89 protein-coding genes and 3 tRNA genes (2 of these 92 cut by a window edge) are annotated in these 115,343 nt (G+C 34.3%); 35 read left to right on the top strand and 57 right to left on the bottom strand.

Annotated features, from left to right (window positions below; genetic code table 11):
- Nucleotides 1–380: the final stretch of a DEAD/DEAH box helicase gene (locus ABD745_RS03780; RefSeq protein ID WP_344825410.1), read on the top strand. The gene continues 916 nt to the left of window position 1, outside the view; only the last 380 of its 1,296 coding nucleotides appear in the window; the start codon falls outside the window, past its left edge; it ends in the stop codon at nt 378–380.
- Between the two features lie 34 nt (nt 381–414).
- On the opposite strand, the gene ABD745_RS03775 is transcribed toward ABD745_RS03780, so the two are convergent.
- From ABD745_RS03775 to ABD745_RS03745, 7 genes are all read right to left on the bottom strand, one after another.
- Nucleotides 415–1,182 (bottom strand): TatD family hydrolase, encoded by a 768-nt coding sequence (locus ABD745_RS03775; protein WP_344825407.1) that lies wholly within the window; start codon nt 1,180–1,182, stop codon nt 415–417.
- A gap of 4 nt (nt 1,183–1,186) precedes the next feature.
- The gene (locus tag ABD745_RS03770) at nt 1,187–1,702 is read right to left on the bottom strand and encodes a DUF4269 domain-containing protein (protein WP_344825404.1); all 516 of its coding nucleotides are present in this window, start codon (nt 1,700–1,702) and stop codon (nt 1,187–1,189) included.
- Nucleotides 1,695–2,654, bottom strand: coding sequence for a GSCFA domain-containing protein (locus ABD745_RS03765; RefSeq protein WP_344825400.1), 960 nt, complete (start codon nt 2,652–2,654; stop codon nt 1,695–1,697). Before ABD745_RS03765 ends, ABD745_RS03770 begins: the two co-directional genes overlap by 8 nt.
- An 86-nt stretch (nt 2,655–2,740) precedes the next feature.
- Nucleotides 2,741–3,712 carry a polyprenyl synthetase family protein gene (locus ABD745_RS03760; RefSeq protein ID WP_047402363.1) on the bottom strand — a complete coding sequence of 324 codons (972 nt, stop codon included), beginning with the start codon at nt 3,710–3,712 and terminating at the stop codon, nt 2,741–2,743.
- Nucleotides 3,713–3,815: 103 nt separating this feature from the next.
- On the bottom strand, nt 3,816–4,958 hold the full coding sequence (locus ABD745_RS03755) for an inorganic phosphate transporter (RefSeq protein WP_047402362.1): 1,143 nt from the start codon (nt 4,956–4,958) through the stop codon (nt 3,816–3,818).
- Between the two features lie 17 nt (nt 4,959–4,975).
- A complete protein-coding gene (locus ABD745_RS03750; protein ID WP_344825392.1) occupies nt 4,976–5,614 on the bottom strand; it encodes a DUF47 domain-containing protein in 639 nt (212 codons plus the stop codon).
- A 150-nt stretch (nt 5,615–5,764) separates the two neighbouring features.
- Nucleotides 5,765–7,477: a DEAD/DEAH box helicase gene (locus ABD745_RS03745; protein ID WP_344825389.1), complete on the bottom strand. Its 1,713-nt coding sequence runs from the start codon at nt 7,475–7,477 to the stop codon at nt 5,765–5,767.
- A gap of 274 nt (nt 7,478–7,751) precedes the next feature.
- On the opposite strand from ABD745_RS03745, the gene ABD745_RS03740 reads away from it, so the two are divergent.
- The 3 genes from ABD745_RS03740 (at nt 7,752) to ABD745_RS03730 (ending at nt 10,868) form a co-directional block, all read left to right on the top strand.
- Entirely contained in the window at nt 7,752–8,417 is a 666-nt protein-coding gene (locus ABD745_RS03740; protein WP_344825386.1) for a DUF2461 domain-containing protein, read from the top strand.
- Nucleotides 8,418–8,565: 148 nt separating this feature from the next.
- On the top strand, nt 8,566–9,357 hold the full coding sequence (locus ABD745_RS03735) for an FkbM family methyltransferase (RefSeq protein WP_344825383.1): 792 nt from the start codon (nt 8,566–8,568) through the stop codon (nt 9,355–9,357).
- Nucleotides 9,358–9,368: 11 nt separating this feature from the next.
- Nucleotides 9,369–10,868, top strand: a complete 1,500-nt coding sequence (locus tag ABD745_RS03730) for a polysaccharide biosynthesis protein (protein ID WP_047402355.1) — start codon at nt 9,369–9,371, stop codon at nt 10,866–10,868.
- Here the strand turns inward: ABD745_RS03730 and ABD745_RS03725 are convergent.
- The 4 genes from ABD745_RS03725 to ABD745_RS03710 all read right to left on the bottom strand — a co-directional run bounded on the left by ABD745_RS03725 (nt 10,861) and on the right by ABD745_RS03710 (nt 15,393).
- Complete coding sequence (locus ABD745_RS03725; RefSeq protein ID WP_344825376.1) at nt 10,861–11,907, bottom strand: glycosyltransferase family protein; 1,047 nt, start codon at nt 11,905–11,907, stop codon at nt 10,861–10,863. The genes ABD745_RS03730 and ABD745_RS03725 overlap by 8 nt on opposite strands.
- A 33-nt stretch (nt 11,908–11,940) precedes the next feature.
- A complete protein-coding gene (locus ABD745_RS03720; protein ID WP_344825373.1) occupies nt 11,941–12,795 on the bottom strand; it encodes a glycosyltransferase family 2 protein in 855 nt (284 codons plus the stop codon).
- A gap of 96 nt (nt 12,796–12,891) precedes the next feature.
- Nucleotides 12,892–14,292, bottom strand: a complete 1,401-nt coding sequence (gene aspA / locus ABD745_RS03715; RefSeq protein ID WP_344825370.1) for an aspartate ammonia-lyase — start codon at nt 14,290–14,292, stop codon at nt 12,892–12,894.
- Nucleotides 14,293–14,364: 72 nt separating this feature from the next.
- Nucleotides 14,365–15,393, bottom strand: a complete 1,029-nt coding sequence (locus tag ABD745_RS03710; protein WP_344825367.1) for an N-acetylmuramoyl-L-alanine amidase — start codon at nt 15,391–15,393, stop codon at nt 14,365–14,367.
- Nucleotides 15,394–15,529: 136 nt separating this feature from the next.
- Between ABD745_RS03710 and ABD745_RS03705 the strand changes: the two genes are divergently transcribed.
- The 3 genes from ABD745_RS03705 (at nt 15,530) to ABD745_RS03695 (ending at nt 15,813) form a co-directional block, all read left to right on the top strand.
- Nucleotides 15,530–15,614: transfer RNA gene (locus ABD745_RS03705), tRNA-Ser, on the top strand.
- 18 nt (nt 15,615–15,632) lie between these two features.
- Nucleotides 15,633–15,707: transfer RNA gene (locus ABD745_RS03700), tRNA-Pro, on the top strand.
- A gap of 32 nt (nt 15,708–15,739) precedes the next feature.
- A tRNA-Arg gene (locus tag ABD745_RS03695) sits at nt 15,740–15,813 on the top strand.
- Between the two features lie 183 nt (nt 15,814–15,996).
- On the opposite strand, the gene ABD745_RS03690 is transcribed toward ABD745_RS03695, so the two are convergent.
- From ABD745_RS03690 to ABD745_RS03655, 8 genes are all read right to left on the bottom strand, one after another.
- The gene (locus ABD745_RS03690) at nt 15,997–16,833 is read right to left on the bottom strand and encodes an SH3 domain-containing protein (protein ID WP_344825364.1); all 837 of its coding nucleotides are present in this window, start codon (nt 16,831–16,833) and stop codon (nt 15,997–15,999) included.
- Between the two features lie 17 nt (nt 16,834–16,850).
- Entirely contained in the window at nt 16,851–17,678 is an 828-nt protein-coding gene (prmA, locus tag ABD745_RS03685; protein WP_344825362.1) for a 50S ribosomal protein L11 methyltransferase, read from the bottom strand.
- A 542-nt stretch (nt 17,679–18,220) separates the two neighbouring features.
- Nucleotides 18,221–18,934 (bottom strand): 3-ketoacyl-ACP reductase, encoded by a 714-nt coding sequence (locus ABD745_RS03680; protein ID WP_344825359.1) that lies wholly within the window; start codon nt 18,932–18,934, stop codon nt 18,221–18,223.
- A gap of 312 nt (nt 18,935–19,246) precedes the next feature.
- Nucleotides 19,247–20,824, bottom strand: a complete 1,578-nt coding sequence (locus tag ABD745_RS03675) for a calcineurin-like phosphoesterase C-terminal domain-containing protein (protein ID WP_344825356.1) — start codon at nt 20,822–20,824, stop codon at nt 19,247–19,249.
- A gap of 116 nt (nt 20,825–20,940) precedes the next feature.
- The gene (locus ABD745_RS03670; RefSeq protein WP_344825353.1) at nt 20,941–22,395 is read right to left on the bottom strand and encodes a SusD/RagB family nutrient-binding outer membrane lipoprotein; all 1,455 of its coding nucleotides are present in this window, start codon (nt 22,393–22,395) and stop codon (nt 20,941–20,943) included.
- Nucleotides 22,396–22,406: 11 nt separating this feature from the next.
- Nucleotides 22,407–25,379 carry a SusC/RagA family TonB-linked outer membrane protein gene (locus ABD745_RS03665; protein ID WP_344825350.1) on the bottom strand — a complete coding sequence of 991 codons (2,973 nt, stop codon included), beginning with the start codon at nt 25,377–25,379 and terminating at the stop codon, nt 22,407–22,409.
- 333 nt (nt 25,380–25,712) lie between these two features.
- Complete coding sequence (locus tag ABD745_RS03660; protein ID WP_344825347.1) at nt 25,713–26,459, bottom strand: glycerophosphodiester phosphodiesterase family protein; 747 nt, start codon at nt 26,457–26,459, stop codon at nt 25,713–25,715.
- A 63-nt stretch (nt 26,460–26,522) separates the two neighbouring features.
- The gene (locus ABD745_RS03655) at nt 26,523–29,630 is read right to left on the bottom strand and encodes a TonB-dependent receptor (protein ID WP_344825344.1); all 3,108 of its coding nucleotides are present in this window, start codon (nt 29,628–29,630) and stop codon (nt 26,523–26,525) included.
- Between the two features lie 241 nt (nt 29,631–29,871).
- Between ABD745_RS03655 and ligA the strand changes: the two genes are divergently transcribed.
- From ligA to ABD745_RS03640, 3 genes are all read left to right on the top strand, one after another.
- Nucleotides 29,872–31,878: an NAD-dependent DNA ligase LigA gene (gene ligA / locus ABD745_RS03650; RefSeq protein WP_344825341.1), complete on the top strand. Its 2,007-nt coding sequence runs from the start codon at nt 29,872–29,874 to the stop codon at nt 31,876–31,878.
- A 110-nt stretch (nt 31,879–31,988) separates the two neighbouring features.
- Nucleotides 31,989–32,636 carry an MgtC/SapB family protein gene (locus tag ABD745_RS03645; protein WP_344825338.1) on the top strand — a complete coding sequence of 216 codons (648 nt, stop codon included), beginning with the start codon at nt 31,989–31,991 and terminating at the stop codon, nt 32,634–32,636.
- Between the two features lie 97 nt (nt 32,637–32,733).
- Complete coding sequence (locus tag ABD745_RS03640; protein ID WP_344825335.1) at nt 32,734–34,872, top strand: S46 family peptidase; 2,139 nt, start codon at nt 32,734–32,736, stop codon at nt 34,870–34,872.
- 49 nt (nt 34,873–34,921) lie between these two features.
- Here the strand turns inward: ABD745_RS03640 and ABD745_RS03635 are convergent, their stop codons facing one another.
- Nucleotides 34,922–35,281: a helix-turn-helix transcriptional regulator gene (locus ABD745_RS03635; RefSeq protein WP_344825332.1), complete on the bottom strand. Its 360-nt coding sequence runs from the start codon at nt 35,279–35,281 to the stop codon at nt 34,922–34,924.
- Nucleotides 35,282–35,407: 126 nt separating this feature from the next.
- Here ABD745_RS03635 and ABD745_RS03630 point away from each other — a divergent pair, with 126 nt between their 5' ends.
- Both ABD745_RS03630 and ABD745_RS03625 read left to right on the top strand, forming a co-directional pair.
- Nucleotides 35,408–35,614, top strand: a complete 207-nt coding sequence (locus ABD745_RS03630) for a hypothetical protein (RefSeq protein ID WP_344825329.1) — start codon at nt 35,408–35,410, stop codon at nt 35,612–35,614.
- 45 nt (nt 35,615–35,659) lie between these two features.
- Entirely contained in the window at nt 35,660–36,448 is a 789-nt protein-coding gene (locus ABD745_RS03625; protein ID WP_344825326.1) for a GLPGLI family protein, read from the top strand.
- Nucleotides 36,449–37,229: 781 nt separating this feature from the next.
- On the opposite strand, the gene ABD745_RS03620 is transcribed toward ABD745_RS03625, so the two are convergent.
- Nucleotides 37,230–40,097 (bottom strand): M16 family metallopeptidase, encoded by a 2,868-nt coding sequence (locus ABD745_RS03620; RefSeq protein WP_344825323.1) that lies wholly within the window; start codon nt 40,095–40,097, stop codon nt 37,230–37,232.
- 150 nt (nt 40,098–40,247) lie between these two features.
- Between ABD745_RS03620 and ABD745_RS03615 the strand changes: the two genes are divergently transcribed.
- The 15 genes from ABD745_RS03615 (at nt 40,248) to ABD745_RS03545 (ending at nt 57,776) form a co-directional block, all read left to right on the top strand.
- Nucleotides 40,248–41,576, top strand: a complete 1,329-nt coding sequence (locus tag ABD745_RS03615) for a sigma-54-dependent transcriptional regulator (RefSeq protein WP_344825320.1) — start codon at nt 40,248–40,250, stop codon at nt 41,574–41,576.
- Between the two features lie 443 nt (nt 41,577–42,019).
- Complete coding sequence (gene kdpA / locus ABD745_RS03610) at nt 42,020–43,714, top strand: potassium-transporting ATPase subunit KdpA (RefSeq protein ID WP_344825317.1); 1,695 nt, start codon at nt 42,020–42,022, stop codon at nt 43,712–43,714.
- A 123-nt stretch (nt 43,715–43,837) separates the two neighbouring features.
- On the top strand, nt 43,838–45,877 hold the full coding sequence (gene kdpB, locus ABD745_RS03605; protein WP_344825314.1) for a potassium-transporting ATPase subunit KdpB: 2,040 nt from the start codon (nt 43,838–43,840) through the stop codon (nt 45,875–45,877).
- A gap of 12 nt (nt 45,878–45,889) precedes the next feature.
- Nucleotides 45,890–46,438: a K(+)-transporting ATPase subunit C gene (gene kdpC, locus ABD745_RS03600; protein ID WP_344825311.1), complete on the top strand. Its 549-nt coding sequence runs from the start codon at nt 45,890–45,892 to the stop codon at nt 46,436–46,438.
- Between the two features lie 27 nt (nt 46,439–46,465).
- Nucleotides 46,466–47,836, top strand: coding sequence for an outer membrane beta-barrel protein (locus ABD745_RS03595; protein ID WP_344825308.1), 1,371 nt, complete (start codon nt 46,466–46,468; stop codon nt 47,834–47,836).
- Nucleotides 47,837–47,941: 105 nt separating this feature from the next.
- Entirely contained in the window at nt 47,942–49,027 is a 1,086-nt protein-coding gene (locus ABD745_RS03590) for a porin (RefSeq protein WP_344825305.1), read from the top strand.
- 116 nt (nt 49,028–49,143) lie between these two features.
- Nucleotides 49,144–50,256 carry a sensor protein KdpD gene (locus tag ABD745_RS03585; protein WP_344825302.1) on the top strand — a complete coding sequence of 371 codons (1,113 nt, stop codon included), beginning with the start codon at nt 49,144–49,146 and terminating at the stop codon, nt 50,254–50,256.
- A 4-nt stretch (nt 50,257–50,260) separates the two neighbouring features.
- Nucleotides 50,261–51,991 (top strand): HAMP domain-containing sensor histidine kinase, encoded by a 1,731-nt coding sequence (locus ABD745_RS03580; RefSeq protein ID WP_344825299.1) that lies wholly within the window; start codon nt 50,261–50,263, stop codon nt 51,989–51,991.
- 9 nt (nt 51,992–52,000) lie between these two features.
- On the top strand, nt 52,001–52,597 hold the full coding sequence (locus ABD745_RS03575) for a hypothetical protein (RefSeq protein WP_344825296.1): 597 nt from the start codon (nt 52,001–52,003) through the stop codon (nt 52,595–52,597).
- A gap of 2 nt (nt 52,598–52,599) precedes the next feature.
- Entirely contained in the window at nt 52,600–53,349 is a 750-nt protein-coding gene (locus ABD745_RS03570) for a DUF6597 domain-containing transcriptional factor (protein WP_344825293.1), read from the top strand.
- A gap of 24 nt (nt 53,350–53,373) precedes the next feature.
- Complete coding sequence (locus tag ABD745_RS03565; RefSeq protein WP_344825289.1) at nt 53,374–54,522, top strand: FAD-dependent oxidoreductase; 1,149 nt, start codon at nt 53,374–53,376, stop codon at nt 54,520–54,522.
- A 151-nt stretch (nt 54,523–54,673) separates the two neighbouring features.
- Nucleotides 54,674–55,207 (top strand): HD domain-containing protein, encoded by a 534-nt coding sequence (locus ABD745_RS03560; protein WP_344825286.1) that lies wholly within the window; start codon nt 54,674–54,676, stop codon nt 55,205–55,207.
- A 3-nt stretch (nt 55,208–55,210) separates the two neighbouring features.
- The gene (locus ABD745_RS03555; RefSeq protein ID WP_344825283.1) at nt 55,211–55,768 is read left to right on the top strand and encodes a YdeI/OmpD-associated family protein; all 558 of its coding nucleotides are present in this window, start codon (nt 55,211–55,213) and stop codon (nt 55,766–55,768) included.
- 499 nt (nt 55,769–56,267) lie between these two features.
- Nucleotides 56,268–56,663: an immunity 22 family protein gene (locus tag ABD745_RS03550; RefSeq protein WP_344825280.1), complete on the top strand. Its 396-nt coding sequence runs from the start codon at nt 56,268–56,270 to the stop codon at nt 56,661–56,663.
- Nucleotides 56,664–56,744: 81 nt separating this feature from the next.
- The gene (locus ABD745_RS03545; protein ID WP_344825277.1) at nt 56,745–57,776 is read left to right on the top strand and encodes a hypothetical protein; all 1,032 of its coding nucleotides are present in this window, start codon (nt 56,745–56,747) and stop codon (nt 57,774–57,776) included.
- Between the two features lie 148 nt (nt 57,777–57,924).
- Here the strand turns inward: ABD745_RS03545 and ABD745_RS03540 are convergent, their stop codons facing one another.
- Nucleotides 57,925–58,299 carry a helix-turn-helix domain-containing protein gene (locus ABD745_RS03540; protein ID WP_344825274.1) on the bottom strand — a complete coding sequence of 125 codons (375 nt, stop codon included), beginning with the start codon at nt 58,297–58,299 and terminating at the stop codon, nt 57,925–57,927.
- Between the two features lie 191 nt (nt 58,300–58,490).
- Between ABD745_RS03540 and ABD745_RS03535 the strand changes: the two genes are divergently transcribed.
- Both ABD745_RS03535 and ABD745_RS03530 read left to right on the top strand, forming a co-directional pair.
- Nucleotides 58,491–58,760, top strand: a complete 270-nt coding sequence (locus ABD745_RS03535) for a hypothetical protein (RefSeq protein ID WP_344825271.1) — start codon at nt 58,491–58,493, stop codon at nt 58,758–58,760.
- 13 nt (nt 58,761–58,773) lie between these two features.
- Nucleotides 58,774–59,547: a GLPGLI family protein gene (locus ABD745_RS03530; RefSeq protein ID WP_344825268.1), complete on the top strand. Its 774-nt coding sequence runs from the start codon at nt 58,774–58,776 to the stop codon at nt 59,545–59,547.
- A 106-nt stretch (nt 59,548–59,653) separates the two neighbouring features.
- Here the strand turns inward: ABD745_RS03530 and ABD745_RS03525 are convergent, their stop codons facing one another.
- The 23 genes from ABD745_RS03525 to tssO (ABD745_RS03415) form a co-directional block, all read right to left on the bottom strand.
- Complete coding sequence (locus ABD745_RS03525; protein WP_344825265.1) at nt 59,654–61,006, bottom strand: AbiH family protein; 1,353 nt, start codon at nt 61,004–61,006, stop codon at nt 59,654–59,656.
- 3 nt (nt 61,007–61,009) lie between these two features.
- Nucleotides 61,010–63,853, bottom strand: coding sequence for a DNA polymerase I (gene polA, locus ABD745_RS03520; RefSeq protein WP_344827195.1), 2,844 nt, complete (start codon nt 63,851–63,853; stop codon nt 61,010–61,012).
- Nucleotides 63,854–63,995: 142 nt separating this feature from the next.
- The gene (locus ABD745_RS03515; protein ID WP_344825262.1) at nt 63,996–64,346 is read right to left on the bottom strand and encodes an immunity 51 family protein; all 351 of its coding nucleotides are present in this window, start codon (nt 64,344–64,346) and stop codon (nt 63,996–63,998) included.
- A gap of 137 nt (nt 64,347–64,483) precedes the next feature.
- Complete coding sequence (locus ABD745_RS03510) at nt 64,484–65,029, bottom strand: SMI1/KNR4 family protein (RefSeq protein ID WP_344825259.1); 546 nt, start codon at nt 65,027–65,029, stop codon at nt 64,484–64,486.
- A 6-nt stretch (nt 65,030–65,035) separates the two neighbouring features.
- Nucleotides 65,036–69,811 (bottom strand): DNA/RNA non-specific endonuclease, encoded by a 4,776-nt coding sequence (locus tag ABD745_RS03505; protein ID WP_344825256.1) that lies wholly within the window; start codon nt 69,809–69,811, stop codon nt 65,036–65,038.
- Nucleotides 69,812–69,829: 18 nt separating this feature from the next.
- Complete coding sequence (locus ABD745_RS03500; RefSeq protein WP_344825252.1) at nt 69,830–71,089, bottom strand: tetratricopeptide repeat protein; 1,260 nt, start codon at nt 71,087–71,089, stop codon at nt 69,830–69,832.
- Nucleotides 71,090–71,104: 15 nt separating this feature from the next.
- Complete coding sequence (locus ABD745_RS03495; protein WP_344825249.1) at nt 71,105–73,273, bottom strand: type VI secretion system Vgr family protein; 2,169 nt, start codon at nt 73,271–73,273, stop codon at nt 71,105–71,107.
- A gap of 239 nt (nt 73,274–73,512) precedes the next feature.
- Nucleotides 73,513–73,917 (bottom strand): type VI secretion system tube protein TssD, encoded by a 405-nt coding sequence (tssD, locus tag ABD745_RS03490; RefSeq protein ID WP_081986870.1) that lies wholly within the window; start codon nt 73,915–73,917, stop codon nt 73,513–73,515.
- Nucleotides 73,918–74,386: 469 nt separating this feature from the next.
- Nucleotides 74,387–75,370 carry a DUF2931 family protein gene (locus tag ABD745_RS03485; RefSeq protein WP_344825245.1) on the bottom strand — a complete coding sequence of 328 codons (984 nt, stop codon included), beginning with the start codon at nt 75,368–75,370 and terminating at the stop codon, nt 74,387–74,389.
- Nucleotides 75,371–75,456: 86 nt separating this feature from the next.
- The gene (locus ABD745_RS03480) at nt 75,457–77,133 is read right to left on the bottom strand and encodes a phospholipase effector Tle1 domain-containing protein (RefSeq protein WP_344825242.1); all 1,677 of its coding nucleotides are present in this window, start codon (nt 77,131–77,133) and stop codon (nt 75,457–75,459) included.
- Nucleotides 77,134–77,135: 2 nt separating this feature from the next.
- On the bottom strand, nt 77,136–79,073 hold the full coding sequence (locus ABD745_RS03475) for a type VI secretion system Vgr family protein (RefSeq protein ID WP_344825239.1): 1,938 nt from the start codon (nt 79,071–79,073) through the stop codon (nt 77,136–77,138).
- A gap of 47 nt (nt 79,074–79,120) precedes the next feature.
- Entirely contained in the window at nt 79,121–79,990 is an 870-nt protein-coding gene (locus tag ABD745_RS03470) for a lytic transglycosylase domain-containing protein (RefSeq protein WP_344825236.1), read from the bottom strand.
- Between the two features lie 81 nt (nt 79,991–80,071).
- Nucleotides 80,072–82,567, bottom strand: a complete 2,496-nt coding sequence (locus tag ABD745_RS03465; protein WP_344825233.1) for an ATP-dependent Clp protease ATP-binding subunit — start codon at nt 82,565–82,567, stop codon at nt 80,072–80,074.
- A 283-nt stretch (nt 82,568–82,850) separates the two neighbouring features.
- Entirely contained in the window at nt 82,851–83,255 is a 405-nt protein-coding gene (gene tssD, locus ABD745_RS03460; protein ID WP_344825230.1) for a type VI secretion system tube protein TssD, read from the bottom strand.
- Nucleotides 83,256–83,446: 191 nt separating this feature from the next.
- The gene (locus ABD745_RS03455; protein ID WP_344825227.1) at nt 83,447–84,409 is read right to left on the bottom strand and encodes a hypothetical protein; all 963 of its coding nucleotides are present in this window, start codon (nt 84,407–84,409) and stop codon (nt 83,447–83,449) included.
- A 160-nt stretch (nt 84,410–84,569) separates the two neighbouring features.
- Nucleotides 84,570–85,100 (bottom strand): hypothetical protein, encoded by a 531-nt coding sequence (locus ABD745_RS03450; RefSeq protein ID WP_344825224.1) that lies wholly within the window; start codon nt 85,098–85,100, stop codon nt 84,570–84,572.
- Between the two features lie 196 nt (nt 85,101–85,296).
- Nucleotides 85,297–86,205, bottom strand: a complete 909-nt coding sequence (locus ABD745_RS03445) for a hypothetical protein (protein ID WP_344825221.1) — start codon at nt 86,203–86,205, stop codon at nt 85,297–85,299.
- An 8-nt stretch (nt 86,206–86,213) separates the two neighbouring features.
- Nucleotides 86,214–88,664: a glycosyl hydrolase 108 family protein gene (locus ABD745_RS03440; protein WP_344825217.1), complete on the bottom strand. Its 2,451-nt coding sequence runs from the start codon at nt 88,662–88,664 to the stop codon at nt 86,214–86,216.
- Between the two features lie 18 nt (nt 88,665–88,682).
- Nucleotides 88,683–89,186, bottom strand: a complete 504-nt coding sequence (locus tag ABD745_RS03435; RefSeq protein ID WP_344825214.1) for a DUF4280 domain-containing protein — start codon at nt 89,184–89,186, stop codon at nt 88,683–88,685.
- 93 nt (nt 89,187–89,279) lie between these two features.
- Nucleotides 89,280–91,679, bottom strand: coding sequence for a type VI secretion system protein TssR domain-containing protein (tssR, locus tag ABD745_RS03430; protein WP_344825211.1), 2,400 nt, complete (start codon nt 91,677–91,679; stop codon nt 89,280–89,282).
- A gap of 50 nt (nt 91,680–91,729) precedes the next feature.
- Nucleotides 91,730–92,638, bottom strand: coding sequence for a PKD domain-containing protein (locus tag ABD745_RS03425; protein WP_344825208.1), 909 nt, complete (start codon nt 92,636–92,638; stop codon nt 91,730–91,732).
- Between the two features lie 66 nt (nt 92,639–92,704).
- Nucleotides 92,705–93,232, bottom strand: a complete 528-nt coding sequence (gene tssO / locus ABD745_RS03420; protein WP_047401694.1) for a type VI secretion system TssO — start codon at nt 93,230–93,232, stop codon at nt 92,705–92,707.
- 11 nt (nt 93,233–93,243) lie between these two features.
- On the bottom strand, nt 93,244–93,780 hold the full coding sequence (gene tssO, locus ABD745_RS03415) for a type VI secretion system TssO (protein ID WP_344825203.1): 537 nt from the start codon (nt 93,778–93,780) through the stop codon (nt 93,244–93,246).
- A 175-nt stretch (nt 93,781–93,955) separates the two neighbouring features.
- Here tssO (ABD745_RS03415) and ABD745_RS03410 point away from each other — a divergent pair, with 175 nt between their 5' ends.
- From ABD745_RS03410 to ABD745_RS03385, 6 genes are all read left to right on the top strand, one after another.
- The gene (locus ABD745_RS03410) at nt 93,956–94,627 is read left to right on the top strand and encodes a LuxR C-terminal-related transcriptional regulator (protein ID WP_344825199.1); all 672 of its coding nucleotides are present in this window, start codon (nt 93,956–93,958) and stop codon (nt 94,625–94,627) included.
- Between the two features lie 139 nt (nt 94,628–94,766).
- A complete protein-coding gene (locus ABD745_RS03405) occupies nt 94,767–95,057 on the top strand; it encodes an HU family DNA-binding protein (RefSeq protein WP_027388329.1) in 291 nt (96 codons plus the stop codon).
- Nucleotides 95,058–95,420: 363 nt separating this feature from the next.
- The gene (locus ABD745_RS03400; RefSeq protein WP_344825195.1) at nt 95,421–96,980 is read left to right on the top strand and encodes an Rne/Rng family ribonuclease; all 1,560 of its coding nucleotides are present in this window, start codon (nt 95,421–95,423) and stop codon (nt 96,978–96,980) included.
- A 68-nt stretch (nt 96,981–97,048) separates the two neighbouring features.
- Nucleotides 97,049–98,473 (top strand): T9SS type A sorting domain-containing protein, encoded by a 1,425-nt coding sequence (locus ABD745_RS03395; RefSeq protein ID WP_344825192.1) that lies wholly within the window; start codon nt 97,049–97,051, stop codon nt 98,471–98,473.
- A 224-nt stretch (nt 98,474–98,697) separates the two neighbouring features.
- Entirely contained in the window at nt 98,698–99,168 is a 471-nt protein-coding gene (locus ABD745_RS03390; protein WP_344825190.1) for an OsmC family protein, read from the top strand.
- A gap of 225 nt (nt 99,169–99,393) precedes the next feature.
- Complete coding sequence (locus ABD745_RS03385; RefSeq protein WP_344825187.1) at nt 99,394–100,044, top strand: response regulator transcription factor; 651 nt, start codon at nt 99,394–99,396, stop codon at nt 100,042–100,044.
- A 188-nt stretch (nt 100,045–100,232) separates the two neighbouring features.
- Here the strand turns inward: ABD745_RS03385 and ABD745_RS03380 are convergent, their stop codons facing one another.
- The 12 genes from ABD745_RS03380 to ABD745_RS03325 all read right to left on the bottom strand — a co-directional run.
- Nucleotides 100,233–101,744, bottom strand: a complete 1,512-nt coding sequence (locus tag ABD745_RS03380; protein ID WP_344825182.1) for a carboxypeptidase-like regulatory domain-containing protein — start codon at nt 101,742–101,744, stop codon at nt 100,233–100,235.
- A 12-nt stretch (nt 101,745–101,756) separates the two neighbouring features.
- Nucleotides 101,757–103,121, bottom strand: coding sequence for a CsgG/HfaB family protein (locus tag ABD745_RS03375; RefSeq protein ID WP_344825179.1), 1,365 nt, complete (start codon nt 103,119–103,121; stop codon nt 101,757–101,759).
- 30 nt (nt 103,122–103,151) lie between these two features.
- Nucleotides 103,152–103,562 (bottom strand): curli production assembly/transport component CsgF, encoded by a 411-nt coding sequence (locus ABD745_RS03370; protein WP_344825176.1) that lies wholly within the window; start codon nt 103,560–103,562, stop codon nt 103,152–103,154.
- An 11-nt stretch (nt 103,563–103,573) separates the two neighbouring features.
- On the bottom strand, nt 103,574–104,305 hold the full coding sequence (csgH, locus tag ABD745_RS03365) for a curli-like amyloid fiber formation chaperone CsgH (protein ID WP_344825173.1): 732 nt from the start codon (nt 104,303–104,305) through the stop codon (nt 103,574–103,576).
- Nucleotides 104,306–104,315: 10 nt separating this feature from the next.
- Nucleotides 104,316–104,714 carry a hypothetical protein gene (locus tag ABD745_RS03360; protein WP_344825170.1) on the bottom strand — a complete coding sequence of 133 codons (399 nt, stop codon included), beginning with the start codon at nt 104,712–104,714 and terminating at the stop codon, nt 104,316–104,318.
- A gap of 160 nt (nt 104,715–104,874) precedes the next feature.
- Nucleotides 104,875–105,693 (bottom strand): hypothetical protein, encoded by an 819-nt coding sequence (locus tag ABD745_RS03355; RefSeq protein ID WP_344825167.1) that lies wholly within the window; start codon nt 105,691–105,693, stop codon nt 104,875–104,877.
- Between the two features lie 320 nt (nt 105,694–106,013).
- On the bottom strand, nt 106,014–106,562 hold the full coding sequence (locus ABD745_RS03350) for a hypothetical protein (protein WP_344825164.1): 549 nt from the start codon (nt 106,560–106,562) through the stop codon (nt 106,014–106,016).
- Between the two features lie 222 nt (nt 106,563–106,784).
- The gene (locus ABD745_RS03345) at nt 106,785–107,273 is read right to left on the bottom strand and encodes a hypothetical protein (protein ID WP_344825161.1); all 489 of its coding nucleotides are present in this window, start codon (nt 107,271–107,273) and stop codon (nt 106,785–106,787) included.
- Between the two features lie 2 nt (nt 107,274–107,275).
- The gene (locus ABD745_RS03340; RefSeq protein ID WP_344825158.1) at nt 107,276–107,689 is read right to left on the bottom strand and encodes a hypothetical protein; all 414 of its coding nucleotides are present in this window, start codon (nt 107,687–107,689) and stop codon (nt 107,276–107,278) included.
- A 26-nt stretch (nt 107,690–107,715) separates the two neighbouring features.
- A complete protein-coding gene (locus tag ABD745_RS03335; protein WP_344825155.1) occupies nt 107,716–108,093 on the bottom strand; it encodes an RHS repeat-associated core domain-containing protein in 378 nt (125 codons plus the stop codon).
- 298 nt (nt 108,094–108,391) lie between these two features.
- Nucleotides 108,392–112,072 (bottom strand): DUF6443 domain-containing protein, encoded by a 3,681-nt coding sequence (locus tag ABD745_RS03330; protein WP_344825152.1) that lies wholly within the window; start codon nt 112,070–112,072, stop codon nt 108,392–108,394.
- A gap of 6 nt (nt 112,073–112,078) precedes the next feature.
- Nucleotides 112,079–115,343: the 3' portion of a DUF5977 domain-containing protein gene (locus ABD745_RS03325; protein ID WP_344825149.1), read on the bottom strand. It continues 368 nt past the right edge of the window; only the last 3,265 of its 3,633 coding nucleotides appear in the window; the start codon falls outside the window, past its right edge; it ends in the stop codon at nt 112,079–112,081.

Genomic DNA, 115,343 nt, shown 5'->3' with positions numbered 1-115,343 from the left:
TTGATATTGACGAATTGAAATACGTTGTTAATTTTGAGCTTTCAGACGTTTCTGAAACGTATGTTCACAGAATCGGAAGAACAGGAAGAGCCGGAGCAGAGGGAAACTCGATTTCTTTTGTTGACGGACTGGATTTATTAAATCTGAAAAATACCGAGAAACTGATCGGAATGAAAATTCCTGTGGAAAAAAATCATCCGTTCCACACAGACAATCTTGTTGTTCAGAAAAGGGATTCTAATAACAAACCTTCAGGAGCCGGAAGACCTCAATCTTCAAACTCCAGACCGCAGAACAGCAACAATAAAAAACCAGCTGGTTCAACCCCATCTGTTGGTTTTAAAAAGCCTAAGAATAAGAACTTCACCAGAAAGAAATAAAGAAAAGCCTTCCAAATTGGAAGGCTTTTATATTTTAAATCTGAACGAACATTTTCTTGGCATTTTCTGTTGTAATCCTGTCAATCTCAGAAAAATCTTTTCCGTAAATATCAACCAGTTTTCCGGCAACCAGATCAAGATAAGAGCTTTCGTTTCTTTTTCCTCTGTGCGGAACAGGCGCCAAATAAGGAGAATCTGTTTCAAGAACAATTTTTTCTAATGGAACTTCATTTAAAAACTGATCAATTTTTCCGTTTTTAAAAGTTACTACTCCACCGATTCCCAAAATAAAATTCAGGTCAATCGCATGTTTTGCCTGTTCAAGATTTCCAGAAAAACAATGGAAAATCCCTCGTAGTTTTGAATGTTTTTTCCTTTCCAGTACTTCAAAAGTTTCATCAAAACTTTCTCTTGTATGAATCACAATCGGTAAATCTTTTTCAATAGCCCAATCAATCTGTTGTTCAAAAGCTTTCACCTGAATATCCAATGTTGTTTTATCCCAATATAAATCAATTCCGATTTCTCCGATGGCAGGAAAAGCTCTCTGATCGAGGTATTTTTTGACAATTTCCAACTCATTTTCCCAGGTTTCAGATTTTACATAACAAGGGTGCAAACCCATCATTGAGAAAATCTGATTCGGATATTCTGCCTCCAATTGAAGCATTTTTTCGTGAGATTCTGAATCGATCGCAGGAAGATAAAATTCTGTAATTCCTTTATCTAAAGCTCTATGAATGGCTTCTTTTCTATCTTCATCAAATTCTTCCGCGTATAAATGTGTATGTGTGTCAATCATTTTTTTAAAATTTTAGCAGATCTTCATAAGGATTTTTCAAACCCAGCAATATTCCAAATGCAGGTTCTGTTTTTATCCCTTTCTTCTTTAATTCTATTATTTTTTGCTTAAAATCGTCTCCTTTTTCCTGTAATATTTTGTATTCGACAATCATGTGACGATAAGCATTTTGTTCAGTCGTAGGTTTATTTTGTCCGAAAACTTCGATGGGAAATTCTTCCAGCATGAAATTTAAAACAATTGATTTTTCATCATTAGCTGTTACTTTCTCAAGAATAAAATTTTTGTAATCCTGAAAGTTTTGATTTAAAAATTCAATAAAATCACTCTCATTTTTAACTTCGCAAATTATATCCAGATCACTAGCTTCAATATCAATTTCAATAGGAATTGTTCCGGCTAAAATTGGTGAATAATCCTTTAGTTTTTCAAATAACTTATACTTAGCAAGAACTTCAAAGGCTCTTTTCTGTTTTTCGTTTCCTTTCTTCAAATAATCAATTGTAGTAAAATCAATCATTTAAAAATATTTTATGTTTTACTTTTTGTCGCTGAGCTTCGATTTTTTGGCTTAGCTTTTCTTTAAATTCAATGTATTTGGGATCTTTTTCATCGTCTGTTCTATGTTCTAAAGCTTTATTAATTTTAAAATTTTCTTTAATAAAATCTTTCGTTTCCTCAGAAAAATAAGCAGTTCCGAATTTATCAAAAATATAATTAACCGCCTGATTGTTAGGATGAATCATATCATCTTTATAGAAACGATAATCCCGCAAATCATCCATTAGAATCTCATAAACCGGAAGGTAATGACAGTTTTCAAATTGCGAAATAGTTTCATGAATTGCTGTAATCAGTTTCGACTTACTCAGCTGATTTTCAACCATTCCGTCTTTTGTATGGCGAACCGGAGAAACAGTAAACAAAATCTGAACATCATCCTTACAAATATCCTCTAAGTTTAAAATCGTATTGTACATAGAATCTGTAAGTTCCTGATGTGTTAATAATCTTTTTTCAAAAAACTTTTGAGGAATTTTGTGGCAGTTGGCAACCAGTTTTTGTTTGGGAACAAATTCATAAATAAATGAAGTTCCGTACGTTATAATAACCCAATTTGAATTCTGAAGAAAAGAATTTCCCTCTTCCAGCTTTGAATTGATTTTCTCTAAAGTCTGATGAATATATCGCGTATCAAAACCTGTGTGATGATCTAAGGAGATAAATTCATCGTTAAAAGTAATTAATTCCTCTTCCTGATAAAACTCAGCGTCATGAAGCCTTTTAATAGAATTATTAATCGAAAACGGGTTAAAAATCGTTCCAAAAGGATTATTTATACTCTGTAATTGCCCCTGCTGAAAGAGATCCGACATTTCGGAAGCAAAACAGGAACCTATTGAAAATATTTTATCTTCAACTTCAATTTTCTTCTGCGATTCTTGTATGTCAACTTCCGTCCTGAATTTCATATTATAGGGATTAGGGTTTAGAAGTTAGGGCTTAGCTTTTACCGTTTAAGGAACTCTTTCCAAAGCCCTAAATCCTATTACCTAATTTAGCTCTCTCTTCTCAATAAATAATTTGCCAGTTCTGCAAAAGGCTTTTTCTTATCTTCCGGAATATCGATTTTCTTAAGATAGCTTTGTCCGATTTCGTTGTGTTTTTCGATTAGACGCAATGCTTTTTCGTCCACTTTTGTTCTTCTGAAAATCTTTTCTACACCATAAACTTTGTCGATGTTATCCGTCTTTTTAGAATACCAGTAATCCAATTCTTTTCTTTCCTCATCTGTCGCATGTTCTCTTGCCATCAAGTAAAGAACCGTTTTTTTATTTTCATAAATATCTCCTGCATGTTTCTTACCAAATTGTGCCTGATCTCCGAATACATCAAGATAATCATCCATAATCTGGAAGGCAATACCGATATGTTTTCCGAAATTAAAAATCGCTTTTGCATCCTTAAAATTTGCTTTTGCGATCAATGCTCCGATTTCGAATGAAGAAGCACTTAAAACTCCTGTTTTGTAAGTAATCATTCTGATATAATCATCAAAAGTTACATCTTTCTGAGTTTCAAAATTGATGTCATATTGCTGACCTTCACATAAAAGCAATCCTGTGTGAGTGAAAATTCTGATACACGCTTTAAAAATCTCGGGTTCAAGATCTTCGAAGAACTTGTAAGCTTTTAACATTAATCCGTCTCCGGAAAGAATTCCCACGTTAATCCCGTGTAAAGTATGGATTGTAGGCTTATTTCTTCTCAAAGGTGCTTCGTCCATAATATCATCATGGATCAGTGTAAAATTATGGAAAAACTCGATCGCCAAAGAAGGCTTAATTGCTTCTTTCAGATCACCTCCAAATAAGTCGCAAGCCATTAAAACCATAATCGGACGAAGGCGTTTTCCTCCGTGAGAAATGATGTAATTCATCGGTTCATACAGCTCCGCAGGTTTGTCTTTAAAAGTATATTTTGTAATGGCATCAGCAACAATCTGTTGGTACTTGTCTAAAAATTCCATAAATTTTAATAGTTTAAGCAAAAATACAATTTTTCGAGGCTTTATAAAACAAAAAACTTTGCCCAAACGAGCAAAGTTTATATTATTAATTTAAATTTTTATTTTAAGAAAAAAATGTCACTAAAAGATAGGTAACTCCTGCAACAATTGCTGAAATAGGAATTGTAAGAACCCAAGCCCAAAGAAGACTTACCGTAATTCCCCATCTTACTGCAGAAATTCTTTTCGTTAAACCAACCCCGATGATAGAACCTGTAATTGTGTGCGTTGTAGAAACAGGAATACTCAACTGATCTGTAATGAAAAGCGTGATTGCACCTGCTGTTTCTGCACTTACACCTTCTAATGGAGTTACTTTTGTAATTTTAGTTCCCATTGTTTTGATGATCTTCCAGCCTCCGCTCATTGTTCCTAAACCAATTGCTAAGAAAGAAACCAAAGGAACCCAAAGATAATGCTGAGCAAAATAATCAAAACGTCCTGCTGATGGAATACTAAGATAAACAGGATCATGTAACATTTCAACATGATAATAGATCAAAGCTGCACCGATAATCCCCATTACTTTCTGAGCATCATTCAAACCATGTCCTAAACTGAACAAAGCCGAAGAAACAAGCTGTAATCTTTTGAAAGATTTATCTGCTTTGTATGGGTTTGATTTTTTATAAATATGAACAATAATTAATGTTATAATAATTGAGATTACCATCCCTATAATCGGAGCCATGAAAATGAACAGGAAAATAGGAATTACTTTATCAAATTTCACCACACTCTGAGTCGTCAATTGGTGGAAAGCATGTTTTAATGTTTCAAATAATCCAAGATCAGGCTGTGATGCTACAACGTCATGATAATCCAGCATAAAAGCATGCATTAATGCCGCTCCCAAAAAACCTCCGATTAATGTATGCGAAGATGAAGAAGGTATCCCAAACCACCATGTTAAAAGGTTCCAGGCAATTGCTGCTACAAGACCTGAAAAGATAACTTCAAGAGTAATAAAATTTTCATTAACCGTTTTAGCGATAGTGTTTCCAATTCTGAATTCACCTATAACATAAGCTGCTAAGAAAAATGCGGCAAAGTTCCAAAGTGCTGCCCAAAGAACAGCCTGAAAAGGCGTTAAAACCTTTGTAGAAACAATTGTTGCAATTGAATTGGCTGCATCATGAAAACCATTGATATAATCGAAGATTAGAGCTAAAGCAATAATAACCGTAAGTAAAATCGGAAATTCCATTTTTTTGTTATAATTGTTTAAGCGTATTTAATCATGATGTTCTCGATAGTATTAGCAACATCTTCTGCTTTGTCAGTTACTATTTCAAGATAATTAAGTACAGATGAAATTTTAATAATGTTAATCGCATCATTTGTTTCGAACAATTCTACCATAGAATTTGATAACAAATCGTCTGCGATATTTTCAATAGAATTTACTTTGATACAAGCTTCTTTTACCTGCTCCATGTTTTTGAAACCTTTAAGGTTTTTCATTGCATTCTGAATTTCAAGACATGCTTTGTGGATCAATAAAGAGAAATCTGAATATGCTTTCATTTCAGGCGACTTGTATAAGAAAATATATTTTGTAGAAGCGTAGATATAGTCTGCGATATCATCTAATCCTGTTGCTAATGTATGAATATCTTCTCTGTCGAAAGGAGTAATGAAGTTTTTCCCCAATTCTATGAAGATCTCGTGAGTCAGCTCATCATTTTTGTGTTCGTAGTCGCTCATTTTCTTCAACATTGTATCATCATTTACATCAAAGTCTTTGATACCTGTATTGAATTCCTCAGACATTGCTACAAGGTTTTCTGTTACTTTTTCGAAAAGTACAAAGAAGATTTTATCTTTGGGTTGAAAAGCGTGGAAAATATTACCAATTCCCATTTTTAAGTTTTTATAATTTGAGTGCAAATTTCTTAAAAAAGAGCCTTACCAAAAAGCATATGACGTTAAGTTTTGTTAACATTGAATTAACCTATCCTTTTTAAATAAAAAAACCGGCTCGAAAGCCGGTTTATATAGTTGAGAATGAGTTTAGTTAGCTTCTTCAGCTCTCATATCTTTTCCTCTGAATTTCATTGTAGAAATATTGCTTAAAAGATCTCCTTTGAATGATTTTTCGATCTCAAAGAAAGAAAATTTCTCTAAAATTTCAATATCGCCAATTTCTGCTCTTTTTTTGCTTTTCCCGTTTGATGTAGCTTTATTGATAATATCCAAAACGTCAAGTTTTTTCAACTGATCTTTTTTACCAAGATTGAAGAAGAATCTTACCATATCTTCATTCTTTCTTCTCGGTTTTGCACTACGCTCTCTTCTGTCTCCGCTTCTTTCGTTTCTGTCTCCTCTGTCGCGGTCTCTGCCTCTGTCACGGTCTCTTCCTCTGTCACGATCTCTACCACCTCTGTCATCGTCACGACTGCTTAGTTTCATGTCTACAAGGTCTTGTTTGTCTTTGTAGAACAATGCAAGATCTTTAAGCTGGAACTGAAGTAACTTGTGTACCAATTCTTCTTTTGTAAAGGCAGACAAATCAGGAATTAATGAATCATCAAATTCAAAGAAGTCTTCGTGTACTTCGAATAAGCTTTCAAAAACACCTCCAACCTGAGCTTTAACGATATCTTCTCCCGTAGGAATTCTAGCTTCGTTGATCTCAATTTTGGTAACCGATTTTATTTGTTTCAGTTTTCTGCTTTCTTCAGGTTTAATTAAAGAAATAGAAATACCGTCTTTTCCTGCTCTACCCGTTCTACCACTTCTGTGAACGAATACTTCCGGATCATCAGGTAAAGAATAATGTACAACGTGTGTCAGAGAGTCTACATCCAACCCTCTTGCTGCAACATCTGTCGCTACAAGAATATCGATGTTTTTCAATCTGAACTTTTTCATTACCGTATCTCTCTGAGCCTGAGACAAATCTCCGTGAAGAGCATCTGCTGCATACCCATTCTGCATTAAGAAATCGGCAACTTCCTGAGTTTCCATTCTTGTTCTGCAGAAAATAATAGAATACTGATTCGGGTTGGAATCAATTAGTCTCTTAAGAGCTTCTTTTTTCTGACGGTAACCAGCCACATAATATTCATGCTTAATGTTCTTCTTAACCTCGTTAATAGAACCCACAGAAATTCTGTGTGGTTTTGTCAAATAATTTTTGGTAATTCTCTCCACTTCTTTACTCATCGTCGCCGAGAATAAGAAAGTTTGTTTTGTTTCAGGAGTTTCACTTAAAATTGTTTCCAATTCGTCTTTGAAACCCATTGAAAGCATCTCATCTGCTTCATCCAAAACCAACCAGTGAATTTCTGAAAAGTCAAGAGCTTTTCTGTTAATAAGGTCGATCACTCTACCCGGAGTTCCCACAATAATTTGCGGTTTGTCCTTAAGAGACCTCATTTGATCCATAATACTGCTTCCACCATAAACTGCCGTAGTTTTGATGTCTTTCATGTACTTAGAATAGTTTTTAATGTCTTTTGTAATCTGAAGACATAATTCTCGTGTCGGGCAAAGCACCAAAAATTGGATTTTGCGACTCGTTGCGTCAATCATATCCAAAATCGGAAGCGAAAACGCTGCTGTTTTGCCTGTCCCCGTCTGCGCAAGTGCGATCAAGTCGCGAATATCTGAAAGAATGAAAGGGATAGTCTGTTTTTGGATTTCTGTCGGGCTTTCGTAACCCAGTTCGCCAATGGCCTTAAGGATGTCAGGACTTAAATTGGTCTCCGTAAATAAATTCATTAAATATTTTAAAATTTTTGCAAAGATACAACAAATATTTGGATTTCGTTTTATATAATATTACGAATATAATAATTTTAATTTATAAAACCATAATCATTTTCAAATTTCAACAGAAAAAACGTAATTTTTTTATTTTTAATTTAATGATTTTTCAAAAACAATCTCATTTATCAAATACCGTAGTTTTATTACTTAAAATTATGAATTGTCAAAAAAATAATTGCCATTTGATTTGTAAACAGAATTATTTAAATTTGATTAAAATAAAAATATGTCTGCAACTATTTCTCCGAAAGTTTTTGATTTTCTAAAAAAACTAACAACGAATAACAACCGCGAATGGTTCAACGAAAACAAGAGCCTCTATACCGATTCTCAGGAAAATATAGTTGCCTTTCTTGAAGATTTACTCACCGAAATGTCTGAATTTGATGAAGAATTAGGAAAAATTGATGCTAAAAAATCATTGTTTAGAATTTATCGCGATACAAGATTTTCGAAAGACAAAATTCCTTACAAAACCAATTTCGGAGCTTCTTTGGGAATGGGAAAAGGAAGCCAGAAAGGCGGCTATTATCTTCATATGGAGCCAGGAAAATCGTTTATCGCAGGAGGAATTTACATGCCTGAATCTTCTGTTTTAAAAGAACTGAGAAAAGAGATTTCTTTATATGGAGAAGATTTTCTTAAAATTTTAAATAATAAAGATTTCAAAAAACACTTTCCTGAGCTTGATCAGGATGATAAACTGAAAAAAATTCCGCAGGGTTTCGAAAAAGAAGATCCGATGGGAGAATATTTAAAACTCAAAAACTTTATTGTCGTTTATTACCTGAAAGATGAGGAAATTTTGGATAAAAACGCAGTAAAAAATCTGACAAAAATTTTCAAATTAATGAAGCCTCTGAACGATTTCCTTAATGCACCGTTTCTTTAAACTACAAATCTTAATACAGAATACAAATAAATATTTCAACAAAAATTAAATTCACATTTCTATTTGATAATCAAACTATTAGAATTCTTCAAATTTAACACGAGTTTAACATTTTTCCTTATATTTGCTTCTTGTCAAAAAAGTAAGAATGTCCCTGTACCAAAAAATTGCTGAAAAGCTACAATATATCAGTCCGAATTTTTATAAAAAAAGATATTTTAAGAGCTTAAATAACCTTAATAAAGATAATTTTTCTGCAAGAAATGTAGAACCGGAATTGGTCTGGATCAAAGAATTTTTACCCAAAAATGCTGTTATTCTGGATATTGGCGCTAACGTAGGAACTTTTCTGTATCAGCTTCAAAACAGGCTGAATCATGAAAATATTTACGCTTTTGAGCCTAACAAAAAACTTTACAGACGTCTGAAAAGACTGTTTCCTACCATGAGGGTTCTTCCTTTGGCGCTTTCTGATGAAAATACTACTGCGGAATTCAAAGTTCCCATTATCAACGGAAAAATAGTCGCATCCAGAGGAACGCTAAACACTGATTTCAAAGAAAAAGGTGAAGAAAAAAGCTATACGGAAAAGGTAAAAGTAATTAAACTTGACGATTGGGCTGCAATCGAACATTTCAACAGACTGGATTTCATCAAGATAGATGTTGAAGGAAATGAAATGAAGACGCTTTACGGAGCAAAACAGATTATTAAACGATTTACCCCGACAATGATGGTCGAAATGGAACAGAGACATCATGAAACACCTATTTGGAAAGAAATTTCTGAGGTTGAATCTTGGGGTTATGATGCAAAATATTTAAACAGACATAATTTCGAGCTTGAGAAATTAACAGAAGAAATTCTATTAAAAAACACAAACGACGAAAAAAATAAAACAGAATACATCAACAACGTTATTTTTATTCCAAAAAACTAATAAAAAAAGTCATGAGCGTAGTAGCAAGGCAAGGATTCAAATACTCTATCATTGGCTATATTGGCTTTTTATTGGGCACCTTTTCGATTTTTATTTTCACAAATAATCTTGAGTTCTACGGAACATTAAGATATATCATGCCAACTGCCGAAATGCTCGTACCTTTTGTTGTTTTCGGGATTTCTTATTCCAATGTAAAATTTTTTAACAGGGTAGATAAAGACGGAAAAAGGCAAAATATGCTTTCGCTTTCATTGGCTGCCGTTTTTATTAATTTTATTTTGTTTTTGGCTGTTTTTTTCCTGCTCCCCTATATTTTTCCGGGATTTAAAAATATGAAAGCCTGGAAAATCAAAGAAGTCATTCTTCCACTTACCTTAATGCTTTCATTTTGTGCTATTTTCAATAAATATATTTCAAATTATAAAAGAATTGTTGTTTCGAATATTTTCGACAATCTCTTTCCAAAAATTGCCAACCTTGGAGCTTTCCTGATCTTCATATTTTTAGCTTCACACTACACAGAAACCTCATCAATACCTGAAAGAACAGCATTGATATTTTTCTTCGGAATGTTTTTCTTAATGTTTATCGGATATATTTTCTATACCAATAAGCTGGAAAAGATTAAACTTGATTTCAGTACAGACTATTTTAAAAAAGATAATCTTTATAAAGAATTTGCGGCTTACAGCTTTTTTGGCTTTTTAGGGACTTTTGGTAATTACCTCGCAATCAACAACTTTATGATTGGAGAATTTCTGGGAATGGAAGAAAATGGAATTTATTCTATACTTTATGCCTTGATTTCTTTAATTTCTATTCCGCAATTGGGTTTATTCAATATTTCTGCACCGATTATCAGCAAAAATCTTGCTGATGGCGACATGGAAGGATTAGACAAATTCCATAAAAAAACCTCACTTACACTATATTTCTTAGGAGCAGTCCTGTTTTCGTGTATCATGGTTGGATTTCCTTATCTCACTTATTTCATGCCGAAAAGCGGAGTGATGCTAAGAGAATATGAACCTGTAGTCTGGATTTGGGGATCAGCGGTTTTGGTAGATTTGGCAACCGGATTTAACGGGAACATCATTTCTCTTTCAAAATATTACAAATTTAATATTATAGTAATGCTTTTATTGGCAGGACTAACAATTGGTTTAAACTTTTATTTTCTAAAAAACACAGATTTAAAACTGATCGGAATTGCTTTATCCACTGCGATTTCTCTTACAACGTACAATGTGATTAAAATTGCTTTCAATTATTTTGTATTCAAGGTTTCACCTTTAAGTATTGAGATGATTTTTGTTTCGATAATCTGTACTTTAGCGATTACGGTGGCGATTGTTTTACCGAATTTCAACAATAATTTTATCAATCTAATTTACAAACCTGCCGTAGTTTTGATCTTGATTTTTATTGGAAATTATTTCACCAAAGTCTTTCCTATTGAAGATTATTTAAACAAAAATTTTATCAAAAGTATCTTTAAATTTAAATAGAAATCAAGCTGTTTAAAACGTTTTCCAGATTTTCCTGAACTGATTTCTTATTATATTTTTTCTGAAAATCGAAATCACTGTTTTTAAGCTTCATAAATTGCTCAATTATATTTTCATGCTCAGGAACAATAAACTCTAGTTTGGATGAATAATTCTCAGGAAAAACAGCCAATTTTCCGAATTTTATAGCATCTCCTAAGTTTCCGGTCATTTTTGTTTTACCATAAATTTCTTTTTGGCTAAAAAAATCTATTTCCTGCTGAATAGGACACCACAAAATGTCGGCTTTTTCCATCCAGAATTCAAAATCGTTTGCAGAAACTCTTTCCGGAAAATATTTAATGCTGATATTTTGAGGCAACTTTTGGGATAATTTTTCCAAGTGTTCCAATTCACCGCCTTTTGCTTTTCCAAGAAATACGAATGTAAATTTTTCATCAGTTTTTAAGTTTTCAATAATTTTGAAAACATGATCGTAATCTCTTCTCTTCTGAGAAACTCCTCCCGGAATAACGATTATTGAATCCTGATTTGCCTCTTTTTCGTAGTTTTTGGTATAAAAAATCGGTAGAAATTTTAATTTCCCGGAAGAAAACTCCTCATCTAAAACCAAAATATTTTTCGCTTTCTGATATATTTTTGATGAATAAAATAAACCTTCTTTCCACCATAATTTCAATCTGTACACCATATCTCCTTTAAAAATATTTTTAAGCAGATTCCACTTAGAAGTATTGATGAAATTGAGATTATGAACAATAACGGCAGTATTATATTTTTCCGTAATAGCCTGAAAAGTATTAAAATAGCGATGAACAGTCCCAATAATAATCAGGTCATATTTTTTTGTTTTCAAGTCATCCAAAATCGTCGAGCTGTCGGAAATAAAGACAGAATCTCCTCTTCCAACCTGATTTTTGATTTTTTCCGAGAAATAATAATCCACGGAAAACTCTTGCGAATCGTCCATTATATCCATAAAAGACAATGCCACTTCCGCGTGGTGATTGTCTATTTCGATGTAGGCAATTTTCTTCAACTGATATTTTTTAGCAAATATAAAACTCCGGAATCAAATGTTAAACCATTTCTTTTTAAAGGCTTTCCAACGTTTATCATTGATGATTTTTCGCTCTTGTTTTGATATTTTTAATTCAAGTTTTTGAGAACGGCAGTTTTCGTAGGACTTGATAATTTTAAAGAAAAAAGAAACCGATTTGCTTTTCATAGCTTCTTTTGAGGATGCGATGTACGCTAAAAATCTGTTCAAACCTAAAAAATAAAAATATCTTCCGTAATAATCTGCAGGTTTTATCGTATAATCTGCACCTTTTACTTTGATTAATTTTACGTGCAATTCAGGAATTACAACTTCTTTCCAGCCTAAGTGTTCCAACAAAATAGAATCGATATTATCCCAGCCTAATGTTTCACGCAAACCGCCCATCTCGATAAAACTTTCTTTTCGGTACGCTTTCATCGGACCGCGAACGTGATGTTTGTTAGAATTTCCTTCATATACCCAATTATCCTCTTTTTCAACATATAAAAGTCCGCCAATCAAACCATATTTCGGGTTATTTTGGAAAGATTCTTCAATAGTTTTCAGATAATTTTCCGACAAGATAATATCTGCGTCAAATTTACAAATGATATCAAACTCTTTAATATCCTGAGTATTCAAACCATTCTTAAAAGCATTAACTACTTTTGAGCCCGGTTGATGTGCAGATTTTTCAAGATTGACAGTTCCAAATCTAGAATCGTTATCCGTATATTTTTTAATGACTTCGGAAGTTTTATCCGTTGATCCATCATTGACAACCACTACTTTAAAATCCTTAAAACTTTGCAGTTGTAAAGAATCCAGTGTAAATGAAAGATTATTTTCCTCGTTATGCGCAGGAATTATGATTAAAAACTTCACTTTTAAATTATAAATGATGATGAATAAGTGACAAACGATGAATAAGAGATTTAAAATTTCAATCTACGGATTATCATTTATCACCTATCCTTTATTTTACTTATTATGCGGTTTCAGCATGTTTTTAGGATCAAGAATTTCGTCCAGCCTTTCCTGAGAAAGAAGTCCTTTTTCCAACACCAGATTATAAACGCTTTTCCCCGTCTCCAACGCTTCTTTTGCAATTGCTGTTGACTGTTTGTAGCCGATGTACGGATTCAGTGCCGTTACAATTCCGATGCTGTGTTTTACCATGTTTAAACAAACATCTTTGTTTGCCGTGATTCCGACAATACATTTTTCACGAAGCGTATCCAAAGCGTTACCCAGAAAGTGAATATTTTCCATAATCGCGTGAGAAAGTACCGGTTCCATTACGTTTAACTGTAATTGTCCGGCTTCTGCAGCAAAAGTAACTGTCAGATCATTTCCAAAAACTTTAAAACAAACCTGATTAACTACTTCCGGAATTACTGGATTTACTTTTCCAGGCATAATTGATGATCCCGGCTGCATCGGCGGTAAATTAATTTCTGAAAGTCCGGCTCTTGGTCCTGAAGAAAGCAGTCTTAAATCATTACAGATTTTCGATAATTTCACTGCAAGACGCTTCATTGCTGAAGAATAAATCACGTAAGAACCTGTATCCGGAGTTGCTTCAACCAAATTCGGTGCAGAAACTACAGGAAAACCTGTTAATTGAGCTAAATTTTTTGCACAAAGTGCTGCGTAACCAACCGGAGCATTTATCCCTGTTCCGATGGCAGTTGCTCCCATATTTACTTCTACGAAAAGATTTGCATTGTTGTTTAATTTAGAAATATCTTCTTCCAGAGTAGCTGCAAATGCTTCAAATTCCTGCCCCATTGTCATAGGAACGGCATCCTGAAGCTGCGTTCTGCCCATTTTGATCACATCCTGAAATTCCTCTCCTTTTGCTCTGAAAGTATCAACTATTTTCTCAAGTTTTTCAACCAAATCAACATTCATCTGAAGCAATCCCATTTTAATTGCCGTAGGATAAGCATCATTTGTCGATTGAGAAAGGTTGATATGATCGTTTGGTGAACAAAATTCATATTCACCTTTATTTTTACCTAATTTTTCTAAAACTCTGTTCGCTATTACTTCATTGGCATTCATATTAATAGAAGTTCCCGCTCCACCCTGAATCATATCTACCGGAAATTGCTCATGAAGCTGACCATTAATTAATTCATCACAAACTTCAGCAATTTTGAAGTATAAATTTTCATCAAGCAAGCCAAGTTCATAATTGGTTTTTGCAGCGGCTTTTTTTACGAAAGCCAATCCTTTGATGAATTCGGGATAAGAAGATAAAAGCTGCCCCGAAATCTTGAAATTATTGATCGCTCTTTGCGTCTGTACTCCATAATAAGCATTTACCGGAACGTCTAATTCGCCCAATAAATCGCTCTCTTTTCTGAAATTTTCCATTACAGATTTTTTAAGTGTTTTAAGGTTTTAAATATAGCAAAAACGCACCGAAACCGATGCGCTTTAGTTTATTTATTTTATCGGATATTTTTGTAGTAAAGCCTGCAGTATTGAGAATGTTTCCGCATCCAGAATTCCGTCATAATTTTGTGGACGGAAGTGGTATTGGAAAGCTTCTATTGTTTTCTTTGTGGCATCATCCCATTTTCCACTCAGGTCCAATCCGTAACCGAATTTTTGCAATTGAGTCTGAACATTGAAAATAAATGTAGGATCGTTATATTTAACCTGAAAGTCGGTAGAAGTTTCGAAATCGTAAAAGCTTTGTTTCACTGCTTCATCGTACCACATCCCGATTTGATATTCATCATATAATTTTTTCCAAGGAAATAAAGGTCCCGGATCTTGTTTTCTTGTCGGAGCAATATCCGAATGTGCCAAAATATTAGTCGCCGGAATATTATATCTCGCTGCAATATCTTTCACCAAGGCTGCTACTTTTTTCACCTGTGCGTCGTCGAATGGTGCAAAAGTTCTTTTTCCAGCCACATCAGTCGTGAAACCCATATTTACAATCTCAATTCCTATTGAGGTATCATTAAGGTTTTTATCTGCTCTCCAAGAGCTTACTCCTGCATGATAAGCGCGTTTGTTTTCGTCAACCAATTGATAAATTTCATTGTCTCCGGTATTGTTCACTAAATAATGAGCACTCACCGCTTGCTGCGTTAAAGCCGTAATCGATTTATCATCCGCCAACGCAGTATAATGCAAGATCAAATATCTCTGTCTGAAATTTTGTCCTACAGCAGGAAAATATGTTTTCACTACTTTGTAGCCTGCAGGTTTTGCAGAAACTATAGAACCATAACTTGCGGTGTTATCATTCTTTGTAGGATCTGCTATATTAGTCGTAAAAAACTCTACTCCGTGTTCGGATGTAATTTGTGGTTTTGGCTTTTCAGAACCTGGTGTCTTTACTGCCGTTTTTGGCTGTACCACGGGAGTTCTGGGGATATATTGTTTTTTTTTCGCATTCTGTTGTGAAGTACAAGAAAAAACAAAAGCGCTTAATCCGATGATATATAATGTCTTACGCATTGGTTTGTTTTTTTAATGAGTTATCAGCTCAAAAATACACAAATTTTTCTTGAAAAATATTTGGTAAATAAAGAAATCTGTTCTATATTTGCACTCGCAATAACGGAACAACGATCATTAAAAAATAAGATAAACAGGAGGGTTGCCAGAGTGGTTAATGGAGCAGTTTGCTAAACTGTCGACGCGAAAGTGTCGCAAGGGTTCGAATCCCTTACCCTCCGCTTTTTTATATATCTTTTCGGGGCGTAGCGTAGTCCGGTCATCGCGCCTGGTTTGGGACCAGGAGGTCGCAGGTTCGAATCCTGCCGCCCCGACAGTTTTAATAGTTTTCTCAAAACTATTCAATGGGTGCGTAGCTCAGCTGGATAGAGCATCTGCCTTCTAAGCAGACGGTCAAAGGTTCGAATCCTTTCGCGCTCACGAAAACTCACAAGAAATTGTGAGTTTTTTTATTTCACTTGTTTCTTCTATTTTTATTAATAGTGCAAAAATGTTTTCAGACATTTTTCAGATATTTCAAAATCCTGTAGTTGATTATTAGTTATCAAAACAAAAACCACCGTAAATATATACAGTGGTTTTAGATTTATCTTTAAAAATCTTCTATTTCAACTTATAAGAATCTCCATTCCAAAGGTAAGTTTTCGAAGCTCGTTTTTTCTTTTCTCGATCTTTATCATCCTTTTCCATTTCTTCCATTTTAAAGATGAAAGCATTCGGAACTCCGCCTTTATCATTCGGGAAAACAAATTCTTCGGAGTGATAATAAACATCGGCATCACCAACATTCATAAGCTGAGGAAGAGCGATCAATTTTTTATCTTTAAACAAAACATATTGATCATAAGCTGCAATTCCACAAGCCTCGCCGGAAACCATAGCTTTCAACGTGAGCTCCACGTTTTGAAGTTTATGATTACTTTCTATATTGAATGTTCCGTAACTCAAACTTTCGCCCGAGCCCGTATCAAAAGAAACCTCATCAATCAAAGTATTTCCTTCAATGACTTTTATACTTGCGATGTTTTGCTTAAAATTTTGATTAAATTGCTTATCCTTTCTGTCCACTGTTTTTGTCAATCCGAAAAGAAAATCATACCCGTTTTTGTTTCTGTAACCAACAGCAAGATTTCCACCCCAAACATACCCTTCAGAAATTTTATCATCTTTCTGATAAGAGATTTTGTACCAGTTTGCACTTCTTTCGCCCAATTGTAAAACAGTTTCATCTTTTTTAAGAATTAAAACCTGTTGATTAGATTGCAAAGAATCTACAATCTGAGAACTGACATTTGGTGATTGTCGGATTCTTGCCTGGTCTGTGAATATTTTCTGTGTTTTATTTTCTTCAAAATTGAAAATTCCATTGGCGTAGACTTCTTCCTGTGCAGAAAAAGTTTGAACGATTACTAAAAATAAAACAGTAAAAAAGCTTTTCATATTAATATTTTGGTGAATTATTTTTCAAGCAATAAGCTTACCCATTCTTCACGTTGAAGTTGTTTTTTCAGTTCAAGTCCGTTTTCTTTGCAAACTTCTAAAATATCGTCTACATCAAAGAAACATAATCCTGAAAGTAATAATTTTCCGCCATCATTCAACACAGAAACATAAGTCGGAATGTCCGAAATCAAGATATTTCTATTGATATTTGCTAAAATAATATCGTAATTTTCTTTTCCTAAATTTTCTGCAGTTCCCAATTCGATATCCAGCTCAACATTATTCCTTGCAGCATTTTCTTTTGAGTTTTCGACTGACCATTCATCAATATCGATTGCTTTTGTTTCCCCGGCTCCGATTTGTTTTGCGTAAATTGCCAATACTGAAGTTCCGCAACCCATATCCAAAACTTTTTTTCCATTGAAATCAATATCCATCATTTGCTGGATCATCAAATGCGTTGTCGGATGATGTCCTGTTCCGAAAGACATTTTTGGCTGAATGATAATTTCGTGCATTCCCGGCACAGATTCATGGAATTCTGCTCTGATCAACACTTTATCATCAATATTGATAGGCTCGAAATTCTTTTCCCATTCTTCGTTCCAGTTGATGTTCGGCATTTCCTTGAAAGTGTATTCAATTTTCACTTCTTCATTTTGGAAAAGCGGTAAAGCTTTCAATTCATTTTCATTAAATAAATCTTTCTGAATATATCCTAAAATACCCTCCAATTCTTCCGTGAAGCTGTCAAAACCTATCTCGATAAGCTCTGCCATCAATATATCACTCCAAGGCTGAAGCGGAGAAATTTTGAAATCGAATTCTAAATAATTTTGCATGTGAATAATTTGTTGCAAAAATAAAGAATTAACATCACAATCTTATTAGTTAGTATTAGAGATGTCACATTGAGCGAAGTCGAAATGTTTTTTAAAGGCAAAGGACACAAAGATTTATTAAAATTGACATACATATTTTCGTCCGCAAAGGCGTTTCACATAACAAAGATTATACACAAAGTTTGTCATTGCGAGCAAAGCGAAGCAATCTCAAAACAAGCGAAAAATCTGTTAAATATTGTTGTAAGACTTTGTTTAGATGCTTTCAGCATGACAAGCTTTATAGATAATTGTATGAATAATTTGTTTGTTGAGATTGCTTCGTTGCTCCACTCCTCGCAATGACAGATGCGTAGATAGAAAAAGCGGGCTAAAGCCCGCTCCTATTGATGTTTTTAAATTTTTATTTGAAGTATGATGATTTCAAATATTGCTTTTTAACTACCCCGTCTTTTTGTTTCACAAAAATCCACCCCTTCAAGGAAGGGGAATTTTCACAGCTCTAATACTAACTTTTAATTTCTAAATTCTAACTTCTTCTTTTATGGATTGGTCGAGAAAATAGAACCATTAGCAATCAAAGCTCTTCTATTCATTTTTAAAATATCTCTTACCCATTCTGCGAAATCTTCCGGTTGAAGAACAGTTTCAGGATTTCCGTCTGTTAAACCTCCTTGGATAGACATATCGGAAGCGATTGTACTTGGAGTCAATGTGATTACACGGATATTTTGTTTTCTCCATTCTGCCATCATGGATTGAGATAAAGAAACCACTGCTGCTTTAGAAGCTGCGTATGCCGACATATTCGGACCACCTTTCAAACCTGCTGTTGATGCGACGTTCACGATATCTCCTTCTCCTTTTGCTTTCATGAAAGGATGAACTGCTTTTGCTGCATAATACACACCGAAAAGATTGGTTTTAATTACCTGTTCCCAAGTTTCAGAAGGCATTTCTTCGATTGATCCGAAATCTCCGATTCCTGCGTTGTTGATTAAAATATCGATTCCGCCTAATTGACCGGCTAAAGATTCGATTCCTGATTTTACATGAATTTCATTATCCATACTGAAAACGGCATAAAATGCATTTACACCAAGATTCTTGATTTCCTCAACTGTCATTTTAAGGTTTCCTTCGTTTCTGCCAGTGATTCCAATATTTACACCTTCATTTGCCAACGCTAAAGCAACAGCTTTACCAAGACCTCTTCCTCCGCCTGTTATGATGGCATTTTTTCCGTTTATGTTCATTTTAATAGTATTTTATTCGTTTAAGCAAATTTACGAAAGTGATTTTTGTTTAAACACGAATGATACAAATGTTTTTCACGAATGACACTAGTTTATGTGAAAAATTAGAATTAAAACAGATGCTTCGACAAGTTCAGCATGACATTGTGAATATTAACCGTTTTATTTTAACATAATATATTAGTGAGATTTGTGAAAAACATTCGTGTTCATTTGTGTTTAAAGAAGATTTAGGTTTAGATTTAAATAAAAAAATAAAACCGACTCCACATGAAGTCGGTTTCTTTGAAAGTATAGTAAAAAATGAAAAACTTAAGGAATAAGAACCGGGGTTTGTACCTCAAATTCTTGTGATGTTGTGAACTGATTTCCATACATATCCAATGCTCTTACCTCAACTTTATGTTTTCCTAATGATAATTTTTTAGGGAAAGCACCTGTCCAGATGTGTTTTGACATTTCCGGGTTTGATGGTCTTCTTCCTGGCAAAAGATTTGGAGTAACATCCCATTTGAAAACTGACATTACAAAGTTTGGATCCAGCGTTTCGTCATACTCCATTGCTTCCCACTGATCGCCGTCAACTCTGTATTCTACCTTGTCTTTTTTGCTTCCCATAAAGAAATTAGCCAAGATTTTTGCAGAAGTTCTTCCCGGAATCGCTTTCGGAACAAATAAACCGATCTGATAATCTTCCGGTTTTCCTGCTGTTTTGTATTTAACTTTATATTGATTATCATTAAAACTGATAAAAGAATATCCTTTCGCTGTACCGTCTCTCATTGTAGAAGTCGGTAACCCTGCATCATCTGCCGTTCCGGACCACCAATCACCGCAGGTTGTTCCTGCATTAAATTCGTGAAGGTCTTTTGAACCGTTCCAGCCTGCTTGTTTTCCGTAGAAAATCTGTTGTTGGATGTGTGTATGTGCCGATAAGATCAAAGCATTCTGGAAAGGAGTCAGATAATCGAATAATTTTTGACGGTCTGCATTTCTGAAATTATCTTCATTTTTATGTTCCAAAGGAATATGGAAGGAAACGACAACTAATTTGCTTTTATCAACCAATTTAAGATCATTTTCAACAAATTTTAATTGATCTTCACGAAAACCTCCCCAATATCCTTTTCCATCTCTTGGATCCGGATACAAAATGTCATCCAAAATAATGAAATGAACATTTCCGTAGTTGAAAGAATAGTTTGCAGGTCCGAAATTCGACTCAAAAGTTTCGTCTGAGAACAAATCTTCTTTTGCATCGTAGTTCATATCGTGATTACCCATTACATTGTACCAAGGAAGACCAACTTCTTTCATTACATCTGCGTAAGGTTTTTGCAAGCTTAAGTTATCTCCAACCAAGTCACCCAAACTAATTCCCAACACTGCATTTTTCTTGGTATTTTTAACCTCATTTACAATGGATCTTTTAAAATAATCCAATTCCTTTTCTGTGTATGGTTGCGGGTCTCCAAAAACCAAAATGTCGAAGTTTTTGCTTTCATTTTGCCTGTTTAATGCAAAATTCAATTCTTTCGGAAGCTCTCCGGTCGGTGCAGATCCTTTATATTTAAAGTCAGCAGGTGAGCCTTTTGGCTTATATTGATAATAATATTGAGGAAGATTATTTCCATTCACAGGCGTCATATATCCTGAAGGCTTGATCACAAAAACCGTCTGATTTTCCTGAATTGGCAAGCTGTATCTCCCGTTTTTATCCGTTAAAACAACCTGTGTTCCGTTAGAAACAGATACTCCTTCAATTCCTTTTTCTTTATTTTCTTTTTTAAGATTTTTATTGCTGTCTTCAAATACATATCCTGAAACAGAGGTTTGAGAGAATGCCATCGCTGAAATTAACAGACACGGCATTAAGAATTTTATATTCATTTTACTTTAAGTTGTTTAATTTTATCACAACCTTAGCTAAATTTTTGACCTTACTTTCACAAGAACATTAAAACTCAGCAGAGGTTGTGATATTTTATTTTAAATTTTAAAATTAATTATGGCTTATTCCACCAAACTTTCACATTAATATCATCACCACCCATTTGCTGAACTGCAGCCTGATAATTTGCTGTATTCAAAACTCTTGGGTTAGGAGGATACATTAATCTTGAAGGCATATTTCCGTTATTTAAAAGTCCTCCATTATTTGGAAGCACCGGGAAACCAGTTCTTCTTTTTTCAAACCACTGTTGCTGATCTACAAAGAATAAAGCAACATATTTCTGAAGCATAATCCTCTCTAAACTTCCATTGTAGGCTACATTTGAGTTTGTAAAATAGGTTGCAGACATCGTGGAACCCCACTGCTCGATTGTTGCTTTTACTCCGTTTTCGTAGAAAGTCTGTGCATTTCCGGGGATTATTCCTTTGTAAGCTAATTCTGAAAGGATAAACTGTAATTCAGCGTAAGGATAAACCAAAATGTTTAACGGAGCTTTTGCCAGGTTTTGGTTCATATTGGATGGCTGGTAAGTGAAAACCGTTCCATAAGCATAACCCGAAGGAGCTCCTTTATAACCAATATTTGCATTGGTTGCCAAATCTTTAGCCTGCCCAAAGAACATTGACATTCTCGGATCGTTATTTGCTTTTAAAGTCTCTACAAAAAATGCTGAAGCTGCTCTTCCTGTTGTAAAATCCTGTGGTCTTGCGATTGGGGGCAAAAGTGGAGCAACTCCCGTTACATTTACTTTTGTACTTTCTGCATTACTTTGGAAAATTGGATATTTTACCGGATCACTGATTATTTCTAAGATCCTTTGATTCACATTAACTTCTCCGTTTTTGCTTAAAATCCTTGTTAATAATCTTAATGAAAGAGAATTACAGAATTTTTTCCAGTTTACAATTCCGTTTACATCGCTTTCTGCTTTGTAGAAAAGGTCAGATCCTGTTAACAATTTTGTTGTTACAAAAAGTGAATTTGCGGCTTTTAAATCGTCTAATAATTTAACGTAAATATCTTTTTGCCTGTCGAATTTTGGTTTAGAAATAGTTTCATCCAACTTTGATGCTTCACTAAATGGCACATCACCGTAAGTATCTGTAAGATTTGAATAAACCCAGGCATTAAGAACCATTGCAATTGCCTGATAATTAACATCATTATCTCTTATTGCAGCTTTTTTCATGTCATTAATCTGCATCAGCCATTTGTAGCTGTTGTTCCAGAAACCGGCACCTGTGTTTTCCGTAATATAATAACGGCTCAGAGAGTTTCCTTCATTCGGAAAATCAAGAGAAACCTGCATGATATCAAAAGTGAAATCGTTTGCTCTCATATAATTGATCGCAGACATATTGTACTGGATCGGAACCAATAATTTTGAAGCTACAGGCTCGCTGATTCTGCTTTCATCAATGTTTACCTCATCCAGATTTCTGTCACAAGAGACTGAAGCCAATCCAATTCCTGCAATTAACAATGTATTTAAAAGTAATTTTTTCATGATTTTAAATTTTAGAATTTAACATTAAGCTGAATACCTACCGTTCTTGCTGTCGGTAATTGCCCCATTTCTACACCCGGAGTGATCTGGTTGTCGTTTAACGTCGCTGCTTCGGGATCGAATAATGGATATTTCGTCCACATCCAAAGATTTCTTCCGAATAACGCGATCGTTAAATCTGTAATTTTAAGCTGCTCGGTAAAAGTCTTCGGGAAAGTATAGGCAATTCTTGCATCTCTTAATTTGATGAAAGACGTGTCAAACGTATTCGTTTCTACGTTGGCTCTTCTGTAGTAATCTGCATAATACGCCGATACCAACACTCCTTTTGTATTCGGAGAAAATGAACCGTCAGGATTTTGAATAACTCCCGCACCAACGATTAGACCTCCAGGATTATCCCTTCCGATTAAGGTATGCTCAAGTTTTCCCTGTTCTGTCATTTTATGGTGAGACTGTGAATAGGCTATTCCTTTATATTGTCCGTCAAATGAAAAGCTTACAGTAAATCCTTTATACCTGAATTCGTTTTGAAGACCTGCTCTCCATTCAGGATAAGCATTTCCTATTTTCTTCATCTGAGTAGGTTTTCCTGTCAAGCCATCGCTTCCGTAAATCACCTGTCCGTCCGGAGAATACATTAATCCGTAACCGTACATATCTCCCAATGAACCTCCGACAACTGCATTAAAGTAAACCACACCTCCTACACTTCCCATAGTGTAAGGCTGTCCCTGGAATTCTGCAGGAATAGAAAGGATTTTGTTTCTGTTCATCGACCAGTTTGCATTTACGCTCCATGAGAAATTTTTATTTTTTACAGGATAGGTATTTAAGGTCATTTCAATACCTCTGTTTCTCACTTCTCCTGCGTTGATTACCCTTCCGCTATACCCTGTTTCCCATAGTGCAGGAATTGTAACAATCTGATCTTTGGAATTATTCTGATAAGCTGTTATTGTATAATTAATTCTGTTTTTAAGAACCGTGAAATCCATTCCTGCTTCGATATTGGTGATCATATTTGGTCTCAAATTCGGATTTGGATATGTTGCCGGAGATTCTACAGAACCCGCAAAGTCGCTATTGTTGTAATATTTAATTAACTGATAAGGATTTGTATCATTACCCACTTTAGACCATGAAGCTCTTAATTTCCAGTAATTAAACTTATCAGATGTCAAATTAAAAATATCTGAAAGAACGAAAGATGAAGCAACTGAAGGGTAGAAATACGAACGGTTTTCTTTAGGAAGCGTACTACTCCAGTCATTTCTTGCAGTAAAATCCAAGAAAATTTTGTTCTTGTAACTTACATTAGCTAAAGCATATGCACTGTTAACCTGTTTATCATTCGGTTTTGCAAATTTTATAATATTTGAAATCCCATTTGGCATTGTATAAATACCCGGTTTTAGAAGTCCGTCTGCCAAATAATCATTCATTGTATATTCCGTATAGCGGATATTTCCTCCGGCTGAAGCACTGAAATCAAAATCATTAATTTTATTCTTATACGTAAATAAAATGTCATTATTTAAGTCCATCAACTTCACATGCTGCTCTCTGTACATCCCCTGAAGGTAATTTGCAGTATTCCAGGGTCTTTTTTGAGTACGCTCTTCGTTCGTTAATTCCATTCCCGACCTCAACATTACGTCGAAGTTCTTGGTAATTTTATAATTAAGGTTAACGTTTCCTGTGATAAAATTTTTATCAACGCCATTCAGCATTTCGTAAGCAATCAAATAAGGATTGTCGATGAATGAACTAAACGGGTGAACCTGCTCAACCTGATCTTTACCAGCCTTCCAGATCGGTCTATACCAAGACAAATCAACATTTGGATTCTGGAAAATCATGAAATAAGAGATAGACTGGTTGCTGTACCCTGTTGCAGGTAAGTTGTCACTCTTTGTTTTATTATAATTTAATTTAATACCTATTTTCAATTTTTCATTTAACTTATGGTCTACTGAAAAAGCTGCATTAAATCTGTTGAAACCTGTATTAGGCATCATCCATTCATTCTTCAAATAGGTTAAAGATGATCTGAACGATGTATTTTCGTTAGAAGCCTCTATTGAAATATTGTTTGAGAAAGTAGTTCCTGTCTGCCAGAAATCTTTGATGTTATTTTTATAAGGACGCCACAATTGTCTTGTTGCACTCTGTCCTTCCGTTGTAGGGTCATACTGGAAATAATACTGTCCTGCGAATTTCGGTCCGAAAGCACTACTCGTTCCTCCTGTACTGACGCCGTCTGCAGAAGCTCCGTAAGAGTAAAAATAATTCCCATTTGTATCTTTCTGCATTGTTCCCTGACCGTATTCATATTGATAATCCGGCCATTTCAATACCGTATCATAGCTTGAATAAGAGTTTAAACTAACCAGTACTTTTCCTTTCTTTCCCTTTCCTGATTTTGTAGTGATCATAATCGCTCCACCTGCACCTCTAGAACCATACAGAGCCGATGCTGTAGAACCTTTTAGAATAGTAACAGATTCAATATCGTCAGGGTTGATCGTATTGATTCCATTTCCGTAATCGATGGGTAAATCCGCTTTAGAACCTGCACCATACGCTGAAAACCCTGTTCCTGTTGTATTGTTATTCATCGGAACACCATCTACAACAATAAGGGCATTATTTTGATCAGGATTCATAGAAATATCACCACGTAATTTGATGATTGAGCTTCCCAAAGGTCCTGCTCCAGCGGTCTGAATTTTCAAACCCGCTACTTTTCCCTCCAACGCCTGCGACCAGTTGTTGTTTTGGGTTCTTAATAATTCTTCTGATTTAATAGTTTCTGCAACGTACCCTAAAGATCTGTCTTGCCTTTTGATCCCCAGAGCCGTTACCACTACTTCGTCAATGTTCTTAATGGTGTCTCTTTTTGCCTTTTGTTGAGCCACCACATTGACACTGACCAGTCCCAATAGTGATAAAATAAATAACTTTTGTGTCTCTTTACGCATATCCTTTTTTGTTTGCGCAAAATTAAAACGACATTATGGTTATGGTTTTAACACGGTTTTAACATTTATTAAATAATTATTAAACGATATATTAATTTACAATTAACAAAAACACACATACAATTGGTTAATAGCAGGTTAAAACAATTAAGGATTATTAATATAAAAGGTTAAATTTATTTATCTAACTTTCTTGTCTTTCCGTAAGAAAATAAAAGTTTTTCTTTTATTCATAATAGTTTTAAGCAGATTAAAATTAACCAATCCTTTACAAACAAACAGCCCGTCTCAATAAAGAAACGGGCTGAATATCGGTTAATATTTAATTGAAAATTATTTATTTTTCAGCTGATCCGGAATATTTGTTGTGATAAATCCTATTCCCTGAGCTTTCAACTCATCAGAAACAGCAACATCATTTACCGTCCAGGCATTTGTGATCAATCCTAGAGCTTTTGCGTCAGAAATCCAAGTCGGGTTTTTCTGGAAAATACTGTAATGATAATCGATCCCGTCTAAACCTTCGTCTTTAATCTGCTGTGGAGACAATTCACCTTTCAAATACTGAACTTTAAAAGTGGGTTCAAGCTTCTTAATTTCCTTACAGATATTTAAGCTGAAAGAAATAAAATCACACTGAGATCCAAGTTTCATGTCCTTGATCATTTTGATTGTTTTTGCCGTCAGTTCATCTTCTTTTTCCTTTGTTTTATCGGGCTTTATTTCAACAACCAGTTTTAATGATTTATCTTTTTTTCCTTGCTTTAAATAATCTTTCAATGTAGGAAAATCTTCACCGTTGGATAATTTTACTTTTTTTAATTCCTTAAAATCGGTTTCAGAAATTTCCATTTTCGCATGATGCTCGTCGTGGTTTACTACCAAAACTCCGTCTTTCGTCATTCTCACATCAAATTCAGATCCGTAAATCTTCAAATTCTGTGCATTCTCCAACGATTTCAACGAGTTTTCCGTCGTCGGTGGCTGCGTCTGCCAATAACCTCTGTGCGCAACAATCTGGGTTTGTGCCTTCATTACTACTGTGCTTAAAACTGCTAACCCTAAGATAAAATTTTTCATAATATAAATTAGATATTTAAATCAAAAAGTCTCAGACCTTTTGATAAAGATAATATTTTATTGTTAAAAACTATATTTTGCTCCGATCTGGATTTGATATGGATTTCCTGTCAATGGCTCCAATCCGCTAGTATTTAAGCTATATTTAAGCTGTTTCGTAACCTGATCGAATCCTGTAATTCTGTAAAGTGACATGTTGCTGTACGATTTATTAACACCCCATTCTTTATTAAGTAAATTCGCCACATTGAAGATATCAACAGAAAGTTCGAATGCACCAATTTTTTCAAACTTGATTTTTTTCGCTATACGAACATCCCAAACTCCATAGAATCCGTTCTTTCCGCCGTTTCTTTCTGCAATCTTATTATTGTAATCTGTAATATAATTCTTTAAAGCCTGCCCAACTTCCGGATTATCAATTAAAGTCTGAGTAAGATTCGGGAAAATGTAAGCTAAATCATTAGAATCAACAAAATCTCCGTTTACGTTTCCACCTGCAGTCACAGAGAAACGCGTTCCTCCCATCCCTGCATATCTGATTCCCAAAGTAAATCCTGCAATCGTTGGTGAGTTACCATAAATTACCACTTTATTTCTGAACTGATTATCAGAATAGGTCATTCTTAAATTTCTCGGATCACCTGAAACCAACGTAGACAATGTTGCAGAATTCGCTACATTTCCGTTGTAAGAAGTATTGTCTTTAATATCTGCCCAAGTATAACTTGCAGTGATTTCCCCATCTCTCCAATAACGGTAACTTGTATCGGCTACGAACGAGAACTGATTAACTTTTCCATCACTTACCAACTCAAGAACTCTTCCGAAATTTTTGTTAATTCTTCCGTCTTTCCAGTTCATTGTTCCGTTTGCTGCAATTGAAGCTGCAGGAACATAAACTCCTCTTCCACCCTCATTATCCAAAGTGAAATAAGGATTTGCAACCATATTTCTGTCATAATAGAAATAATTGTTTCTACCTAAAGCCATATATCCTGCAACTCCCGCTCTGAATCTTTCATTAAAGAAGTGTGTATAAGAAATATTTGCTTTATAAACGACAGGAATCTTCGCATCTTTTCCTGTATAGTTAATTGTCGGAAGCTGATATTGCGGCAATGAAGGAACATTTCCGTAATCATTTCTATAACTGTTAAAATCAGGTGTAAGACCAATCTGTGAAGGATTCACATCAACTGTCGCCAAATGTCTTCCATCAAAAACCAAATTATTGATAATCATATAATTGTTGATATCAGACGAGAAAATACCTGCTCCGAATTTTAAGAAATCTTTGTTTCCTTCATTCATATTCCAATCAAACTGGAATCTTGGCTGAATGATGAATGATTTGATCTGATTATCCGTTCTGATTCCCATTTCATCATATAACTTTTGGTTGAATCCTGCTTTTGGATACCCTCCGTAATCCAATCTTAAACCTGCCATCAAATCAAGACCTTTTGCAATTTTGGTCTGGATCTGCCCGTAAACTCCTAAATTATAAATATTTGATTTTACAGAAGGATCATCCATTAAAGGAACTTCTCTGTAGAATCTGTAAGCAATAAGATTATTAAAATTAAATAAATTATCACCGCCATTCGCAGTAGGATTTTCTCTGAAATGGAATCTTCCGTTCACCTCACTTCCGTAGATAGATTTTGCCATCGTGTACATTAAGTCTGCCCCGAAAGTATATTTAATTTTATCGGTGTTGTAATATAAATTATCAACAATCTGGAAAACATTATTTCTAAAACTTTCCTGCCCGAAACGGTGACCACCGATCTGAATATTTGTCGCTTTATCTTTTCCGTCTATGCTTGAAACAATATTCTCAACAATAGCTCTCGGAAGAGCGTGTCCCAATTCATCATTCTGATAACTGTCCTGTGCAGTGTATAGATATTGAGCCTTTAACTCATTGGTCATGTTAGGTTTAAGGTTTGATCTTAACGTTAATAACAAGCTGTTATCTAAATTTTTATCATTACCATAAGACTCAAATGCATTGATTGCCGTATTGTCTACTAATCCGTTTTTATTTAAATCGTAAGTAAAGTTATTTCTTAATGTCAATAAGTTTTTATCATTAATCTGCCAGTCTAAACGTAAAAATGCAGCATCCGAATTTCTTACTTTATCAAAGCTTCCAAACTGAGGTGTGTTTCCAACTCCGTATTTTGCTCTTGCAATGTCTAAGAATTTATTTAAAGTAGCATTCGTTGTATTCAATCTCAATTCATCATCATGCGACTTGATGTCTGCAATCTGTAATGGTCTGGAATCTAGCTGATGATCCCAAGCCATGAAGAAATGAAGTTTATTTTTAATAATTGGACCTCCCAAAGAGAAACCAAACTGAGAAGTAGAGAAATCATTATTGATTTTGTTTCCTCTGATATCATATTTGCTGGAAAGCCAGTTCGTTCTCAAATATTCCCAGGCACTTCCTGAAAATTTATTTGTTCCGGATTTTGTAACTGCGCTTATCGTTCCACCACCGCTTCTTCCCAATGTCACATCATATTGGTTGGTCGTAACCTTAAATTCACGAACCGCCTCAATTGAAATGGAGAACGGAGCACCACTTCGGCTTGTTGTAGCCCCCGCGGAAGTCGGGTTTTTCGCTGTCATCCCGTCAATCGTAAAGTTGGTAGAAGAACCCAGCTGTCCGGAAATACTTCCGTTTTTACCACTTAAAGGAGATAATTCGGCAAGATTGGCAAAATTTCTTCCATTTACAGGTAAAATCCCAATGTTTTTGGTTGTAATGGCTGTTGCAGCACCAAGGTTTCCAATTTTATTTTTAAGATTTCCTACAACCACCACTTCTTCGATCGTTTTTTCGCTTCCCAAATCCATGTTCACCGTTACCTGATCTCCGAAATTCACGTTGTATCCTTCCCTTTTTTCATCATTTACGATTACTGTATAAGGTCCGCCAAGAGGAATTTCTTTAAAAATATATTCTCCTTTTGAGTTCGTTTCAGTCTCGGTTTTAAAACCTGTCGATTCGTTTACAATCGTTACTTTCACTTTTTCCTGAGCTGTTTTTCCAACGCCGGTTACCTTTCCCGTAATTGATGCCTGTGTCGTCTGTGCATACGCCAGTGTTCCAAAACTCAAGAACAATAATCCCAATACAATCTTTACTTTTCTCATTTTATCAAATTAGCTGTGCAAAGGTATTCCGACTTTGAGAACCACTTGTTTAAGGGAGTTTTAACATTTTTTAAATTATATTGGAACATTATGTTAAATAAACCTTAACTACGTATTTATCCCTTACATAACCAGCTTGTTGGAATATATTACGCGATTTTAATTTTCCCGGAATATTTTTTTGTCTTATTTTTTTAAATGAAATTACTTTAGTTATTTTTGCTCAAAAGATAGAAACCCAATGTCCGAAAACATTCAACAAAAAATAGAACAGCTTCGTAAAGAGCTTCATCAGCACAACGAGAATTATTATCTTCTTGATATTCCGACCATTTCAGATTTTGATTTTGATATGTTGCTTGAAGAACTTCGTGATCTTGAAGCAAAATATCCGGAATTTTATGATGAAAACTCTCCTACTATGCGTGTCGGCGGAGGGATTACAAAGGTTTTCCCAACTGTTCAGCACAAATTCAGAATGTATTCTCTGGATAATTCTTACGATTTTGATGATCTTGAAGACTGGGAAAAGAGAATTATTAAAACCATTGATGAGCCCGTAGAATTCGTAGCAGAATTAAAATACGACGGTGCCTCAATTTCTATTTTATATGAAAACGGAAAGCTGGTTCAGGCTGTCACTCGTGGCGACGGTTTTCAGGGTGATGAGATTACAGGGAATGTCCGTACAATTTCAGATATTCCATTAAAATTAAAAGGTGATTTCCCTGAGCATTTTTTTATGCGTGGAGAAATTTATTTAACGAGAAAAAACTTCGACAAAATCAATAAGCTTCGTGAAGAAGAAGGTCTTGATCCCTTCATGAATCCTAGAAATACAGCAAGCGGAAGTCTGAAAATGCAGGACAGCGGCGAAGTAAGAAAACGCGGACTTTCATCGGTTTTATATCAGTTTATTTCTGAGGAAGTTCCCGCAGAATCACATTGGCAACTGCTTCAAAAAGCTCAAAGCTGGGGGTTTAAAACGTCTCAGCAGGCAAAATTGTGCACCACTTTAGATGAGGTTAAAGAATTTATTAATTTCTGGGATGTGGAAAGACATAATTTACCATTTGAAATAGATGGTATCGTTTTAAAAGTCAATTCATTAAAACAGCAAAAACAACTTGGATATACCGCAAAATCTCCGCGTTGGGCAATGGCTTATAAATTTAAAGCCGAAAAAGTAGAAACGGAGCTGCAAAGTGTTTCTTACCAGGTCGGAAGAACCGGAGCCATCACTCCTGTTGCCAATCTGAAGCCTGTTTTATTAGCCGGAACGATTGTAAAAAGAGCTTCTCTTCACAATGAAGATATTATTAAAAAACTCGATTTGCATGAACATGATTTTGTCTATGTAGAAAAAGGAGGTGAAATCATTCCGAAAATTGTCGGCGTAAACACGGAAAAAAGAACCGAAGAAAGCAGGGAAATCGAATATATTAAACATTGTCCTGAGTGCGGAACCGAACTTGTAAAAGTTGAAGATCAGGCAATCCATTTCTGTCCGAATGACTTGCATTGTCCGCCACAAGTTGTAGGAAGAATGATTCATTATGTTTCAAGAAAAGCATTAAATATTGAAAATCTTGGAAGCGAAACGATCGAACAGCTTTACAGAGAACGACTGATTGAAAATCCTGCTGATTTTTATGTTTTAACAAAAGAACAGCTTCTTCCACTTGAAAGAATGGCTGAAAAATCTGCTCAAAACATTATCTCAGGAATAGAAAAATCCAAGGAAATTGCTTTTGAAAAAGTTTTGTACGGAATTGGTATAAAGCACGTCGGAGAAACGGTTGCAAAGAAATTAGTTAAGAATTTTACAACCATCGAAGAACTGAAAAATGCTACCGTTGAAGAACTTTGTCAGGTTGAAGATATCGGGACAAAAATTGCCATAAGCATCGTTGATTTCTTTGCTAATTCTGAAAATATTTTAATGATTGAAAGGTTAAAATCTTATGGAGTTCAGCTTGAAAAAGGAGAAAATACAAACGAAGTTTTATCGAATGTTCTGGAAGGAAAAACATTCCTTTTCACAGGAAAACTATCATTATTTACAAGAGAAGCCGCAGAAGAAATGGTAGAAAAACACGGTGGAAAAAATATTTCTGCCGTTTCAAAAAACCTGAATTTCCTTGTTGTGGGTGAAAAAGCAGGAAGTAAACTGAAAAAAGCACAGGATATCGGAACGATTGAAATTCTGGATGAACAGCAGTTTTTGGATTTGGTTGAGAAACAGTAATTTTATAAAAACAAATTAAAGACTGTCTTTCGGGCAGTCTTTTTTGTTTAAAATATTCTGAGATAAAGATTTTATCGTAATTTTATTCAAAGAAGTTTAAAATTTTAAAAATGGAATTTTTAAAGGATCATTACGTCATTGAAAATGAATTATTACTGATATTTATTTCTGTAATTCTTGGCATCTTGATCGGTACGGAACGAGAGTACAGAAACAAATCTGCAGGATTGCGTACTTTTATTCTTGTCTGTTTTGGCTCTTGCCTGTTTACCATCCTTTCCATTAAAATCGGTGTGGCAAATCCTGACCGGTTAGCCGCAAATATCATCACCGGAATTGGTTTTTTAGGAGCGGGAGTTATTTTTAAAGGTGACAATAAAATCGACGGAATTACCACTGCAACCACAATCTGGGCAACTGCTTCTATCGGAATGGCAGTTGGGTCAGGATATTTTTATATTGCGCTTTTAGGAACCGTATTAATTTTACTGGTTCTGAATACCCTTACTTATTTCGAAAGATTTATCGACAGAAAGCACAAAATCAGAGAATACAAAATTGCTGTTGTTGATTATCATGATATCAAACATTGTGAAGAACTTTTTAAAAAAAATCATCTTAGATTTATGATGTCTAAACAGCAATATACCCAGGGAAATCTCGCTACAACATGGATCATTACAGGAAATAACATCAATCATGAAGCATTAATGAAAAGTCTGATGGAAGATGAAAAAATCATTGCTTATCAGTTTTAAAATAAAAAAATAAATAGTAATTTTTCGATAGTCAATTTCACCATTTTCATAACCTGCATATCCCTTTTTCTTTGTAAATTGGGGCAAAATTTTGATTATGACAAAAAAGATACTCCTATCTGTATTTCTTTTGCCGGCTGTAATGACGTTTGCACAGCAATACGGTGGAATGTGGATTCCAACAGAGCTTAATGAAAAGGAAATGAAAGACTTAGGAATGAAAATTTCTGCCAAAGACATTTTCAATCCTCAGAAAGCAAGCATAAAAGATGCGGTAGTACAGTTCAACGGAGGTTGTACCGCGGAAATTATTTCTCCAAAAGGTCTGTTATTGACGAATCATCACTGTGGTTTTGGGCAGATTCAGGCGCACTCGACGGTTCAGAATGATCTTTTATCAAATGGTTTCTGGGCAAAAAATCCGGAAGGTGAACTTCCAAATCCGGGTGTGACAGTAGATTTTATTGTTGATATTAAAGAAGTTTCCAATCAGATTTTAGAAGGAACAGACAATCTTACCGAGCCTGAACTTTCAAAACAGATTGCTAAAAATATTGAGATCTATAAAAATTCTCAAAAAATAGAACCTTATCAGTCAATTTCTGTAAAATCAATGTATTACGGAAATAAATTTTACGCTTATACCATCGAAACTTATAAAGACATTCGTTTGGTGGGAGCTCCGCCGCAAAGCATCGGAAAATTCGGTTCTGATACCGATAACTGGGTTTGGCCAAGACATACGGGAGATTTCTCAATGTTCCGAATTTACGCAGGAAAAGACAACAAACCTGCAGAATATTCAAAGGATAATGTTCCTTATGTTCCGAAGCATTATCTTCCAGTTTCCATAAAAGATAAAAATGAAAATGACTTCACTTTCGTTTTCGGATTCCCCGGAAGAACAACGGAATATCTTCCTGCCATTGCGGTTGAAAAGATCATGAAAGAGATTGATCCTGCAAGAATTGCGGTAAGAGACGTTGCCCTGAAAACTTTAGACGAAAAAATGCGTACGGATGATGCAACCCGCATACAGTATTCTGCAAAATACGCTTCTGTAGCCAACTATTGGAAAAAATGGATCGGTGAAGTGGAAGGTCTGAAAAAATCAAACGCGGTGGAGAAAAAAGTAATGTATGAAGGTTCTTTAGTTGCTAAAAACCCTGAAGTGAAAACAACTTTAGATCAATTAAACAAGCTTTACAACGATCAGGCTCCCTTTGCTTTAAATAATGCTTATTACTCTGAAACGTTAAGAAATGCCGAAACGTTGATGTTGGCAAATCTTTATTACAACTACATTACTTCTGTGGAAGCAGGAAGAATGGATGAGAAAGGTACGACAGCTTTCAAAAACAGGCTGACTTCTTTCTACAAAGATTACAGCGCAGAGCTTGATGCAAAAGTGACGGCAAAATTATTGGCGCTTTATGCCAACAAAACCGCTCCACAATTCTTACCTACAGGATTTGAAAAGCTTAAAAACGAGTCTCAAAATATCCAGTCTGTTGAAGAGATTTCTAAAAACTCGATTATCACAGGGAGAGCTGAAGTGAATGGTGCTTCTTTAAGCAAAGACATCGAAAAAGCATTCTCTAATCAGGACAAATTGATCAAAACATTGAAAAAAGATCCTGTTTATCAGCTTTTTATTTCAATGAGAGATACTTATATGACAAAAGCTGATCCTCAGTTTACTTCTTTACAGACAAAAATTGATGCGCTTCAGAAAACGTTCATGGCTCAGCAAATGGCAACGGATAAAGACAGAAAATTCTTCCCGGATGCCAATTCTACGCTTCGTGTAACGTATGGAAAAGTAAAAGGTTCTTCTCCGAGAGATGCCGTTTCTTACAATTATCAGACCCATTTGGCGGGAGTTTTGGAAAAATATGTTCCGGGAGATTATGAATTCGATGTTCCGAAAAAGCTGATCGATCTTTACAACAAAAAAGATTTCGGGAATTATAAAGATAAAACAGGCGACGTTCCCGTAGGATTCACTGCGACAAACCATACAACAGGAGGAAACTCCGGAAGTCCGGCTCTTGATGCGAACGGAAATCTTGTCGGATTAAACTTCGACAGACAATGGGAAGGAACGATGAGCGATATTAATTATGATCCTCGTTTCAGCCGAAATATTATGGTGGATACAAAATACATTCTTTTCATCATTGATAAATATGCCGACTCAAAATGGCTGATCGATGAAATGAAAATTGTGAAGTAATTTTAATTACATACATTTTAAAAGTCCTGAAATTTGTTTTCAGGACTTTTTATTTTTCTGCAAGTTTTGCTTTAAGTGCTTCAATTTCTGCTTCTAATTTTTCTATATATTTCTTTTGGGATTCCCATAGTGAAAGTGGAATATTATAATTGTTTACGACTCCAACTCCATAACCTGTTCCCATTGAATTATCATTAAAAATAATAACCATACTTTCTTCATTTTCAAATATATCTTCAATGGGAACCTCTAATGTTTCAGCAATTTTCTGCCATTCCGGTAAAGAAATTTTTGCCGTCCCTTTTTCTCTTCTGTTATAGTTGGAAACATCCATACAAAGAATATCCGCCATTTTTTCCTGACTGATATTCTTTCTTTTACGGGTTTCTATAAGTTTCGTTTTTTCCATTTCTGCAAAGTTTAGTGTAAAGATAATTTTTTTGCGAAAAATCGCAATGAAATCGCAAAAAGAAAATTACATTTTATGATATCTAATTTTTAGTTTTGAAGTGTTTAATAAATAAAAAAACGACTTATGAAAAAAGTACTTATTTTCGGTATGGTATTTCTAGGAATATCAAGCGTGTTTGCATTCCCTTTCCGTCCATCTTGTGGAAAAACCACTGTAGAAGTTATTGGCACCGGAGGAATGACAAACCAACAATTAGCAAATTATCTTGCACAAATTAATTATGATTTATGTGATGTTTGGCCATCTCATATTATAATTTACTCACATTAAAAAATGAGGCAATCTGAATAGCAGATTGCCTTTTTAAAATAATATATGAAACAGATATTTTTTTTCTGCATTATTCTTATTGCAGGTACATACAAAGCTCAAACCTCTTTTAATGTTGAGTATGAAGCTGATTATAAATTAGTTTATAAAGATCAAAACATACCGAATGCTACCATTCAGGAAGCTGCATTTGCTTTATTAATGAATAGAGAAGAATCTTATTTTAAAAATTTAAATAAATATGTAAGTGATTCTTTAAAGTATGAGAAAAAATTAAATGATAAGAGTGGTTATAATGACTATTTAAGATACTTTACTCCATTTGATGAAAATATAGGAATCACAACAGGCAAAATATATGTTACTGTGCCCGTTTCTGGTAAGGATTTTAAATATGAAGAAAGTAATGATATTAATTGGAAACTGGAAAATGAATATAAAAAATTTGGAAAATATAATTGTCAAAAAGCTACAGTAAAAAAATATGGCAGAACTTGGACAGCATATTTTACAAATGAAATTCCTTTCCCATATGGTCCCTATAAATTTAGCAAATTGCCAGGATTAATACTGGAGGTTTTTGATGATAAAAAAGATTACATTTTTACATTATATAAATTTGGAAAAAGAAAATATATATGTAAATCCGCAAACATGAACTCTAATGCAGATCCAATACAAAAACAAAAAATATTTGATTATAAGAGAAAAGATATAGGTAATCCTAATAAATATTTAGAACATATAGGCGACGAGGAAACAAGACAACTGTTGATAAAAAAGAGTTCCGAAAAAGCTAAAAGATATAACCCTATTGAATTAAGCCTATATTAGAACCCTAAAAATTTGGAAGATATCGCAGATGATGTTAATTTTATAAAAAACAAAAATGTTGGAGAAATCAAAAATAAAATATTTTAGCTATTATTTTCTTTTACTTCCGTTTGTATTAGGAGCATTATACATTTCAATTCAATTTTTGGTTGTTTATTGTATTTTCAAGGATAGTAATTATGATACTCTTTTTACCATAGTTTCCTGTTTACTATTATCACTTATTACATTAGTATTGACACTGTATTTCAAGGAAAGAAGCCAGTTTGTAAAAGATTTTTCAGAGTATGTTATCATTTTATATATTTCATGCTTACTGTCGTTTATCATTCACCTTTGGAGATTCAATTTTGGAACAATCCGGCGCTGCCCTTATAATTTTGATATTTCAGAAGCTAAAAATATTTATGACTTGACAATACTTTTTACAACCATTATCAACGTAATCTTTTTTTATATAATAAAATACAACAGGTTGAAATTTAAAAAATTACACATAATACTATTTGTTTTAGCTATGATTGCTCAATTTTTCTTTACACGTCATTTTAGAATGATATAAAAGTGGATATTTAATCAACATAAAACCCCCGAAAGAAAAATCTTTCGGGGGTTTATTTTTTGAGATGCTTCAACAGGCTCAGCATGACATTGCGAATACTAAATGTTTTAATATTGCGTGATTCGCGTAATTTGTAATCCAATCAAATAATCGAATAGTATTAGAGATGTCATGCTGAGCTCCGTCGAAGCATCTGAATAATCTTTTAAAGCAAGTTTTTTAATGTCCGAAAATCTCTTTCAAACTCAATTCCTTAAACGTCCCCATCTGATTAACAGCCTCCATATTCAGGTTTTCTTTTTTCCCGATAATGGCGGTATTGAAATGAATCGGTTTAATTTCTGTCTGATAAAACTGTCTTAAATCCTCAAATTTCAAACCTTGAATCTGCTGATAAATATCTTTCCTGAAATCATGCTGAATATTCAGTTTTTTCAATCTTAATATATTAAAAAAGATGTTTGTTCTTGTAATTCTTGTCGACGCAATTTGTTTCAAAGCTGCATTTTTAGCATTCTCAAATTGAGTCGGAACTTCAGGAAGCTCATCCATCAATTCCATCATGGTATCAACAGCAATTTGCAGTTTATCCGGCTGAGTTCCGATATAGGTTGTGATATAATCAGGATGGTTCAGTTCGGCATTTGCGGCGTAAGACACATAGGCAGAATATGCAAGACTCTTGCTCTCACGGATTTCCTGAAAAACAATTGAAGACAATCCTCTACCGAAATATTCATTAAAAACATTGATTTTCCCAAAGTTTCCTGTATTTACATTATGACCTTTTCCCACTTTACTCATCTCCATCTGAACCATATCATAATCGGTAAAATATACATTTCCGATTGTTTCAGGTTCAGGATATTTTCTCGGTTCAGAAATCTGAAGACTTTCATTTTCAACGTAATTTCCGATATATTTTTTAAAATTTTCAAAATCTTTCCCATAGAAAAATATCTGATAAGGAAATTTGAATAATTTTTTCATCCGGTCTGTAAAAACCTCAACTTTGCTGCTTTCAAGCTCCTCTTTTGAAATAATATTCGTAAAACGAGAGAACGCACCCAATTTTGTATAATTCGTTAAAGCTGTCATGATACGGCCTTTGTCTTTCTTCGTTGCAGCCCGGTTTTCTAAAACCGTTTCAACAAACTGATTGTAAATTTCCTGATCCGGTTTTACATTATACATCCAGTGCTGAAGCAGCTCAATCCCTTTTTCAATATTTTCTTCCAGCCCGCTTAAAGAAATCGAAAGCTGGTCATTGCCTGTTTTAAAATCGTTACTCACGCCAATTTTAAAGAATTCTTCCTTTAAATCTTCCGGTGAAAATTTTTCTGTTCCGAGATATTGTAAAATCTGAGTGGAAGTTCCTAGATCTCTGTCATTATCGCTTCCGAAAGGAAAAATAAAATGAACCTGCGCGATTTCATTATATTTATTTTTAACGAAACTTAATTTTTTATCTTTAATTAAATCTGTCTTTATTTCTTTCTGATAATCAATAAATTCCGGCTGAATATCTTCTGTTTTTTCTGCTAAAATTTCCTGTAAAAACTCAGATTGTGCCTCACGATTGATCTTTACTGGTGTAATTCCCGGATTTTCGACTCTGATTAATTTATCATTGACTCCTTTTTCTTTATAAATAATTACATAATTATCTTTGAAAAACTCATTGGCAAAAGCAACAACATCTTCTTTAGTAAATTCTGAATATTGCTCCATTTCATCCAGTTCCTGTTTCCATGTTCTTCCTTTGATGTAAGTGTCGTAAAGGTTGGTTGCCAATCCGTCTGCTGTTTCCAATGCCTTCATTCTCTGCAGTTTGAAATCATTGATTATTGCAGGAAGCATCCAATCGGGGAACTCTCCTTTTTTCATTAATTCAATCTGCTCCAAAACCATTTCCTTTGCTTCATCCAAAGTCTGCGTTTCCTTCGGAACAGCAACAATCGAAAAATATCCGTATTCCTTCAAACCTACCGAATAAGCCTGTCCCCAAAGCAGTTTTTGAGTCTGATTAATATTTAAATCTATCAATCCGGCTTCTCCCCTGTTGCTCAGAATATTGGCAACAATATCCGCCAGCATCGCTTCTCTCGTTCCATAACTTTCCGTTCTCCAAGCCAATTGAACTCTTGGCGTAGTCGGACTTTTCACTGTTCTTTTTACAATTTCAGTAATCGGTTTCTCAATAATTGGAGTTTTCTCTGGCAATTCTCTGTAAGGAATCGATCCAAAATATTGATCTACAAGCTGAATGGTTTCTTCAAAATCAAAATCTCCTACTAAAACCATCGCATAATTATTTGGAACATAATATTCGTCAAAATATTTGTGAATTGCCTTCATTGAAGGATTTTTCAGGTGATCCGGGTTTCCTAAAGTCGTTTGCTGACCATTCGGGTGGGTTGGGAAAAGAGCATCCATCAACTCATAGTTCACCAATCTTGAATCATTATCCTGCGCTCTGTTGAATTCCTCATAAACTGATTCCAATTCAGTATGGAAAAGTCTTAATGTTAATTCAGAAAACCTTTCTTTCTCTATTTTAAGCCACTTTTCAAGCTCATTATTCGGAACATTATTTTTATAAACCGTTTCGTCGAACCAGGTATGAGCATTTGTTCCAGTAGCTCCTAAAGAAGAAATTGCCTTATCATATTCATTCGCAATCGCAAACTGACTTGCTTCCTGAGAAATTTCGTCTATTTTCTTATAGATTGCTTTCTTTTTTTCGGCATCCTGTTCTGCTTTATGCTCTTCATATAAATCTGAAATCCGGTTTAATAATTCACTTTCCTTTTCCCAGTTATGAGTTCCTAATTTTGAAGTTCCTTTAAACATCATATGTTCAAGATAATGCGCCAAACCTGTATTATCAGACGGATCATTATTACTTCCCGTTCTCACCGGAATATAAGTCTGAATTCTCGGAGCATCAAAATTTTGGGCAAGAAAAACTTTCAACCCATTTTTTAAGGTGTAAATTCTTATTTTATTTTCGTCGTTGGAAATCGTGATATATTCGTAGTTATTTTTATCTGTATGAATCGTTTCGCTGTATCTTCTATCTGTCATAAATAAATTCATTTTCATTCTTAAAGATCAGAATGTATACAAATGTAAGGAATCGAAAAAGAATCATATTATTTTATAAAAATTAAAATCTATCATTAACATTCGCTTTTTATATTTAAGTTTGCACTAAGTTTTCCAAAAAATACTACCATGTCAGGAAATATTCTGATCATCGATGATGAGATCAAGCTCCTAAAACTGTTAGGAATGATCCTTTCCCAAGAAAATTTTAATGTAAAAGAAGCTTCCACAGCACGTTCTGCAATGACGATGCTCGAACAATACGATTTTGATGTCGTGCTGAGTGATGTCCGGCTTCCCGATGCTTTCGGAGTCGATCTTGTGAAGTCTATCAAAGCAAAATATCCTCATTTAGAAATTATTTTAATGACTGCATTCGGAAATATCACGGACGCAGTTCAGGCAATGAAAAACGGAACTTATGATTATTTGGTGAAGGGTGATGATAATGAGAAAATTATTCCGTTGGTATATAAAGCACTGGAAAAATCAAAGGATAACAAATCTAAGATCGTTCAAAAAAGTAGTGACCAAAAGGGATTTGACAGAATTATCGGAAATTCTCCATTAATTCTTCAGGCTAAAAAACTAGCGGAAAAAGTTGCTTTAACCGATGCAACCGTCCTTCTCACAGGAGAAACAGGAACAGGAAAAGAGGTTTTTGCGAATGCCATTCATGAAGGAAGCGACCGAAAGAAAAATAATTTTATTGCTATCAATTGTTCTGCATTCAGCAAAGAAATTCTGGAAAGTGAACTTTTCGGACATAAACAGGGATCTTTTACCGGAGCCATAAAAGACAAAAAAGGTCTGATTGAAGAAGCCAACGGCGGAACTTTATTTTTAGACGAAATCGGAGAAATGCCGATCGAACTTCAGGCAAAACTACTCCGTGTTCTGGAAACGAAAGAATTCATCAAAATGGGTGAAACAAAAGTCTCAAAGTCTGATTTCAGGCTGATTGCTGCTACCAACAGAAATCTGGAAGATGAAATAAAGCAGGGACATTTCCGGGAAGACCTCTATTTCAGATTAAATGTTTTTGAAATTACCCTTCCTGCCCTGCGTGAAAGAAAAGAAGATCTGAAAGCTTTAGCTAAAAATTTTGTTGATGTTTTTTCACAAAAGCTGCATCTATCCTCCGTTCAGGTGGTCCCGGAATATTATAAAGCTTTAGAAAAAAACGACTGGAAAGGAAATATCCGCGAACTCCGAAATACAATCGAAAGAAGTCTTATCTTAATGAATGACAATATTTTAGATGCAGAAAATCTTCCGCATTATTCAGAAAAAATTGTTTCCACAGAAAAAGATTCTTTAAGCATGAGATCTTTAGAAAAAGAACATATTTTAAAAGTTTTACAATATACAAAAGGAAATAAGGCCGAAGCAGCAAGATTGCTGGAAATCGGCATTGCAACACTCTATCGTAAGCTGGAAGAATACGAATTAAGATAAAAGTAAATCCTATCATTTTAATAACGAGCCTATCATTTTGATAGGCTTTTTTGTTTTTCAGCACAATTCAAATTTAATGTAACAAACTAATATAAAACGATTTAAATAAAATTTTATTTAAACGGACTTTCTTTTGGCATATAGGATTTAAATAATTTAAAATGGCAATGTTAAAAACGAACCGACCAAAATCAAAAATATCGGGATTTAAAGTTTTGATAGCACTTTATGCTTCAATGACAGTAGTAACAATAATTATAAAATTGATATGATTCTCATTAGTTTAATTCTGCTTTGCGCAATTATGTTCTGGCTTTTGTATAAATCTGTTGAATTTTTTAACAAAATATAAAATTATGTGGAGTTTATTTTTTCTTTCAATACTTGCATTTGTGTACATCTGCTATGTTTTAATCAAACCTGAAAAATTTTAACCAATTATCATGAATACAGAAATTTTAGGCATCATCATGATGTTTGCAATCACCTTAGTAATTGGCATTTTCTTAGGAAAGTATATTGCTGATGTGTATGGCTACAAAAAGACTTTTTTAGATAAAATTTTTCGACCTATTGAAAATTTGATTTATAAAATTTCAGGCATCAATCCAAACAAGCAAATGACCTGGAAACAGAACATGTTCGCCATGTTAACCATTAATCTGGTTTGGTTTATCATCGGATTTTTTATCTTATCAAATCAATCATGGCTTCCTTTAAATCCAGATGGAAATCAGAATATGTCTCCTGATCTGGCTTTTAATACGGCAATTTCTTTTTTGGTTAACTGCAACCTGCAGCATTATTCAGGAGAAACCGGAGTCAGTTATTTCAGTCAGTTATATTTAATGTTTTTGCAATTTGTAACGGCTGCAACCGGAATGGCTGCAATGGCGGTACTTTTCAAAGCATTTAAAGAAAAAACGACTACTGAATTAGGTAATTTCTATGATTTTTTCACCAAATCAATTATCAGAATATTAATCCCCATCAGTATTGTCGTGGCTTTTATCCTTTCAGCCAACGGAACTCCGATGACGTTTGAAGGTAAAGACCATATTACAACCTTAGAAGGTCAGAAAGCTGACGTTTCCAGAGGTCCTGCTGCAGCTTTTGTGGCGATCAAACATTTAGGAACAAACGGCGGTGGATTTTTCGGGGCAAACTCTGCACATCCGCTTGAAAACCCAAATTATCTTACCAATATGACCGAAATGGTCACTCAGATGATCATTCCCTTTGCATTGGTTTTCGCTTTAGGATTTTATTTAAAGAAAAGAAAACTTTCATGGACAATTTTTACAGTAATGACAATCGGTTTTCTGGCATTGACTGTTCCAACGATCATTAATGAAACACATGGAAATCCGTTGATTACACAAATGGGAGCCGACAATCATTTGGGAGCGATGGAAGGTAAAGAAATCCGTTTCGGAAGCGCTGCTTCAGCCTATTGGAGTATTGCAACAACGGTGATTTCAACAGGTTCTGTCAACGCAATGCACGACAGCATGATGCCACTTTCGGGAATGAATCAAATGTTGGCGATGATGATCAACTGTTTCTACGGAGGTTGTGGTGTCGGAATTTTAAATTATTTCATTTTTATCATTCTGGCTGTATTTATCAGTGGTTTGATGGTGGGAAGAACCCCCGAATTCATGGGTAAAAAGATTGAGGCTAAAGAAATGAAGATTGCGATGATCGTTGCGTTATTCCATCCTTTTTTAATCCTTGTCGGAACCGCTTTAACAGCTTATTTTCCTGAATTTGGAGCGAAAACGTTGAATAATCCGAGCTTTCACGGCTTCAGTGAAATATTGTATGAATTTACTTCTTCATCGGCAAACAATGGTTCAGGATTCGAAGGATTAGGTGACAACACGCCTTGGTGGAATATTTCAACAGGAATTGTATTGTTATTCTCAAGATTTATCCCAATCATCGGCCCGATCGCAATTGCAGGATGTTTAGCACAGAAAAAATACATCCCGGAAAGTTCAGGAACCTTGAAAACAGATACTGCAACCTTTGGATTTATGACATTAGCCGTCATTCTTCTGATTGCTGCCCTGTCTTTCTTCCCCGCACTTACTTTGGGACCGATAGCAGAACAAATTCAATACTTTGGTCATTAAGAAATTAAAAGATTGAGAAACTTAAAAATTACTTCATAGCAATTTTTAAATTTAAAATCAATCTTAGATAATCTAATTTCTAAATCTCTGAATTTCTAAATCTCTAAATTTTTAAGAATTAAAATGAAAAATCAATCACAAACATTGTTTCAAAAAGATTTGGTAAACGAAGCGATTAAACAGTCTTTCGTTAAGCTAAATCCGAAAATCATGTTTAAAAATCCTGTTATGTTTCTGGTGGAAGTCGGAACAATCGTAATGTTTATTGTAAGCTTATTCAGCTTAACGGGAGACAGATCGCAGGGAAGTTTTGCCTATAATTTTTTAGTATTTATTATCTTATTTTTCACGGTTTTATTTGCCAATTTCGCCGAAGCCATCGCTGAAGCAAGAGGTAAAGCACAAGCAGATACGTTGAGAAAAACGCGTGAAGAAACTCCGGCAAAAGTTATTTTGGAAAACAAACCGGGATTTCAGATAGAAACATCCTTAAAAATGTCTGCCGAAATGAAACTCGGAGATATTTTCCTTTGTGAAACAGGCGACCAGATCCCGATGGATGGTGAAATTATCGAAGGTTTAGCAACAATCGATGAATCAGCAATTACCGGAGAAAGTGCACCCGTAATCAGAGAAGCGGGAGGCGATAAAAGTTCCGTAACAGGTGGTACAAAAGTACTTTCCGACAGAATAAAAGTAAAAGTAACGACCAAACCCGGAGAATCTTTCCTTGATAAAATGATTGCCCTTGTAGAAGGCGCTTCAAGACAAAAAACACCGAACGAAATTGCATTAACCATACTTCTGGCAGGATTCACCCTCACTTTCGTAATAGTTACAGTTACTTTAAAACCTTTTGCAGATTTTGCGCAGACGCCGATCACTATTGCGGCATTTATTTCACTTTTCGTTTGTTTGATTCCCACAACGATTGGCGGTCTGCTTTCTGCAATCGGAATTGCGGGGATGGACAGAGCACTCAGAGCCAACGTTATCACCAAAAGTGGTAAGGCTGTTGAAACTGCGGGAGATATTGATGTTTTACTTTTGGATAAAACAGGAACCATCACCATCGGAAACCGTAAAGCAACACATTTTCACCCTTCCAATAATATTCAGCTTGAAGAATTTATAAAAGCTTCGGCATTGAGTTCTGTTGCCGACGAAACTCCGGAAGGAAAATCAATTATAGAATTAAGTCAGTTAAAATCAGAAGATCTGCTTGTTCTCAATCCTGTCTACATCGATTTTACGGCTGAAACAAGAACTTCAGGTATTGATTTTGAAAACACAAGAATCCGAAAAGGAGCTTATGATACGATTAAAAAACTGACTGAAAAAGCTGGAAATATTTTCCCGCCCGAAACTCAGGAGGCAACAACTAAAATTTCTGAAAACGGAGGAACTCCACTTGTAGTTTCTGTAAATGAACAAGTTTGGGGAGTTATTGAACTTCAGGACATTATTAAAACCGGAATTCAGGAACGTTTTCAACGATTGAGAAAAATGGGTGTGAAAACGGTGATGGTGACAGGTGATAATCCTTTAACTGCAAAATTTATCGCAGAAAAAGCAGGTGTAGACGATTTTATCGCCGAAGCCAAGCCTGAAGATAAAATGAATTACATCAAAAAAGAACAACAGGAAGGTAAATTGGTTGCTATGATGGGTGACGGAACGAATGACGCTCCTGCCCTAGCTCAAGCCGATGTAGGTGTTGCCATGAACAGCGGAACACAGGCTGCCAAAGAAGCCGGAAACATGGTCGATCTGGATAATGACCCGACAAAATTGATCGAAATTGTAGAAATCGGGAAACAATTATTAATGACTCGTGGAACATTGACGACTTTCAGTATTGCGAATGATGTTGCTAAATATTTTGCCATTATTCCGGCGTTGTTTATCACATTTATTCCGGCGCTTCAAAAGTTGAATATCATGAATCTTCACAGTCCGGAATCGGCGATTTTATCAGCAATTATTTTCAATGCGGTTATTATTCCTTTCCTAATTCCATTGGCTTTGAAAGGCGTTGCTTACAAACCGATCGGTGCAAGTGCCTTGTTGAGAAGAAACCTTTTAATCTACGGTTTAGGCGGAGTTATCGTTCCATTTATCGGGATAAAGCTTATCGATTTATTTATCAGTTTATTCTTTTAAAATTTAATTAAAATGAAAAATCATATTCTATCAGCATTCAGATTGACGCTCGTCATGTTGGTTATCGTTGGAATTTATTTAGGCATCGTTTACGCAGGTTCTAAAATTTTACCGACACAGGGAAATGCAGAAATTATCAATTATAAAGGTCAAAAATTTTATGCCAATATCGGTCAGGATTTTAAATCTCCGAAATATTTCCACGGTCGCCCATCTGCAGTGAATTACAATGCTGCAGGAAGTGCGGGAAGCAATAAAGGTCCAAGCAATGAAGAGTATTTGCAAAACGTGCAAAAAAGAATTGATACTTTGAAAATACAGAATCCCGAAATGGAAAATGTAAAAGTTCCTGTAGAATTAGTAACCGCAAGCGGAAGCGGATTAGATCCTGATATTTCCGAGGACGGAGCTTTATACCAAGCCAAAAGAATTGCAAAAGAAAGAAATATCTCCTTAGAAAAAATTGAAAATCTTATTAAAAATCATACAGAAAAATCACTTTTCGGACCATCTAAAGTCAATGTTTTGAAATTGAATATTGCTTTGGATAATTTAAAATAATAACACATTGTTATCAATATTTATATAATGAAATCAACAACTATTCAGGTTATTTTTTTATTGGGATTTTTTGCTTTAAATCCTATGAATGCACAGGAAACTCAGAAAGATTCTGTTTCCTTACAACCTAAAGATTCTTTAACTACAAAAACCGATTCTAAAATTCCTTTTGACGGCTATGATCTTACCTGGATCAACGGTCAAAACCGTCAGACAGATTTCCCTTTAACCCTAAAGGACAAGGACGGAGAAACGATTTTAACGGGTGTAACCTATGTAGATGCCTATTATAATTACGATTTCCGAAATCCAAAAGATAATACTCATACGATTTCAGCAGCGATCGGTCGTTCCAACGAATTTACCATCAATATGGCAAGTATCGGTTTAGAGACCAATTACAAAAATATGATCGGGCGTTTATGGCTGCAATATGGACAGATGGGTTCTATTGTTCAGGATCTTGACGGAACGGTAAATCATGGTAAAAATACCAGCGTCAATAACTTAAAAAACATCAGAGAAGCAGCCGCAGGTTATCATTTCAATGTAATGCATGGTTTGAATGTAGAATCCGGGATTTTCATGAGCTACATCGGTTTGGAAAGTTATGTTTTGGGTGAAAACTGGAATTACCAAAGAAGTTTGGTTTGCGATTTTACGCCTTTCTATTTTCAGGGAGCAAGAATCCAGGCGTATCCTTCAAAAAAATATAAGGTTGAACTTTGGATATTAAATGGATGGCAAAGTTATAATTCCTGGAATAAAGGTCTTGGATTGGGAGTTTCCAATTATTACCGTCCGAATGAAAACCTTCAGTTGGTTGCCAATTTTTATTTAAACGGAAAAGACACGAGAAATAACTCTGATGTTCGCCGTTTTCATCACGACCACAGTATTGTTGCGAGATATTTCCACAATAAAGAAAGCAATGGATTGTCACAGGCTGCATTCAGTATCAACAATCATTATGGGTTTCAAAGCGGAGGCGGTTTGAAGGCAAAAGACAATTACATGATCGGAACTTCTATTTCAAACAGACTTTGGTTTCATCATAATAAAGTCGCTTTATCTTTAAGAGCTGATGCCGTTTCAAATCCGGGAGCTTATCTGGCATTCTCCCCTTCTCCGGTTGCCAACAACGATTTTAATGACGCGATTGCCAATGGAGAAAAACTGAAAATGTTTCAGGGGACTGCAACAGTGGATTTAATGCCGAATCAATTTGTAACTTTCAGGTTAGAATACGGATTCAGAAAAAGTAATATTCCTTATTTCGCAGGACCTCAGGGAACGACAAGCCCCGACGGATGGATCGATACTCCGGTTGACTCCTGGAGACCGGATTTAAAAAAATCTGACAGCAGATTGACTTTAGCGGTAATGTTTAGGCTTTAATTGATAGAATTACATTTTTAATACTTACTACAAGCTCGAAATAATTAACTTTAATTGTTTCGGGCTGTTTAAACAAAGTACAATTCTTAAAAAACAAATTTTAAAATGAAAAAGTATATTGTCATTGGGTTTATGGTTGGGATATTTTTCTCGAAGGCACAATCTTCGGATTCGATGAAACTTGGCAATAAGATCACTTTTTCTGCCTATACAGAACTTTTTTACAGCTATGATTTTAATGAGCCTGCTAATCATAACCGTCAGGATTTTCTCTATTCATACAATCGTCACAATGAGCTGAATCTTAATTTAGGACTTGTAAAAGCCGCTTATCAAAGTGAAAATCTCAGAGCTAATTTTGCTTTAATGGCAGGAACTTATGCACAAGATAATATGGCAGCTGAACAAGAAGCATTACGATATGTAAATGAAGCCAATATTGGAATTAAAATATCAAAAAATAAAAACCTATGGATAGATGCAGGAATAATGCCTTCCCATATCGGTTGGGAAAGTGCTATCGGAAAAGATAATATGAATCTGACAAGGAGTTTGGCAGCAGAAAATTCGCCTTACTTTGAAACGGGCGCAAAAATCTCCTACACTTCAGACAGCGGAAAGTGGTTTCTAAGCGGATTGATTCTGAACGGATGGCAACGCATTGCAAAAGTCGAAGGAAATCAAAGCATCTCATTTGGACATCAGATTACCTATAAACCGAATAATAAAATTACATTAAACAGCAGCTCTTTCATCGGAAATGATAAATCAAAGGAGGAGAAAAAAATGCGTTATTTCCATGATTTGTTTGGAAGTTTTCAAGTGACGAAACAGTTTTCTGCCATTCTTGGTTTTGATATCGGAGCCGAACAAAAATTAAAAGGAAGCGAACAATACAACATTTGGTACACTCCAAATATGCTGATGAAATATCAATTTAATGATAAATGGGCTTTAGCAGGAAGACTTGAATATTACAGTGATAAAAATGGAGTTATCATCAGTACAAAAATGCCAAACGGATTTCAGACTTTCGGATATTCTCTGAATGTTGATTATGCGATCTTAAAAAATGTAGTATTCCGCACAGAAGCGAGAGGTTTTACTTCTAAAGATGCCATTTTTGTAAAAAATGATGAGTTTAAGCAAGGAAATTTCTTCATTACAACAAGTCTTTCGGCTTGGTTTTAATTAAGTATGAAGATGGAAGCCGGAGTAAAGATTACGGTTAATGACTTCCAGCCTGCAGTTTCAAACTTCCAACAACATCTATGTTTCAAAAAATACAATTAAAAAGAATAAAATCAATGTCATCATCAGCCAAACAATTTTTAGAACTGATCCAAAAATCCAAAAAAGGAAAATTCAAGATCTATATCGGTATGAGCGCAGGTGTCGGAAAAACCTTCCGAATGCTTCAGGAAGCCCATGCTTTGTTGAGAAACGGCATCGATGTAAAAATAGGCTATGTGGAAACTCACGGAAGAGAAGAAACGGTAGCTTTAGTAGACGGAATTCCTGAGATCGCCAGAAGGTCGTCTTTTTATAAAGGAAAAAACCTGGAGGAAATGGATCTTCAGGCCATTATTAACATTCATCCTGAAGTTGTTTTAGTGGATGAATTGGCACATACCAACATCGAAGGCTCAAAAAACAAAAAAAGATGGCAGGACGTTCTGGAAATCTTAGACAACGGAATCAATGTCATCAGTGCGATGAATATCCAGCATATTGAAAGTTTAAATGAAGAAGTCAAAAAAATAACAGGAATTGAAGTTACAGAGCGTGTTCCCGATAAAATTTTGGCTCTTGCGGATGAAGTGGTGAATATTGATTTAACGGCAGACGAACTTTTAACCCGATTGAAAGAAGGGAAAATCTACAAAAAAGAAAAAATTCAAACAGCTTTAAATAATTTCTTTCAAAGCGGACATATCTTGCAACTCCGCGAATTAGCATTAAAAGAAGTCGCCACCCACGTCGAAAGAAAAGTCGAAACAGAAATTAAAACCGAAAATTTTAAACCCATAAAATTCCTTGCCTGTATCAGCAGCAACGAGAAAATTGCGAAAAATATTATCCGTAAAACAGCAAGACTGGCAAGTTATTACAACAGTCCGTGGACAGTTTTGTACATTCAGCGACCATCTGAAAATCCTGAAAAAATAGCGTTAGATAAACAACGATATTTGATTAATAATTTTAATTTAGCACAAGAATTGGGAGCCAAAGTGATTCGGACAAAGGAAAATAGTGTTCATAAAGGGATTTTAGACTATGTGATTGAACATAATATCACCACAGTATGCATCGGGAAACCGCACGCAAAACTCTGGCAAAGGCTTTCAGGATACAGCTGGATTTATACTTTGATGAACCGATTGAATGAAAGACAAATAGACATTATTATTTTATCTTAAAACAATGAAAATCAAAACAAAACTCACGTTAGGAGTAGGTCTTTTGTTCGTACTGATCGTTTTACTTTCGGTGATTGGTTCCGTGTATATCAACAAATTAAAATCCGACACCGAAAAAATTCTTACAGCCAATTATAACAGCCTGGAATTTTCTCAAAATATGCTTCTGGCTTTAGATAAAATCAATACCGACAGTGCGATTGCTATTAAAGATTTCAAGAAGAACAATATTTTACAGGAAAAAAATTTAACAGAATTTGGTGAAAAAGAAGCCACTCAAAATCTTAATTTACATTTCGAAAGTTATTTGAAACAGCCAAGTATTGAAAAACAAAAGCTGATTCGCGAAGATTTGGTAAAAATCATGTCGTTGAACATGAAAGGCATCGAACGAAAAAGCGACATTGCTATTATCACTGCAGAAAACGCCACTTTCTGGATTGCTACTTTGGGAACGATTTGCTTTTTAATTGCTGTTACATTGTTATTTAATCTCCCTCAAACTATTGCCGAACCCATTAATCAGTTGACTTTCAGTATAAGACAAATTGCGAATAAGAACTATAACGAAAGGGTTCATTTTAAAGGAAGTGAGGAGTTTAGCGACCTTGCCAATTCCTTCAATGTTATGGCGGAAAAACTGCAGGAATATGAAAGCAGTACGCTTTCAACACAATTAATGGACAAAAAACGAATTGAAACGCTGGTCAACAATATGCATGATGCCGTAATTGGTCTGGATGAAAACAATTTCATCTATATGATTAATGATGAAGCCTTAAAAATCACCAATCTCAACAAAGAAGAAATCATTGGAAAAACTGTGCATGAAGTCGCCATCAATAACGATCTTATAAGAGAATTATTAAAAAACATCGATAATCCTTCAAAGGAACCATTAAAGATTGCAGCCGATAATAAAGAAAATTATTTTGATCAGGAGATTGTTCCTATTAATATTGTAAAGACAGGCGAAAAGGAAAAAAAATACATCGGAAAAGTAATTTTACTAAGAAATATTACGCCTTTCAAAGAACTTGATTTTGCGAAAACAAATTTTATTGCAACCATTTCCCACGAACTGAAAACTCCGATTTCAGCTATAAAAATGGGAGTTCAGCTGCTTGGAAATCAAAAATTCGGAGCTTTAAATGATCAACAGCAGGAACTATTAAAAAGTATTAATGAGGACGGACAACGGCTTTTAGATATTACGAGCGAACTGCTTAATCTTTCGCAAGTTGAAACCGGAAACATCCGTTTAAACATAGAAAATTGTTCACCAGAAAAAATTGTACAAACTGCCATAAAAAATGTAGAAATTCTTGCCGAACAAAAAAACATCAGCATTACAACAGAACTCAATATCTCTGAAAATGATACGATTACTGCAGATTTTGATAAAACAGTCTGGGTAATGAATAATTTTTTAGGCAATGCCATTAAACATTCTTTTCAGGATGAAAAAATTCAGGTGATTGTTGATAAATTGGAAGATTCTATACAATTCAGCGTGGCAGATTCCGGAAATGGGATTGACGAAAAATATCACCGTCAGGTTTTCGACCGTTATTTTCAGGTTCCAGGAGAGCATCAAAACGGGACAGGTTTAGGTTTAGCCATTTCCAAAAATTTCATCGAAAAACAGCATGGTGAAATTGGGGTGAAAAGTTCTTTGAATCAGGGAAGTACTTTTTATTTTAGGTTGCCTTTGGCTCAAAATAAAATTTTCTAAATTTGATAAATGGCTATTTATCAGTTTCGATTAAACTTACTTCCACGAAAAGGAGTTATTAATGAGTTCGGATTTATTCCTAACAAACTAAATATTAATCTTCAAGAAAGAAATAATCATTATTATCTTGAAGAAGATAATTTATTGGAAACTACTGACTTTTTCATTGATGCTTTAACTATAAAATTTTGGAATTACGTAGAAATTCTTCCGGCAGAAATTATTTATTACATCAACAAATTATTTCCCAGAAAACCATTAGAAAGCAAATCCCGCTATTATTACTGGAAACATTACAAAAGAACCATTAATACAGCAATAGATCATGATACCTCATTAATTTTAAATAAAGAAAATGGAAAAATAAAAGAACTTCATTTTCGTGCTGATTTAAGAGAAGACGGTTTAGAATTTTTAAACAAGTTCATTGAAATTTCAAAAAAATATGATTGCTTGTTGATGGATATTCAGGGAAATCTTGTCATTCCCGAACAAAAAGAAGTTTATAAATTAGTCCAACTTTCAAACAGTTATAAATTTTTGACAAATCCTGAAGAATTTTTAAACAGTTTAAGCAACGACAATAAAATATTAAATGATGATTAAAAATGTCAAACCTAATCTATCAATCCCAAAAACCAGAATCATCCCTTTCAGATTACGTTGAAAGTTTTTGGATGCTGGATAACCCGTCGGAAAATAAGGAAGTGATTCTTTTACCCGATGGCAGGATCGATCTTATTTATTCTCAGTCTGCAAAAGAACCGTTTCAGGCTGTCTTATTGGGAATCGGCACTCATCCCGAACAAATCGTTATTGCAGAAAAAACCAAGATTTTTGCGGTAAGCTTTAACTTGTTGGCAACAGAATACATCCTCCATCAAAGTGTTTCTAAATTATTAAACAGTGCTCAAGTTTTACCAACCGATTTCTGGGATTTCAATGTTGATGATTTAAATGATTTTGAAAAATTCTGCGAAAAAATTTCAATTAAAATTCAACAGGAACTTACCCAAAAAATTGATGAACGAAAACTAAAGCTGTTCGATTTAATGTATTCATCAAAAGGTAATTTAACGGTAAAGGAACTTTCCGAAAAAGTAGTTTGGAGTGAAAGACAGATCAACCGTTATTTTAACCAGCAATTTGGAATTTCTTTAAAATCCTATTGTGGAATTCTCCGTTTCAGAGCTTCTTTTCAGCATATCAAAGAGGGAAAATTATTTCCTGAACAGAATTTTACTGACCAGTCTCATTTCATCAAAGAAATCAAAAAACTTTCGGGATTTCTTCCCAAAGAACTCAATCAAAACAAAAACGACCGATTTATACAATTTTCCGTACTGCCTGAAAAGTAATTTTGTTCCATAAAATTTTAAATTATGGTGATACAAAATAAAAAAATAGCCATCATTGGCGGTGGTCCCGGTGGATTGACTTTAGCAAGGCTTTTACAGTTAAAAAACGCAGAAGTAAAAGTCTATGAACGAGATGAAAATAAAGACGTCCGTGTACAAGGCGCAACCCTCGATCTTCATGAAGAATCAGGTTTAGAAGCTCTTCGCAGAGCGGGACTGATTGATGAATTTAAAGCTAATTATCGCCCTAATGCAGGAAAATTAAAAGTTTTAGATAAAAATCTGAATGTTTTTCTTGATGAACATGCTTCGGAAGATTCGCATTCCGAAGACCGTCCTGAAATCGACAGAGCACCGCTGCGAAAGATATTACTGAAGTCTTTACAACCTGAAACTGTAGTTTGGGACAGTCAGTTTGTTTCTATGGAAAAAGAAGGTGAAGGCTGGTTGCTTCGTTTTAAAAATAATACAACTTATTCTGCTGATATTGTGATTGCTGCAGACGGAGCCAATTCTAAAATCCGACCTTATCTCACGGATATTAAACCAATTTACTCAGGAATAACGATGGTTGAAGGAAATATTTACAATGCAGAAATCAACACTCCAAAACTTTGGAAATTGGTGAATGGCGGGAAAATCTTTGCTTTAGATGAAGAAAAATCTTTGTTGTTCAGTACAAAAGGTGACGGAACATTGACTTTTTACACAGGCTGTAAAGCCGATGAAAACTGGATAAAAGATTGTGGAGTTGATTTTAAAAATAAGGAACAGGTTTTTGATTGGTTTAAAACAGAATTCAGTTCATGGAATGAGACTTGGCAAGAGTTATTTCAAAGCGATGAAATTTCGATTATTCCACGACCACAATACCACTACCCTCTTGATCAAAGTTGGGCAACTTCATCAAATCTGACTTTGTTAGGCGATGCCGCTCACAGAATGCCGCCTTATGCTGGTGAAGGCGTAAATATGGCAATGCAGGATGCTCTTGAATTGGCTGAATGTCTGACAAATGATCAATTTAAAGATGTAAAATCTGCCATTTCAAATTATGAACAAAATATGTTGAAAAGGGCATCTGAAATCACAAAAATAACATTAGAAAATACAGAAATGCTACATTCTGAAAATGCAATTGAAAATCTCCTGAAAATGTTTCAGGGAGAATAATGTTCAGTATTTTTTGGGATTACAATTAGTTTCGGGGCGGGAGCTTTGCTCCCGCCCCGAAACTTTCCGATTAAAAACAATTTAAAATTACAATTCATTAGTTTTATTTTGTTACAAATCTGTAAATTCGATTTTCAATCACAAATAATTTATGAACATTCAGGATATTTATCAAAAAACTATAAAATTTGCCGCTCAGAAACATACTGATAAAAACCAGACCATTCCCGGAAGCAATCTTCCCTATGTAGTTCATCTCAGCAATGTTGCAATGGAAATTTTGGTAGCTTCACAAAAATCAGAACATTTCGATATAGAATTTGCAGTTCAGGTAGCCCTGCTTCATGATACGTTGGAAGATACGGATGTAACTTTCGAAGAACTTGAAAACGAATTCGGAAAACCCGTTGCCGATGCGGTTTTAGCATTAACAAAAAATGATGATCTTCAAAAAGATAAAAAAATGATGGACAGTCTACAAAGAATCAAAGAGCAACCAAAAGAAGTTTGGGCTGTGAAATTGGCGGACAGAATTACCAATCTGCAACGTCCTCCTTATTTTTGGAAAGAAGAAAAAATTAAAAAGTATAAAGTAGAAGCGCAAATTATTCTCGAAGAACTTCGTGGAGGAAATGAATATCTGGAAAATCGATTGGAGAAGAAAATTCAAACTTATAATCAGTAAAAAATGACACCAACATTTTTCTCTACACAAGAAGAATTCCGTGAATGGCTGGATGAAAACCATCAGAAAGAAACTGAGCTTTTAGTTGGATTCTGGAAAGTCAGTACAAAAAAACTTTCAATGTCATGGTCGCAGTCTGTAGATCAGGCGTTATGTTTTGGCTGGATTGACGGTGTCCGAAAATCGATTGATAAAGAAAGTTACAGCATTCGTTTCACGCCCAGAAAACCGACAAGTATTTGGAGCGCCATCAATATTAAAAAAATGGAAGATCTTACCAAAGCCGGATTAATGACTGAAGCCGGACAAAAAGCTTTTGCATTGAGAAAACCAGAGAGATCTGCAATTTATTCTCACGAAAAAGAATTGGCAACTCTTTATCCTGACTACGAAAAACAATTTAAAGCCAATAAAAAAGCGTGGGAATTTTTCAATAATCAAGCTCCATCCTATAAAAAGGTGATCTTGCATTGGATTACGAGTGCGAAACAAGAAAAAACGAGATTGTCGAGACTGGAAAGGACAATTAAAGAAAGCGAATTGGGAAAAAGAGTTTTGTAATATGCTTGAATTTCTAATCATTACTGCGATTGTTTTTGTAATTTCAAATCTTTACTTTTTTCTATTTTTCAGGAAAAAGAATAAAAATCGAAAATCGAAGCTACTTTTTGCCGTAATCTTGAGTATTACCATTTTATTGAGTATTTTTTTAATTGCAAAAACTCCAACAGCTTTAGTTTATGATACTCTAAAATCTTTTTTGTTTATACTTCTCATAAATATTCTAATTCCAGGTTACTTTTTGATGCTTTTAGTAATAAATTCATTACTTGAAGACATTCCCATTATCAGAGGTTATTTTTCCTATAATACTATATTTTCAGTTCTGATTATTTTTTTCACTATCATTTATTATTTCATCAGCATGTTTTTTATGATGACTTTATCACTGGATTATTTTTAAATAAATCTATTCTGAACAAAATGTTTTCTGATATTATTTATACCTTTGAGTGACCGTTTCAATTAAATAAAAAAACGGAAAATAATCAGATAAACTATGAATATAGAAACATTAGATTTTTGGGTAGGAAATTTCAATAGCGAGGAAAGTTTTTATGAGTTTGTGGAGGAAGATGAAAATTTCTACATGGAAGAAGAATCTGACGAAACCTATATTTCAAAATTTGCAGAATCTCAGGATACGATCTGGCTGGATCATGATTTTGTAGAATATGGCTTTGAAGATGGAAACAGAACGATCTACGAAAAATTTGCAGACTATTCTTTTGCTGAGCAGTGGCTTCCGATTTTAATCAATAGAATCAATGAACTTAACCTTGATTTTGATATTAATTCTATTATTTTTCTGAATAAACAAATTCCAAAACCTGTTTCTGTGGAAAATGATCTTTTTTCTTTGATTTATATTGGAGGAATTGAATATAGTGCTTAAACATTCATATATCCAAATAAATTGTGTTATGTAAAGATAAAATTAGTTGAAAAACACTGTTAAATTATGAAAAGTACATACATGAAAGAAGAATTTGAAATATGTTTTAAATCAGCTGGAGGTTTGTTCGACCCTCAATCTAAAGAAGTCAAAAAACTAGTTGAGTTTTCGAACAATACGATCGAACATATCAAAAGTATTTATACAAAAATGCCTCCAATTTATTTCAATCTAATTAATAATAATTCTTTAAATGCTACTGCGGCAATTTTTAATAATAATTATTTGATCGGTGTGAATATAGGAACTTTCGATATTATTCGGGATCTATTTTTGAAAAATTTATCTTGCAAATCGAATGCGTTATTCAAATGCACGAAACTTAGCCTTGTAAATACAAAAAATGGTTTAGAGTATGATCATTCTTTTGACCCTGATTCTATAATGTTTGATCTAAACTATTCCAAATTACTTTCTCAGCAAACTACTTTAGTTGGTAAATTTGTAATTTATCACGAAATCTGTCATATCTTAAGAGGACATGTTGATTTCATAAAAATTAAACATAATTTACAAATACATGAAGTTAACACTATAATTGACACTAAAATCATCAACACATTGCAAACTTTGGAAATGGATGCTGATAGTTTTGCTACAAATCGATGTCTAAATGATTTTTTTCAAAACCAAAGTATTGATTTTCGAAATGGTATATATAAAGATTTGAAAACCTTTATATATTATTTTAGTTATAGTATTTATTGTTTCTTTAGAATATTCGGCTTTTATGAATTAAATATTTCATGTGTTAAATCTTACTCACATCCACCACCCGCTATAAGAATTTCAATGATACTAGATAATATTGCAACAATATTGATTGAGAAAAATATTAAAAATAAAGATGAAATTATAGCCACAAGTATGCAAGCAACTAGAGATGCAGAAAATGATCTATCGAAAATAACATATTTTAACAATGAATTTTTTCGTGTACAAGAGGTTTATGCAAATCCTGAACTTACAAATTATTTGTTTCAGATTGTTAATAACTGGAAAAATATAAAAGGTGAATTAGAGAAATACACCTTCTCTGAATTGCCCAACTAAAGTAAAACTTTATAATGTAATAGTGATTCATTATCATTTAATTTCAAAATCAATATTTTTTAAGTTTTAAAATAATAACATTTCGTAATTACTTATCAAAGAAGAAGGGAATTTCTTTTCAGTAAAAAATAAATAATCTGATTTTTAATTACTCATTTTTTCCAAGCAATTTTTCTATTAACTTATTTTGTACTTCAATAAGCTTAGCAATTTGTTCTTGATTTTTTAATATTTCTTCAGGAAAATTGTTAATAGTTCCATTATTATCGCCAAGCATTACTCCTCCATTATTTTCGTTATCATGAACATTATTGATGATTGTATCTCCATTTAAAAAATAACTTGGATCAACTTCAAAATAATCACAAACTTTCTGCATAAAACTGAAATCTATTCTTTCAACCATTCCGTTTTCCATCTTACTCAAGGTTCCTTGAGAAACGTCTAACTTATATGCAAGTTCTTCCTGAGAAATATTTTTTCTTTCTCTAAGTCTTTTTATTTTAAAGCCTACACTATTCATTCTGTTAAAAAATTTAACCATAAAGATAATTCTTTTTTATAAAATTCTACGAATTTCATTTTATTCGATCTCGAATATCTTTTATTCGAAATCGAATTGTCTTAACCTCTAATTATTCACATTTTTGAAAAAAGTTTTCGCGAAATAACTTTGGTGTAACAAATTATTTTTTAATTTTAATTTCTAAAAACATGAAAAAAATTATTTTATTGGCAGCCTTTGGAGTTGCCGGATTAGTAAGTGCAAAACCTGCGGTAGTAAAAAAATCTGAAAAGCAGACCGAGAAAAAAGAAACAAAATTTAGGCTTTGTGGTGTACTTGTGACATTTTATGATAATCAAGACAATCCAATAGGTTCACAATGGTTTTTAACTGATGCTCCTACATTATCGTCTTGTCAAGCATATCAAACTTTTGTCCAATGGAATTTATCACAGACAGGTTATCATATTACTCCTTAATAAATTATTGAATATGATTTTAAAGAAAATATCACTTGTAATTTTTTTTACAATATTTTTTTTACGTGGATTTGCTCAACAGCAAGTCCATGTAAAATATTATCACGTAAGGTCTGCTATTGCGACACTATATGAAGATTTATACATTAAAGATAATAATGTTATTTCCATTCAGGATTCAGTTATAAATGTTAATTCAGCAGGAAGTAGTACAATTTCTGCCATTAGAAAAAGTAATAGAGTTATTACAAAAAATTATTTTATTTCTAAATTAAAAAATGAAGCAAACATAAAGGATTTCTTTTTTACAGGAATTAGCAAGGATTCGGAATATTTTGTTCACGATGAAGTGGCAAAACCTATTTGGAAAATTGACGAAACAAAAACAAAAAAAATTCTTGGCTACAATTGCATCAAAGCAACGAGTAATTTCAGAGGTTCACAAGTTACAGCGTATTTTACCAAAGAACTTCCGTATTCTGCAGGACCTTTTAAGTTTTTTGGTTTACCGGGACTCATTTTAGACATACGAGAAGATAATAATAATTACAATATCTGGAAAGCCGAAAAGATTGAATTAACAGTAGATCCGAAAATAAATTTCGCACCCACATTAAAAGATTATCCAAAAATGAACATGAAAGAATTTATTGAAATGAAGGAAGGAAGTCAAAATAAAGAAATGGACGCAATTTTAAACAAAATGCCTTCCGGAACTAAAACTGAAAGCCAATATCGAAATATAAGACTTGGTCTGGAAAAAGTTTTTGAGTGGGAAACTAAATGATAAAACAAAAAATGCTTCGAGAACCTCAGCATGACATCGCTAAAAATTGATTGATTAAAAACATTTAGTATTAGGAATGTCATGCTGAGGCTCTCGAAGCATCTGCTTAAAGTTCTTTAAATAAATTTTCTGGAGTTGCTTCTATAAACTCCAAAATATCAAACTTCATAAATCTTTCAATTTTTTCTTTTTCTATAATTCCTAAAAGATTTTTTAGCTGATCTCCTTTTGCTGAAATAGAATGATAAAAAATTTTAATTTTACTACCATTACTATTTTCTACTAATTTAAATATTTCCCTAATATATTGTCGGTCAGAATAATCTAAAGAATGACCCCAAAAATAAAAAGTATATTTATCAAAACTTTTCAATCCATTTGTAGATTGAAAATCTTTTAAGAAAAGATAATCAGTCTCTTTATCCAATTTCTGAAAATATTTAGTGAACTGAAATAGTTTATGCTTTTTTAGTGAATCATGAATATCATCTACTCCTAAAACTATTTTCATTTTATTTAAATTATTAATGTAATTCTCAGAATCATCATTCCAATTTGACACTGCATTTCCATGTACAAATTGATAATAGTTTTCCCTTTTTTTCAATTTAGCACCTATCTCTACAAGAAATTCATTATCAATAGTTACATCACTTTTATAAAAATTTTCGTAGGTTGAAGTGTAATTAAAACTAAAAACTTGATTTACATTTTCAAATAGCAATTTTCCATCCTTCAATATAAAATTTTCTTTTTTTTCTTCCCTAAGATTAATGTAAAATAAATTGATAATGTAAACTATATAATCATTAAATATTCCAATAAATTCCTCTAATGAACTATATAAAAAATTAAAAAAGTCTCTTTCTTTATAATATTGAATATACTTTCCTATGTTTAAAATAAATTTTTCTTGAACAATTAAATAGCGATCATATTCACTAAATATACCAAAAGATTTTAATAATAATGATTGTAGTTTATTTTTAAAATATTCTTTATCTAAATCTATTGGCACAAAAAACCTTGAAACACCACCGATATTCCCAAAATTTGGTTTTTTAAAATCATTTCTATTAAAGCTTTCAAAATATTCTAACACAGAAAGTAAAATTCTTTCAATTTCAGTTTCAAAGTCAATCCAAGTTTCAATTTTATTTTCATCAACCGATTTAAAATATTGAAACCAAGAATTATTTTTTAGTCTTGTTTTAATAGATTGAATTGCTTCAATATCAAAATTAAAATTCTCAATTTGATAAAATTCATTAATCTTTTGATAAAACCATTCATTTTTTTTCTTAAAAACATTACCAAATAGATCTGAAAAGGTAACTGTATTTTTATCAATTGCCAATTTTTCAATTTCGGATAGGATACAAATTAAATGATTATATGATGTAGGTAAAAAATGTCTTAAATCAAAACCATTCCCAAGAATAACAATTTTTTCTTCCATAAATTAATGCGCTTCCAGCCAGTTATTCCCTACTCCAACTTCCACCAACAGCGGAACCTGCGTTTCAATCGCACTTTCCATTTCCATTTTAATAATATTGGTGGCTAGTTCTACCTCATCAATTGGGGCTTCAAACACCAATTCGTCATGAACCTGAAGCAGCATTTTTGTCTGCAGTTTTTCTTTTTCCAGCTCTTTTTGAATTTTAATCATCGCCATTTTTACAACATCTGCAGCACTTCCCTGAATGGGAGCATTCACAGCATTTCTTTCGGCATGAGCTCGCACCACAAAATTTCCGGAATTGATGTCTTTCAGGTGACGTTTTCTTCCTAAAATTGTTTCAACATAACCGATTTCACGGGCTCTGTTTACTTGTTCGGCCATATATAATTTCAACTTCGGATAAGTGTCATAATAGGCTTCGATCATTTGTTTGGCTTCAGATCTGGATAAACCGGTTTGTTCGGCTAAAGCAAAAGCTCCTTGACCGTATAGAATTCCAAAATTAACGGTTTTTGCCTGGCCTCTTTGGGTTTTTGAAACTTCTTCCAAAGGAATTTTGAATAATTTTGCCGCAGTTGAAGCGTGAATATCTTCACCATCCTGAAACGCTTTGATCATATTATCTTCACCGGAAATTTCGGCAATCAGACGAAGTTCGATCTGTGAGTAATCGGCAGAAATGATCTTCTTCCCTTCCGCAGAAACAAACGCTCCACGAATTTGCTGGCCTCTCAGCGTTCGGATCGGAATATTCTGTAAATTCGGGTTTACACTCGCCAAACGACCTGTTGCAGCCGTTGTCTGAGAGAAATTGGTATGAACACGGTTGTCCTTTTTTTCAATCTGTGACGGTAATGCATCAACGTAAGTTGATTTTAATTTTTGATATGTTCTGTATTCAAGAATATGCTTGATGATTTCGTGTTTTGAAGATAACTTTTGAAGAACATCTTCCGAAGTTGCATATTGACCTGTTTTTGTTTTTTTTGCTTTCGGATCGAGCTGCATTTTCTCAAATAAAATTTCACCCAATTGTTTCGGTGAATTCATGTTGAATTCTTCTCCGGAAATTTCAAATATTTTTGATTCTAATTGTCTTAAATCATTCTCAAGATCAATACTTTCCTGAGCCAGCCATTTTTCATCTAAAGAAATTCCTGAAAGTTCCATTTTTGCTAAAACTTCCATTAAAGGCATTTCGATATTAAAGAATAGTTCTTCTAAATTTTCCTTTTTTAATTGAGGTGCAAACAACTCATACAACTGGAAAGTTACGTCCGCATCTTCTGCTGCATAATCCGTTTGAGTTCTTAAATCCGCATCTCTGAAAGTTCCCTGATTTTTTCCTTTTTTACCGATAATCGTTTCGATGGAAACAGGTTTGTAATTTAAATAAACCTCTGAAAGATAATCCATTCCATGTCTTCCGTCCGGATTTAAAAGATAATGCGCGATCATCGTGTCGAACATCGCTCCTTTTACCGTAATATCATATTGTTTCAGGATTTTATAATCGAATTTTAAATTGTGAGCTACTTTCAGTAAATCCTCTTTTTCAAAAAACGGTCTGAAAATTTCCAACGTCTGCAAAACTTCACCTTTATCCTCTGACAACGGAACATAATATGCCAAACCTTTTTTATAAGAGAAGCTCATTCCGACCAATTCGGCTTCCAGCTCGTTTAAAGAAGTCGTTTCCGTATCAAAGCACACTACTTTTTGATTCAATAAATTCTGAACTAAGATTTTCTGAGCTTTCGGATTATTTACAAACTGATATAAATGATCGTTTTGTTCGATGCTTGATTTTGAAGAAGTTGCCTGATCCAGTTCTTCATACGTCGCAAAAAGATCAAGCTGACCAACCGCCTGAGAAACTTTTTGCTGAGGAGTTTCTGTTTCAGTTACAGTGACCTGAACTTCAGCAACAACAGTCGTTGTAGTAACAGCCGGAGCAAATGCTCTGTAAAGATTTTCGTATAACCTTGTAAATTCTATCTCTTCAAAAACTTTTTTTGCCTGCTCAAAATCAGGTGTTTCGAGGTCGTATTGTTCCTGATGAAATTCAATAGGGGCATCACAAATAATGGTTGCCAGTTTTTTAGATAAAATTCCGCGTTCTGCAGAGGCTTCTATCTTCTCTTTAATCTTCCCTTTAAGTTTATCTGTATTCGCTAAAAGATTTTCAATGCTTCCGAATTCTTTCAGGAATTTCATGGCTGTTTTTTCTCCAACGCCATCCAATCCCGGAATATTGTCAACCGCATCTCCCATCATCGCCAAGAAATCGATTACCTGTTTCGGATCTTCAATTTCATATTTTGCTTTGACTTCTTCAACTCCTAAAATTTCAATATCTCCGCCTTTTAAACCCGGTTTATACATTTTAATTTTATCCGTAACAAGCTGTGCAAAATCTTTATCAGGCGTTACCATGAATGTGGTATATCCTTCTTTTTCAGCTTTACAGGCAATGGTTCCGATGACGTCATCTGCTTCATATCCTTCTACTCCAAGGTATGGAATATGCATCGCCTCCAAAATCCTGTGAATATATGGAACTGCAATTTTAATAGCTTCCGGAGTTTCGCTTCTGTTTGCTTTGTACTCCGCAAAGTCATCTGTTCTTACACTCGCCTGTCCGACATCAAAAACTACTGCCAAATGTGTTGGTCTTTCTCTTCTTATCAATTCGATCAAAGAATTGGTAAAACCAAAAATCGCAGAAGTATCCAATCCTTTGCTGGTAATCCTCGGGCTTCTGATTAATGCGTAATATCCCCTGAAAATCATCGCATAAGCGTCGATGAGAAATAACCTTTTATCTTGAGTTGCGTCCATATTTTCCATAAGGAACAAATATAAGAAATTACAGTCTTTTCTTTTGTCTTAAAACAAAATTTGAATATGATTGTAATGAATGAAAAAGAATAGTAAATAAAAAAAGACCTCATTCCTGAGATCTTTAATGATATAAAATATTTTAATCTAATTCTGCTTTTGAAAATAAATCCTGAATCAACATTTCATCTTCGCAGGCATTTTTGAAATCTGTAATAAATTCTTTCAAGCTTTCGGGGTTTGAAGAATACGCACAAAACATGTCGGCTTCGGGATCAAACTTGATATCTTTTGACAGGTTGGGCTTTTTTTCATTAACAAAAACTTTTGCCAAAGAAGTCCAGTCGTAACCGTTGCCTTCAAAACCTTCATCTTTCCGCCATTCGAAAATATCAGGTTTGTAAGTTCCCGCATTTAGACATACTGAATACGTTTTTTCTGAGGCTACCCAAAAAAACGGTTTGATCGTTGTTTCAAAGTTATAGGCTTCCATACTGTTTTTTATTAATTTTAATTGAATATTAAAGATAATAAATTTCTGTTCTGGAAAGTTTTTTATAACATTTCTTAACTTTTTTAGGAATTAGTTATTCTTTATTCTGAATCAGTTCTAAATTACTATCCTTTAAATTAATCAATTTTATTTAAACATTTAAATTCTTTTCCCAAAGGTTGAGTAGAAAAAGATAAAAAGCTTTTATAATTGGAGTTTGTCAGATTTTCGATTAATTCATACAAGGATTTTCCAACTTTTCTGAATCCAATTCCTCTAAAATCAGATAAATATATATCAAATTCATCTTGATCAGTCTCTGATTCATAATCCCAAAAAAGATATAGTCCATTGTCGCTCGAAGCAAATGGAAATAATCTTTTTAATAATTCAGGAGAACCATCCGGTTCTATATCAAACCAAATATCATCATTATTAACATCGTCAATATAAGTACTTTTAATCTCTTTTGTTCTCACAAATAAAGAATCTCCATAATCTCCCATCGGTAAATAAATATGGAATTCTTCTAATGTTAAGCCATATCCATATTTTAAAACAAACTTTTTATAAGAATCTGGAAATCCTTTCCCATTAGGAAATTTATAATTTTCCAGTTCTTCAATATCTCCAAATTCTGTAGGAGTTCCGATTATTTTTAAATTAAATTCTTTATTTTCCATAATCAATTATACACAACATTTCGTAGTTTGACGTAATCCATTGTTTATTTCAGTATCTACAATTACTTTTCCATTTTGATCTATAGCAAACATTGTAATTTTCTCTGGTATTAAATTGTCACCATTATATACTGGTTTTACTTCTACTAATACCGTGTTACCTGCTTTTACGTGATTTGTAATTTTATTTTCAAATTTTGTCATACCTGGATGATTGGTACCATCAGTTATTGTCACTAAATTTTTAGGATCTGTACCACTTCCTCCATGATTATTTGCAATTAAATGTCCTCTTTGCTGATGATATGGATGTTCACCGCCTTGCCAACCGGGAGGACTTATTGAGCTGGAAGCGGAAGTTCCGGTTCCTAATGTTGATGTCGTTACTTCTGCAAAACCTCCAGTTGGTCTTCCTAAATGATCAAGATCATAATATTCAGGAAATAATCCAAACTTATCTAATAATTTATTAACATCCCAAACATAAGAATAAAGTTGCATTCCTCCGCATAATCCTAATTTATCTTTTTGAATATATCTACCACTTTCGGGGCTATAATATCTAAATCTATTGTAAGCAAGTTCAATTTCATGATCATAGTATTGACCTTGATATATAAATGGAATAAACTGATCATTTTCTAAGGTTGATTTACCGTAAATATCTAATTCTCTTTCCCAAGTCTTTTCTCCTTTTTCATCATAAACCAATATTGGAGTACCTAAATAATCTGAGATGATACTATACGTTTTATCATTTTGGATTTTAGCTGTTGGATTGAAATTATTTCGATCATATATCCAAGTCACAACATTCTCAACAGGTTCTTTTTCTACAACCACATTTCCATCATCATCCAAAAAAGTTTTCGGCTCTTCCTCAACATCATAGCTCCATTCGTGCAAAAGAACGTTACCATCCCAAATATAACGAGTTATTTTTTTGTTTCCAATTTTTGAAATTCTTCTTCCAAGTGCATCATATTCAAAACTTACCTCTCTTCCATCGGGTCGTTTTACTTTTTGTAACATTCCGTTGGCGTTCCAGAAATATCCCCAATCTCCGGATTCCCATTCCGGATTTTGGATTTCGTCTGGAGAATTTTCGTTAACGTTTGGCAGAATATTTCCTTCCTGTAATTTCGGTTCCTTTAACCAATCTTCGGCGATCGATTTATAATAAGGATGAGCATTTTTTTCTTCGTCTTTTTGATCAGATTTTATATTATTAATTGGTCTTTTACTTTTTAATAATAAATTTCCTTCTTCGTCGTAATGATAAAACCAATTTTTATCGCGCATCAACTTCCCGCCTTTATCATAAACACGGTCGGTTCGTTTTGCGCTTTCATAGAGACAACCTGTTTCGTCAGGATTTTTGTACTGAATTTCGCCATTCGAATATTCTGCAGCAACAAGGCTTCCGAAAGCATCATAATCGAATCGGGTTCTTCCACCTGTCACACGATCTAAAACCTGTATCAATCGACTTCCAGCTGTCCAATGATAATCTTTATGGAAAGCGGTATTGGTTTTATTTACCATTACTTTTTGGCTGATCGGCATTCCGATGTGGTCGAACTCGAAAATACTTTCGACACCACCTGTCATTTCACGGGAAAACAGATTTCCGTTTCGTGAAACATTAAGATTCATTTGCCAAGGTTGGTGAACGTCTTTTGTGGCAGCAGTTACATTTTTGAGCTGACCAAGATCGTTGTAAGAATAATCTATTTCTGCGCCTAGACTGCTCTTTAAGCCAATCAGATTTCCCTGATCGTCATATTCATAATTGATGGAATGTTCACCTTGTTTTTCGCTGGTTACCAAACCTAATTTATTTCTTTGGAAACTTACACTGCTGTTTTCGTTATCGGCTTTCACCAACATTCCCGAAGTATCGTATTGATAAGCTTCCCAAGTTCCGTCGGGATAGTGAGTCTGCGTTAATCTTCCGCCTAAATCATACTCATAAAAAATATTTTTGCCTTGTGGATTTCGGGTTTGAGTCACCAATCCGTCTTTGTCTCTTACAAAGAATTTTTGCTGTCCGTCGAAACCCGTTTCTCCGATAATATCGTCGTTATTATTTCTTTCAAAATGATAAACTTCACCTTTTTCGTTGGTAATGCTCATCAGATTTTCATAGGCATTATATCCGAAAACTAAAGTTTCTTCTTTTTTATAGGTTAAAGCATTTCTACGAACCTGGCGTTTCAGACTTCCCATCGGTGTGTAACTCATGAGCCATTCTGCCCTTCCATCGGTCGCATAAATCGGAAGATCATAAGCATCGTAGCGAAGTTTTAACGGCAATTGTCCCTGCTCATTGACCTCAATCACTCTTCCCATGTTGTCTCTGTTCCAAACCGTTCTGTTTAAAGGTCTTGGACTGAAAATTAACAGCCTTCCGTAATCGTCATATTTCCAGTATTGTTCGCCTCCGATATTGTTGGTTAATCCGATGATTTGATTCCTGTTATTGTATTCATAATGCGTTTCAATTTCCTGTTTTATACTTTTTTCAGGAAGTTTTTCTTCATTAAAATATTCATAATAAACACTTTCTTCTGTCGGATCGGTATAGCTTAATAGTCTTCCTTCCTCATCATAATTCCAGATTTCTGAAGTTCCTGAAGGTGAAAAACGGGCAATAATCTGTCCTAAATCATTGTACTGATAATGATATTCTTCTCCATCCGGCGTATGGAAAATTTTAATATTTCCATATTCATCATAGGTATATCCCTGAACTCTTCCTTCCGGAGTTCCGATCATTTTTAATTCGTTGTGGGAAGTGTAATCGTACCATGTTTCTCCACCTTCACCATCAATCTGCTTGTACACCAAAAGATCTTCATCGTAATAATATCTTTCAGTTTTATTATTTTGTTTTGGATAAATAACTTCTGTAAAGCCTTCTTCATCATTGTAGTTTAAAAAACCTTCCATGAAGCCTTCCAGACCTTTTGTATGAACTACCCTGTCTTTTTTATCATATTCCCAATGATAGCTCATTTCGTTTCTGTTGGTTCTTCGGATCACCCTGTTTTGATCATCATATTCAAAAACAATGGCTTTTTTATGAATATCCCAGACATGACTAAGATTTCCGCGTTCATCGTAATTGTAACGAACCTGCAGATCTCTTTTATTTTTATAACAATAATAAACTTCCGAAACTTTTTTAAGTTCAGGATGAAGAACAGTTTCAATCCTGAAACCGCTTTTAACATCTTTAATACTTTTTAAAACAATATTTCGATCCTGATAATCGTATTCTCTGATCGTTCCGTCGCCATATTCAATGTGAATGACTTTAAAAATACTTCCTTCCGTAATATGGTGAAAACGTTTATAAGTATAAATATCTGTTCCTTTTCGGATGATCCAAATATTATCATTCGGACGGTACTGCCAGATTTTCTGACTTCTGTAATACGTTAATTCTTCCCCAACCTGCGGAACAGGAATCGGCATCGGCTGCAATTCTTCGGGATGAACCCACGCTGCAACCTCATCTTCCTCATCAGGAACAATATAAAGATCATGAGAATTGAAAATTCCGTTTCCTAACATTCCTTTGGTATAAGGTCGGTCGCTGTACCAAATATTTGTCCATTCTAAAGGTGTTCCGGCTTCGATTTCAAAATCATCCCATTCGAATAACATCGCTCCGGAAGCAAAATTTACAGGTTCTAAACCAACTTTACACAACACTCTCGAAACAGGATTTGTTTTTCCGAATTTTCCCTGTAAAAAATGATTAAACTTAGTAACTCCTTTTCCTAAGCTTTTCGTCAAACCTCTCATTAAAGCCATTCCTGCAAAACGCATCAACATTTCTCCCGGCGTATAAACGTGAGGAACAAAAGCTCCACCCACCAAAACAGGACCTCCCGTATTGATCTGAATATATAAACTTGAAAAATTATTATAAAAAGCAAAATATGCCAATGGGTTTTTCTTCGGTTTATCGGGCATTGCAGGAAGCATTGTCATTCCGAAAGGTAATCCCATACAAGTAAGAACCTGCTGCGGTAAATTTCCGCTCATTTTACTTCCCTGTCCTAAAACAGTTTGTGCACCATAATACACTTCCCCTTCATGCGGAGCTTCCTGTGGAAACGGAATTGTATAAACCGGAATTAAAGAAGTAATGTGTTTAAAAGGGATCACAACACCCATTACGGATGTCGTTGTTGTGGCTTTGTGTCTTCCGTGGACATATATCGAACCTCCCATCGGAATACCTTCCGGAAGATCTGGTTTTAAATTTCTGATAAATTGCGGAATCGGAATGGTGAATTTGATATAATCCATCACGTCAAAGACGATCCCAATAAATGGATGTGGCAACGGCAACGGAATCAACATAAATGATGGCGGCGGCGGAATCAAAGTCCAGTGGATATCAATCGCCAATACAATATCAAAATGTTTACTCGTATGCTGAAATGCAGTTGGTGTAATTGCAGGAGTATTAACCTTGATTAATTTAATCTTACTTTTTGGTGAAGCATTTTCTGCGGTTACAGAAGTTCCGCCTCCGCCTCCATCACTGCCTGATTTTGCCTGATCACTGTCTCCACCAACTACAGACTTTACCATAGAAACGGGATTCAGGGAGTCGAAGTTATTTTTCATTCCGTTTTTCCAGCCTTGGGTTGTTTTTTCCATGCTGAAAGAAGTGACGTCCGCAGAAACACTCAGAGACCGATCCGGATTCATATCTGGCTTTGCAACCTTTATCTTTTTTATATTTTTATTTTGATCTGCCATGATATTTTTAATTTGAGGTTAACTATATTTTGGCTTTTCAACACTTACTTTCCAATCCTCACCAAAATAATTTTTCATTTCGTTATCTAATGTTGTTTTTTTGTCTTTATCACCTTCATATTTAATAAAAAGCATGGATGCTACAAATTTCAAACTGCTTGATTCTCTTGTTGAAGGCTCCATTAATTTTGCTATATCAAGGGATTTTTCGAAATATTCGATCATTTTATCTTTTGTTAACAGCGTATCATTCAATGTTCCGATGATTCTGTAACATTCGATTGCCATTGCATATTCGCCGATTTCCTGAGCTACTTCTGCGGCTTTTTCGAAAGCTTTTTCTGCCTTTGATTTTTTTGAATTTCCCAATAAATAACTTCCGTAGTTCATGTACATCTGAATTTCCAACGATGAATTGGGTTCTACTTCTTCAAATATTGTTCGATAAGTATCTTCTGCTCTTTCCTTTTTTCTGTCTGCGATAAAAGTCTGAGTCAGCATAAAATAGGCAGAAATCTCTCCTTGTTTGTTTTTTTGTTCTTTGGCTAATTTTACGGCATTTCTCAATGCAAATTCGGCTTCTTTGAATCTTCCTTTACTTAAATGATTGCTTGCTGTAAGGATCTGTTGCTGAAAATCTGTATCTACACTGTTTTTCTTGCGATTGGTATGAGCCGCAGTGTTCTGCATCAACTGATGAATGTCTACCTCAACTCTGAAACTGTGCGCCGAAGGGTTTTCAGGCAGGGTTTTATAAGTATGATGTTCTGTCCAAATCAGTTTAATATCTTGATTTCCCGAATTTTCGCAAAGCTTACACCAATCTTTTATCCAGAGTGACAGTTCTTCAATATCACTGATTCTGACCGGAGCGATGTATAAATAGATCTTGGAATTTTTAAGATTAGGAAAGTTCTTTTTTAATTCTAACAAAGGAAAAAATGCTTTATATGCATCTGTTTTAAACTTTTCATCAGAGACATTCAGTTCCCATTGAGGAATATTTTCTTCGCTTTTTTCCAGTAATTCATAATATTCTTTCCAATCATCCAATAAGATCCGTCCGAAGGAATCCATCCCGTTAAATTCCTGATAATGAATTAAAAAAATATCTTCCCCGTCATAATCTTCAGACAATCTTGATTTTATAAATCCATCAAAAAGATCGGTTTCATGTTTTTCGCCAAGACAGATGAACATTGGCTTTTTATCGTTTGCTTTGACGACGTTTTGCCATTGCCTTTTTAATTTCACCAACTCCAAATCTACCGGATTCATTAGCTTTACATTAAATTAATTCAATTTTACAGTTCCGCTTACTATATTGGTTTCACTTCCGCCTCCGATGTTGATTTTTGCACTGCTCAAATTTGCTTCGGTTTTTGCACCCATTGACAGCGTCGTTGTTCCAATATCCAAAGTGCTTGATTCGATGCCGATTCCTGAAGTAGGATCACCACCTTCCTGACCAACGCCGATTCCGACACTTGCCGTTCCGCTAACTCCGATATTATCGCCCTGAACCATGATTTCTTTTCCTTTAATCACAATATTTCCATCTTTATCCATGAAAATAGAGCTGCTTCCGCAAGTCAGTGTGATAGAAACTTTACTTTCAACACTTATTTTTCCGGCTCCGTCCAAAAACATATTGTTTTGGTCTTTATCTCTTATTGTAATTCCGCCACCGTCGTCTAGGCTTACAGTGTGACCGCTTTTACTGCTTAAACTTTTAATATTATTTCCGGCTCCGCCACCGCCACCAACTCCGCCGTGAAACATTCCTCCCATGACGAAAGGTCTGTCTGGATGTTGATGCGCAAAATTGACAACAACCTGATCACCAACTTCTGGAATTGCCATAAATCCACGGTTTTTGCTTACTTTCTCACTTCCTCCTGCATCGGGAGTCATTACACGGATATATTCTGTTGTGGTAGAACCGTTCTGCCAGTCAAATTGCACCTGAACTCTTCCCTGATTCAAAGGATCTGTATTGGAAATCACCTTTGCAAACTGAGAATCAGCTTTTGGAGTCTGAAATTCCGGACGGGGAATAAAACCTGTATCTGAAGCAATGGCATCGAAAGTTCCTGTGTAATAACCTCTTGCATCCACTTCATGATTCACTTCCAGAATCATTAATTTGGTAAAATAAGACGTCTCATTACTGTCGGTTTTCCGCATTTCGATATCTGCGATGCAACCTGGATATAAAAACGGAACTGTTGTCGTTCCTGATGTTACAAATACATCAGAAGCTTTGCTTCCTGCCGTTCCTTTTTGTGAAGTTTCAACATCCATGAAAGATGCCGCTTTAATCGGAGCAACTCTTAATGAAGGAGTTGTAAAAGTTTTTTCTGAAATTTCATAAGCGCGCTTTGCAATATCAGAAGTGTGAGAAATTTTTGAACTTCCTGTGGTTAACTTTTCGTTTTTACTGCTGTTGTAGCCATAGAAACTTGGATTAACATGTTGTGCTTTCATTCTGATTTTCACATCACTGACGCTGCTTCCATATGTCAACTTTATCGGCTGTTCCTGAGGTGGTAATTTACCGAAATGCAGCACTTCTCCATCATAATAAAACTGTTCTCCATAAGCTTCAGCCATTCGGGCTAAATAATTGTAGTGCGTTTCTTCATATTGAGAACTGTAAGAAACATTTCCATGCTGAGAATCAACCCTGAAGTCGAATTTACCCTGTCCAAGACCTTCTTTAATTACCTGATCAGCAATACTGTTTAAACTGATTTCCTGTGCACCTCCAAAGCTTTGAATATGTGGAGCAGCATCCAATAAAACAGTCGGACTACAACCTGTAAGAACAATATTTCCCAAATTGCCTTTTTCCTGACTGAAACCAACCTCCGTGATTACACCTACAAAACTTCTTTCAGGACCGTCTTCTACATCTTTATATTTAAAAACAACCGTGATTCTTTTTCCCAAAAAATTCTGAGCTTCCTCAAGATTGTGATTTTCTGCGCTTCCCAATGTATCATGAGCCAACATCAGGCTAAATTCATGATGTCTTGTCGCACTTTGTTTTAACTGAAAATTTTTAAAATGCTTTACTTCTTTTCCTTCCACAACAATATCGAGTTTTACGACACGGTTGATCCCCTGAATCTGGCTTTCAGGAATTGCCTGTGCATTGTGTATTTTTGAAGTAGGCTGTTGAGACCAGACTTTATCTTCTACTAAAGTGGGAGAATTGGGCTGCAGTTTTTGATTCATCAACATTCCTGAAGCTCCTGAAACAACACCAGTATAAGCCTGAGCTTGTGCCAGTTTCTGTGTTGTTTTCTGAACGGTTCTGCTTGTTTTTTCCTGAATTTTTTGTGTAGCCTTGTTTACTGCCTCATTTTTTGCCATCTCTTTCATCTCTCCCATTTGTTTTGTCATGGAAGATTTTCCTGTAGGAGAAGGCATTTTTGGCGTATTATCATCCTGAAACATAGCCTTAAGATTTTGATTGATTGTGTGTTTTATTTTTAAATGCTAAAATTTATTCGATAAAAAATCAAATAAATTCTCATTAATCAAATTTCAATTTTAAGCTGATTTTTAATTCGTTAAATTGAAAAAAATGAAATAATTTAGTTTCAAAAAAGAAAAAAACAGAATAGCTGACTCTCTGAGAGCTGCACTATTCTGTTACCAATTTTATTTTTACTAAGATGATTGTAAGGTTTTAATTACTTACCAGGCCATAGACCTTCGAATTTAGAATTTCCGTAATCAATAGTTTCAGCGCTTACGATAAAGCTGATCAACATGCTGTTTTCGTCTACTGCGTCGAAGTCTACCTCATGCTGAATCACATATCCGTTTTCCCAACCAAGAGTAATAAGAGTTCCTTCTTCGTGAGATTTGTTGAAAGTGATTTCACCTGTTGTAGGCTTGTATTTTCCGTTTAGTAAGCTTTCTAAGATGTCTGATTTTTCAGTAGCTTCTACGGTAACCTTAATAAGTGCATTAGAAGGGTCTGAAGCTACTCTACCAGAAACGTCTGTAGATCTTGAAACACTGTAGTTCAGTTTTAATAATTTTTGACCTTCTCCTCCGTTGAATTTTAAGATTCCTCTTGAATTTGCTGCCATGATTTGTAAATTTTAATCGTTAATATTTTGTGATTTGATGTGGTGTGTGTGATTTGTTGAGTCAAAGATATACCACCTATTTTTAATCTGAAAGTTTTTAAATGACTATTTTATTTTTTGTAGTAGTTCTACGATTCGGTGTAGTAATTCTACGACAATAGAAATAATTAAATCCATATTTAATTAAAAATCAAATAATTAAACACTTAAATTTTAATATAATTCTAATAAATTTTCACACATAACAGGGAAATATTAAGATTTAATTAAGAAATTTTTAATGATTGTTAACATATTTTAAATTTAATTTTCAGGCAAAAAAAATCCGGCAAATTTAAAATTAACCGGATTTTTATTTTTTAAAACTTTTCAGATGCTTCGAGACATCAGTATGACATTGCTACTACTAACTCTAATTCTTGATTAAGAAATTAAAATCTTAATTTTTAAATGAATTCAGCTTTTAAATTTACTTATAAGAATCTTTGAATGTAAAATTACTTTTATAAACCCTTGTACTGTCAATTTTTATAGGAAGATCATTAATTAATACCTGGAAGCTATTGTTATCCTCAGCAATTTTTATATCCAATTTAAAATCTTTTGTTTCCTTTTTAAATTCTTCATTTGTTTTCTCCCAATTAAAAAAAGCACGTCCTTCAAACGCTTCTCCTTTTCCGGTTTCCCAGAAAAAAGTAATTTCTTTTGGAATTGCCCTTTCTTTTATTGAGGGATTTTCTACCCACGGACGAAGCATAACTTCTCTCTCGCCATTGTAATATACAGTCTGAACATTAAATAATTTAAAGCCTTTATTATCCGAGTGAATATTCGGTGTCCACTGATAACGTGTTCTGTATTGTTCCCAAAGATTTGGTGAAACATTGGCAATAAACATATCATTTTTGATATCTTCTCTGGTCTGTGAAATTTTAGAAAATAACTTTTCAGCATATTTCTTATCATCTTTTACCACTTCAGCCTGAAATTTCCCCAATTCGATCTGAACATATCCGAAACGCAGCCAGACAACGACCATTCCTTTCGGAGCAAACCCGAAAACGAGATCCCCTAATTTTTTGTAAGCTCCACAATAATTTTCTTTGTCGGTATAAACAAACTCTTTCAAAACTCCGCAATCACTGTCTTCTTCATCTGCATAAGCTCTTCGTACGAAATCTTTAACCTCTTTTTCGGGAAAATCTGCTTTTAAATGATAAAAAGCATCTTCATATCGAGAAAAATAGACAATATCTGCGCCTTTGGGAGTTCCCCGTCTTTCTGTAAATGTTTTCCCGGAATCGCCCCAATTTCCGGATGAACTTCCGTATGGCAAACTGGAATCGTTTCCTTCAAATGTAAAAATCTTATCTTCAACCGGAGTAATCAGATATTTATTATCAGGGTGAGAAATTTCTATATTATAAACAGGTACAGATTCTTTTTCTGGCATAGATTCTTTTTTTGATTGCTGGCAACTGATAAGCTGAAAGATCCCTAACAGCCAAGCCAATATTTGAGTTTTAAAATTCATCTTTTTTATCCGGGGATTATATATCTTTTTCTTTTGGAAGCGGCTAAAGCACCGTTTACATGCGGTCCCATTCCTGTTCCGCCTTCTCCTACATTTACTGACCAATGGAAAAAACCGTTTCTTAATTTTTTTAATATTTCCTGATCAATAATCGAAAGATAAGATAATGCTTTTATTTCCGACTGATAGTTTGCGATGGAAGCATTTCCGCCTTTGTTGTATTCATTTACATAACGGTTTCTGATATCGTTGCATTGATTCATATAGCCTAATAACTGACCGTATGCGTTTTTTACATCCGGATTTGTAATCTCATTATCCTTCACCAAAGATTCAACATACTGTACATCAAACTGTTTTGAATAATGAAACATCTGTTTCAGAGGAATTTTATCATAATGATTGGATAATTTTCTTGTTCCTCTCAATTCATATTTTGTACTGTAACTATAGCCGAAAATAGATTTATCAATTTCAAAAATTTCTAACTGCCCCGGTGAAAACCAACCTTCTTCTTCCAGAATTTCCTTCATTTTTTTGCAGTCTTCCAAAGTTCCTTTAAAAACATTGGCTTTTTCTTCTGCCCCATCTTTATAAGAACCTCCGATGTCGGAATGCACGCCCGGAAGCTTAAATTCCAGACCTTTGATTCCGGTACTGTTGATGTCCGTAAGGCTGAAATTTTCTCTGTATTCATCGTCTGAAGCGATTTGTAAGGTAAAATTAGCCTGTCTTACAGCATTTAATCCCAATTGTTCTGCATCGGTATCAATAACACTGATTGGTCCAACTTTAAAACCTTTATGATTCATACCAAAAGAGGCAACAGTATCGTAAAGTCCGATAAAATTGAAAACAACTTTTTTTACTTTAATTTTATTTTTAAGCAAACAGGCTCCGAAGAACCCATAGCTTTGTAGAAACGTATGATTTCTGTCTTCATAGGAAACCTCAACATTCTGCTGATTATTTCTTTTATTCTGCTCATCTTCTACCGACTGCTCAAACCATTTGGCTGCATAAACGACATATTTCCCTGTATCTTCATCCAAAACAGCCCTTTTTGTGGAAGTTGCAACATGTACAAAATGTCTCGCTGCCGTAGCTCCGCGACTGAATCCGTAAACGTTGATCCTTAAAGTATCAATTTCTTTTCCTTTAAATTTTTTGGCAAGAGATTCGGTTCCCGTCAAACAGCCTTTAGTTACTTTGGCTTCAACACCTCTGTCTCCCTGTCCTAAAGGTGAACCGACATTATTTGGATAATCTGCGAACCATTTCATCGTATCTCTCCTCCCATCTACAGTTCCAATACCTTCTATATAAACCGCAACCTGCTTATCTGCACTGGAATTAATCGCATCATAACCTCTTGCTACATTGCTGAAATCATTGGCATAGCTGTCGCTTCCGTTAGAAGACGGACTGTCTGTTCCTGCTTCAGTATTTGATTTATTATTTTGTGTTCCGTCGAAAAACAAATTAAGATCTACATCAATTGTATTGACAGGCTTATCATTAGGATTAACTGTTTCAGCTTTATTGTAATTAACTCCGGTTGTATTTCCTTTCTGTTCAACACTTACAGCACTATTATGATCGATACCTTCTTTCGCAAAAGTACGGTTATCGCCTCCTGTCTGAAGCGTGGCTTTACCTTCTACAAAATATTCGATACTCATTTTTAGTGATTTTTAGATTTCTCGCCGCTATTATTCTGAACTTCTTTTTCTGCGTGATGTTCTACTTTTCCCTGACTGCTTACTTCTACACCTTTAAGCGTGGTTAATTTATGTTCTTTTTCACCATAAACTTCCATATCACCTTTTACATAATGACTCATTTTCCCGACTACATTAGTCATGAAATCTGCACCGGTTGTCAGATATTTCATTGAACCGACACTTTCCGTATGATTTGCGAGAATTGTATCAGATTTATTCACTCCAACATTGGTTGTCATATTTTCTCCAACATTGATATTCATATTTCTGCAATTCAGCGTCATCGTTTCCGGAGCGGTGATTGTGATATTGCTTCCGGTTGTATCTAAATGAATTTCGTTTCCTGATTTATCTGTGATAATAATACTTTCATCTTCTGTAAAAACAATTCTGTGACCACTTCTTGTCTGGATAGATTTTACTCTGTTGCTTGCTCCGCCGCCAAGACCGACACCACCGTGAAACATACCTCCCATAACAAAAGGTCTGTCCGGATGACTGTGAACGAAATTCACCATTACCTGATCTCCAACCTCCGGAATCGCAACATATCCTCTGTTTTGAGTAATCTGATCTGTTCCTCCCGCATCCGGACTCATCATTCGGATAAAATGTGTTGTATCATTTGTCTGCCAGTCGAATCGCACCTGAATTCTTCCCTGTCCTTCCGGGTCCGCATTGGAAATTACTGTTGCAATCTGTGGTTCCGCTTTTGGAGTTTTAAATTCCGGTTTTGGTAAAAATCCTGTGTCTGAAGCAATTCCTTCAAAACTTCCGGTGTAATGACCAATCGTATCGATTTCATGAGTAACTTCCGTTATCATGATTCTGGTAAAATAATCTGATTGATTAGTATCTACTTTTCGCATTTGGACATCGACTACACAACCGGGATGTAAAAACGGAACTGTCGTGTTTCCTGACAACGAAAATACATTAACTGCTTCACTTCCTGCTGTACTTTTCTGAGAATATTCTACATCTAAATGCGTTGAAGCTTTTATTGGTGCGACCTGTAAAGCCGGAGTTTTGTAAATTTTATCATTGTGGGCATATGCTGTTTTTGCTAAATCTCCCACATGTTGAATCGGTGTTTCAGCTGATGTCAATTTTTCATTTTTACTGCTGTTGTAGCCATAAAATTGCGGTTTTGTATGAACAGCTTTTAATTCAACTTTAATATCGTTTGCGCTGCTTCCGTATGTTAATTTAATCGGTTTATTCTGCTGTGGAAGTTTTCCGAAATGCAGCACTTCACCGTCATAATAAAACTGTTCACCATACGCTTCAGCCATTCTTGCAAGATAATTGTAATGCGTTTCATCATATTGACTACTGTAAACAATCTGGGAATAATCATTGGTATCAACTCTAACATCGAAACGGCTTGAATCAAGACCTTGTTTAATGACTTCATTGGCAATAATTCCCATATTGACAGGTGATCCGCCGCCGAAACTCTGGATATGAGGTGCTCCATCCAGTAAAATGGTCGGGCTATACCCTGTTAAAACAATATTTCCGAGACTCATTTTTTCCTGACTAAATCCAACTCCTGTGATGACACCTACGAAAGTTCTTTCGGGACTGCTATCAATATCTTTATAGGAAATGACGGCTGTCAGACGTTTTCCGAGAAATTTATTTGCTTCCTCTAATGTATGAGTTTGGCGGTCTCCCAAAGCATCATGAGCCAGCGCAAGACTGAATTCATGGTGACGTCTCGAGCTTTGAGTCAGTTTAAAATGTTTGTAATATTTAATTACTTTTCCTTCGATTACCAAGGAAAGTTTTACCAGTCTGTTGATTCCGGCATGATGATTTTCCGAAATTCCGTCTGCATTCTGAGATGGACGGAATGAGGGGCTTATTAGTATATTTTGTGATTCTGTTTTCATATTACCTGTGATTTGGATAGGTTAAACATTATCGCTTAGTGTTCTTATTATTTGGTATTTGTGGTATTTCCTTCTTTCATTGATCTTGAAAGTATTTTTGTTTTTCTTAATAAAAAATCAGGCATCAAATCTTTAGGCAGATATAATGTACTTTCTCCTGTCTGTTGCAGTTCTTCTTTAATTCCCGGATTCCATGAAAGTAGTTTGTCTACTTCCACATCCAGTTCGTCTGCAATGATATTTAAATTAAAACCTGCATTTATTTCAGTTTCAGAAAGACCTCCCAAATCTTTCTTGCTTCCTCCGTTTACAAAGAAAACCGTATTCATTCTGGAAGAATTATAATTACTCAAAACGCTTTGCAATTCTCCGGTTGCATAACAGGCGTTAAGGTATTTTTTAACATGATTAATAGTTTCTTCTGGAAGATATTTATAAAAAATATGGTATTGAGAAGAATTTGCGGCAGCCATTGCCTTTGCAATATTTCCTTCGCCACAATTGTAAGCAGCAACTACCGTAACCCAATTGTTGTATTTTTTATACAGACTGGCTAATGAAACTGTTGCCGTTTTGGTACTTTTATAGAGATCAGTTCTGTTTTGTTCTGTCAATCCATACTGATTGGCATGAGCGGTCATAAACTGCCAAACTCCCACTGCCCCGGCTCCGGAAGTAATTTTTCTGTCAAAATGAGATTCAATTAAAGCCAGATTTCTCAAATGTTTCGGCAAACCTTTTTCTACCAAAGAATATTCGATAAAATCGACAATATCTTTATTGGCATTAATGATATTCTTATATCTTCTCACACTGCTTTCTGAAGTATCAGAAGCCGAAAGAAACTGTGCATTCACAAGATGTGAACCCATCAGCAGAACTGCTGTTAATAAGATATTTTTGAGATTTGGTTTCATTGTTTTTAATTTTGGCAAAGAAAGCGAATAAGATTCATTTATTATTTTCTTTCTTTGCCTATTTATCTTATTTTCTTTGCTTTAATCCACTTTCCAGTTTAATTTTTCCTCTTCTGTGTTCCAATCTACATGAATTATTTGTCCGGATTTTACTTCTTCTCTTACAATCATTTTTGAGATCGGTCTTGTTAATTGCGATCTGATCACTCCTGAAATCTGTCTTGCCCCATATTTGCTGCTGAATCCGCCTAAAGCTAAGTTTTTTACTGCTTCATCACTGATTTTTAAGCTCATTCCTAATCTCATCAATGAAGTATGAAGTGATTTTAACTGAATATTAAAAATTCTCTCCGCAATAGATTCTGTAATCGGTGCAAAAGGAATAATTTCTGTAATTCTCGCCAAAAATTCCGGTCTGAAACGTCCAGAATTCGACATAATCTGCATTAATGATTTTGATTCCGGAATTTTTCCTTCCTCAAACTGTTTCACAATTTCTTCGCTTCCGATATTTGACGTAAATAAAATTAAAGCATTGCTGAAATCTCCTTCTTTTCCAAGCTTGTCATGCACTTTTCCTTCGTCCATGATCTGTAAAAAGACATCAAAAACCGAATGATGCGCTTTTTCAATTTCATCAAATAAAACTACTGTGTAAGGCTGTTGTCTGATTTTATTTACCAGCATACCTCCTTCCTCATAACCTACATATCCAGGAGGCGCACCGTATAAAAGTGCCGCCGAATGTTCTTCTTTAAACTCTGACATATCGAAACGAACCATCGCCTTTTCGTCGTTGAAAAGCAATTCAGCCATAGATTTTGCCAATTCTGTTTTCCCTGTTCCTGTTGGTCCTAAAAGGAAGAAAGAGCCAATCGGCTGTCCCGGTTTATTTAATCCGCTTCGATTTTCAACAATAGCATCAGAAAGGATTTTTAAAGCATGATCCTGACCAACAACTCTGTTCAATAAAAGACCTTCCATATTCAGAAGCTTTTCTTTTTCCTGAGCCTGAATTTTGCCAATTGGAATGTTTGTTTTTGCTGCCATTACAGCCGCTAATTCCAAACGGTCTACTTTTTCTCTTTTCTTTGATGCGTGCTGTAAAAGTTCCGCGTAACTGTCTTCAATAATTTTCTGGATCTGATCAACCGGCATTGAATTGTCAATTTGCGGCTGTTCACTCAATGATCCCCACAAAATCGGGCTTATTTTGTCTCTCAACAAATTATAATTCCAGACCAGTTCGTCTGCTTTGTCTTTTTCGTCGAAATATTCTTCGTTTTGAAGTGCTTCATATGTTACTTTCCAGCTTTCGAGTTCTTTTTCTGAAAGTTCATCAAGCATTTTAATGGCTGCCATTGTTCTGTCTAGCAAGTCAATCGCTGCATCAGGTAATTTTTTACCTTTTGAATAACGTTTTGCCAAACGAACACATTCAGGAAGAGCGTTTTTTTCAACTTCAATTCCGTGGTGTTTTTTGTATCCGTCTAATAAAACGTCGATCATTTTGACACATGTTTTTTCATCCGGTTCATTGACCGTTAAAACTTCAAAACGACGGTTGAAAGCCTGTTCCGGCTCAATTATTTTTCTATATTCTTCCTGAGTTGTGGCTCCGATTACGGTAATTTCACCTCTTGCCAATTCAGGTTTCAGTAAATTAGCAACATTTCCGATACTTCCTTTCGGATCTAAAAGAGTGTGAATTTCATCAATAAACAAAATCGCTTTTTCGATCTTTTTACATTCATTGATTACTTTTTTAAGACGGTCTTCAATTTCGCCTTTGTATGAAGTTCCTGCTAATAAAGCTCCAGTGTCTAATTCTAAAAGTGTTCCGTTCTTTAACATTTCAGGAACGTTTCCTTTAATAATTTCAGTAGCAAAACCTTCTACCAAAGCGGTTTTTCCGACTCCCGGTTCTCCGATGATAATTACATTCGGCTTGCTTCTTCGACAAAGAATTTCAACCAGCATTCTCAGTTCCTTATCTCTTCCGATGATGTTTTCCAACTCGCCTTTTCTAGCCTGAGCTGTTCTGTCGACACAATAGCTTTTAATCGAAGGAAAAGAATTATCCGAATAATCTGAACCATTCGAAAAAATTGAAGAAAACTCTCCGTTTTCCGAAGTTTCGTATGGAGTATCTTTTCTATATAAATTGAAAATCTCATGTTCTCTAAGAGGAAGAGACTTCAATTGCTGTAAAGTAAAAGCAACCTGAGGCTTTACGATAGCCGTTAAAATACAAACCGGAGTAATCTCATCCAGTCCTAATTTTAGACGAATATCATCTGCTTCTTCCACAATATTATCTACAAACTCATCTTCATCAATCTCGTTTGGAAGGTGTGTTGTTTTGGGATAATCTTCAATCCTCACATCTGCCCATTCGTAGAAATAACCAGGATCTTTATCGATACTTTTTAAAAATTCATTAAGACCAATATCTTTGTGCATTAAAGCCTGTAAAATATGCGGTCCGCCGTAAGTTCCGTTATAATTTTCCCTCGCTATAGATTGTGCAATATGAAAAAGCTGTTTTACTGTTTCATTGGTTACTAGTACTCCCATTGTGTATTTTTTCTCAAAATTAATATTTATATCTGATTGTGGTGATATCACCGATTATGTTTTCGCTAAACCTCAGCAAAAATTAATCCATAATCACCTGAATTTTTATTGCTTACTAAGATATTAGTTTTTTTCAGAACATAAAAATATGTCTTAATAATGTGAAAAACAATTTTATCCGGCGTATAAGAAAATTGTAATCAGATATACAATGTGTTGGTGGTAAAAAAAGACCGTCTTAAGGGGACAGTCTTTTTTTATGAATGTTAACATGTAAAATTTTCTAGGCTGATGGCCATAGACCTTCGAATTTAGAATTTCCGTAATCAATAGTTTCAGCGCTTACGATAAAGCTGATCAACATGCTGTTTTCGTCTACTGCGTCGAAGTCTATTTCATGCTGAATCACATATCCGTTTTCCCATTTCAAAGTAATTAAAGTACCTTCTTCGTGAGATTTGTTGAAAGTAATTTCGCCTGTTGTAGGCTTATACTTTCCGTTTAGTAAGCTTTCTAAGATGTCTGATTTTTCAGTAGCTTCTACTGTAAGTTTGATTAGTGCGTTTGAAGGATCTGAAGCCACTCTACCAGAAACGTCTGTAGATCTTGAAACACTGTAGTTCAGTTTTAATAATTTTTGACCTTCTCCTCCGTTGAATTTTAAGATTCCTCTTGAATTTGCTGCCATGATTTGGTAAATTTTAATCGTTAATAATATTTTGTGATTCGGTGATTGTTTAACAAAGATAGGGCAGTAATTTTTTTTCTGAAAGTTTTCAAACCCTAATCTGAATTTTTGTAGTATTTCTACGATTTAATGTAGTAATTCTACGACAATTGATTTAACATTTACTTAACATTCCTTTTATTTAAAGGAGTTTAGGATAATTCTTTAACTGTAAAAAAACTGGAATTTTTCACACCAAACTGAGAAATATTATATTGAATTTCAAATTCTTTAACTATTCCTGTTTCTGTATAAAGAACGTATTTTCCTGTGAAATTTTTATCTTTTTCCGGGAAATTCATGTTCTGCTGAAGAACAATTTCCTGATCATATTCCGCACTTTCAACCTTTTGCTGGATGTCTATATAAATATTTTCTTCCCCAATTGTTTGTGTGAAATAAGATTTTCCGTTTGTAAATTTGTTTCTTAAAGGTGCAAAATAGCTTTTAATAAAAACATCTTCTTTCATTCTGCTGTTGAACAATTCTTTATTTAAAACAGCAAATTCAAATTCATCAAGGTAGATTTTTGCATATTTATCGGAGAAAAGATCGGATAATCTTTCTTTAATTTTCCCAAAATTATTGATTGTTTCCTGAGTTAGTTTTACATTTACAATTTCACCATTATGGTCTGTTTTCACCTCAATCGGATTCAGAGAACGGATGGATTGTGACGCAAGATCTGCCATCATACTTCCATGTTCATCGGAAAAATTGTTTTTAAACAGGTGAAAAAAATGAAAAGCTCCTTCTCTTCTGATCCATTTTACGGAAACTGTGTACGAAAGAATATTGCTTCTTTTTCCCAGTTCATTTTCTTCAATTTCTGTATTTACAACTGAATATATCTTACTTAAATTTTCAGGATTAAAAGAGATTTCAGGGTTCAATTTCGGATGTTTGAAAGGTGCGTCATTTTTGCTGTTGTATTCTCTTATTTTATTAAGATCGGGAAGAAGAAGTTTTTTTCGAGGAACCAGCTTATCATGTATAAGATCTTCTCTTGCACAATGTGTATTGTGAAATTCTTTGAGGTATTTTGGATTTTCAAGATTAATTTCTTCAGATATACTTTCCAGCGTTTCTCCGGAAAGAATAAAATGAACAATCATATATTTTTGTTTTTTGACCCAACCTAATTTAGACTAAAAATTTTGTTTCACAAAATAGTTTTTGATGTATTTAATTCTATAAATCCCCAGAATAGCGAATTAAAACAAACAAAAAACAGCACACAAAACCGTATGCTGTTTACTTATAAATCGTTATTGTTTATTTCTGTTTTATAAATTCCAGATATTTGTCGCCACATTGCGAAAAATGTTCAAATTCGTTCATTGAATTTCCTGAATTCTGAACCACAATTTTATCTCCTTCATACAAGCCTCCAATTTCTCCCATTGTAACGGCGGTTATTTCCCCTGTTTTTTCGTCACTTTCGGAGGAAACATTTCCTGCAGCGATTACTTTTGCTTTATCAAAAATTTTAAAAGTCGGTTTACCGTCTATATTTTTAAATTCCATTGAAAATCTTCCTCCATCACATGTATTAGCAACAAATTTCCCTTCAATTACCGTTTTTGAAATGGTGGATTTTAGATTTTTTTCTTCTACATTCCCAGTTTTTGCGGAATCGGTTTCAGCATCATCCGGTTTTTGAACAGAATTTGAAGTATGACTTTCAGACTGGGAAACAACAGGTGAATCTGCTTTGTTTTTTCCATGCTTTGATTCGTTTTTACTACATGAGATCACAGAAAGCCCAGCCAAAAGACAAAGACCAATAAAGTTTTTTTTAATCATAAAGGTTTACTTTTTAATGTGATTATTTGATCAAAAATACCATAAATTTTAATCTAAAAATATTTTTATTTTAATTTAATTGAAAAAAAACGATTGCTAAAATCAAAAAGAGATCATGCATTACGCACAACCTCTTTTTATTATTTTTTAATTTATTTATTTGATTTTAGTTGATTAAAGAACTGCATCAGATAACTTATTTTTTAATAAACTGCCCCTGATTATAAGCGTATTTTCCAGTCAATTTTCTTTTGCTCCCCGTTTCATTATAAATCGAAATATTATCATCTTCATCTATAGAAAATGTCTTTACAGTTTCGCTGTCTCCATTGCTGTCGGCAATATTCATCCCATTGAGAATGGCATTTTCTTTTGTAGATATTACATAAACCAATTCACTGTCTCCTCCAACATTTTTAATCAGATATATATCATAGCCGTCTTCTGAGAAAATCTTAATACTTGAATCCGCGGTAAGATCAAATTTTTTCAGAAAGGCTTTCTGTAACCAGTCTTCGGGTTGAGCAGAAAATTGTTGTTTACTTTCCAAATCTTTATAATCGATTGGTAAAAGACTTGCCGTTTTACTGTCCGAATTACCTGAAGACACTTCTGATACAGCATTATTGCTTTTTTTCACAAGCACACAATTATCCGGTGCATAAAAATCTCCTTTCGGCGCACCAGTAACTTTCCACTGAATTTTATTATTATCGATTGTTGAAATTTCAAACTTTCCTTTATTTCCTGATGTTCCAAAAAAGCTAAAAAATTCTCCTACAATTTTCCCGTTTTGAAGGGTTCCGGTTACATTATATTTTTCCTCACTTTCACAGTCTATTTTATCACCACTATTGGCTATGGCACAATATTGTGCTTTTATATGATCTCCTTCCTGAACTATGGTAAGAGTGAACTGCTCTTCGGGAACATCAGCATTTGCTGATTTTTTTTCGTAGATCCATTCTCCTGACCAATTGTTTTGTACCGCAACTTCATTTTTGTTTTCTACATGAGCACTGATGGCCACTTCCTTATCAGTAGCTTTAGCGTTGTTTTCTTTACAACTCAGAATCAGTAAAAAACTTAGTATTAAAAATCTCATATTTTTATTTAAGGTTTAAAATTTAGGCAATCATCCACTCTGTTTAGCCAGCCTTTCAGGAATACATCCTGACTGTTCTTTTTTCCTTTTGTAAAAGTCAGATCCGTGTAGTATTGTTTTCTGATTTCGGCTAATCTCGTTAATAACTTATCCTGATCATGAGCATTATTTATTGCTTCAATCGTTTTAGAACCAATTGTTCCGTCATCTTTGATATCCTGTTCAAATTCATCTTTCAGCAATTTCTGAACCTGTTTACCAGCACCACCTGATGTAATTGTCCAGTCATATACCATTAATCCTACTCTTTCATCTTCAACTTTACAGAATCCTTTAGGCTCCCAATATCTTTTTCTATAAATCGTAGTTGCCTGTTCGTCGGTAATTGTTTTTAGATTATCCAACGTCGGTTCTACATTTACATCTTCTTTTGCATATTTCTTCCAAGTTGCAAATGTAATACCTTTATTGGTTGCTCCACCTTTATCATCCGGATGATCTACAAATCCTCCTTCATGCTTAAGAATGATCGGTGCTACTTTTTTAAATTTGCTGTCGCAATCTGTTGCAGCAGGTGTAGTTGAACTTTTTTGCTGTGACTCGAATTTCTTCATACAGTTACATGTATTCACAAATCCTGACTCCAGAGCTAGCTGTAATATTCCTTTCCCATTTAACGAAGCTGAGTTTTTACAGAAATATTTGTCATCCATATATTTTTTATCAAACTCTCTTACATCTAAATGTATCCAGCTATAGGTATGATTAGAATCGACCAGACTGTTGTCCGAATTCAATCCGATGGGTTCTAAGCTGAAGCTATTTTTCTCAGTCCAGCTCGTTTTAGCGTTAAGATATTTATAAAAAATATCCTCCCTGATCTTGGTAAGCTCTGCTATATTTTTATAAAGCTGACCTCTAATCTGCCATTTCCCTTTATCAAACTGAATATCTATGGCTTTCCCCTGGTGATTGGTCGTTTTAAAATTTTTAAATCGGCATCTGTACCCTGAACTTATTTTTCCGAAACTATATGTTTTTTGTTTACTTAAATAAAACAAAGCTGCTTTCAATCCAAACAAAAGAGATCTGTGAATACCCGGAAATTCATATTTATTTGATTTTTCAGGTTCGGTATTCTCCCCTGTTTTATCACCAAAATTATTGCATTTATTTAGCTCTTTTACTGCTCTCAGTTTGCTTACAACTTCTTTTCCTTTTGTGCTACATGAACATCCAAGTTGATTCCAGACCGTTGCGGATAAATCAAAATTAATAGAAAACTCATCGATAGCTCTTAGTACATTTCCACAAACTTTACCTGTTTCAGGGACTTTCATATAATCCTTCTGAAACTGTTTTATCATTTTTTCAGTTTTGTCTGTAAATTCATCCGTAGGAACATTTCCTCCGAATCCGGCAAGTCTGATGTTGATTTCCCGAATCACTTCATTTTTATCTCCTTTTTTTATACAGTATTTTTCACCACAATCTGTTGTTTTCATCTCCTGATCTTTCACAACACTCGTCGTCTTTCCTTCCGGCTTCTGAACAGTCGGTTTTTTCTCTGGTTTTACTGTACCTTTAGATTCCCCCCAATCCCAGAGCTCATCCCACCATTCCGCAGCTTTATCCATAATTCCTTTTTCCTCTTTTTTAGATGAAGGCTTGGAAGCAGCAGGTGAACCGGAAGCTTTTGGCGGGGCTTTTGAAGGTTGAGCCGGAGCGTTATTTTTTGGAGGTGCTGCAGATGCCGGCTGTTGAACAGGTGGCTTATAATCGGGATTTTTTACATTAATATTGTCGGTACTATGTTTTTTATCTTTATAATATTCTACCGTAACATAAAACTCCAATTCTTTAGGATCTTTTTCACCCTTGGAAGCTTTCTGCATTAATGCTTTTGTTAAAACAAATTCAACGGTTGCATTTCCGGTTCTGTCAACAATACCCTCTTTACTGTCAACGAATAAATTATTTGCACTATGACCGTCTCCGGTTGCATCGTCTTCCCAAAGGGTGAACACCAGTTTTTGTCCTGTAAGATTCACACACTGAGCTTTTGCGACTAACTTTTCATTATAGCTAAAAACAGTTCCCGGAGCATCATCAACGTAACGCAATTCAACTTTATTGATCTTCGGAATACCGGCTGGTTGTGGTGTAATATCGATTGTTGTAGCACCTTGTCCTTCAGGCTCATGAAGATAAGCTTCTAAACGGTATGTATTTTTGGCAGCAACTTCACCAAAAGTAAAACTTCCGTCTCCTTTTTTCTTGATGTTTGTACTTGTATAACTTCCGTCGGAACGTTTTTTAAACAATTCCCAAGTTACCAAAGCCGGATTTCTTTCGCTTTCCGGGGTTGAAGGATACCAATCTGTGATATCGTATGAAGTTTTCTCCCCTACTTTTGGTGAAGGATTTCCGGAAATTTTTGCAACTCCTTTTTTTGACATAATCGAAAGTGTTTACAGTTAATAAGCGTCTAATTCACTTTCCAGGACAGCTTCTTTGAAATCCTGCATTTTCACCAAAGGATTGATGTGCTGTACCGTTTTGTTGTCGGCATTTTTCACGTTCTGTTTGCTCATCTGTCCCCGTTGCCCGTGATCATTGATGGTAATTTTTCCACCGATGACACATTGCAGCTCAGAAAGTTCTGTTACGATCTTTTTGCCCATGATTTTTACTTTATCATAAGTTTTCTGCCATTTTCCGGCTGGAGCGTAAGAACAAGGTAAATATCCGCCGGCAGTCGGCTTCAATTTGCATTGTCCGAAACTTGGACCGGGAGGATTAAACTGAAGGTCATCTTCGGTTACGCCAAGAAAATCTGCATTTCCATCAGAATCATTCCAAAAATGTTTCTGATGTGCAGTGACTTTATATTGAGGGAATTTATCACCCTGATTGCACTGGGCTTTACCTTTCTGTACGACAAAATATTTGCCATCATGAGGTGATGATTGCTGTGACATAATACTGTGATTTGGGTAATACCAAAGATAAAAAATTTACATCAAAAAACAGAAAAAGCGGAAAATTATTTCCGCTTTTGATATTATAAGTTATTAATGTTTAGTATATTCGGGTTGTTCGGTTGGTGCCATCGTTGGCATAAAGTACTCATTCAACCAATAAAATGTCTGTCCGTTCTGCTGAATTTTCACAGCCGGATCGTTTCTGTGTGACAGCATTCTTTCTGCCAGATCTTTGTAATGACGGAAGTATGACCTTACGGTTTCATTCGTTACAATTTTTGATTTTTTCCAGCCTTTCAACATATATTTTGACATTAATTCTTCTTCAGAATTATCAAAACCTGTACTTATTCCAACTGCGTAAGACATAGGTTTCTTGTAAAGATCTCCTTTATCAAGGAATTTTATGGTCGGATTATATTTTTTCAACAATCTTACGTATTCATTGATAGCATTTGACTGACTGAAATCTGATCTTTCTGCTCCCGTTTTTTGGTAAACTTCTGTATAGAATAGTTTTAAATTATCATATTCTGTTTCAGAAATTAAGATACCTTTCTCTAATCCCGGTTTGTAATCTTTCAATTCTTTGGGAATATATCCTTTAACTAAAAATGGGCTTCCATAATTAATCAACTGTGCTGCGATTCCTGCCGGAACCGGATTTATAAGTCCCGGATAAAGATATTTATACTTCGAATCAACATGCGTTCTTCCGGCTCCTACTAATGAATGGAAAGAATGATTTAACGATTTATCCAAAGTCGTATTATCCAAAGTAACCTGAGCAATTAAGCTGTCAACAGATTTTTTAAGATAACCCGGAGTTGCGATATCCCCTTTTTTAGGGAAGATGACAAAGCCTTGAGCCATACTTTGTTTCGGATAATTTAACGAGAAGAAACCTTCGTCACCTTCAACCAGATTGAAATTATTTTTAGTTAAAACATCATTCTGGTCAATGATTTTCTGTTTCTTTAATTCTGCGATATTTTTTGCAGTGTTGGTTACTACATTTTCAGACATTAAGACGAAATCATTGTAAGTATCTGAAGATCTTGCGCTTGTCTGAAACATAATTATTCTTGCCTGAGCCTGCGTAAGAGAATTGATAACGCCATACATGTTTCCGCTTTGATTGGCCGAAGTTCCGACTGCTACCACAATATTGGTTTCATCAGGAACATTAGAAAGAAGGTCTCCGGCAGCAATTAAACCTTCATTTACAGGTTGATAACCACTGTTACTCGGACAGTTCATTTCATTAGTTTTCTGATCAATGAATGTCGTTATTTTGCTGTAATCTGTGCTTAAATTCGAAACAGCAACATTATCTCCACAGGAATTATTTTTATATAAAACAACCCCATATTTCACCTGATTAAAATAAGAAGGTTTTTCGAATTTAAGCTGTAAATCCTGCAATAAAGACTTTACAATCGGAGCATAAGGCGCATTCTGAGCACTGATATCTAAAGCGAAAACGATATTAATTCTCTTGTTTCTTTCCGTAATTTCTCTGTAACGGTCAAAATAAATCTCCTCACCCAATACATTGAAAACATAATTTTTACTGTAGTCTAAAACATTCGTAAAATATTTCGTTTTCGAATCCGGAGTCGGAGGTTCATTTAATGGTAAAGTTACCGGATAAATATTTTCCAGAGGTGTTCTTTTGTTTACATCCGTCAAAAGAATCGCGGTTCTGTTTTCCGTTTCATTTCCTCCCGGAGAACCTTCATGAAGACCTAAAGCTGTTTCTGTAACGCCTGTCGTATTTTTCATTTTAACCGCGGAACGTTCTCCCCAAGCTGAAACTACGTTTGAACTTACCCAACCATACAAACTCGTACTAATGCTGTCTATATCAATAGTTGGCTTTTTTCCGACTAAGAATCTTTTGTTATTTTCTGCTTGTTTATAAACGTAAACAATCTGTCCATTTGGAATTTTCACATTTGCCTGCTCGATCAGACTTGGTGAATTAAACACCATAATCGAATCGTTTTTATAATATCTTTCAGAGCTGCTGATCACTTCGCTGTTACTTGGTAAGACTGCGACTCTCACAGGAAAACCTGTCTTTTCGTTTTTCAAAGAATTGCTCCAGAGAAGAAGTTCGGATTCCGGAATCCAACCATATGTTTTAATCTCTTTCGACGAAACTTTTTTCATTAAAGCATCTGGAATATATTCTGCTACTTTTACCATTCCGTCTCTGTTTTTTAAGACCATTAAAGGCTCTAAAAACTTAACTTCTTTATAAGATTTTTCGTCGTTTTTATCGAGATAAGCCGTGTTTCTTGATCTGTCTGAAATAGCAATCCAAGGAACTGATTTTTTAGGAAAACCATTTACAACAGATGAATTATCAACCTGTCCGTATTGTGATGGTTCCGGGGTTCTTTTCGATGGTAGTTTTACCTGGCAACTTACCAATAAAACCGAAACTCCTACGTAATATGCTGCTAGAGGAAATTTATTTTTCATCCTAATTTTATTTTATGATTGGTGCGCTCAAAAAAATTCTGAACGAGAAATTATTTACTTTGGTTAATATCAACTTTGGTTACACAGTTTTGTGCGTCATCGAAGTTCACTTTTACAGTCTGGACGATCGTATTTTTATCAAACTGAAGACCGGCGCAATACATGTAAAAATTATTGACTTTGCTGTCACTTACTTTTACCACTGTATTTTCGTTGTTGCACAAATATGTTTTCAATAAATAATTGTAGTGCATATTGAAACTGTTTCCGTTAGCGATCTGCTGAAGATGATATTTAAAATCGTTATCAATTTTAGCATAAGAATCTTCTACACTTACTTCATCTTCCAAAGCATCATAAGCAGGAAGAATTTTGATCTGGTGCAAAATTGGCTCTTCACTTTCGTCTGTATAAAGCGTTACAATGTAATCTCCGGGTTTTTTGTAAGAATAAATTGCCATTTTGTCTTTGGAATCGATATTTCCTGTTTCCCCGAATTTCCATGTGAACTGTTTTCCATCGGAAATCGCACGGAACTGCACATTTTCAAACTGCATTGCCTGAGTCTGTGCGTCGATCAAAGTTTTGGATTTTGTTGAATCTTGCGGTTTTGGAAGGCTTCTTGCAGAGACCATTACAGGGAAAGATTTGGAATATTTATTATCAATAATAAGTGTCACCTGATAATATCCCGGTCTATTGTAAAAGTGGATCCCTCTGCTTTTATCTGATGATTGTCCGTCTCCAAAGTTCCACCTTCTGGTTTTTGCAAATTGGGTCATGTCCTCAAACAAAAGTGTATCTCCTACGGCAATGGAAGACGGGTTTACAACTCCTACAATATCGTCGGCAGAGTGTATCACCTTCTTCTGCAACCACAATGCAACTAGCGCAGCTATGAGCAAAGTCGCAATAACACCAATAATAATGTTCTTTTTGTTTTTTTGAAAGTAATTCATAGTTAATGATTGTGTGATGTGTGTTTTATTTTGTGTGTAATTTTCCTTAGTATAAAATTTTCAGTTTTACTGAGTTCTGGATTTTAAAGCTGTTTCGCGCTGGAAAAGCTGACTTGTCTTTTCTTTAAAACCAATTGAGCATTCTTCAAACTGTTTTTCGAAACTTTTAATATTCTCAGTTTTGCTTGAAATAATTTTCTTGTCGTTGAAATACATTTTGTAAAATTTCGCGATTTGTGGATAAGCATCTTTTCTGATATCAGAAATATTATCTCCGTTTTGGAAATAATTGGCGACATCATTGATTCCGTACATGATATTATTTTCCACAAAAGGCTGTGGAGCTTCATCTGTCAGCTTATTAATCATTGAAAATGTACTGTCTAAAGTTTTATAAGAATATCTCTGTTTCTGATCGAATTTCGCTTTCTCTTCAAGATTCTGAACAGAAATCATGTCTTCATCTGAAAACGGCGATTCAAATCCTTTTAAAAAGATAATTCCTAAAAATATAAGCGCCGCTAAAAGCATTAAAATCAAATATAAAAACTGATAATGCCTTTCTTTTTTTGATAGTGTGATTTGTCCCTGCATAATTTTCGATTTTATCTTTTACGTCTGCTTCCTGTGAATTTTCTTGTAGGGTCTACGCGTAATTCGCTATTTACAATTCCTACTTTTCCTCTACACTCGCTAAGATCCCTCAAAGCAGCCTGTTCTTTGTAAGAAACCTGCACAATCTGGTTTTTTAAAGCCAGCATTGGCTCAATCTGTTTCATTAAAATAGAATAATGCTTAAAATTATCTGCACTGTCTTTTCCCATGATATTTTTTGCATCCCGAACATTATCCATGATATAATTCCTGAGGAAAATATCATTATCCACCTTGTTGATATCAAGCTGGTCCATCCTATACATGATACTGTCGACATGAGTTCTCAGTAAATCGCTTCTGGTAAGCAGTTCGCGGTAGTCATCCGCTTGTTTTTTGATTCCTTCTCTTTGTATATCATAACTTTTAAAAAAGAAAAAGACACAGATGAAAGAAACACCTGATAAAACAATAAATGATAGAACAAATTTCCAAATGCCTACCCTAACGTCTGTTTTGTTCAATTTTTTCTCCCTGTTCGAAGACATATGTTTGTGATTTTGGTCTGTGAAATTATAAAAAAATAATTTATGCACAAAATTTAAGAATTTTAAGAAAAAAATACTACACTTTTAATTAATTTAAGATTAATTTTCACTTTCACTATATTTTCCTAATTTAGTCACCTGAATTTTAATTATCCTACACCAAATCGATATTAAAGTGAGTAAAATACTAACTAATACTGTGCGATTTTCTATAGCAGACAGTGATTTTTATTTTAAAAAAATAATGATCAAGACGCTTACAGAAAACCCGTTTTATATGCTTCTTAATGACTGCAACAACGGCCACGAGCTGATCAGCAGAAATTACAGAAGACAGGAAGACGTGTTCATCGTAGAACTTTTCATGCCGGTATTAAGCGGTCTCGAGGCCATTAAATATATCCGAAAAAGCGATACGGAAACACCTATAATTACTTATTCCGGAACTTATCAGGAAGATATGGCAGAAATTCTTTCGAAAATCCCGAATATATTTTATTGTGAGAAAAAAAGCAATGTCATTAAAGATGTTATTAAGGGAAAAATAACTTCAGACAGTTTTGATTATGCTGCTTATACCAAAGAATGGGAGCAACAGCCTTTAGCTGTTCAGGATTATATGGACAGGCAAAAAAAGAGTCAGGAAGAGCTTTCTTCAACGGAAATCCAATTGATGAAATTCTGCTATGAAGGCTTCAGTAACAAGGAAATAGGAGAAAAACTGAACCTCAGTACAAGAACCATCGACACCTACATCAACCGCCTTACAGAAAAGCTCGGACTGAAGACAAAACTACATCTCATCCGCTTCTGTGTGGAGAACGGATACTACAATTCCAGCATGTAAAGGTGAGTTAATATTATTTTAATATAAAGTAAACATTAAATTTTCAACCTCTTATCGAAAAATATTTTATCACTAATTTGCTAATATTCAATTTTTTTAACTAAATTTGCACACCTAAAATTTAAAATTTAAAAAGGAAATGACAAAGGCAGAATTGGTAAACACCATCTCAAATAAGTTGGGAACCGAAAAGAATGAAACACAGAAAGTTGTAGAGGCTTTTATGCAAGAAATCAGGACTTCTATGTATAATGGAGATAACGTTTATCTAAGAGGTTTTGGATCTTTTATCATTAAAACAAGAGCAGCTAAAACGGGAAGAAACATTTCTAAGAACACTGCAATTGAAATCCCTGCTCATAACATTCCTGCTTTCAAGCCATCAAAATCTTTTGTGGAGAAAGTAAAAACGAAAGTTACAGTAAAATAAGACATTAACTGAATATTAACTAGTTATTAAAAAATTATAATTATGCCAAGCGGAAAGAAAAGAAAAAGACACAAGGTTGCAACTCACAAAAGAAAGAAAAGAAGAAGAGCAAACAGACATAAGAAAAAATAATCTCTTTTTTTGAGATTTATAATATACAATATAGTTGGTGATTTTAAGTTTTAAAAACTCACCGACTATATTTTGTTTTGCAACTATAGGATGTTTAAAGGAAAAGAAGAATTTATATTTTTATCAAAAAAAAGCTATTCATTCAATAGTAATTCTTATCTTAAGGAGAAATTTATTTGATGAAAAACACATCAGTTTCCTACCATCTTAACAATTTTATCTTACAACAAAATGAAGAAAGAACTAATAGTTTCGCATGAAGACGATCTTACAAAGATTGTACTGCTGGAAGACGGAAGACTATGTGAACTTCATGAGCAAGAGGACAAAAGCGATTTTATAGTTGGAGATCTGTTCGTCGGAAAAGTAAAAAAACTGGCCCCCAACCTGAATGCCGCATTCGTAAACATTGGATATGACAAGGATGCATTCCTTCATTATCAGGATTTGGGACCACAGTATCTTACATACAGAAAGTTTCTAAGAGATACGATTTCCAAAAAACAGAGCAATTCAAGCTTAAAAAATTTCGAAATACAACCCGAAATAGATAAAAACGGAACAGTAGACAAAGTAATCGTAAAAGATGATCTTGTTTTATTACAAATCACTAAAGAGCCGATCTCTACAAAAGGACCCAGAATTTCTACTCAGGTTTCTTTAACAGGACGTTTCTTGGTGTTAATACCTTTCGACAATAAAGTTTCAATTTCCAAAAAAGTGAAAAGCTATGAGGAAAAAGAAAGACTGAGAACATTGATCGAAAGTATTAAACCTGAAGGATTCGGAGTCATTATAAGAACCGTAGCCGAAGGTAAAAAAGTAGCCGACCTGCACAATGACATGAATCAGCTGATTCAGAAATGGGAAACTACTTTTAAAAATATACAGAAAAATAAAGTTCCGTCTAGAGTTTTAAGCGAAGATGATAAAGCTTCAGCTATTTTAAGAGACAATTTCAATCAGGATTTTGTGAGCATCACTTGCGATGACGAGCAAATGGTTGAAGAAATGAAAAACTATCTGGAAGTTATTGCTCCGGAGAGAAAAAATATTGTCCACTTTTATAATTCTCATATTCCTCTTCTGGAATATTACAATGTTGAAAAACAGCTCAAGCAAAGCTTTGGAAAACACGTCAATATTCCAAGCTCAAAAGGTGCCTATCTTGTTATAGAACATACAGAAGCACTACACGTAGTCGACGTAAACTCCGGAAATAATATCACAACCGGAAATGCTGTCAATAAAGAACACGCACTCAATGTGAACAAAATGGCAGCAACCGAGATCGCAAGACAATTGCGTCTCCGTGATATGGGTGGAATCATCGTGATCGACTTCATCGATATGACCAATCCTGAACACAGAAGAGATCTGTACGAACATCTGAAGGCAGAAATGAGCCGTGATAAAGCGCGCCACAAAATCCTTCCACCGAGCAAGTTTGGATTAATACAAATTACCAGACAAAGAAACCGCCCGGAAAAACAGATCGATACCAAAGAAGAAAACCCTAACAAGGATGGTGAGATCATCGCTCCGATTGTTATTGTAGAAAGAATGGAAGATGCCATTAAAAGTATTATGCAAAAAGAAAAAGGAAAACTTTACGTGCATGTACATCCTTTCGTGGAAGCTTACCTTACAAAAGGAATTAAAAGTATCCAGATGAAATGGTTTATGAAATACAAAAAATGGGTCACCATCATCCCAAGAGATTCTTTTAAGTACTTAGAATACAGAATCTACAATTCTAAAAAAGAAGAATTGGTTGGATATTCTAATTAATACAAAATTTTAAACCTCTAGTTTTTCTAGAGGTTTTTTTTATCTTTGTTGTTCATAAAAAAACAACAATGACAAAAAATTTATTTCTTATACTGCTTCTTGCAGTACAGACTGCTTTTGCGCAAATTCTATCATACGACAATTCTTTTGCTTCAAACGGGAAATACACTATTACAGGTTCTAATAATTATTATTGGAACAGAATTGTTCAAAATTCAGACAACAGCATTTATTTTACTTACGCAAAAGACAATCCTTCATTAGGAAGCCCCGAATGTGTCGTATCTAAACTTAATGCCAACGGAACAGTTGATACATCTTTCGGAAATAACGGAGAAACTATAATTAATAATTATTTCAGTGGTGTACAAAGTGAGCTAAAAAAACAAACAGACGGTAAAATTCTCGTTATGTGTTTTTATACTAATGGATCCGCAATTGTGAGATTACTTCCAAACGGACTACCTGATACAACATTTGGAATAAATGGAATTGCAAAAATTGATAACATCGGAACAGATTTCAACAGCGTAGGCTATGGTTTCTATCTTCAAAATGATAAAATAATAGTTTATGGACAAGCAACATCGGATCCCGGACCATACATTCATTATAAAAGCATTTACAGATTAAACAGCAACGGAAGTGTTGATACAACCTTCGGGAATAATGGATCTTTCAACACGCCTGGAAATTTTATATTCTTAGATAGCCAATCCAACATTATTAGCTTTATCAGTAATCACAACAATACCAACACATATACATACGGTGCTTTAGAAAAATATAACAATAACGGACAACCTTTTATCAGTTTCGGAAATAATGGTGTGTTAGCATTTACATCAAATCCGGGAGGTGTTGATTCTGCTTTCATGGATAGCAACAACAATATTGTATGTTCGAATATTAATAATGAAATCTTTAGAATAAAACCTAACGGAGATCACGATAATACTTTTGTGTTTGATAACAATTCTTTCCCTTTCAATCCTATGACATTATCGTCCATAATTACCGAAAAAAATGGGAATTATTATATTTCAGGATTAACCGGCTCGATGGGCGAAACATTCTTTATTTCTAAAATTACATCAACCGGAGCTATTGATTCTACCTTTAATCATTATTCTGAAACGACAGGAACACCAGATTTTATCGGTGAAATGATCATTAATAACAACAGCATTATTACTACAAAAGGCGTAAATAAGATTTTAAAATTCATGTTAAATAATTTGACATTATCTGTATCAAATGAAACAAAAACGAATATCTCATCTATTGAATTTGAAAATCCTATTAAGCAAAACTTAGTTTTCAGCACAAAAGAAAAAGTAATCAAAATAGAGATTTATTCTATCGACGGAAAGCTTCTAAAAACCGTACAAGAAAATAATTCAAATGTTTCTGAACTTCTGAAAGGAATTTATATTGCAAAAATAACTTTAGAAAATGGAAAATCTATAACAAAAAAGATTATAAAAAATTAGTAATAAAATATTCTAATATATTGAAATTGAAAATCTCCGTAAAAACACGGAGATTTTTTGTGCGATTAAGACTAAATTTAACAAATGAATATTAAACAAATTCAAACAGTTGGCTTTTTCATGCATATCATAAAAAAGATCTTTTTTGCATAACCCAATTTCAGGATTTCAAATCGGGTAAAACTTCACTGAGCAAGTACCTGAAAAATTAATTATTAAATAAAATGAGCAAAGAACATCACTACAAAACCATCATCAAATGGACGGGAAATAAAGGAACCGGAACCAGTAATTATCGCGATTACGAAAGAAGCCATACAATTTCCGTAGAAAACAAACCTGTTATTGAAGGTTCTTCTGATCCTGCTTTTCGTGGTGATAAAACGAAATATAATCCGGAAGAAATGTTTTTGTCTTCACTTTCTTCTTGCCATATGTTGTGGTATTTGCATTTTTGTTCGGAAGCAGGAATCATTGTGACAGATTATATTGATCATGCAACCGGAATCATGGAAGAAACATCAACCGGAAGTGGTCATTTCACTGAAGTTACATTAAATCCTACCGTTACCGTTTCAGAAATATCAATGATTGAAAAAGCAACGGAACTTCATCATAAAGCGAATGAATTTTGTTTCATCGCAAATTCTGTAAACTTCATTGTAAAACATATCCCAAAAGTGTTAGTTAAGTAAATATCATTTAACTGACAACACATTTATAACCCCGATAAATATTGACTTTTTCAAGCAATAATTCCATTTTTTTTCATCAAAACTCCACTCAAAGGGAATTATTTATCAAATCATCATTAAATTTTAAATTATTTTAATTATTTTTACATAAATAATGCTATTATTTTAATTATTTAATGCAAAAATTCAATTTTTTTTCATATTTTTACATAAATAAAACTAACCATGATGAGACCTAGATTAACCATCTTTGATGAGCCTCTATTGTATACAGAAGGCCTTTCAAAACTTCTCGACCAGAGTGGCATTTTTACTACAATTGATATTTGCAATTGCCCTGAAGCCCTTAAAATTCTTCTAAAAGATGATCCTCCGGAGTTTCTTATGATAAGTTCAAACATGTTGATCTTTACGGATCTTTACAAATCAATAGAAAATATTACTTCAGAAAATAAATCAATAAAAATCATCATTATCGGTAATGATTATGATATTATTGATATCCGAAAACTATTCAACAAAGGAATTAAAAGCTACTTAGACAAAAACAGCAGTTACGACGAATTTATAAAATCTATCCAGGCTTTACTTCTTAATGAGGTTTACATTTGTAATCACGCTAAAGACAGGATGATTAATTTCATCAGCCACGAACAGGAACACAGCAAAATCCATATCAAAGATCCGCTCACGAGACGTGAAATGGAAATCCTGAGACTTATCTGCGACGGACTCAGCAGCAAAGATATCTCAGAAAAACTGTTCATCAGCATCAACACGGTAGAGACACACAGAAAAAGAATTCTTTTAAAACTAAATGTAAAAAACTCAGTAGGAGTCGTAAAGTACGCCTTAGAAAATCATATCATAGACTGATATATAACCATCCTTAATTAGCTGAAAAAATTCCAAACTTACGGGTTTGGAATTTCTTTTAATATACCATGAAAAAATCAAAATCTGATTTTTAAAATTGAAATCTATGGTCAATTGTGAATCGTCAATAATAAAATTCACGATTCACTTGCCATGCAATTGACCATTTTTACAGATAAAATATCCTACTACTCATAATCCGGCATTTCCGCGTTATTGAAAAGAACAGCTCTAGTGAGATCCGTCATCGAGCTGTTCAGATCAACAACCATAACATTCCGCTGGGAGATGTTATCATTAGAAGTATTCATGAAAATTACCTGTGCATTATTCGGAGAAAATCTCGGATCCAGATCATTCGTTCCTAATACTTTTTCGCTTTCCAACGAAATATCATAGTTCATATTTGTTGTTAAATTATACACAAAAATATGGGAATCAAGCTGTCTGTAATTTCCGGAACCGTCCTGATAACCGGACATATCACGTGAATACACCAACATTTGCCCGTCAACGGAAAAATTCAGTCCGCCACTTGCTCCAAGAGCTCCGGTGAGAACCGTTTTCAGAACATTACCCATCATGTCTATGACATAGATTTTTGTATTATAGCCATTAAAATCATTTGTTTTTAAAGCAATCTTACTTCCATCATAACTCCAGTCACATTCTGAGATCATGCTTCCGTCGGGCGTTGTATAAACTAAGTTTAATCCGCTTCCGTCTTTATTAATTCTGTATAATTTATTAAAATTGGCATAAAGAATTTCCTGTCCGTTTGTACTCCATGAAAAATCGAGTTCATCATTTCTAAATCCTGCAACCGGAACCGTCGTGACCTTAAAAGGATTTGAACCATCAGGATTTGCGGTATAAATATGGTTACTTCCCCCTTCTGTTCTTAAAAAAGCTATCAATCCGGAATTATTATTTTTTCTCGGACGCCAACTGTTGTAAGAAGGATTGGTAAACTGAAAATTAGTCCCTGAGGCATCGCTGGAAATAATAACGAGGTTTCCGCTTTGCTTCTGAACATAATGATAACGGTTCGTAGGAACAGTATTCGTGGTAAATTTACTGATCGCACTGAGAACCGGAGAATGAATTCCATCCGAAACGGAAACCTGCCAGAAATAACTTACTCCGTAATTTAAATTTGATAAAGTATAATGGGTCGCCGTAAGATCATTAATCTGAATGATATTTGTGTTTACATTATTTTTTACGGTCAAATTATATTTTAAAACATCCGTTGTGTCGGGGTCAGTGGAACTCCATGTTAATTCTACACTTAAAGGCTGATTAACAGCGTTATCTACCGGACTTAATAATAAAGGTGCAGTCGGAGGGGAATTTAACGATTCATCATCATCCATTTCAAAAACCATAGTCACCGCCTGATTCTGGGTTTGAATATTGACAGCCTGATAATTGGTGACATAACCTGTGAGTTCTGCTTTTACAGAATAATTTCCGATTGGCATACCTGTGATCTCAAAAGAACCATCAGCTCCTGTAAAGACTGTCTGCGTGCTCGGTGAAGTAAAAATTTTCACATTGGCAATCGGCTGGTTCGTTCCTCTTTTTACTACTTTTCCTTTTAAGCTTCCCGTCTGAGCCTGATCTACAAGCTCTTCATTACAGGAAAACAAAAACATAGAAAAGATAATTATGCTGAGAATTTTTAGTAAAGTTTTCATAGTTCATGTTTTTTATTTGTTACCAATGTAAAAATTAAGACCTAGCGCGAATCGTAATGCCTGATCTTTTCTTTGACCATTTATAAGTCCTTCCCATTTGTCTTTAAAACCAAGATCATATTGAGAAGAAGCTCTAAGCCCCACATTTTTGGCAAATATATACTCGAAACCGCCACCAAACTGCCCTTTATATTGAGGTTTAATCTGTGAAAACATCGCTCCTGCCCCGCCGTAGATATACGGGCTGAATTTATATTTTGGGAAAAGAAGAAATTCAAGATTAACTTCAGGTCCGAAGAAAGTACGTTTAACGATATTCTGATTTTCCAAAGTAAAAACACTCGAATTAACCTCGAGGTTCAAACTCGGACTTATAAAATATTTAAAGCCTAATTTTCCGCCGATATTTGTTTTGGGATTTACATAATCATCTTTGATTCTTTGTGCTTCGACATTTCCGAAAACAGCAAAATTCTGTCTGTAATTACCCGGAAACTTATTCCCGATTGCTCTGTTGGTATTATCTTTCTGTTCTCTGTCGTATTCGTCAATTACAGTCTGATAACTTGTAGCATCATCTACAGATTTTCCCCAGATTTTATCTTTAATCCCTTCAACAATTAAAGATTTTACAGCTTTTTCAATGGCTTCTGTCACGGCAAGCTGTACCGGTTCGTTTTGAGTTAAACCAACTTCTGCTTCCAAAAGTCTTTCAGTATCAATATATCTGAAGAAACTTCCGTTAACACTTGTAGAAAGAATTGTTTTTGAGGTATAAACGGTTTTAAGAATTTCACCGTTCAAAGTGGAAACAGCGCGAAGATAGATTGTAATTCTATCCTGTCGGTACTGTGTAGAAGCACCGATCCCAAAATATCTGGCTCCCAAACCGCCGGTCATTATGTTACTATCATAAGAAATCACCCCTCCTTCCAGCAAAATCCCTGCATATAAAAGCGGTGGTAAAGCTTGGCTGTTCTTATCTGCATCTTTAAGATATTCCTGCCTTGTGGAGCGGATAATTTGTCTTTCGTTTAAAAGATTGGCAATATTTTCTCTTTCGATGGGAATGAACCATTTGCTGTCTTCTAAAGCTTTGATCAAAATGGTTGTGGTACCCTGCGGAACGGCTGTACTCCAGTTGTTTCCGTTTTCCGATGGTTTATACTGCCCTGTCTGATCCCTGAATTTGTAAACTCCGATTACAATTTTTTCTTTGGGTAAAGGCATACTTTTCAATTCTGTGGTGTAGACTGTGTTTTCGCCCAGAGTAGATCTTTCAGGATTGGAGGGCAACCCGAATAAAGAACTACAGGCCTGGAAAATACACAGAAGAACAGCACAGAAAAAAATTCTGGTGTAGGTTTTGGATCTCATGGTTAAAAAAATTAGTTTTTTGGTATTTCTTTATTTTGGAATAATAATCTCAGACTGATCGCCTGTACTGGTATCCAAAATATTAATCAACAGTCCTTGAGCGGTAGTGGTAATCTGTAAATACAGGGTACCGAAAAGATAATTTCCGGGCTGAATACTTCCGTCTCCGAACTGATCTTCAAACAACTTTCTGGACAATTCGCTCAAAACCTGACGGTTGAGACTTTGACTAAAACTATCGAGAGAATTTAAATTATCCAGTAAACTGTTATAATCCTTCTTATCATCAAACTGATTCTGAGCATTGGCAGAGCTCAAAAGCCACTGATAATTGAAGGTATCGCCACCAAAAGCCGGATTGACAGGCTTATAAACGAGCTGTTGGGATTTCCCGAAGAAAGTTCCCGCAATAATGGTGAAAATAAATATAAAAGTTTTCATGGCTAGCGTTTTTAGTATATGAATTCATTTTTAATTAAGTTTTTATTGATATTGAAGTCTTTGATATATTTTAAAGCAGCAACCAGCTGCTCCTTCAGATAATCTTCACTGGGATTTGTTATAAAACTGTAGACCACTTTATCATCAATTTCGATGTTGATCTGTCCGTTTGTTCCCCGGCCCGGAAGTTCCGAAACCGTAATAGCAGAATTACTTTTGTCCGGAATCTGACTGTATTGTATATAAAACAGATCGTAAAAATCTTTACCTACTTTGCTTTTTGTTTCATCTATTGTTAAGCCTTTTAATTCGAAAAAAACATCTTCCTCTACTTTGGCAACTTTCTTTTTAAACAAATCATTATTCAGTTCAAGGCTGTCTTTTGAGATTAATTTTTGGGTTTCTTCATCTTTTATATAGAGAAAAGCTTTTAAAGCATCTTTTTTTTCAAGATTAACATTAATCTCGGATAAAACCTTTACCTCATTAGGATTAAGTGAAAATTTACCGCTTTGCTGATTATTTGAGAGGTTTCCGCTGCTGCCTTTTTTAATAGAAATTAAAAGATAATTAAGCTCTTTGTAAATTGTTGTATTGTTTGTGACAACAGCTTTCAGTTTGATTTGATTTTCCAGAGTTGTGCTTTCTATTTTTGCTGTGACTTTCCTATCTTCCTGTCCGTAAACCGCAGCAGACAGGAAGATAAAAAAAGTACACAAAGTCAAAAAAGAAAAGTTTTTCATCACTTGATTTTTAATAGTTTCTCATGAAGATGGTTTTATTGTCTCCTTTTACATTCACCTGCAATCCGTCAGAAATACTGTTACTTCCTGTAATATCAATAATATTGTTATTTCCCTGGGTAGTAATTGCGGTTTTAGTTTCCGTATTAATAAAAGAATTAACAAAATAAAGCGAGTTGTAATCTCCCAATTGCTTCACCGCGATATCTGTTTTTGCATTAACGGAAAGCCCGGCATTGTTGCCATTACCCATTTGAATGATATTGGAATAGGAAACACCCTGATCAGGATTCTGAACGGCGATAATACTGAGAGCATTATTGCTGTTGATCTTGTCCCAATCAATCTGCTGCGATTTTACAGACATGAAAAGTAAAAGTGTAAAGACACTCCATCCCAAATTAAACATGGTATTAATTTTTTATTAAAGTTAGCAGAATAGAGACTTGCATAAAACACGTCTAATCGGTAATCATTAAATATCATGGTTTTCCGTTACTTTAAAATTTAATAGAAAAACGCAAAAGGGAGAGACCTCAGCCTCTCCCATACTTCAGATTACAGAAGTACTAATTTGATTGATTAACCATTAAAGAATTATTGTTTCCCATTTGAGTTCCTAAGTGGATGTGGTTGTCTCCGCTTTGACTTATTACAGCGATGTTTCCGTCACCAGTTTGAGAATCTAAAGCGATATTTCCATCTCCGATTTGTAATTGAACCAAAAGGTTTGCATCACCAACCTGAGTTCCCATAGCCATATTGTCATCTCCTATTTGGATAGCTGCAGCAATATTGTTGTCACCTAGCTGAACATTAGTTGCACTGTTGTCATCTCCTTGTTGATATTGTATCAAGAGATTTGCATCTCCAACCTGAATAGATGAAGCCTCATTTCTTCTTCCAAGTTGATATTGTGCAGCAACGTTATTATCACCCCACTGGAAAGATGAAGCTTCATTTCTTCTTCCAAGTTGATACTGATAAGCTGTATTTCCGCTACCCCATTGGATTGAAGATACTTCGTTTCTTCTTCCGATTTGAGTTTGCTCAGTAGAGTTTAGAAAACCAACTTGCCAAGTAGAAGCTACGTTTCTGTTTCCGGTTTGGCTTGTAACGTTAGAGTTACCTACACCTATTTGGTCTACATCAATAGAGTTTCTATTTCCGATACTTTCAGCATCGTTTGTGTTCAAGATACCGACCTGATCGATATCTGCTGTGTTTCTGTTTCCATCTTGTGTTAATTGATTTACGTTGAGAAGACCAGTTTGGTCAACAGTAGCAACGTTCATGTTTCCGTTTTGAGTACTCACGTCAATATTCCATTGTGCAAAAGTGAAACTCATGGCCATTAGTGTAAACACACCTGTAATGAAGTTTTTCATATTGTAAAAATTAATTGGTTAATAGTGAGACAAAGGTAGATTCTAAACCAATTGCGCGAACCACGAGAAACATGTAAATTTTTAAAATCACTAATTACAGTTCAAAATTGTCACCAATTTCAGTTTTTATGGTATAACTGGATTTGATTAGGGGAAAATACGGTAAGATATTGTTGGAAAAGTAAGTTTAGATAGAAAATAAAGACTTTAGCAATAAAATGTGACAGAGGATTATACTATTTTTGAATGGGTTATTGTTTTTGAAATTTTGCAGAATTATTTTAAGGGATTGAAAAGAAAACCACTATGAAATTGGAGGGTTAATTTGCAAGTTGTGAGCAATCAGGAGAGAGATATAAAAATTTAACATCTTCGTATGAATCCGAGAATTTTAATTTTTTATTCTTTAAAATTGATTTCATACATCTTGAAATTGGAACAGGTGATAAAAAAGTTATCTCATCTTTTTTGTTTAAAACAATATGCCAATTTTTAAAATCGTAATTGATTATTGTTTTCTTTTGATTGAAATTTTCATATTTGGTTTTTTTAAACATTTTCTCAATAGCTTTGCATTCATTATTGGGTAATATAAGTTTATATCCTTCAAACATATAAACATTTTTATACTGAGTTCTTTCCATAAATTCAGGTTCAAAAAAGGCAACATCAACTGAATATTGTTGTTCTTCCTCTTTCATTTGAGTATGAACAACTACTGCTAATATTTCTTTATTATTGTCAACCTTCCTTTTTTTAGAAACATATTCTATATACCCCTTTATAATATTATGCAAATCTTGTTTTCTAATATTACTTTTATTAAATGTAAAAAAGAAAATAAGGATGATTAAAATTATTTTTTTCATAGATCTAAATTAAATTATTTTTTCTTTCCTGTTATAGATTGCTTCGTTATAATTATATTTTACACACCCTCAATTTATTTCATTATTTTTTAACCCTGTATGATAGTATACATATGATAAATAACCACTGCAGTTTGCAGTGGTTATTTATCTAAGACACAAACAAGGAAGCTCATATCAACATGGGAGGCCAATAAGTACAAGTTTGTAATACTTTGTTATTTACCATATTTTTATTATTCCTTTCTGCTTTCCCATTCCTTCTATTTCAATTCTAATAGTATCTTTTAAGTATGGCTGCCTTAAATATCCCCATACTACATCGGAGCTATCTAATTTTTTTTTATCCTCTGGAAAAATATTCAACACAATAGAATCCTTTATATTCCTCTCATAACTTAAATTATAAGGATAGTGTGAAAAATTATCTATCCTTGTATCTTCCATAGAATGATAACCATATTTAAATCCTTTTTCAATATAAGGTTTAAAATAGAAGCCTTTCAAATTAGCAGAATCAACGATTTTATAATTCAATTCTTTTACAAAAACTTTTCTTTGTTTTGATTCTCCAATTGTTGTAGTACCACCCCTATATTTCCATTTTTGGTAACCATACCAACCAACAGATGAAGAAAAAACACCAAATGCATAATACAAAAATACACTAAGTATAATAATGCCTGTAAGAATAAAAACTACTTTTTTCATAACTACCGAGCTCTATTATTGTTATCCACCCCATCAGGAATAAGAGGACCGACTTCAAGCTTTCCTACTTTTCGAGTTTGTATTTCCTTATCAGCAGGAAGAAAAAATCTATTTAAATGATTGATTCCTCCTACTTTTTCTTTATTAAAATAATCCATAATATTATTGGGAGCTGGATCTCTAAATTTTGGAACATACCAGGCATTATTGGATCTTATATCTTTAAGTTCATTAAGAGCATCCAACATTACACAAGCACAAGATTGCCCAATTACTTTATATTTTTTTGCACTTGCAGCCTTAGCAGCAGCTGCTTTTATCTTAACATCCTCTTCTTTTGTTGTTTTGACAGTAACAAATTTATCATAATGGCGTTTTTCACTTGGAGCAGGATTAATTGTATTTACTTTTATCATTGCTTGCTTGGGGCTTAATCCTGTTCCTAAAAATGTCCCAATATCTGGATTTTAGAATCACCATATGGACTACTTCCTTCACCGGTTCCATTCATTGAATAATAATACCACCCATCCTTTTCATTTCCTACAATAATTGCTCCATGACCACCAACAGGAACCGCTTTGGAATCAGCAAGAAAGATTACATCTCTTCCATCAGGGTCAAATCCATTAATAGGATCATTTATAACATAAGCATAGTTACTATAACTGCTAAATTTTTCGCTTAGTTCGTCAACAACATCCCATCTTCCAATATCACTCATATACATCCTCGCCCCATAATCATACATTCCACTCTCCTGCAACTCCTTACTATTAAGTAACCTCACAAAATGCAAGATTTTTCTTATCTGCTGCACGAAAGTATTCGTACGAAATGAGGGTATCGAGGTTTCTTATTCTTAGGATAAAATTCCTGCTCCTTTTATTTTTAAAATAATATAAATAACAGTAATGAAATGTATTAAAAGTAATATCGCCAATATGATATAAATTATTACTTTGTATTTTTTATAGCTATAGCTATAAAATAATATCAGTATTATTTCATAAGTCAATAGAAAGTAAAAAATATTATGATTTTGACTTTTTACAAAAAAATAATATACAAGAGTAAATATTAATAATAAAATTACCGATATGATGCTGTTTGTTTTCTTATCGAGTTTTAACATTTGTATTAACTTTAGATCCTTTTTCCCATTTTACAGTATATCCCATTGAACTCATTCCATACATCCATCTATGATTTATGTTCAAAACGCTTCCTTGAAAAGAAGTAAACCAACTTAAATTACTATTTAATATTTTGACCGATTCCGGACTAAGCTTATTATACTCTGCCTGAATTAAATGTTGCTCATTAACTAAATTTTGACCATCCCAATTTACAGCTGCTTGACCTTTTAAAATAGGTCCACTATATAAATCTTGTAAACTACTCCAAATATGATTCAATATTAATTTATTTCCACCTCTAACAAAATTTCTAATTTCTGTGTTAGAAATATCAATACCAAATAAATTATCATATCTACTAATCAAATTCTTTAAATTATCAACAGTTGTAGCAGCTGCACCTGACCATCTCGTTTGAAACCCTTTTTTATCAGTTGCAGACTGAAACCATCTATAAAAATCTGCCCTTTGATCTAAATCGGCATATTCATTACTTCCATTAGCTTGCTTAATATTATATTCATTGGCATTTTGCCATACGCTTGTATTATTTTCTCTGTCAGATTTTCTCCAGTCGCCTTTTCCTAATTTTCCTTTGTAATCATCAGGATATTCTTTGGTGGGAGACATTGAATTTTTTAATGACAAAAAAGCAGATTGAGCATCAGATCCTGTATAAGTTGTTCCTGAAGCAGTTTCTACAATATCCATTCCATCCGGATCGATATGATTAATCGGATCATTAACTGTGTAGTTATACGGTGACCATCTTCTGTATTTCTCCGCTAGCGGATCTACAACACCCCAACGTCCAATATCACTCATATACATCCTCGCACCATAATCATACATTCCCGTCTCTTGGAGTTCCTTGCCGTTGTACTTGTAATTCTTATACGAACCCGCTCCAAAGAAAGAATTTCCACTCTTCAGGTGATTCATCCCGAAAGGATAATAATCATTGCTATCCACAACCTCAAGAGCTCCTGCGCTGTTTCGCCCGAAACTCACCCTGGCATTTCCCAAATGATCTTTATACTGGTAAATGTACTGATTTTTTACATAATCATAAAATCCTTCTGCGGTAGGGAAAAACTGAAGGTCGGGTGTTTTCACGATGTCGAGCGTACCCACAGGTCCGAAATTCACTACTTCATCAGGGTTGAAAGCCTGCATTTCCATCGCTCTTACCTGTGGAGCCAGCATCATGGCTTCTGCAGGAGGATCTACAGGTACGCCACCGCCGCCGTTGGTTACAGACGTGCTTTTGTTGTACTGGAACCCGTCCAGATAATCGGAGTCGTTTGTTGTAATTGTCACCGTGTTATATCCTGTAACCGTACTGGTGTTTTTTTTCTTAAGCTTTACTCCATCAGCCCTGTAAAGATATTCCATATCAAACGGAAAATCAACCAGCATATTCACTACAGAAGGCAGGTTCAGGTAATTATACTGTATGTTCATGGCTTTGTCGGGGATGGAGGTCATATTGCCGTTCAGGTCATAATCAATAGTTTGTCCTCCTCCTTCATAGCCTGTAGCATTGTAAGCAGAGTCGTTGATATTGGTAAGCTTATTACTATTACCTCCTGATGCATAAACATATCCCAGATTATCAATTAAAGTTGGAGTTGTATTTCCATATTCTGTTACAGAAGTCCTGTACAGGTTGGTAATATTTCCGTTTAGGTCATAATCTAACGATTCCGTATTTTCTTTACTATTAGGATTTTGAGGATTCTGATAATATCCTGCTGTTAATCTGTTCAGTTTATCGTAGGCATAACCATATCTTTTGGGTGTAAGAGATGGATTGTTCCCAATATTTTCTACACTTCTCCAGTCGACCTCGGCAATGTTCCCATTGTATTTTGCCGAGACATTTTTACCGGGAAACTGAGCCGGGTCAGGATTATCGATTCCGTCTTTTTGGTTATACTTAATTTTATAAGAAAATAATTTTCCACCAAGATCAGGAACAGACATCTGGTCTTTATTGACATCAGTAAGCCAGCCACGGATATTGTAGGTGTAGTCTATACTTTGCAGATTATTTCCCACTTTTTTATTACTAAGCTGAGAGAGTTCATTATAAGTATTGTCTGCCAAAAGAACTTCGGGTTTGTCATCTACCTGATGATAATGTTGCAGCAATCTGTTCTGACTGTCATAAACAAACCTTTCTGTTATAAATACACCGGTCTCACTCTGTTTTCTGAGGTGATAGGTATTGGTTTTTTGAGTAACTCCCGCAAAATCTAATAAAGTTTCTGTTTTGGTATATCCTCCCAGATGATTGATGGAGTGGGTTCCGATTGCTCTTCCTTTTGTGTCGTACCAGGTATAATTCTTCGTCCAGTTGTCATCTTCAATGTTTTTTACATAAGAAGAGACAGGAAAACTTTTCGTGCTTATTGCAGAATTTTGTGCATCCTGAGATAAAACATCCTGACCTAAAATCTGTGTCGGAATAGCTGGAGTTTCTGGAGGATAAGTGTCGTAATAATTTACGGAGAGTAATTTTACCCAGCGCGATGAATTGGGATAGGTCTGGTCATAATTCTCATAATATCCTTCTATACCTTGTACGATAAAGGAAACATAGAGATTTCTTCTCACACTACTGTTTCCTGTGGTATCTGCATTATTCTGTTCAAAGAGCCGTGTGTTTCCGTAACCAATGCTTAATCCCGTCATAACGATTCTTCCAAATTGGTCATATTTGGTATACAGCCATTGATTGTTAGCTCTCAGATTAGCATCCTGAGTGGCGACTAAACGATCTGCCTTGTCATACACCATATATTCCCAGCCTTTGCCGGGAAGCTTCTTTTCTACTAATCGATTTCTACCGTCATACTTGTATTGATAACAAAGATCATTAAGTACTGTATTGGGATCTGAAGCAACAGCCGCCTTTGGTGAAATAACAAAGGCAAGCTGATTGTATTCATTATACACATAATAAGTGTCTGCATTTTCTGTAGCACTGATTACTTTTCTTACCAATAATACCTGTCCTTCTCCATTTTTGAATTCTATGGTTGCATTGCCGTCTTCATCGGTTACCGTATTTTTATATAATTGCGCAGTCCCATAATTAGTAGACTGGCTGAGAACAGAACTTGTAGCACCATTTACCCAAGTAGTAACCGTAGTATATTTTTTAACGGCATCGGCAGTGGTATTGGCATCATATCCAAACTGGACAGGTTTATTATTCCAGTCATTACCAACCTGCTTCTGTTGCAAGACTCTGTCTAGTGGAGAGTTTTCCAGTATCTTTTCTGAATAGATTTTCTCTGCTCCGTACAGTGAGGGCTGTGTTGCATTGCTCAAAGGAGTAGTATAGATAGCTCCGTTTTGCGTTCCCTGTTGTGGAACGGGAAGATAATCTTTTACCTGTCTTCCGAAACCGTCGTATTCTATGTGGGTTACAACATCTTTTCCCGTCGGGGAAGCCTTTACGTTCACTGCCTGTTTGGGTCTGCCCAAACCATCAAAATACTGAACGGTTTCTATTTGTTTGGCTGTAGAGCTGCTCGCAGTAACAGGCTCTAAATAAGTTCTGCTTTGGATATAGTTTTCTGTAGTTGTTGTCTGTGCAAAGGAGAGCCCAGACACAAACAATGTACTAATGGGGATGATTATTTTTTTCATGATTTGTTAATTTATTGGAAATGTGAAATCTAAAGCTACATTCATATTGTTTACCAACGATGGTGAAGTGGATGTTATTTGTGCAGTAATATTTCCGTTTGTATCAATATTTATCATCCAAATTCCATTAAAATAAGTACTTGATGTCCTTGCTCCAGACGGAATACAATTACCGCCAATTTTTCCTATTACAACGCCAGTACTCCATGCTAAATTACTTTGATATACGAACCCCATTTGAATTCTAAAATTTGTAGTATTTGCTAAGCCAATAGAGCCATAATTAAATTGACTTATTCCAGTTCCTTTTGTGACAGAACAACTTATTATAGTACAGCTTCCGTTAGTATTGGCTGCATTCTGACCGTTAGTATTAATTTCATTCTGAGCTTGTTGATCTGCATCTGCTTGACTTACCAATGATATATAAGTGTTTTCAGGAACTGTATAATTATAAGTTCCAGGAATAGCATTTGTGCCACAATTATTTTTTGTAAATACTTGACTTTTTAATGAACTATAATATCTTGTTGTTGCATAATTATAAGTAAATTCTTTTATGATTTTACCTTCATTATCTTTGATGTTTTCCAGCCTATTAGATGAATCATATTTGTATACTTCTTTAAACCCTGAAGGTTGAATAATTGATTTAATTCCAATTAGAGGATCATATGTATAAGTGGTAATTCTAAAGTCTTTAAATTCTGTCTTATTTCTAAACTCATTAAGCTTTGAAACTAAAATATCTTCGCTTGCATCATCAATATCCAAATCAGACTTTCCCACAATTTCCAATTGCTGATAAGCATTATTATTACTGTCATCTAATCCAAATGCCTGCATAACTTGTGAATAACTACCTCCTTCTATTTTTACTATAGGTTGAGTCGTTTTATATCCCCAAATAATAGTCACAGGTATACCATCTTTGGTTGTATATTGCAATAAATTACCTTTGGCATCATATCTATCGTAAGTAGCCTCAATTGAAGGATTATTATTTATATCAGATAGTTTATATGATAAAACTGAAGTTGGGTTAAGATGATTAGCATCATCGAATTTAGTTTCAATAAGTGAAGTTGTTTTTAATGAACCATTAATAACATTTCCAATTATTTGTTTTTCTAAAGGAGTACTTAAAACATTAGCATTAATTAATTTAGTATTATTTTTTTCAGTTGAATATTTGGTGTTTTCAGCATTATACTTACCATCAGGATATGTAATTGATTTGCTAATTGTTTGATTATTAGAATTATAATATAAATTTGTGTTTGACATCAATTCTTGCCCATTGTAATAGCTTTTGGTTTTAGAATTAGATAACATGCTTTCTTTTGAGAAAATAGGATAATATCCCAGTACTGTTACACCATGCTGAATAATACTCCAAGTGCCACCAAAACCACCATTACCGTTCCAAAAATATCTTGAATTTCGGCTAAGTGAAGTACCATAAAAAACATTAGAGTAAACCTCTGAATAAGCATTGTCAGTTTGTTGAATTTTATTCATTGATGAATCATAGATAGTTTCATTTAATACTTTACCGTTTTCAACTGCATTAGGAGATTTAGTAGACGGCATACTGATAGGAATAACACCATCCTGAAGGAAATAATGAAAATCAGGAGTATTGGCATAATTTGTTTCAATGGAACCTTTAGAACTATCCTGAAAATCTTTTTCTGTCCTTATTACCTTTGAATATCCTATATAATCTCCTGAGGATAGAGGTGAAGCAGAATTATTATTGTTTGAATTCATAGATATAATTCCAGATGAATATGAAAAACCTTCTGCTGAATTATCAGAAGTTCCAACTCTCCACTCAAATGTAGAATATGAATTTTTGTTAAATAAAAATAATGGATTTGTTGATATTCCGTTAAGATATTTAAATTCAGTTTTACCTACAAACTGATTATTAAAATCTTTATTAGTTTGACTAGCAAGTCTCAAACCATTTCCAATAGATAATTTTCCATAGTCATATTGATAAAAAAGATTATTTGCAGTATTTAATTCATATTCAAAAACAGAAAATCCTTTCGTAGGATAGATAATTTTATTTAAAACAGCCGATTGAGTATAGTTAATATCGGCTTGCTTAAAATTGTTATTATAATCATTATCCACAGGTATTAGAGTTGGATAATTGAAGTCATTAGGATTTAAAAATAGGGTTTTATTGGTAAACCCGCCATTAGAATACCCCCAATAATCTACTCCTGTTGAATTTTTAGCAGGTAATAATGTTTCGTTATAGCTAAACGTGTAAGGATCATTATTAATTATTACGGATAAAAGTTTAAGCCTTTTTGTTAATCTATCCTGCGAATAAGTTTGATAAGGTTGGCTTAAAGTGGTAGAGTTTTGAGAATTAAAATAATCGTAATTGAAATTAACTGTTTTTACAACTTGATTTATATTATTTTGTTCTTCAATTTTATCTAATTTTTGGGTGGGAAAATCAAGTCGGTCAGAATAATAAAAATTGACTTTTCCAAAGCTTCCAGATATATTATTTATAAGTAAATAATTCTGTGTAGTTGACCAACTAATTGTAGGAGGTGTCATAAACCCTACACTTTGGGCACTTTTAAGCGGATTCATAGATGAACCAGGATAATAATCATCAAATTCTCCTAGTCCTGAAAAGCTTTGTGTATTTGATAAAGGCATAGATGAATAATGATTATTTTGATTGCCATAAGTATAATTTAATTTTTGTCCTACAGATACTAAATTTTTAACATTTGAATATTCATTGTAAGTGAAATTTATATCATTATTATTAATGTCTGTTATTTTTGTGATTACATAATTCTTACTTACACTGTTTAATGTCCTTACATCCTCAACTCTTGAAAAATAATATTTTGTGCCCGCGGTATCAATAATTGTAAAATATGTATTACCATTATAAGAAATCTTATATCCCTTTTTATTTAAACAATAAAAAGTGGGATTGAAGGTATGAGGAGTAATTCCTGTGGGATAATTATTTATAACAAATTCTAACTTTTCACCAAATAAATTACAGGTAAAAATATCAGGCGAGGTATCAGTGTCAACTGAAAAAGGGGCAGAGTTATTTAAATCTGTAAAATTACCATTCAATGGTAGAAAGCCATCAATAGTTTTATAGTAAGAATAAGCATCATTAGTAGGTTGTGAAACGAATCCACCCGGAAGAGGTTGAACACTATGTGGAAAATAATTATTAAAAGGATTAGCAGATTTTGTAAAAACTGGCAAATAT

Source organism: Chryseobacterium ginsenosidimutans (assembly GCF_039536845.1).
GTDB classification, from domain to species: domain Bacteria; phylum Bacteroidota; class Bacteroidia; order Flavobacteriales; family Weeksellaceae; genus Chryseobacterium; species Chryseobacterium ginsenosidimutans_B.
The sequence above is the reverse complement of the archived record's forward strand: the minus strand, read 5'-3'. Positions and strand labels throughout refer to the sequence as shown.

Bases quoted from the DNA above. Each gene is read 5' to 3' on its own strand.
- ABD745_RS03540 (WP_344825274.1), bottom strand. From the start codon at position 58,299: ATGAATAGTGTAGGCTTTAAAATAAAAAGACTTAGAGAAAGAAAAAAT.
- ABD745_RS03630 (WP_344825329.1), top strand. From the start codon at position 35,408: ATGAAAAAAGTACTTATTTTCGGTATGGTATTTCTAGGAATATCAAGC.
- ABD745_RS03730 (WP_047402355.1), top strand. From the start codon at position 9,369: ATGAGCGTAGTAGCAAGGCAAGGATTCAAATACTCTATCATTGGCTAT.
- ABD745_RS03495 (WP_344825249.1), bottom strand. From the start codon at position 73,273: ATGTTTCAGGATGATAATACGCCAAAAATGCCTTCTCCTACAGGAAAA.
- ABD745_RS03755 (WP_047402362.1), bottom strand. From the start codon at position 4,958: ATGGAATTTCCGATTTTACTTACGGTTATTATTGCTTTAGCTCTAATC.
- ABD745_RS03775 (WP_344825407.1), bottom strand. From the start codon at position 1,182: ATGATTGACACACATACACATTTATACGCGGAAGAATTTGATGAAGAT.
- prmA (WP_344825362.1), bottom strand. From the start codon at position 17,678: ATGCAAAATTATTTAGAATTCGATTTCAAAATTTCTCCGCTTCAGCCT.
- ABD745_RS03360 (WP_344825170.1), bottom strand. From the start codon at position 104,714: ATGTTTAATTTGGGATGGAGTGTCTTTACACTTTTACTTTTCATGTCT.
- ABD745_RS03480 (WP_344825242.1), bottom strand. From the start codon at position 77,133: ATGAGTATCGAATATTTTGTAGAAGGTAAAGCCACGCTTCAGACAGGA.
- ABD745_RS03470 (WP_344825236.1), bottom strand. From the start codon at position 79,990: ATGAAACCAAATCTCAAAAATATCTTATTAACAGCAGTTCTGCTGATG.
- ABD745_RS03390 (WP_344825190.1), top strand. From the start codon at position 98,698: ATGAGCAAAGAACATCACTACAAAACCATCATCAAATGGACGGGAAAT.
- ABD745_RS03445 (WP_344825221.1), bottom strand. From the start codon at position 86,205: ATGAGATTTTTAATACTAAGTTTTTTACTGATTCTGAGTTGTAAAGAA.
- ABD745_RS03570 (WP_344825293.1), top strand. From the start codon at position 52,600: ATGTCAAACCTAATCTATCAATCCCAAAAACCAGAATCATCCCTTTCA.
- kdpC (WP_344825311.1), top strand. From the start codon at position 45,890: ATGAAAAATCATATTCTATCAGCATTCAGATTGACGCTCGTCATGTTG.
- ABD745_RS03405 (WP_027388329.1), top strand. From the start codon at position 94,767: ATGACAAAGGCAGAATTGGTAAACACCATCTCAAATAAGTTGGGAACC.
- tssR (WP_344825211.1), bottom strand. From the start codon at position 91,679: ATGAAAAATAAATTTCCTCTAGCAGCATATTACGTAGGAGTTTCGGTT.
- ABD745_RS03350 (WP_344825164.1), bottom strand. From the start codon at position 106,562: ATGAAAAAAATAATTTTAATCATCCTTATTTTCTTTTTTACATTTAAT.
- ABD745_RS03510 (WP_344825259.1), bottom strand. From the start codon at position 65,029: ATGGAAAATAAAGAATTTAATTTAAAAATAATCGGAACTCCTACAGAA.
- ABD745_RS03355 (WP_344825167.1), bottom strand. From the start codon at position 105,693: ATGAAAAACTTCATTACAGGTGTGTTTACACTAATGGCCATGAGTTTC.
- tssO (WP_047401694.1), bottom strand. From the start codon at position 93,232: ATGCAGGGACAAATCACACTATCAAAAAAAGAAAGGCATTATCAGTTT.
- ABD745_RS03465 (WP_344825233.1), bottom strand. From the start codon at position 82,567: ATGGGAGTACTAGTAACCAATGAAACAGTAAAACAGCTTTTTCATATT.
- tssO (WP_344825203.1), bottom strand. From the start codon at position 93,780: ATGTCTTCGAACAGGGAGAAAAAATTGAACAAAACAGACGTTAGGGTA.
- ABD745_RS03625 (WP_344825326.1), top strand. From the start codon at position 35,660: ATGAAACAGATATTTTTTTTCTGCATTATTCTTATTGCAGGTACATAC.
- ABD745_RS03765 (WP_344825400.1), bottom strand. From the start codon at position 2,654: ATGAAATTCAGGACGGAAGTTGACATACAAGAATCGCAGAAGAAAATT.
- ABD745_RS03550 (WP_344825280.1), top strand. From the start codon at position 56,268: ATGAATATAGAAACATTAGATTTTTGGGTAGGAAATTTCAATAGCGAG.
- ABD745_RS03575 (WP_344825296.1), top strand. From the start codon at position 52,001: ATGGCTATTTATCAGTTTCGATTAAACTTACTTCCACGAAAAGGAGTT.
- ligA (WP_344825341.1), top strand. From the start codon at position 29,872: ATGTCCGAAAACATTCAACAAAAAATAGAACAGCTTCGTAAAGAGCTT.
- ABD745_RS03620 (WP_344825323.1), bottom strand. From the start codon at position 40,097: ATGACAGATAGAAGATACAGCGAAACGATTCATACAGATAAAAATAAC.
- ABD745_RS03505 (WP_344825256.1), bottom strand. From the start codon at position 69,811: ATGGCAGATCAAAATAAAAATATAAAAAAGATAAAGGTTGCAAAGCCA.
- ABD745_RS03555 (WP_344825283.1), top strand. From the start codon at position 55,211: ATGACACCAACATTTTTCTCTACACAAGAAGAATTCCGTGAATGGCTG.
- ABD745_RS03760 (WP_047402363.1), bottom strand. From the start codon at position 3,712: ATGGAATTTTTAGACAAGTACCAACAGATTGTTGCTGATGCCATTACA.
- ABD745_RS03735 (WP_344825383.1), top strand. From the start codon at position 8,566: ATGTCCCTGTACCAAAAAATTGCTGAAAAGCTACAATATATCAGTCCG.
- ABD745_RS03675 (WP_344825356.1), bottom strand. From the start codon at position 20,824: ATGAATATAAAATTCTTAATGCCGTGTCTGTTAATTTCAGCGATGGCA.
- ABD745_RS03400 (WP_344825195.1), top strand. From the start codon at position 95,421: ATGAAGAAAGAACTAATAGTTTCGCATGAAGACGATCTTACAAAGATT.
- kdpB (WP_344825314.1), top strand. From the start codon at position 43,838: ATGAAAAATCAATCACAAACATTGTTTCAAAAAGATTTGGTAAACGAA.
- ABD745_RS03455 (WP_344825227.1), bottom strand. From the start codon at position 84,409: ATGATTGTTCATTTTATTCTTTCCGGAGAAACGCTGGAAAGTATATCT.
- ABD745_RS03370 (WP_344825176.1), bottom strand. From the start codon at position 103,562: ATGAAAACTTTTATATTTATTTTCACCATTATTGCGGGAACTTTCTTC.
- ABD745_RS03615 (WP_344825320.1), top strand. From the start codon at position 40,248: ATGTCAGGAAATATTCTGATCATCGATGATGAGATCAAGCTCCTAAAA.
- ABD745_RS03450 (WP_344825224.1), bottom strand. From the start codon at position 85,100: ATGATTAAAAAAAACTTTATTGGTCTTTGTCTTTTGGCTGGGCTTTCT.
- ABD745_RS03340 (WP_344825158.1), bottom strand. From the start codon at position 107,689: ATGATAAAAGTAAATACAATTAATCCTGCTCCAAGTGAAAAACGCCAT.
- ABD745_RS03690 (WP_344825364.1), bottom strand. From the start codon at position 16,833: ATGAAAAGCTTTTTTACTGTTTTATTTTTAGTAATCGTTCAAACTTTT.
- ABD745_RS03565 (WP_344825289.1), top strand. From the start codon at position 53,374: ATGGTGATACAAAATAAAAAAATAGCCATCATTGGCGGTGGTCCCGGT.
- kdpA (WP_344825317.1), top strand. From the start codon at position 42,020: ATGAATACAGAAATTTTAGGCATCATCATGATGTTTGCAATCACCTTA.
- ABD745_RS03645 (WP_344825338.1), top strand. From the start codon at position 31,989: ATGGAATTTTTAAAGGATCATTACGTCATTGAAAATGAATTATTACTG.
- ABD745_RS03680 (WP_344825359.1), bottom strand. From the start codon at position 18,934: ATGAACATAAACGGAAAAAATGCCATCATAACAGGCGGAGGAAGAGGT.
- ABD745_RS03345 (WP_344825161.1), bottom strand. From the start codon at position 107,273: ATGAAAAAAGTAGTTTTTATTCTTACAGGCATTATTATACTTAGTGTA.
- ABD745_RS03515 (WP_344825262.1), bottom strand. From the start codon at position 64,346: ATGGAAGCCTATAACTTTGAAACAACGATCAAACCGTTTTTTTGGGTA.
- ABD745_RS03670 (WP_344825353.1), bottom strand. From the start codon at position 22,395: ATGAAAAAATTACTTTTAAATACATTGTTAATTGCAGGAATTGGATTG.
- ABD745_RS03500 (WP_344825252.1), bottom strand. From the start codon at position 71,089: ATGAATCCGGTAGATTTGGAGTTGGTGAAATTAAAAAGGCAATGGCAA.
- ABD745_RS03530 (WP_344825268.1), top strand. From the start codon at position 58,774: ATGATTTTAAAGAAAATATCACTTGTAATTTTTTTTACAATATTTTTT.
- ABD745_RS03640 (WP_344825335.1), top strand. From the start codon at position 32,734: ATGACAAAAAAGATACTCCTATCTGTATTTCTTTTGCCGGCTGTAATG.
- csgH (WP_344825173.1), bottom strand. From the start codon at position 104,305: ATGAAAAACTTTTCTTTTTTGACTTTGTGTACTTTTTTTATCTTCCTG.
- ABD745_RS03590 (WP_344825305.1), top strand. From the start codon at position 47,942: ATGAAAAAGTATATTGTCATTGGGTTTATGGTTGGGATATTTTTCTCG.
- ABD745_RS03665 (WP_344825350.1), bottom strand. From the start codon at position 25,379: ATGCGTAAAGAGACACAAAAGTTATTTATTTTATCACTATTGGGACTG.
- polA (WP_344827195.1), bottom strand. From the start codon at position 63,853: ATGGACGCAACTCAAGATAAAAGGTTATTTCTCATCGACGCTTATGCG.
- ABD745_RS03545 (WP_344825277.1), top strand. From the start codon at position 56,745: ATGAAAGAAGAATTTGAAATATGTTTTAAATCAGCTGGAGGTTTGTTC.
- ABD745_RS03330 (WP_344825152.1), bottom strand. From the start codon at position 112,072: ATGAAAAAAATAATCATCCCCATTAGTACATTGTTTGTGTCTGGGCTC.
- ABD745_RS03750 (WP_344825392.1), bottom strand. From the start codon at position 5,614: ATGGGAATTGGTAATATTTTCCACGCTTTTCAACCCAAAGATAAAATC.
- tssD (WP_081986870.1), bottom strand. From the start codon at position 73,917: ATGGCAGCAAATTCAAGAGGAATCTTAAAATTCAACGGAGGAGAAGGT.
- ABD745_RS03580 (WP_344825299.1), top strand. From the start codon at position 50,261: ATGAAAATCAAAACAAAACTCACGTTAGGAGTAGGTCTTTTGTTCGTA.
- ABD745_RS03740 (WP_344825386.1), top strand. From the start codon at position 7,752: ATGTCTGCAACTATTTCTCCGAAAGTTTTTGATTTTCTAAAAAAACTA.
- ABD745_RS03395 (WP_344825192.1), top strand. From the start codon at position 97,049: ATGACAAAAAATTTATTTCTTATACTGCTTCTTGCAGTACAGACTGCT.
- ABD745_RS03435 (WP_344825214.1), bottom strand. From the start codon at position 89,186: ATGTCACAGCAATCATCACCTCATGATGGCAAATATTTTGTCGTACAG.
- ABD745_RS03560 (WP_344825286.1), top strand. From the start codon at position 54,674: ATGAACATTCAGGATATTTATCAAAAAACTATAAAATTTGCCGCTCAG.
- ABD745_RS03440 (WP_344825217.1), bottom strand. From the start codon at position 88,664: ATGTCAAAAAAAGGAGTTGCAAAAATTTCCGGAAATCCTTCACCAAAA.
- ABD745_RS03525 (WP_344825265.1), bottom strand. From the start codon at position 61,006: ATGGAAGAAAAAATTGTTATTCTTGGGAATGGTTTTGATTTAAGACAT.
- ABD745_RS03485 (WP_344825245.1), bottom strand. From the start codon at position 75,370: ATGCCAGAAAAAGAATCTGTACCTGTTTATAATATAGAAATTTCTCAC.
- ABD745_RS03635 (WP_344825332.1), bottom strand. From the start codon at position 35,281: ATGGAAAAAACGAAACTTATAGAAACCCGTAAAAGAAAGAATATCAGT.
- ABD745_RS03535 (WP_344825271.1), top strand. From the start codon at position 58,491: ATGAAAAAAATTATTTTATTGGCAGCCTTTGGAGTTGCCGGATTAGTA.
- ABD745_RS03385 (WP_344825187.1), top strand. From the start codon at position 99,394: ATGATGAGACCTAGATTAACCATCTTTGATGAGCCTCTATTGTATACA.
- ABD745_RS03710 (WP_344825367.1), bottom strand. From the start codon at position 15,393: ATGCGTAAGACATTATATATCATCGGATTAAGCGCTTTTGTTTTTTCT.
- aspA (WP_344825370.1), bottom strand. From the start codon at position 14,292: ATGGAAAATTTCAGAAAAGAGAGCGATTTATTGGGCGAATTAGACGTT.
- ABD745_RS03380 (WP_344825182.1), bottom strand. From the start codon at position 101,744: ATGAAAACTTTACTAAAAATTCTCAGCATAATTATCTTTTCTATGTTT.
- ABD745_RS03375 (WP_344825179.1), bottom strand. From the start codon at position 103,121: ATGAGATCCAAAACCTACACCAGAATTTTTTTCTGTGCTGTTCTTCTG.
- ABD745_RS03745 (WP_344825389.1), bottom strand. From the start codon at position 7,477: ATGAATTTATTTACGGAGACCAATTTAAGTCCTGACATCCTTAAGGCC.
- ABD745_RS03425 (WP_344825208.1), bottom strand. From the start codon at position 92,638: ATGAATTACTTTCAAAAAAACAAAAAGAACATTATTATTGGTGTTATT.
- ABD745_RS03595 (WP_344825308.1), top strand. From the start codon at position 46,466: ATGAAATCAACAACTATTCAGGTTATTTTTTTATTGGGATTTTTTGCT.
- ABD745_RS03585 (WP_344825302.1), top strand. From the start codon at position 49,144: ATGTCATCATCAGCCAAACAATTTTTAGAACTGATCCAAAAATCCAAA.
- ABD745_RS03475 (WP_344825239.1), bottom strand. From the start codon at position 79,073: ATGAAAACAGAATCACAAAATATACTAATAAGCCCCTCATTCCGTCCA.
- ABD745_RS03655 (WP_344825344.1), bottom strand. From the start codon at position 29,630: ATGAGAAAAGTAAAGATTGTATTGGGATTATTGTTCTTGAGTTTTGGA.
- ABD745_RS03660 (WP_344825347.1), bottom strand. From the start codon at position 26,459: ATGAAAAATTTTATCTTAGGGTTAGCAGTTTTAAGCACAGTAGTAATG.
- tssD (WP_344825230.1), bottom strand. From the start codon at position 83,255: ATGGCAGCAAATTCAAGAGGAATCTTAAAATTCAACGGAGGAGAAGGT.
- ABD745_RS03770 (WP_344825404.1), bottom strand. From the start codon at position 1,702: ATGATTGATTTTACTACAATTGATTATTTGAAGAAAGGAAACGAAAAA.